Below are 113,531 nucleotides of genomic sequence, written 5' to 3'. Positions count from 1 at the left end.
ACGCGGCACCGTATCTACCGGGACATCGTGTCGGAGATGGCGGGTGTTCTGGCGGAGGATGCGCGGGCGGGGGAGGAGGGTGCGAAGGCGAAGGATGTCACGGATCTGATCGACACGTATCTGATGGATCTGGCGACGATCGCGCTGACGAATGACCGTCGTAAGGATGCGGCGTGGGAGCCGCGGTACACGGCGAGGGTCTACAACGCGTACAAGGCGCAGTTCGCGGCGCGGTTGGCGCAGGACAGTCCGGTGCGGGGTCTGCTGCCGGCGGACAAGAGCTGGTACAACGTGACGGGCAACTTCCTGGGCCTGGGCAGCAGCGTCGCCTTCAACAACCAGGGCGCCAGCATCCAGACCGCTGCTCCGGTGCAGACCGGAACCTCGGCACAGACCGCGGCTGACACCGGCGAAGCCCGTCCCCGGCTTCCGCAGGGCAGCGCCGACTCCTCGCCTCGGACGCAACTCCCCGGCACATCGCGACCGACGGGGCCGCGTGACAGTCGGCCGCGGTTCGTGGTGCGGTCGGGCTTCGACGCGCGACGGTTCACCTACGACGGCGATCCCGTCACCGACCTCACGGTCCGCGTCGCGATACGGGGCACGGACGGGCAAGCCTCGCGCGTGTTCGACCGGCTCTCGTCAGGTGTCAGCGAATTCCTGAACGTTCCTGGTCATCGGCTGCCGAACGGGGATGTGCTGCATGTGTCCGTCGAACTGGTCGCGCCTTCGAACTCCCCGCACCTGACCGTCGACCTGGCCGACAGGGATCAGACCATGGATCAGCACACCTGGTGGGCGGATGCCGACCCGGTGCAGCTGGTCCACGAGCTGACCCACCAACTGGGGTTGCGGGACGAGTACCGCGACGCCGATGCGCCGCACCGTCCGCACATCCCGGGCAGCCTTCTCGGCGACCTGAACGCGGACCCCGACGACTCCTCGCTCGCCGTCGCCGGGCTGCGGGGCCGGCACCTGGCCCTGCTCGGTGCGCTGGTCGGGGACCTGACCCCGCAGCCGGAACCGAACACGCGGGAGGGCAGCGAGCAGAGCTGGGAGGCCGTACGCACCGGCACCGACCCGGTCCTTCGCGAAGCGATCTGGGTGGACCCGGTCTCCCTGCCCCGCCCGTCCGACGGCACCCAGGACACCGACGGCACCGCCCCCACCGAAGTCCCGGCGCGTGTGCGGCAGGACCCGAACGCGACCTCGACCACGGCCGACGCATCCGCCCTCACCCCCTTCAAGTCGGGGAACTTCGAGTTCACCAACCTCAAGCACACGAACGAGGTGTACCGCGACAAGGCGGTCCGCATCATCGAGCTGCTGCGGAAGCACGACACGATCCGTGACTACATAGGCGGCCGTCCGGTCCGGATCACCCTGCATGTGCGGACTGGGGAGACGCCGGCGGATGTGACGGACCGCGGTGACGCGGGTGTGGACATCAATCTGGCGAGTTACTACTTCGAGAAGTACGACGTCGGTTACGTCATGGGGATGTTGTCCCATGAGATCGGCCTGCACCCTCTCGCGTCCCGCAACTCGAAGATTCCCGAGGAGGAGGATCTCTACCGGGGCATGCCGCTGATGGTTCCGGGGCTGGAGGGTCTGAAGACGCCGCGTTTCATGAACACCGAGGGTTCCGGTCAGGAAGACCACGTCATGGCGGCCTTCCCCCACACCATCCGGCACGGCATCTACCGCGACATCGTCCTGGGAATGGCCAGGCTCCTGGCGGAGGACGCGCAGGCCGGCGAGGAGGGCGCCAAGCCGCAGGACGTCACCGACCTGATCGACTGCTACCTGATGGACCTGGCCTCCATCGCCCTCACCAACGACCACCGTACGAACGCGGCGATGGAGCCCAGCTACACGGCGCGCGTCTACAACGCCTACAAGGACCTGTTCCAGGCTCAGCTGACCGCAGCCACAACGCCTCAGGACCCTCAGGACTCCCAGGACCCCGAGAGCCTGGAGGATCAGCGGCGCCGCCAAGTCCTCCAGGCCGTCCAGTCCCTCCTGCCTTCCAACAAGAGCATGTTCGGCGTGATCAACGACTTCCGGCGCATCGCCACCCACGTCGCCCTGGGCAACAACGGCGACAGCATCCAGCAGGCCGGGACGGCCTGAGGCGCACCTCGGGAGAGGGTTCGTACCTCCTCTTCTCCTCCGTCGTGCGCCGAGCAACACGGGACGGCACGGCGGGCACGAGCGGTGGGCACGCTCGGGCTCGTGGCCGTCGCCCCGGTGGTCGCCGTGTTCGTTCCCGCGACCACCGACGTACTCGCCGCCGTCAGCGCCGCATGGCTCGTCGTCGGCCGGACCGCACTGGTCCGGCCGGAGGAACGCGGCATACAGCGGGCCGCGCGGGTCCAGGAGTTGTACGACACCACGTTGTTCCACCTGACCTGGAACCGCTCCCTCGCCGGCCGGCCACCCCTCGCCCGACGACATCGTGGCGGCCGCGTGGCGCGTCCGTGACGACTCGCGCCACCGCGACTGATACAGCATCGACCTCGGTGGGACGCCCTGGCCCGGTGACGTACTGCTGTGCCGGCGCCAGAGCATGGTCCGGCGCCGCCGGGACCACCACGCGTACGGCACCGCCGTCCTCGCCACCGGGATCGCGTGGTGCCTGGTCGGGCTGGTGCTGGCCGTCGTCCGCGACCTGTCCCTCGCCGACTACCTGGTGAAGGTCTTGTCGACGTTCCCGTTCTGAACCGGATCCGACCCGCTCAGATCAGGCCGGCCCGTATCGCGTACGAGACGGCGTGGGCACGGTTGCGGGTTCGGGTGCGCTTCATCGCGCCGTACAGGATGTAGCGCACCGTGCGTTCGGAGTACGAGAGGGCCGTCGCGATCTCGTCCAGCTGCTTGCCCTCCGCGATCAGGCGCAACACGTCCACCTCGCGGGAGTTCAGCTGGGGCACGGTCCGGGGCCGGCCGGTGACGGTGGTGTGCCGGCCCGTGCCGCTCTCACCGTGCCCCACCTGACGGAGGGCGGGAACGCGCGGGGCAGCGGGTTCGCCGCCGTCCCGGCCGGCCACCGCGCGCACGGAGCGGGTGAAGACGTCAGGACTGCAGAAGTCCCACCACACGACGGCGCGGACGCCCCGCCTGCGCGCCGCCGTCACGTCGGCCCGCCACTGCTTGCCGACCACCACGAGGAAGCGCGCGTCGGGTTCGTCGCACAGGCGGGGGAGTACGTCCAGGGCCGGGGTGTCCGCCACCTCCATGGCGACCACGATGGCGTCGGCCTCCCGCATCCTGTCGTGCGGGAGTTCGTGCAGGCGCGGGTCCAGCGCGACGAAGCCGGCCAGTCCGGCGCGGACCAGGGCGTCGGGCGCGTGGAGCGCCACGCCCACGGTCTCGGTGAGTACGTGCTGAGGCATGCGCCCTCCCAACTCGCAACGGTGATCGCCCTCCAGGACGCGGTCGTCCACGAGGAACACCGCCCCGCGCGAGGAGCCGTGAACAGGGCGTGGCGCGGGATGCGGAATGTAGTCGTCCATGAGGAATGTGGGCGTCCGTGTGGTTCAGGGGCCGATGGTGCCATCCACGCAGACCGAACATGCTTGTCACGGGCCTGCCGTGCTTCAACCGAGGGAAACCTGGCGCGAGCGGCCGACGGGCTTCCCGCGCCCGCGGCCTGGGCGTTTACCCGGCCCGCCCTCGCCCCGTCCGCACGGAAGCGGTACGCGAGAACCTTTTGTACGGACCGGCAAGGTTTGCGGTTACGGCTTCACCGGAGACGGAGGCCGCACAACGATGGTGCGGAAGCGTGTTCTGACGCACTCCGGATGCCGGAGCCTGCGTCGGGCCGAACCGCTGGTGGGGCCGTCCCGGCGGGTGGCGGCGCAGGGTGCCCGGACCTGGCTGAGCCGACATGGCGCAGGAGCGGAGCGCGTGCGCCCGGCCTTCGCGCGTACCACCGGCGATCCGGCACGACCGGGGAACAGCGCGGACCGGTCCGCGGGATGCCGTGCACCCCTCGGCCATTTCTGGCAACTTGGCAACTTCTAGTAACAAAGGTAGTCGCATGATCGCGTACCTTGTCCTGTTCGTGGTGATCGGCCTGGTGCTGATCGGGGCCGCTGCCGTACTGACGCGGCGCAGGCGCACCTCCTTCTCCCTCTCCGGACAGGCCCCCGCGGTCGTCGGGCCGGGCGCCGACCGGAAGGCGCTCGAGACGGTCGCCCTGGGTCTGCAGGCCGTGGCCGAGGGACGCGCGCTCGGTGGGCGCCCGCTGCCCGACGTGCACGCCGTCATCCACTCGGGAAAGCGGCTGACCCTGCAGCTCGCGCAGGCCGACCTGGCCGCGCCCTCGCCCTGGACGTCGGACGTCTCCGGGAAGGAATGGCTGCTCGACCCGGCGGACCTGCGCCGGACCGGGAGCGCGGGGGACAGGTCCATGCACCCGTACTCCCTGACCGTCACCCTCGGCCTGCACCGAGGCGACAGAATCCTGGTCGACCTCGCGCAGTTGTCGGGGACGATCGCCCTGACGGGCGACGACAGCGAGGTGCTGCGCCTGGCGCAGGCCCTCATCACCGAGATCGTCTCGGGTCCGGTCGGGCAACTCGCCACGGTCGTCCTGGTGGGTTCGGCGACCACTCCCTCGGTGACCGACGGACTGGGCGTGCGGTCGGCCCGCCTGCACACAGCGGCCAACCGCAAGGAGGCGCTGGCCTACGAGGGCGGGCGGCCGTCCTCGCCGGACGTCCACACTTCGCAGCCCATGTCGCAGTCCATGTCGAAGCCGACCTCGCAGCCGGTTTCGCAGTGGAACAAGGACAGAAGCGTGGCGGCCGCCGGTACGTACGCCCGCCGGCTCTTCGTGGTCACCGCCGCCCAGTTCCGCGACGAGAGATGGGTGGACGCCCCGCTGCGCCCGACCGACGCGCTCCTCGTGCTCGGCTACATCACCGACGCGGTCTGGCACCTCGCCGTGAACGTCGACGGCTCCCTGGACACCGCCCGGCTCGGTGTGCCCATCGACACGCACCTCGCCCGCTTCTCCGGACCCGCCGGTCCCTGACCCGCGGGCCCCTGATCCGCCGGTGCCTCATGCGGGGTTCGGCGGGGCCACCACCGTTGGTCCGTCACACCGGTCCGTCACACCGGTCCGTCACGTCGGGCCGGTGTCGCCCGGCCGGGCGGGGAAGAGCACTTCCGACCGGGCCGGGCACCCCGTCCGGTACCAGGCCGCGGTCGGCGAGGCTCCCGTCCAGCCAGGCCGCGGCCAGCTCCGCCCGGGAACGGCATCCGACGCGCTGGAACAGCTGCGTGAGCCGCCGCTCCACGGTCTTCTCGCTCGACGCCAGCCGCGCCGCGATCTGCCGGTTGGTCGCCCCCTCGCTGACCAGCACGGCCAGCCTGACGTCCGCCTCGCTCAGCCGGTCCCTGGCCGGCCGCAGCCGTGGCAGCGCGAGGCTGCGCCGCCGCGCCATGTGGCCGAGCGTCGTACGGGTGGCCCGCCCGATCCCCAACTCCTGTGCCGTACGCGAGGCTTCGGCCAGCCGCCGGTCGGAGTCCACGTCGATCTCCACCAGGCACAGGCGGCAGAGCAGGCCCATGTAGACGTCGCCGCGCCGGTGCGCCGACCGGAGGGCGGCCAGCGCGCTGTCCCCGTCGCCGTGCACCAGACCCCGGCCGAAGAGCACCGCCTCGCGCGTCATGGGGGAGGCCACCTCCCCGTGCAGCGCCTCCAGTTCGTCCATGGCCTCCCGCATGGCCTGGGGCATGTCCTCCAGCAGGGCGTAGGTCAGGTACCGCAGCAGCACCTTCTCGACGCCCGACAGCAGACCGCTCCCGCGAGCCCGTCGTACGTCCGTACGCGCGCCCTCCAACGCCTCCTCCGCCTGGCCCGACCAGTACCGCAGACCCAGTTTCGCCCAGGCGACCAGTGGGTGGGTCACGGTGCCGGGGATCAGGTCCAGCCATGCCCGGGCGTGCCCCGACTCCCCCCGTGCGCAGTGGATCTCGGCGGCCAGCGCGCGGGCCGGCTGCGCGGTGGCGGCCGCCGTGCCAGGGGTCCGGCTCCGTGCCTCGATCCGGCGGGCGGTCGACAGGGCCCCGTCCCAGTCGCCCTGGAGATAGGAGCGCACCATGGCGTGATAGTGCCCTGCGGTGCTGTTCCCCGAGCCCGCGTAACGGTCGCCGAGCACGGCGGCCAAGGCGTCGGCCAGGTCCGCGTGTGCGGCCGCGTTCCGCAGCCGGTCCAGGGAGTCCGCGCTGGTCGTGTCGGGCGGCAGCGCCCGGCGAGCGGCCAGCAGGCCGTCGCGGCTGCCCGCGGCGGCGGCCAGCAGGCGGAGTTCCGCGGGCGAGGGCAGGGGCCCCGACCCGGACCGGCGGCCGGCGCCCGGCACAGAAGGGGCTTCGTGCGCCGGACGAGGGGCCGACAGGCCGCGTACGGACGCGGGACGCCCGTGCGGAGTTCCGTGCTCGGGCACCGAGTACTCAGGCACCGAGTGCTCCAGCCCTGAGGGCAGCTCGTACGGAAGTCCGTAAGGGCCGGCCAGATCCGTGAAGGCGGCCACGCCGGGCAGCTCCTCCAGGACGCCGCTGCTCCGAAGGCCGCCGCGCTGAGGACCGCCGTCCTGAGGGCCGCTGCTCTGAGGGCCGCCGTCCTCGGGACCACCGCCCCGCCCGTACGGCAGCCGGTGCTCGTGCAGTGCCGCCAGCGCCCACACCTCGGTGACGTACGCCAGACGGTCCCGGTCCACCTCGGCGGGCGAAGCGCCCAGACAGGCGAGCAGCGGCTCGCCCAGGGCCAGCGCACCGGCGTGGTCGGTGTGACGCAGACTCAACTCCGCGGACTCGTACAGCACGTGCGGAGTCCTGCGGTCGTCCGGAGCGAGGCGCCGAAGCGCCGAGGCGTAGGCGCGGACCGATCGCGGCCAGTCGGACCTGGCGTCCGTACGGGCCGCCGCCAGCAGCACCTCCACGGCCGGCGCGTCGTCCAGCACGGCCCCGGCGGCGGTCACATGGTCGGCCAGCCGGGGATGGCCGCCCCCGGCGGTCTCCGCGCCCAGCCGGTCGCTCAGCGACCTGGTGATCAGGGCGTGCAGCGACGACACGTCGTGGTGGGTGGGCAGCGCGCGCAGAGCCGCCGCGAGGGCCGGGACGGCGAAGGACGCCCGGCCGTCCTCGTCCACGACGAGGATGCCGTCCGCGACCAGCGGGGTCAGGGCACGGTCGAGGAGGCCGGCCCGCCGGGGACCTCCCGGCTTCAGCCGGTGCAGGTCGTCGAGCCGTATCTCGGCGTGTTCGAGGGTGCGGGCCACCGCGGCCGCCGCGGCCAGGGCGGTCGCGTCCGGCGGGCCACCCGGCCAGCAGAGCCGTTTCAGCCGGGCCAGGTCCGTGGTGAGCCGCAGTGCCTGCTCCGGCTGGGTCAGGCACACATGACCGCCGAGTTCCAGGAACTCGCCGCGCTCGTCCATCGAGTCGAGCACCGACAGCACGGCCTCGGGAGTGCCGGCCATCGGGCCGAGCGCACGCAGTACCGCCGTCACCAGCGCCGGCTCGACCGGGCGGCCGAACCGGCGTACGACCAGGGCCTCGACGTCGGCGGGCCGCAACGGCGGCAGCGCGAGCAACCGGTCGGCCGCGGCCGTCAGCTGCGGGGCGCCGCCGTCCCTCGGGCGGACCGGCCGGCCGGCCATCACCACCGGTACGCCGGCCGGGCGGAAGACGCGCAGCAGCAGCCCCAGGGCCTCGGCCGTCGGCGCGGGCAACCGCTCGATCTCGTCGATCACCAGCGCGAAGGGGGTGGCGCGGGCCGCCTCCGTCAACGCCTCGCCCAGGGCGGACAACAGCGTCAACTCGCCCTGCCGGCCGCCGGACTGCCGTGGTGTCCGGCGGACCGCGCCGGTACGGACGGTGCCGCGACGGCTGTGGATCCTGGTGAGTGCGCTGTGCACGCCGTCGGCCAGGGAGGCCGCACCGGACGCGCCGTCACCGTCGTGGCAGCGCAACCGCAGGACCTTGGCGCCCTCCTCGACCACCGCGCGCCGGGCCTGTTCCAGTACGGCGGTCTTGCCCGTTCCGGCCGCGCCGACGACCAGCAGGGTGCGCGCCGGGGCACCGGCGGACAGCAGCGTCCGGGTCACCTCACGGATCTCACTGTCCCTGCCGATGACAGGTCCGCCGTCACGCACGCCCGCTCCTCTGCCCCGACCGGAACCGACCGGAATGACTTTGGGGGAACCACTACCGGCACATGACCATAATGACTGTCGCCGGTCGAATACCTGGACACCGGGCAGGCCGGCGACACTTTCGGCACCCGGGTTCGTCATCGTCCGTCCGGCGTTTGTCGTCGAAGAGAACACGGTGGACCATGACCGCTCCGTCCGAGACCCCCTGGCCGTTCCACGGGGGCACGGCCGGGAGCCTGGACCGTACGGCCGGACAACCCGTCGGCCGCGACCGGGAGTTGTCCGAGGTGCACCGCCTCCTGGGCGACCCGGGCGGGGCACGCCTGGTGCTCGTGCGGGGCGAACGCGGCGCCGGGCGCACCGCGTTCGTGCACGCGGCCGGCGAACGACTGCGCGCGGACGGGGCGTCCGTGCTGACACTCGACTGCGTCCCGGGCGACGAGACCCGGCCGCTCCTGCTGGCACTGCGGCTGGTCCGGGCGTTGGAGGAACACCGGCCCGCCGCACCACGGCAGCGGTCGGCGATGCCCGCCACCGAGGCGCTGCGGGGGGCCGAGCAGGGCGACGGAACGGCGATGACCGGACTGCTGCGCGCGGCTCTGACGCGTTCCGTGACCGCGCCGGTGTTGGTGGTGCTGGACGACATCCAGCACGCCGACGCCGGCTCGCTGGCCGTGCTGGGCCGTATCGACTTCGCTCAACTGCCGCCCGCAGCACGGCTGTTGGCCTCGGTGGCGGGGCGCGGCGGATCGGGCGCGGGCGCCCGTGCCGAACGACCGGTGTGGCAGCACGTGACACGGTGGGCGGGCGCGCAAGGGGTCCACACGCTCGTCCTGTCCCCGCTCGGGCCGGAGGGGACCACCGCCGTGATGGCGAGGAGGCTGCGGGCGACGCCGGACACGGGTCTCGCCCGGCGTGCGCACGAGCTCACGCGCGGGGTCCCGGGGGCGATCGACGCCCTGCTCTCCGGATGGACGCGGGACGGGGCGATCAGGGTGGCCGACGGCCACGCCTTCGTCGGAGTGCTGACTCCGACGCCGGTCCCGGCGGACACCGACCGGTTCGTGGCGGCGCTGGACGCGCTGAGCGAGCCGTGCCGCACGGTGGCCGGGGCGCTGAGCATCCTGTGGCCGCTCGGCGCGCGGGCCGCGGAACTGATCGCGGCCTCGACCGGACTGTCCGCCGCCGCGGTGGACGAGGCGCTCCGCGACCTCGCCGACGCGGAGATCATCGAGCACCTGCCCGCGCTCGACGGAGCGGCCGCCCCCGACGGCGTGGCCGACCTCGATGGAGCGGCCGATCCTGACGTAGTGGCCGCCCTAGGCGGAGGGGCCGGTCCCGGCGGGGTGGCCGGTCCCGACGGAGGGGCTGACCCCGCCGAAGTGCCCGCCCCCGACATCGCGGCCGATCCTGGCGGAGGGGCCGACCCCGACGGCGTGGCCGGTCCCGGCAGAGCGACCGGTCCCGGCGGAGTGGCCGTCCCCGGCACAGCGACCGACCCCGCCGAAGTGCCCGCCCCCGACACAGTGGCCGCCCCTGACGGAGTGGCCGCCCCCGATGGAGCGACAACCCCTGCCGGCGCGGCCGAACCCGGCGATGCGACCGACCCTGACGGCGCCACCCCCGACGGTGCCGCCGGGCCGCTTGCGCCCGGCATACGGGGCTGGCGGCTCCGTCTTCCGCTCACGGAACACGCCCTCCGGGCGCGGCTGGGCCCGCTGGAGCGCGGTCGGCTGTCCGCCACCGCCGTGGAGGCCCTGTGGGCGGCCCAGGACGCGGCGGACCCCGCGCACGCGGAGCCCGAGTACGTGGACCTCATCCACGCGGACCCCATACGCGTGGGCCCCATCCCCGCGGCCCCCCGCAACGCGGACCCCACGTACGCGGGCAAACCCCCCTCGGTCGCGCTGCTCGACGACGCGGACGCGGTGGCCTACCTGGCGGACCGGGTCGCGGAAGCCGGATCCCTCGTCGACCTCGACCGCGCGGTCACCGTGCTGACCGCCGCCGCGCAGCAGCTGCACCCCGACCCGGAGGGCAGGGGAGTGCTCCGGTGGTGCCGGGCGGTCTGCCACCTCATCGAGAGACCCGCCGACCGCGTGGCCGCCCTGCACCGGTACGCCAAGGCCGCCTACAACGCGGGGGACGACCGGACCGCGCGGACCATCGCGGAGTCGATCCTGCGCAATCCGGCGGACGTCCTCGACCCGTCGGCGCTGCAGGACATCGCCACCCTCTTCACGGCGGCCACGGCCAACGACCTGGACTGGCGGGCGCTGTCCCGGCTCAGCACGGCGCAGTGGTGGGACGAGCTGCGGCTGCCCGCCCTGGTCACCGTGACCGGCCGGGCGCTGGCCCTGAGCCAGTTGGAGCGGTGGCACGAGGCACTGGACCTGCTGGCACACACGGAGCCCGTCTGGAACACCGGTCCCCGCTCCCGCGCCCTGCCCGCCTACTTCCGTGCCGTCGCGGAACTCGCGCTGGGCCGCCCGGACCGCTTCCGGGAGGCGCTCGCCCTCACGGAGGCCCCGTACGTCGACCCCGGACACGTCTACGCGCTCGCCACCAGCATGTTCGACGAGCTGCTCAGCGGCCGGGACCTGCGGGCGGCGGAAGCCCTGCTGGCCGCCCAGGGCCTCACCCCCGAGGTGCTGCCCCCGCGCAGCCTGTTCCTCTGGCGCCACCTCCAGGGCAGGTGGGACGAGGCACTGGAGCCGGCCCGCTGGATGCTGGCGAACAACCGGACCAGCACGCCCGCGGCCGACAGCCATCTTGTTCCCGCGCGGATCGCGGCCGTCCTCCTGGGGCGCGGCCGGCTCACGAGCGCCCGCCGTCTCGTCGACAGTGCGCGCGGCCCGGCCGGGGGTCCCCTCGAGTACTCACTCGACGCCGCCGAGTCCGACATACTGCGGACCCTCGGCGACCTGACGGGCGCCGAGAAGACGCTGCGTCGCGGTCTGGAGGCGGCGGACGCCCAGGGGCACGTCGCCGGCACCGGCGAACTGTGGGCGTCACTGGCCGAGGTGCACGCGGAGGAAGGGCGCGCGGGCGAGGCGGTGGCCTGCCTGGAGCGCCTGGGACGGATCGCCGAGCGCACGGGCAGCGGACGGACCCGGCTGAGGTATCTGCTCGCGTCCGCCCGGGTCCAGCGCCGGACCGGCCCCGGCAACGGCGTCGGCGTCGGCAAGGGCAATGGCTCGGGCAACGGCCCCGGCACTGCCACCGAGAACCTGCGCGAGGCGGTGGAACTGGCCCGCTCGCGCGACCAGCCCTTCGAGACGGCGGTGACCCTGGTCGCCGCGGTCGACGCGGGCGCGGGTCCGCCGGCACTGCTGCACGAGGCGTACGACCTGTTCGGGACGGCCGGCGCCGCCCTGGCACGCTTCCGCACCAGGGCCGCCATGCGCACGGCCGGGATCACCGTCCCCGGGCGCAAGCAGGCCACCGCCGAGAACGAGCGGCTGCTCGCGACGCTGATCGCCGAAGGGCTCACCAACCGGCAGATCGCCACGGTGCTGCGGCTCAGCGAGGACGCGGTCGCCAACCGCCTGACCCGGCTGTTCGCCCGCACCGGGCTGCGCTCCCGCACCGACGTCGTCACCGCCGTGCTCACCAAGCACCACGCGCACCGGCTCACCTGACCACGGCAGGATCCCGGGACGGCGGCGGTTGTTAGCCTGTGATGTGATCGCCTACCCCATACCCGCCCGGACTCCGCGATGAGCGCCGTCGGTTCCTTCCCGCTCGGTGCCGCGACGACCCTCGCCGAACTCACCCGGGACCCCCACGCGCGACTGGCGCTGCTCCGCGAGCACGAGCCGGTGTCCTGGCTGCCCGAACTGGACGGCTGGCTCGTGACCCGCCGCGACCTCGCGCTGGGCGTGATGCGGGACGCCGCGACCTTCACGGTCGACGACCCCCGCTTCTCCACCGCACAGGTCGTGGGACCGAGCATGCTGTCCCTGGACGGCGAACCCCACGCCCGCCACCGTGAGCCCTTCACCGCTCCCTTCCGCCCCAGGGAGGTACGGGTAGGCTTCGCGTCCTTCATCGAGAAGGAGACCCGCCGGCTCGTCACCGGACTGGCACCGGCCGGCGCCGCCGACCTGCGCCGGGCCTTCGCCGGTCCGCTCGCGGTCGCCGTCGTGACCGAAGCCCTCGGTCTCGTCGGCACGAGCACGGCCACGGTGCTCTCCTGGTACGAGACCATCGTGGCGTCGGTCTCGGACATCACCGCGGGACACGCGGCGGGTCCCGCCGGCACCGCCGCGTACGCCCGGCTCCGGGAAGCGGTGGAAGCCACCGTCGCCGACCGGGACGCGTCGTCGCTCCTCGTCTCCGCCGCCGGGCGGCTGACCGTGCCCGAGGTGGCGTCCAACGCCGCGGTCCTGATGTTCGGCGGCATCGAGACCACCGAGGGCATGATCACCAACGCGCTGCTGCATCTGCTGGGCCATCCCGACCAGCTCGCCCTCGTCCTGGCCGATCCGGACCTGCTGGACGGCGCGATCGAGGAGTCGCTGCGCCTCGAACCCGGCGCGGCGGTCGTGGACCGCTACGCCACCCGGGACACCGGCCTCGGCCCGGCCACGATCCGCCGGGGCGACCTGGTCACCGTCTCCCTGGCGGGCGCCAACCGCGACCCCGCCGTCTTCACGGACCCCGACCGGTTCGACGTCCGCCGTGCGAACGCGCGTCTTCAGCTGGCCTTCGCCCACGGCCCCCACTACTGCCTCGCCGCGCACCTCGCCCGCCTGGAGGCCCGTATCGCCCTCCAGTACCTGCTGGAACGCCTCCCCGCCCTGCGCCTCGATCCGGCCCGCCCCTGCGCCGCACACGGTCTGGTCTTCCGCAAACCCGGCGCTCTGCACGTCCTGTGGGACCACCCCGCCTGACCGGCCGAGCCGGCGCCGCCGCCGTTGCGTCCAGGCCCGCCTGTTCGTGGCCCTGGACGCCTGGCGGCAGCCATGTCCTCGTGGTCTCCGCGCGACCGCGCACCCGCTGTCCCTACCGGCCGGGAGCTCCGGCGCGCAGACCGTCCATGACGAAGTCCAGCAGGCGGTCGACGCGCGGTTGCCAGTCGCCCTGCGTGTCGATCATCCAGAGGCCGGCGATGGCCAGGACGAAGTCGTCCCCGGTCATCCCCGGACGGATGGTCCCGGCTTCCTCGGCGGCGCGGAGCAGTAGCTCGGCCGCGGAGGTCACCGGGGTGTGCCCCGGCTTGGCCGGGCCGCCCGGCGCGCTGGTGGCCTGCCGGATCGCCTCCGCCAGTCCCGCCTTGGTCATGGCGAACCGGGCCAGGTGGTCCATCCACACGCGCAGGGCCCGGTCGGGCTCGTGGGTCGCGAGCAGTTCGGCCGCGGCATCGGCGACCTGCTGCATCTCATGGCGGTAGATCTCCAGGACCAGCGCCTCACGGTTGGGGAAGTTGCGGTAGAACGTGCCCTGTCCGACGCCCGCCTTCCTGGCGATCACGCTGAGGGGGGCGTCCGCGCAGCGCGTCAGCTCGGCCACGGCCACTTCCAGGATGCGCTCGCGGTTCCGCTGCGCGTCCGAGCGCAGAGGAGCGTGCTTCTTGTGCTGCACTCGTCCTCCTCGTGGGGTGTGGCCGAATAACGTCCTTGATAAAGCGGACAGGTGTCCACTACGTTTTCCAGTGAGCGGACAACTGTCCGGTTAGGTGCACCTTACCGGCCCGTGTCCGCGCGCGGACAGCCGGTGGTGGTCGCCCCCGGTCCTCCCTCCATGCATCCTGCACGCTCCCGGCCCGCCGCCGCTACACCCGGCGGTGCCCTCCCGTCCTCCTGCCTCTGTTCTCTCTGCCTGCCGGGCCGTCCTCGCGACGGACACCGGAACGCGAAAGAAGGCTGATCATGGCCACAGCGCCCCCGTCGACGTACAGCGCCGTCACCCTGAACATCAACGGTGAGAAGCACACGCTGACCGTCGACCACCGCACCACCCTGCTCGACGCCCTGCGTGAGCGGCTCGAACTCACCGGCACCAAGAAAGGCTGTGACCAGGGCCAGTGCGGGGCCTGTACGGTCCTGCTCGACAAACGCCGGGCCGTCGCCTGCCTGCAACTGGCGGTGGCGGCCGAAGGCCGGGAGATCACCACCATCGAAGGGGTCGCCGAGGGCGAGCAACTGCACCCCGTGCAGCAGGCGTTCCTCGACCTCGACGGCTACCAGTGCGGGTACTGCACGCCCGGCCAGATCTGCTCGGCGGTCGCGGTCATCGAGGAGCACGCCGCCGGCTGGCCGAGCGCCGTCACCGACGACGTACGTCCCGAAGCGGGACCACCGCCCCTGACCGCCGAGGAGATACGGGAGCGCATGAGCGGCAACCTGTGCCGCTGCGGCGCCTACGTCTCGATCGTGCAGGCGGTCGCCCGCGCGGCCGAGACCGACGCACGCACCGCCCGGGCCGGACAGCACCCCAAGCGCGAGGAGACGGCGGCATGAAGGAGTTCGCATACCAGCGCGCCGTCGACGTCTCCGGCGCCCTCGCCCTGCTCGACGCCGACCCCGACGCCCGGTTCCTCGGCGGCGGCACCAACCTCGTCGACCTGATGAAGACCGGCGTCGAACGCCCCGCCCGCCTCGTCGACGTACGCGACCTCCCGCTGGACCGCATCGAGCCGGCCGAGGACGGCGGGCTGCGCATCGGCGCGACCGTCACCAACAGCGACCTCGCCGCCCACCCCGACGTGCGCCGCCGCTACCCGGCCCTGACCCAGGCGGTCTTGGCGGGCGCGTCGGGCCAGCTGCGCAACATGGCCACCGTCGGCGGGAACCTGCTGCAGCGCACCCGCTGCGGCTACTTCACCGACGTGACCAAGCCCTGCAACAAGCGCGTCCCCGGCAGCGGTTGCCCCGCCATCGAGGGCGAGCACCACAACCACGCGATTCTCGGCGCCTCCGACCACTGCGTGGCCACCCACCCCTCCGACCTCGGAGTGGCCCTCACGGCCTTCGACGCCGTCGTCTCCTACGAGACGCCCGACGGACCGGGCGAACTGCCCCTCACCGAGTTCTATCTGCCGGTGGGCGACACCCCGCACCTGGAGACCGCCCTGCCGCCGGGAGCGCTGATCACCGGCGTCACCCTGCCGCCCGCCCCGGTGGCGGCCACCTCCCGCTACCGCAAGGTGCGCGAGCGGGCCTCGTACGCCTTCGCCATCGGCTCGATCGCCGCGGCGATCGACGTCCGGGACGGCACCGTGCACGAGGTGCGCCTCGCCTTCGGGGCGGTCGCCTCCCGTCCCTGGCGGGCCCGCACGGCCGAACAGGCACTGACCGGCGGTCCGGTCGACGCCGCGGCCTTCGCGGCCGCCGCCGACGCCGAACTGGCGGCCGCCCGGCCGCTGCCGCACAACGGATACAAGGTGCCACTGATGCGCAACCTCGTCGTGGCCGTGCTGAGCGAACTCGCCGAGGAGGCCACCCGATGACCACCACCACGACCGGCACCACGGCGACGAAGAACGCCGTCGGCACCGCGCACATCCGCGTCGAGGGCCGCGACAAGGTCACCGGAGCCGCCCGCTACGCGGCGGAGATCCCCTTCACCGAACTGGCGCACGGCTGGCTGGTGGTGTCGACGGCCACCCGTGGCCGCATCCGCTCGGTGGAGGACGCCGCGGTCCTGGAGATGCCGGGTGTCCTCGCCGTCCTGCACCACGGCAACGCCCCGCGGGTCGACATCGACTACGTCGGCATGCTCGGCATGCCTCCGGACCCGACCGCCGCGGTCTTCCAGCACGACCGGGTGCCGCACGCCGGCTGGCCGGTGGCGCTGGTCGTCGCCGAGACCTCCGAGCAGGCCAGGGAGGCCGCCGAAGCGCTGGTGGTGCACTACGAGGAGGAGCCGCACGACGTCACCTTCGCGGGCGGACGCGAACACCCGGACGCCTACTCGATCCCCGGCCCCGGCGGCCCGGGAGTGACGGAGAAGGGCGACCTGGAGGCCGAACTGGCCGCGTCCGCCGTCGTCCTGGACGCCGAGTACGCCACGCCGCAGGAGCACCACAACCCGATGGAGCCCCACGCGGCGACCGCCCTGTGGGACGGCGGCCGGCTCGAGGTGGTGGACTCGAACCAGGGCACGGGGTGGGTCGCGGACGAACTCGTGAAGATGTTCTCCCTCGACCCCGCCTCGGTGCGGGTGCGGTCCGAACACGTCGGCGGCGGTTTCGGCAGCAAGGGCATCCGCGCCCACCAGGTGGCCGCGGTCATGGCGGCGACCGTCCTGTCCCGCCCGGTACGCGTCGTAATGACGCGCCGTCAGATGTTCTCGCTCGCCGGCTACCGCAGCCCCACGACCCAGCGGGTGCGGCTGGGCGCCGACGCCGAGGGACGGCTGCGCGCGCTGGAGCACAGCTCACTGAGCCTCACCTCGACCGTGCACGACTTCATCGAGTCGAGCGCGGGCCCGGCGCGGGTGATGTACGACGCCCCCGCCCACCACACCGCGAACCGGGTCGTACGGCTCGACGTGCCCACGCCGACGTTCATGCGCGCCCCGGGTGAGGCGCCCGGCTCGTTCGCACTGGAGTCGGCGCTCGACGAACTCGCCGAGAAGTGCGGCATCGACCCGATCGAACTGCGCCTGCGCAACGAACCCGAGGCGGGCCCGGTCTCCGGGCTGCCCTTCAGCTCCCGCAACCTGCCCGCCTGCTTCAGGGAGGGCGCCCGCAGGTTCGGCTGGGCGGAGCGGGACCCCCGTCCCGGCCTGCGCCGGGACGGACGCTGGCTCGTCGGCACCGGGACGGCTGCGGCCTCCTTCTTCGCCGGAGCCATGCCGTCCACGGCGGCGGCCACCGCGGAGGCCGACGGCACCTTCACCGTACGGATCAGCGCCGCGGACATCGGGACGGGCGCCCGGACGGCGCTCACCCTGGTGGCTGCCGACGCCCTCCAGGTGTCGCCCGACCGGGTACGCGTGCGGATAGGCGACAGCGACTTCGGCCCCGCGATGATCGCCGGCGGCTCGATGGGCACCCGCTCGTGGGCCTGGGCCGTCACGGCGGCGGCCGGAGAACTGCGGGAGCGGCTCGCCCTGGGCGACGGCATCCCGCCCGAGGGCATCACGGTCCGGTCGAACACCACCGAGGCCGTCGGGGCCCTCGCCCAGAAGGAACGGCACTCCTTCGGGGCGCAGTTCGCCGAGGTCGCGGTGGACGTGCTGACCGGTGAGGTACGGGTGCGCCGCATGCTGGGCATCTTCGCCGCCGGGAAGATCGTCAACCCGCTCACGGCCCGCGGCCAGTTCACCGGCGGGATGATCTGGGGCATCTCCATGGCCCTGCACGAGGAAGGGGTCAGGGACCGGGTCACCGGCGCCCAGTACGGCGCCGACCTCGCGGGCTACCACGTCGCCACGCACGCCGACGTACCTCTGGTCGAGGCGGACTGGGTGGACGACCCGGACCCGGACGACCCGGTCGGCATCAAGGGCATCGGCGAGATCGGCATCGTCGGGGCCGCGGCGGCGATCGCCAACGCCGTCTGGCACGCGACCGGCGTACGCCACCGCAGCCTGCCCATCCGGCCCGACCGCGTCATCGGGGCGGGCGCCCATGCTTGACATCGCCGACGAACTGGCGCGCTGGGCCGAGGAGGGCCGCGCGTTCGCCGTCGCCACCGTCGTGGCCGTCGGCGGCAGCGCGCCGCGCGGGCCGGGCGCCGCCCTCGCCGTCGACAGCGCGGGCAGGGTGATCGGCTCGGTCTCCGGCGGCTGCGTGGAGGGGGCGGTGTACGACCTGTGCGTGCAGGCCCTCCAGGACGGCGGGAGCGTCGTCCAACGGTTCGGTTACAGCGACGAGGACGCCTTCGCCGTCGGACTCACCTGCGGCGGGGTCCTCGACATCATGGTCACCCCGGTCGGGGCGGACGCACCCGACCGTGAGGTGTTCCGCTCGGCCCTGTCGGCCGCCGCCTCGGGTGAACCGAGGGCGCTGGCCCGGGTCGTCCGGGGCCCGGCCGAACTCCTCGGCAGAGCCCTGCTGGTGCACCCCGACGGCTCGTACGAGGGGTCGTTCGGCCCGCCCGGCGACGGCGGGTCCACGGAACTGGACGGGACGGCGGCGGCCGAGGCGCGGGCGCTGCTGGACGTCGGCCGCACCGGCACGGTCGAGATCGCCGAGGACGGATCGCACTGCCTCGGCGGGCTCACCCTGCTCGTCGAGTCGAAGGTGCCGCCGCCCCGGATGATCGTGTTCGGCGCGATCGACTTCGCGGCGGCGCTCGTGCGGGCCGGCAAGTTCCTCGGCTACCACGTGACGGTGTGCGACGCCCGGCCGGTCTTCGCCACCCGGGCCCGCTTCCCGGAGGCCGACGACCTCGTCGTCGACTGGCCGCACCGCTATCTGCGGGGCACGGAGACCGACGCGCGTACGGTCCTGTGCGTGTTGACCCACGACGTCAAGTTCGACATCCCCCTGCTGGAACAGGCCCTGCGGATGCCGGTCGCGTTCGTCGGGGCGATGGGTTCGCGCCGGACCCACGCGGACCGCGCCCGGCGCCTGCGCGAAGCCGGCCTGACGGAGACGGAGCTGTCCCGCCTCAGGTCACCGATCGGCCTCGACCTGGGCGCCCGCACCCCCGAGGAGACCGCCCTGTCCATCGCGGCAGAAATCGTCGCGACCCGCCGCGGCGGAACAGGCACCCCCCTCACGACCTCGGACACCCCGATCCACCGAAGGGAGCCAACCCCAGCAAAAGCCGCCTGACCCCGAACACGACAAGGCCACCGCCGAGCGGCGCGGGGAACGGCGCGCCCGGCCCCCACGGCCCGCAGCCACCCGACAACGCACAGGAGCGGCGCCGGGCACCCGCAACAGCCGAGGGTGCCGGCCATGGCGAGGCCCGCTTTTCGGGGGCGCGGGGAACTGCGCGCCCAGCCCCCACGACCCGCAGCCACCCGACAACCCACAAGAGCGCAAGAGCGGTGGCGGGGCCCACCCCGCCACCGCCCGGTTCAGGTCGCCGCCCGGAAGGACCGCAGCCGCAACGAGTTCCCCACCACGAAGACGGACGAGAAGGCCATGGCCGCGCCGGCGATCATCGGATTGAGCAGCCCGGCCGCGGCCAGCGGCAGCGCCGCGAGGTTGTAGGCGAAGGCCCAGAACAGGTTCGACCGGATGACGGCGAGCGTGCGACGCGCCAGCCGGATCGCGTCGGCCACCGCCCGCAGATCACCCCGTACGAGCGTCAGGTCACCCGCCTCGATGGCGGCATCCGTCCCGGTGCCCAGGGCCAGCCCCAGGTCGGCCCGCGCGAGCGCCGCCGCGTCGTTGACGCCGTCCCCGACCATCGCCACCGAACGCCCCTCACCCTGCAGCCGCTCGACCACCTCGACCTTCTCGTGCGGCAGCACCTCGGCGATGACGTCCTCGGGCGCGATCCCGACCTCGCGGGCGACCGACCCGGCCACGGCCCGGTTGTCACCGGTCAGCAGCATCGGGGTCAGCCCCAGCGCCCGCAGCCGGGTGACCGCCTCGGCGCTGCTCTCCTTCACCGCGTCGGCGATCTCCAGGACCGCCCGTGCCGCACCGTCCCAGGCGACCGTGACGGCCGTACGCCCGGCCGCCTCGGCACCGGTCCTGGCCGCCGCCAGACCCGGCGGGAGCGCGATGGCCCACTCGTCGAGGAGCCGCTCCCGGCCGACGAGGACGGCATGCCCCTCGACGACGCCCTGGACACCGAGCCCCGGCACGTTCGCGAAGTCCTCGGGCGCCGGCAGTGAGCCCAGTTCCTCGAGGGCGCGGTCGGCGACGGCACGGGCGATCGGATGCTCGGAGGAGTGCTCCAACGCACCCGCCAGGCGCAGGACGTCGGACTCCTCGGTGCCGGCGGACGTGTGCACCGCCAGCAGGGTCATGCGCCCGGTGGTCACGGTGCCGGTCTTGTCCAGGAGGACGGTGTCGACCTCGCGGGTGGACTCCAGGACCTCGGCCCCCTTGATCAGGATGCCGAGCTGCGCGCCACGGCCGGTGCCGACCATGAGCGCGGTCGGTGTGGCGAGCCCGAGGGCGCACGGGCAGGCGATGATCAGTACGGCGACGGCCGCGGTGAAGGCGGCCGTCAGCCCGGACCCGTTGCCCAGCCAGAAGCCGAGCGTGCCCAGGGACAGGGCGATGACGACCGGCACGAACACGGCGGAGATCCGGTCGGCGAGGCGCTGGGCCGCGGCCTTGCCGTTCTGCGCGTCCTCCACCAGTTTCGCCATCCCGGCCAGCCGGGTGTCGGCGCCGACCCGGGTGGCCTCGACGACCAGACGGCCGCCCGCGTTGAGGGTGGCGCCGGTGACCTGGTCACCCACGGACACCTCCACCGGCACGGACTCGCCGGTGAGCATCGAGGCGTCGACCGCCGAGGACCCCTCGACGACCGTCCCGTCGGTGGCGATCTTCTCGCCGGGACGTACGAGGAAGCGGTCGCCGACCCTCAGGTCCTCGGTGGGTATCCGTTCCTCCCGGCCACCCGAGCCGGCCCCCTCACTCCGTCCTGCGCCCTCGTCCCGTCCGGCCCCCTCACCCCGGCCGTCCCGGAGGACGGTGACCTCCTTGGCGCCCAGCTCCAGCAGCGCCCTCAGCGCGGCACCCGCCGTGCGCTTGGAGCGGGTCTCGAAGTACCGCCCGGCCAGGATGAACGCGGTCACCCCGGCGGCGGCCTCCAGGTAGATGTTCCCGGCCCCGTCACCGCGGGCGATGGTCAGTTCGAAGGGGTGCGTCATCCCGGGGGTGCCCGCGGTGCCGAGGAACAGCGCCCACACCGACCACGCGAACGCCGCCGAGACCCCGACCGAGATCAGCGTGTCCATGGTGGCCGCTCCGTGCCGCGCATTGGTGAGGGCCGCTCGGTGGAACGGCCAGGCGGCATACGTCACCACCGGCGCCGCCAGCGTCAGGGACAGCCACTGCCAGTACGCGAACTGCAGGGCCGGGACCATCGCCATCGCGACGACCGGGAGCGCCAGCACCACGGCGGTGACCAACCGCTGGCGCAGCGGCCGCAGTTCGTCGTCGGCCCGCTTCGCCGCGTCGTCGTGCTCGCTCCTGGCCCGCGCGGGGACGCGCTCGTGCGCGGTGTACCCGGTCTTCTCGACGGTGGCGACGAGGTCGCGCACCGAGACATCGCCGGCGTGGACGACCTTGGCCTTCTCGGTGGCGTAGTTGACGGTGGCCGTGACCCCGTCCATGCGGTTGAGCTTCTTCTCGACGCGGGCCGCGCACGAGGCGCAGGTCATGCCGCCGATGTCGAGTTCCACCTCGGCGCCGGTCGTCGTGTTCGTCATGGCTGCTCCGGTTGGATCCGTATACGGGCCAGGGGTATGTTCGTCATCGCCTCCTGTATACCCCCTCGGGGTATTGCGAGCAAGTGGCACGAAGTCCTTGACTTGATACCCCGTGGGGGTATGTTGAGGTGCATCAGCGATCCAGATCCCCAGGAGTCGACCATGCAGACCGGAGCGAAGATCACCGCATTCGCCGCCGCCCTCGCCGCGACCTTCGGCGCTGCCTACGGCGTGGGCCAGGGCGTCGATCCCGTCGTCGCGGACGGCAGGCCCGCGAGCCACGACACCCACGCCGAGGCGTCATCCGGAGCGTCCGGGGCGCCGTCCCGGGCGGATGAGGGCGGAGGTCACGCCGAGCACGAGCCGGCCCGGGAGGGGCAGGCGGCGCAGGCCGGCGGGCTGCAGATCACCGAAGGGGGCTACACCCTCGACCTGCGGACCCGGCGCATCGAGGCCGGCCGGCCCGCCGACCTGCGCTTCACCATCCGGGACGGCAAGGGCCGCGCCGTCACCTCGTACCAGCGCGAACACGACAAGGAACTGCATCTCATCGTCGCCTCCCGCGACCTGGTCACCTACCGCCACCTGCACCCCGCCCGCGCCGCCGACGGAACCTGGAGCATCCCCGTCGAACTGCCCCGGGCCGGCGGCTACCGCGTCTTCGCCGACTTCACCCCGGCGAAGAAGGGTGCCGAGAACCTCACCCTCGGTGCCGACCTCGCGGCCTCGGGCCCGTACGAGCCGAAGGACCTGCCGGTCCCCGCCCGCACGGCCGAGGTCGACGGTTATCAGGTCGAGCTGGCCGGGGAACTGCGCCCGGGCGCGTCCGGCGAACTGGAACTCACCGTGCTGCGCGACGGCAGGCCCGTCACGGACCTTGAGCCCTACCTCGGCGCCTACGGCCACCTGGTGGCCCTGCGCTCGGGTGACCTCGCCTATCTCCACGTCCACCCGCACGGTGAGCCGGGTGACGGCAGGACCGAGCCCGGCCCGGGCATCTCGTTCACGGCCACCGCGCCCAGCGCCGGCTCGTACCGCCTCTTCCTCGACTTCAAGCACGAGGGAGTGGTCCGTACCGCCGCGTTCACCGTCCGGGCCGGGGACGGCGAGCATGGCGGGAGCGGCGGCGACGGCGGCTCCGGGACGCACGGGCACTGAGGGGTGGTGTGGGCGCGGTCCATCGCCACCACCTCTTGCCCGGCCGCCGGAAAGGCGGCACACTGACACCGAACGAATGGTCGGTAGGGAAGCTGGTATCGATGACCACGACACACTCCGCCGAGACGGCCCACCCGGAGCAGTCGGTGCAGGAGCACTTCGACGCGACGATCGCGCGGGACCAGCGGATCGAGCCCCGCGACTGGATGCCCGACGGCTATCGGAAGACACTCGTCCGGCAGATCGCGCAGCACGCCCATTCGGAGATCATCGGCATGCAGCCCGAGGGCGAGTGGATCACCCGTGCCCCGTCGCTGCGCCGCAAGGCCATCCTGTTCGCGAAGGTCCAGGACGAGGCAGGACACGGGCTGTACCTGTACTCGGCCGCCGAGACGCTGGGCGCCGACCGCGCCGACCTGACCGAGCGGCTGATCGAGGGGCGGCAGAAGTACTCGTCGATCTTCAACTACCCGACGCCGACGTTCGCCGACGTCGGAGTGATCGGCTGGTTCGTCGACGGCGCCGCGATCTGCAACCAGGTCCCGCTGTGCAGGAGCTCGTACGGGCCCTACGCGCGCGCGATGGTGCGGATCTGCAAGGAGGAGTCGTTCCATCAGCGGCAGGGGTACGAGCTGCTGATGACCATGATGCGCGGCACCGAGGCCCAGCGGACCATGGTCCAGGAGGCCGTGGACCGCTGGTGGTGGCCGTCGCTCATGATGTTCGGCCCGCCCGACGGCGACTCGCCCAACTCGGCGGCCTCGATGGCCTGGAAGATCAAGCGGCACAGCAACGACGAACTGCGCCGGCGGTTCGTCGACATGACCGTTCCGCAGGCCGAGAAGCTCGGTGTGACCCTCCCGGATCCGGACCTGCGCTGGAACGCGGAGCGCGGCAGCCACGACTTCGGCACCCCCGACTGGTCCGAGCTCAAGCGGGTCATCGGCGGCGACGGACCGTGCAACGCCGAGCGGACGGAGCGCCGCAGGTCCGCCCACGAGGAGGGCGCCTGGGTGCGGGAGGCGGCCACGGCCCACGCGGCCAAGCAGGCGCGCCGCGCGCGTGACCGTGCGGCGGACCGCGAAGGAGCGAGAGCATGAGCGAGACCCCCCGGGACATCGGCAAGGACACCGCCGAGCACCCCGCGCAGGACACCCCGTCGGGCGGCTGGCCGCTGTACGAGGTCTTCGTGCGCGGCAAGCGCGGACTGAACCACGTCCATGTGGGCTCCCTGCACGCCGCCGACGACACGATGGCCCTCACCCACGCGCGCGACCTCTACACCCGCCGCAACGAGGGCGTCTCGATCTGGGTCGTGCGCTCGGAGCACATCGCCGCGTCCACGCGCGACGAGAAGGACCCGTTCTTCGCGCCCAGCGCCGACAAGGTCTACCGCCACCCCACCTTCTACGACATCCCCGACGACGTCCCGCACATCTGAGGAGCAGGGCATGAGCGACGACCATGTCTACCTGTCCCTCGCCGAGGGGCACGAGGACGACACCCGCTGGGCGTACGGCACCGGCTTCGAGGACCCCCTGCACGGTGTGGACACCACCGTGCCCGCCGGGATCGACGCCGCCCGGCTGGCCGCGGACTGCGTGGCCCTCGCCGACGACGCCCTGGTGAGCGCCCAGCGGCTGGCGGAGTGGACCACCCGCGCCCCCGAACTGGAGGAGGAGGTGGCGCTCGCCAACATCGGCCTCGACCTCCTCGGCCAGGCCCGCCTGCTGTACGCGCGCGCGGGCCAGAGCGACGGCACCGGGCGCGGCGAGGACGCGTACGCCTACTTCCGCGACGCGGAGGACTTCAGGAACGTACGGCTCGCCGAACTCCCGGGAGGCGACTTCGCGTTCACGGTCGTGCGGCTGCTGGTGCTCTCCAGCTGGCGGCTCGCGCACTTCCAGGAACTGTCGTCGCATCCCGACCCGGTCCTCGCGGCCGTCGCGGCGAAGGGCGTCAAGGAGCTGACGTACCACCGGCAGTACGCGGCCGAGTGGGTCGTGCGCCTGGGCGACGGTACCGACGAGTCGCACCGCCGCACCCGCAGGGCGGTGGAACAGGTCGCGCCATACTTCGGCGAGCTGTTCACGGCGTACGACGTACGCGACGAGGTGGCCGCCGTCCTGCGGCAGGTCACCGAGGCGGCCGGGCTGCCCATGCCGGTGTACCGGCCGCTGCCCGGCTCCGGCCGCGCCGGGGAGCACACCGAGCATCTCGCGCCGCTGCTCGCCGAGTTGCAGAGCGTGGCCCGCGCGCACCCGGGGGCGACATGGTGACGTCCGGAGCGGCCGAGGCGGCCACGACGGTACCGGCGGCACCGGCGGACGTGCGGCGCGCCCGGCACCTCGCCGAACAGGTGCCGGACCCCGAACTGCCCATGCTCACCCTGGCCGACCTCGGCGTCCTGCGTGCGGTCGAGGTGACCGGGGACGGCACCGTGGTCGCGAGCCTGACGCCGACCTACTCGGGCTGTCCGGCGATGGCCGAGATGCGCGCGGACGTGGCGGCACGGCTGCGCGGCGCGGGGTACACGCGTGTGGAGATCCGTACGGTCCTGGACCCGCCCTGGACGAGCGACTGGATCACCCCGCAGGGCCGCCGCAAACTGACCGAGCACGGGATCGCGCCGCCCGGAGCCGCACCCCGGCACGCCGCGGGCCCGGTCCCCCTCGTGCTGACCCCCACCCGCCGCACGGTGGCCTGTCCGCGCTGCGGTGCGGCGGACACCGAGGAGACCTCGCGCTTCGCCGCCACGTCCTGCAAGGCGCTGTACCGCTGCCGCGCCTGCCGCGAGCCGTTCGAGTACGTCAAGGAGATCTGATGGAAGGCACGAGGGAAGAGCCGGCGGCACGCCTGACGGACCGTGCCGCCGGGACACCGGCCGCCGCCCCCGTGCGGCCGGTGGCCGCGCGCGTGCGCCGCCGCCCGGCCTTCCACCCCCTGCGCGTCGCCGCCGTGCGGCCGCTGTGCGAGGACGCGGCGGCCGTGAGCTTCGAGATCCCCGCGGAACTGACGGCGGAGTTCGCCTTCGCGCCGGGTCAGTCGCTGACGCTGCGGCGCGTGGTCGACGGACGGGACGAGCGGCGCTCGTACTCGATCTGCTCCCCGGCCGGTTCGGCGCCGCGCATCGGCGTGCGGGTGGTGCCGGGCGGGCTCTTCTCGGCCTGGCTGGTGCGCGAGGTGCGTCCGGGCGACACGGTCGAGGTGATGGCACCCACCGGCACGTTCACGCCCGACCTCGCCGTGCCCGGCCATCACGTGCTGGTCGCGGCCGGTTCCGGGGTCACACCGATGCTCTCCATCGCCGAGTCCGTCCTGGCCGCGGACCCGCGTTCGACGGTCACCCTCTTCTACGGCAACCGCCGCACGGACACCGTGATGTTCGCCGACGAGCTGGCCGACCTGAAGGACCTGTATCCGGCCCGGTTCCAGCTCGCCCATGTGCTGTCCCGCGAACCCAGGGAGGCCGAGGTGCTGTCCGGCCGTATCGACGCGGAACGGCTCTCGGTGCTCGTCGGCTCGCTGGTCGACGTGCGGGCGGCGGACCACTGGTGGCTGTGCGGACCGCAGGGCATGGTCGCGGACGCCCAGCGGGTCCTGAGGGACCTGGGGGTGCCCGGCGACCGCGTGCACCGGGAACTGTTCTTCGCCGACGACGAGCCCGTACGAGAGGTACGTCACGAGGAGACGGCCGTGCGGGGGCCCGTCAGCCGGGTCACCGTCACGCTCGACGGCCGTTCCACGACATCGGACCTGGTCAGGGACAGAAGCATCCTCGAAGGCGCCCAGCGGACCCGTCCCGACCTGCCCTTCGCCTGCAAGGGCGGGGTCTGCGGCACCTGCCGTGCCCTGGTGACCGACGGCAAGGCCGACATGCGCCGCAACTTCGCCCTGGAGAACGCGGAGGTCGACGCGGGATACGTCCTGACCTGCCAGTCGTTCCCGGTGTCCGAGACCCTGACCGTGGACTACGACAGCTGAGGAGGCACCTGGAACGCACACCTCGTGACGGTGTGAGAAGGACCTCATAAGTCGGCGTTATGAGGTCATAGATCCAGCCCGGCTACAAGCTTAGGTGACCCTTAGTTTAGGCTCCCCGGTGAGTACTCCCGATCACCGCTCGAAGGGAACCTGATCATGCCTCGCCCCCTGCGGGTAGCCATAGTCGGAGCCGGCCCCGCCGGGATCTACGCCGCCGACGCGCTGTTGAAGTCCGCAGTGGCCGTCGAGCCCGGTGTCTCCATCGACCTCTTCGAGCGGATGCCGGCCCCCTTCGGGCTGATCCGCTACGGCGTCGCCCCCGATCACCCGCGCATCAAGGGCATCATCTCGGCCCTGCACCAGGTTCTCGACAAGCCGCAGATCCGCCTCTTCGGCAACGTCGACTATCCGGGCGACATCAACCTGGACGACCTGCGCGCCTTCTACGACGCGGTGATCTTCTCCACCGGGGCGACGGCCGACCGGGCGCTCGACATACCCGGCATCGGGCTCGACGGCTCGTACGGCGCGGCGGACTTCGTCTCCTGGTACGACGGGCACCCGGACGTGCCGCGTACCTGGCCGCTGGAGGCCGAGAAGGTCGCGGTCCTCGGCGTCGGCAACGTGGCGCTCGACGTGGCGCGGATCCTCGCCAAGACCGCCGAGGAACTGCTGCCGACCGAGATCCCGCCGAACGTCCACGAGGGCCTCAAGGCCAACAAGGCCCTGGAGGTGCACGTCTTCGGCCGGCGCGGACCGGCGCAGGCGAAGTTCAGCCCGCTGGAGCTGCGGGAGCTGGACCACTCGCCGAACATCGAGGTCATCGTCGACCCCGAGGACATCGACTACGACGAGGGCTCGATCGCGACCCGGCGCGGCAACAAGCAGGCCGACATGGTCGCCAAGACCCTGGAGAACTGGGCGATCCGCGACACCGGCGACCGGCCGCACAAGCTGTTCCTGCACTTCTTCGAGTCGCCGGTCGAGATCCTCGGCGAGGACGGCAGGGTCGTCGGGCTGCGCACCGAGCGCACCGCCCTCGACGGCACCGGCAACGTCAAGGGCACCGGCGAGTTCAAGGACTGGGACCTCGGCGCGGTCTACCGTGCCGTCGGCTACCTCTCCGACAAGCTGCCCAAGCTGCCCTGGGACGTCGAGTCGGGCACCGTCCCGGACAAGGCCGGCCGGGTGATCGAGGAGACCGGCGAGCACCTCGGCTCGACGTACGTCACGGGCTGGATCCGGCGCGGCCCGGTGGGCCTCATCGGCCACACCAAGGGCGACGCCAACGAGACGGTCGCCAGCCTCCTGGACGACCACGCGAACGGCCGGCTGGTGACCCCCGTCTCGCCGGACCCGGAAGCCGTGGACGCGTTCCTCGCCGAGCGGAACGTCCGCTTCACCACGTGGGAGGGCTGGTACCGCCTGGACGCCGCCGAGAAGGCGCTGGGGGAGCCGCAGGGCCGCGAGCGGGTGAAGCTCGTGGAGCGGGAGGACATGCTGAGGGCGAGCGGCGCGTAGCCGCGGGCCCGCAGTCTTCGATCCCAGGGGAGTGGCCCCGCCGACACGGCGGGGCCACTCCCTTTTCCGTGCCGCTTGCTTTGTGAAACCGATCGGTTTACTGTTCTGGCAACAGGAAACCGATCGGTTTCCGCCGACTGGATCGGAGAAGGTCATGACCGCAATCGAGGGTTCCGTCGTCCTGGTGACCGGTGGCGGCAGGGGAATCGGCAAGGCGTTGGTGGACGGGCTCTTCGAGCGCGGGGCCGCGAAGGTGTACGCCACCGCCCGTGACCCGCGGACGGTGACCGACCCGCGGGCCGTACCGCTGGCCCTGGAGGTCACCGACCCCGCGTCCGTCGCGGCGGCCGCCGAGCGGGCCGGGGACATCACCGTCCTGATCAACAACGCGGGTGTCTCCCTGCAGACGTCGTTCCTGGAATCGCCGGTCGACGACGTGCGCAAGGACTTCGAGACGAACTTCTACGGGCCGCTGTTCACCGCCCGGGCGTTCGTCCCCGTCATCGAGCGCAACGGCGGCGGCCACATCCTGAACGTCCACTCCGTGCTCTCGTGGATCGGCCTGGCCGGCTCGTACAGCGCGTCCAAGGCCGCGCTCTGGTCCCAGACCAACTCCCTGCGCCTGGACCTCGCCCCGCGGGGGATCAGTGTGACGGGACTCCACGTCGGATACGTCGACACCGACATGACCGCGGCCATCGACGCCCCCAAGTCCCAGCCGGCGGACGTGGCGGCGCAGGCGCTCGACGGCATCGAGAGCGGGGCGTTCGAGGTGCTCGCCGACGACCTGACCCGGCAGGTGAAGGCCGGCCTCTCGGCCGACCTGTCGGTCCTGTACCCGCAGCTCGCCGCCTGACCTACGCGGCGGTATACCGATCGGTTTCAGATCGCGGTCCGACGGAGGTAATCTCGCCGACATGGCCACCACCACGGACAGGACATCCACCAGGGACCGGCTGCTCGACGCCGCCATGGAGCTCTTCTACCGCGACGGCGTCTCCATCGGCGTCGAGGCGCTGTGCCGGGCCGCCGGGGTGTCCAAGCGCTCGATGTACCAGCTCTTCGCGAGCAAGGACGAGGTGCTGGCGGCGAGCCTGGAGCGGCGGGCGCCGGAGTACGGGCGCATGCTCGGCCTCGGCGCCGAGGACTCCCGGCCGCCCCGGGAGCGCATCCTGTACGTCTTCGAACAGCTGGAGCGGGCGTCGACGCGGGACGACTACCGCGGCTGTCCGTTCCTCTCGGCCATGGTCGAGCTCAAGGACCCCCGGCACCCGGCGAGCGTCGTCGCCCTGCGGGCCAAGAACACGCTGATCGAGGCGTTCCGGGCGGAGGCCGAGCGCGGCGGCGCCCGCGACCCCGAGTTCCTGGCCCGCCAGCTGACCCTGGTCTTCGACGGCGCCAGCGCCCGCGCGGGCGCCCGGGCGGAGACCCTCCAGGGCCTGACCACCGCAACGGCCCAGACCCTGCTGGACGCCTCCGGCATGAACTGACCGCACACGACGGCGCGGGGCGCGGCGCACCGGCACCACGGCGGGGGCACTTGAGGATCAGCCCCGGGCCACCCGCCCCACCGCCTCCACCAGCGGCAGCACCCGCGCGGGCACCCGCTCCCGCAACACCACCTCGGTCCGCGTACGCACCACCCCCGGCAGACTGATCAGCACCTGGATCACGTCTTCGAGATGCGCGTTGTCCCGCGCCACGACCCGCGTCAGCAGATCCCCGCCACCGGTGATCGAGAACGCCTCGATGATCTCCGGCACGCCCGCCAACGCGTCGCCCACCTCGTCCAGATGCCCCTGGGTCACCTCCACGTGCACGAACGCGAGCACCGGATGCCCCAGCGCGGCGGGCGACAGCGAAGGCCCCGAGCCGGTGATCACCCCGTCCCGCTCCAGCCGGTCGAGCCGCGCCTGCAAGGTCCCGCGGGCCACCCCCAGGATCCGCGCGTACTCCCGCACGCTGGTGCGCGGCTGCTCCAGCAGCAGCCGGAGAATCCGGGTGTCGAGCTCGTCCACGGCCATGGTCCGTTGGCCTCCCCACGGTCGTCAGTGATCGTTTCCGACTGTACCAATGGCTCAGTGGAGCGGCGCCCTGTTGAGCCATGATCCGCCTTCTGGCTAACGTGTGGGCACTGATGGCGCCGTGCAGCGCCGGACGGCGACGACGCCGTACCGGCCCCGCGGCGCCATTCCCATGCGACCGACGAATCGGGACGGAGGCGGGCGGCCGACGGTGAAGAGGATGTTCATGGCTCCGGATCCGGGCCTGCTGCGGCTGCGGATCTCGCTGCGGGCGGTGCTCGGCATCGGCCTCGCGGTGACCGCGTCGGAACTCGCCGGCCTCTCGCTGACGGCCTCGATCACGGGCGGCCTCACGGCGCTCCTCGCGCTGTTCACGGTCGGCGACGCGACCGTACGCGGCCAGGCGGTCACCACCGCCCTGCTGCCCGCCGTCGGCTTCCCCGTCCTCGCCCTCGCGGCCGTCCTGCACGCGGTGCCGACCCTGCGCGACGCGTTCTGGCTCGCCGTGGTCTTCTGCGGTGTGTACGCCCGCCGCTGGGGACCCCGCGGCCACGCGCTCGGCATCTTCGCGTTCATGACGTTCTTCGTCACCCAGTTCCTGCACGCGGTCCCCGCCCAGCTCCCGGAGCTGTACGCCGCGACCGCGCTGTCCCTGGCCGCGTCCTCGGCGGTGCGCTTCGGCGCCTGGTGCATCGAACGGCGCACGCCGCCCCCGGTGACGCCCGCCGCGCCGGCCGGCCGCGGTCTCGCCCGGCCGACCACCCGCCAGGCATTCCAGGCGACGGCCGCCTGCGCGTTCGCGATCGCCGCGGGCCAGTTCCTCTCGCACGAGCGCTGGTACTGGGCGGTGGGCACCGCCTGGTGGATCTTCGTCAACACGTCCTCGCGCGGCGAGACCCTCGTACGCGGCTTCCGGCGGGTCGTCGGCACGGTCACCGGGATCGCGGCCGGGCTGCTCGTCGCCGTGCCCCTGGACGGCGCCCCCGCGCCCACGGCGGCGATCGTGGCCGTCTGCGTCTGGGGCATCTTCTACACGGCGCCGCTCTCGTACAGCTGGATGATGTTCTTCGTCACCGTGATGGCGGGCCTGCTGTACGGGTTGCTCGGTGTGCTGACCCCGGCCCTGCTGGGCCTGCGCGTCACGGAGACCGCCGTCGGCGCGCTCGGCGCCGCACTCGCCGTCGCGCTGGTCCTGCCGGTCACCACGCACGCCGTCACCGACCGCTGGGTGGGCCAGGCCGTACGGGCCGTGCACGGGTGCACCGCCGCGGCGGCCCGCCGCCTCGCCGGTGATCCCGCCGCGGACCCCGCGCCGCAGGCCGTGGAACTGGAGGCGGTGCTCGGCCGGGTCCGGTTCGCGCTCGCGCCGCTCGTGCACCCCCTCAACCCGGTGCGGGCGCGCAAGGAACGCGCCCGCCAGGTGCTCGCCCTCCTGGACGACTGCGCCCGCGAGGTACGGGGCCTCGCGGCCGTCGCCGCCGACCCGGACGCCTCGCACGACGCCCGCCTCACCGCCGCCTGCGGCCGCGTCGAGACGGCCGTGGAGGTCCTGGTCGGCGCGGTGCCGGAACGCGCCGTGCCATCGACCGCGGGCGTGCCCGGCCACCATCCCGGGGCCGAGCAGGCCCTCGCCCACCTCCACGGCCTGGAGCGGGCGCTCGCCGCGCTGGCCGCACCACTGCGCGGCTCGCCCACGGGCGCCTGACACCCACCGTGCACGCCCGGACGCGCGACGCGGCGCAGCGGGGTTCCCGTTTGGTCTAGGCCATTCGCTGCTACCGTCGCCCCAAGGACGTGCAGTCGGGCACCGAGAGGGGACGCAGTGACGGACGGCGGACGGCAGCGGCGGGCGTACATCGGATCCTTCACCGCGGCGGGGGGCCTCGGCGTACTCACCGCCGCCGTGGACGGGGAGACGGGCGCGCTGACACTGCTGAGCGCGGTGAACGGCGTCGCCGACCCCTCGTACCTGGCCCTGTCACCGGGCGGGGACATGCTCTACGCGGTGAGCGAGACGACGGAGGGCGCGCTCGCCGCCTACCGCGTGAAGGGCGACGAACCGTCCCTGGCCGGCCCGTTGGTACCGGTCGGCGGCAGCGGACCCACGCATCTGAGCCTCTTCGACGGACACGTCCTCACCGCCAACTACGGCTCCGGCAGCGTCAGCGCCGTGCCCGTCCGCCACGACGGAAGCCTCGGCGCCGTCGCCGGTGTGCTGCGGCACGAGGGCGCGGGCCCGCACAGCCAGCGCCAGCAGGGCCCGCACGCCCACCACGTCCAGCCCGACCCGAGCCGCCGGTGGGCCGTCAGCGTCGACCTCGGCACCGACTCGGTACGGGTGTGCGCGCTGCGCGAGGGCACCCTCGCCCTCCACCGGGAGATCGCGCTGCGCCCCGGCTCGGGACCCCGCCACCTGGCGTTCCACCCCGACGGCGAACGCGCCTACGTCCTCAACGAACTTTCGCCGACCGTCACCGCCTGCCGCTGGGACGCCGTCAGGGGCGCGCTCAAGCCGGTCGGGGAGACGTCCGTACTGCCCGGCCTCCCCGCCGGCGACGCCTACCCCTCCGGCATCGTCGTGTCGCCCGACGGCCGCTACGTGTGGACCGCCACGCGCGGCGAGGACGTCGTCTCCGTGCTCGTCCCCGGAGCGCCCGACGAGGGGCTGAAGCTGGTCGCCACCGTGTCGTGCGGCGGCAACTGGCCCCGGGCACTCGCCCTCGACCCCACGGGCCGCTTCCTGTACGTCGCCAACGAGCGCTCGGGCACCGTCACGTGGTTCGTGGTGGACCCCGACACGGGCCTGCCGCGGCGCGGCGGCTCGGTCAGGGCCCCGGCGGCGTCCTGCGTGGTGCTCGACTAGGGCAGGGCCCCCGCCCGGCCGTCGCAACCCCGAAGGGCCCGGCTCCGGGAACGGAGCGGGCCCTTCGGGATTGGTGCGGGTGCGCGGCGGGCCGCCCGGTCAGCGGACCGGCGCGCCCTGCGGCTGCTGCGGCGCGATACCGAGCGCCGTCGTGTACTTGGCCAGCGCCAGCTTGCCGATCGCCGGGTACGGGCCCAGCGCCTCGGCGGCGGAACAGCCCGCCTCCTTCGCGGCCTCGTCGAGCAGCCCCGGGTCGAGCTCGGGGCCGATCAGGTACGGGGCGAGCGCGAGCTGCTGGGAGCCCGAGCTGCGCAGCTGCTCGGCGGTGGCCGCGATCGAGCCGTCCTCGTCCAGCGCCGCCGCCATCACGGGCACGGCGAGCCGCGCGGCGAGCAGCATGCCGGTGATCCCGGCCGCCTGCACGGCCTCGTCGCCGCCCACGGCCGCCAGGATGATGCCGTCCGCGGCCGTCGCCACGGTGAACAGCCTGGCCCGGTCGGCGCGTGCCAGACCCGCCTCGGAGAGGCGCACGTGCAGCGCCTCGGCGAGCAGCGGGTGCGGGCCGAGCACATCGGTCAGGTCGGCCGCCACGCGGCTGTCCATGACGGCCTGGCGGACGCGGCGCAGCAGAGCGCTGTCCGGACCGGCCAGCAGCGGTACCACCACGGCCACGGGCCCGTCGGGCTCCACCGCGTCCACACCGGCGGCGCGGGCCTGCTCGAAGCGTGCGGCGCGCTCCTCGGCGGCGCGCGCGAGCACCGACTGAAGGGTGGGGAACTCGGCGTCGTCCCCGTCCAGGTACCCGATCCGGCCGTCGAGCCCGGGCAGCTCGGAGCGCGCGATGCTCACGACCTCCTCGGCGAGGCTGCGGGTGGCGGCGCTGGGCGTGCCCGGCACCGCGAGGACGAGCGCGGGCGCGCCCTCGGGAGCCGCCAACGGCTCCGGCCGGCGGTGCCGGCCGGGCTGGCGGGGTCGCGGCATTCGTACTGGCAGGCCGGACGCGGGCCCAGTGGGGGAGCTCATGGCGCCGAATGTTACTGGTTTCCTGGGCTCCCCTGTTCGGGGAGGGTGCAGGTGAGCGGTATCCGTCCGGTTTTGTCTGATGAGTTACGTACGGATCGATCTCCCTGGTGCCCCATGGATCACGGCGAGCGATCAGTCGAACGGGCGTGCGGGGCGTCCGTGCCGTCCCGCACGATGTGCAGCATGCTGTCGTCGCGCGGCAGGGTCAGCCGGCCGTCGGCCAGCTCGACGGCGATGCCGACGGCCCCGTCGAGCGGATCACCCGCGGCCGGAACCTGCCGCGCGTGCGGCAGCCGCTCCGTCAGGGCGGCCCGCAGCGGTACGAGGAGGGGGTCGCCCATCCTGAACAGCCCGCCCGTGAGCGCGAGCCGGACCTCACCCGTGCCGTCCTCCCCGGCCCCACCGGCGTCCTGCGCGGGACACACGGCGGCGGCCGTGTCGGCGATGTGCCGGGCCGCGGCGGCCAGGATGCCGGCCGCAACCGGGTCGCCGCCGTCGGCGCAGGCGGCCACCTCGGGAGCGAAGGACGCCAGCACGGCCGGCCGGTCGGGGCGCGGATAGAGCTGTCCCGGCACCGCGGGGGCGGATCCGAACACCGCGTCGACGCGCGCCAGGAGCGGGGCGGAGCCGCCGGGCCGCCCGTCGTAGGCGCGCAGCGCCGCGTCGAGGCCCGCCTGCCCGATCCACGCCCCGCTGCCGGTGTCGCCCAGCAGGTGCCCCCAGCCGTCCGCCCGGTACCAGGCGCGCAGGTCGGTGCCGATCGCGATCATCCCGGTGCCGGCCGCGACCACCGAGCCCACCCGGGGCCCCAGCGCGCCCGTGTACGCCGCGACGGCGTCGGCGACCAGGGCCAGCCGCCGTACGCCGAGTTCACGGGCGAGCGCCGTGGGCAGCTCGGCGCGCAGCGAGTCGCCCAGCGTGGTGAGCCCGGCGGCGCCCACGGCGGCGGCCCGGAGCGTGCCCACCCCGGTGTCGGCCATCAACCGCCGGGCCATCGGCAGGAGCTGCTCCAGCAGATGCCCGGCGTCGATGCCGCGCGGACCGGTGCGTACCGGTTCCCCGGAGGTCAGGGGCGCGGTGACCCGGCCCCCGTCGACAGCCAGGACGACCCGCAGCCCCGACCCGCCGGAGTCCACCCCGAGGACGCCCGACCCGCCGCCGGGTCCGGTCACGGCAGCCGCCAGTCCACCGGGTCGCCGCCCTGCCGGGCCAGCAGGTCGTTGGCCCGGCTGAAGGGCCGCGAGCCGAAGAAGCCGCGGTCCGCCGACATCGGCGACGGGTGCGCCGACTCCACCGAGGGCAGGTCGCCCAGCAGGGGCCGGGCGTTACGGGCGTCGCGCCCCCACAGGATCGACACCAGCGGCTTCCCCCGCGCCGCCAGTGCCCTGATCGCCTGCTCGGTGACCTCTTCCCAGCCCTTGCCGCGGTGTGCGGCCGGACGGCGCGGGGCCGTGGTGAGCGCCCTGTTGAGCAACAGCACGCCCTGCTGGGTCCACGGGGTCAGATCACCGGTCGACGGCGGGGGCAGGCCGAGGTCGGTGCCCAGCTCCCGGTAGATGTTGATGAGGCTGCCGGGCAGCGGCCGCACCTCGGGCGCGACTGAGAACGACAGCCCCACCGCGTGTCCCGGTGTCGGATAGGGGTCCTGGCCGACGATCAGGACCCGGACGTCGTCGAAGGGCTGCTGGAAGGCGCGGAGGACGTTCGGCCCCGCCGGGAGGTAGGTGCGTCCGGCGGCGAGCTCGGCGCGCAGGAAGTCCCCCATCCCGGCGATCCGTTCGGCCACCGGTTCGAGGGCCTTGGCCCAGCCGGGTTCGACGATCTCATGCAACGGTCGTGGTGCCACGGCGTCACCCTACTGCCGTACACGGGCCGTCGATCAACTCGAGCCCGCCGAGGGGCCCGCGGTGGTATGTGCCGTACCACCGGCGGGCGTTGACGCGCGGACCGGAGCGCCGGCCGCCCGGGTTCAATCGATCACCGCGGCCCGTACGCACAGGACGTCCGGCAGATGGGACGTCAGCTGCTGCCAGCTGTCGCCGTCGTCGGCCGACGCGAACACCTCGCCGTTGCGGTTGCCGAAGTAGATGCCCGCCGGGTCCGCGTCGTCCGTGCACAGGGCGTCACGCAGCACCGTGCCGTAGTGGTCCTCCTGCGGCAGCCCCGCCGAGAGCGGCTCCCAGCTCTTGCCCGCGTCCGCCGTGCGGAAGACACGGCACCGGCGGTCCGCGGGGACGCGGTCCGAGTCGGCGTTGATGGGGAACACGTAGGCGGTGTCGCCGCGGTGCGGGTGGGCGGCCGCGGCGAAGCCGAACGTGGACGGCAGGCCCTCACCGATGTCCGTCCAGTGGGTCCCGGCGTCGTCACTGCGATAGACCCCCCAGTGGTTCTGGAGATACAGCCGGTCCGGTGTCGCCGCGTCCCGCGCGACCTTGTGGACGCACTGGCCGAACTCCGGGTCCGGGTCGGGCAGGAACACCGCCGAGACCCCGGAGTTGGACGGCTCCCAGCTCTCTCCGCCGTCCTTGGTGCGGAAGACGCCGGCCGTGGAGACGGCGACCGTCAGCGCCCGCGGATCGCGGGCGTCGCTCAGGACGGTGTGCAGGCCCTCGCCACCGCCGCCCGGCACCCACCGCGAGCGCGTGGGGTGCTCCCACAGGGGGCGGACCAGCTCGAAGGACTCGCCGCGGTCCGTCGAGCGGTACAGCGCCGCCGGTTCCGTACCCGCGTACACCACGTCCGGTTCGGCCGCCGACGGGTGCAGCTGCCAGACCCGCTCCAGCGAGGCACCCGTGTCCTTGGGAAACTTGACGGCGGCCCTGGCCGGTTCGGTCCAGGTGCGGCCGAGGTCGTCGGAGTGGAACACGGACGGGCCCCAGTGGGCGCTGTCGCCTCCGGCGAGCAGCCGCGGCGCATCACCACGGGTGTCGATCCCGATCGAGTAGACCGCCTGTGCGTTGAAACAGGGGTTGTCGTCGAACTCCCAGGCGCCACCCCTGCGCCGCCCGATGAACAGTCCTTTGCGCGTGCCTACCGCGAGCAGTACTTCGGTCATGCCGGCCACCTCCGGACGTCGTTGTCTCAGATGTCGGCCAGTCTGCACCCCGGCACTGACAGTCACCCTCATATAGCATGTCGGTGCAGGTCAGGGCGTTTCCCGACCGAGCGCGTCGAGTGGCGCCCGCCGGGAAGGACCGGCCGGGGCACGCCGGCTGTCACAGACCGGGGCGCTGTCCGGTCCATCTGGTGAGCACGTCAGGATGTCGTTGCGAGAAACCGGAAAGGTCGCGCCATGAAGATCGTAGTGATCGGCGGTACGGGGCTCATCGGGTCCAAGCTGGTGGACAGGCTCAGGGAGGAGGGCCACGAGGCACTCCCGGCCTCCCCGAACACCGGCGTCGACAGCATCACCGGAGAGGGGCTCGACGACGCGCTGCGAGGCGCTTCGGTCGTCGTCGACGTGTCCAACTCGCCGTCCTTCGAGGACGGCGCGGTGCTGGAGTTCTTCCGCACGTCCACGGGCAACCTCCTCGCGGCCGAGGCGGCGGCGGGCGTGGGCCATCACGTGGCCCTGTCGGTCGTGGGCAGCGAACGGCTGCCCGACTCGGGCTACCTGCGCGCCAAGGCCGCCCAGGAGGAGCTGATCAAGGACTCCGAGATCCCGTACTCCATCGTCCGCGCCACGCAGTTCTTCGAGTTCGTCAAGGGCATCGCGGCCGGGTCCACCCAGGGCGACACGGTCCGGCTGCCCTCCTCGCTCCTCCAGCCCCTCGCGTCCGACGACGTGGTCGCGGCGGTCGCCCGGGTCACCCTGGGGGATCCGCTGAACGGCACCACCGAGGTGGCGGGCCCCGAGGAACTCCGCCTCGACGAGTTCGTCCGCACCGGTCTCGCGGCCGAGAAGGACCCGCGCGAGGTCGTCACAGACGAGTCCGTCGGCTACTTCGGCGCCCACGTCCGGGGGCGCGAGCTCCTGCCGGGTCCCGACGCGCACCTCGCCGGAACCCGCTTCACCCAGTGGCTCGACCGCCAGAAGTAGGCCCGGCCGAGATGGACCCGCCGGAGCCGGACCCGCCGAGGCGGCCCGGCTCCGGCAGGTCCGAGTCCGGGGCCGAGTCCGGCGGGTCGTCCCGTCAGACCGAGCGGTGGTACTGGTCCGGTACGTGCACCTCGGCGCCGAGTTCGCGGGCCGCGTGCTGCGCCCACGAGGGGTTGCGCAGCAGTTCCCGGCCGAGCAGCACCGCGTCCGCCTCGCCGTTGGCGAGGATCTTCTCGGCCTGTCCGACGTCGGTGATGAGACCGACGGCGGCGACCGGCATGGACGTCTCGTTCCTGACACGCGCCGCGAAGGGGACCTGGTAGCCGGGGCCGACGGGGATGCGTACGCCGGCCGCGTTGCCGCCCGTGGACACGTCGACCAGGTCGACGCCGTGGGCGGTCAGCTCGGCGGCGAGACGCACCGTGTCGTCCACGGTCCAGCCGTTCTCCTCCAGCCAGTCGGTGGCCGAGACGCGGAAGAACAGCGGCTTGTCGTCCGGCCACACCTCGCGCACGGCGTCGACGACCTCGAGGGCGAAGCGCACCCGGTTCTCGTACGAGCCGCCGTACGCGTCCGTGCGCCGGTTGGAGTGCGGCGAGAGGAACTCGCCGATCAGGTAGCCGTGCGCGCCGTGGATCTCGGCGATCTCGAAACCGGCGTCCAGGGCCCGCCGGGCGGCGTCGGCGAACTGGCCGACGACCTCGCGGATCCCGTCCACCGTCAGCTCGGTCGGCACCGGGTGCTTCTCGTCGAAGGCCAGCGCGCTCGGGCCGAGCGGCTGCCAGCCGTGGTCCTCGGGGCCGACCGGCGCGCCGCCCTTCCAGGTGCGGTCCGTGGACGCCTTGCGGCCGGCGTGCGCGAGTTGGATCGCCGGCACCGTGCCCTGGGACACCAGGAAGCGCGTGATCCGCCGGAACGCCTCGACCTGGGTGTCGTTCCAGATGCCCAGGTCGTACGGCGAGATCCGGCCCTCGGGGCTGACCGCGGTGGCCTCGACGATGATCAGGCCCGTACCGCCCGCGGCGCGCGCGCCGTAGTGAGCGAGGTGCCAGTCGCCGGGAGCGCCCACCGCAGGACCCTCCGGCGCGGCCGAGTACTGGCACATCGGCGGCATCCAGACCCGGTTCGGGACGGTCAGCTCGCGCAGGGTGTAGGGCTCGAAGAGCGCGCTCACGGCGGACTCCAATCGTGGGGCGGGGCCGGTTGACGACTCGTACGATAAGCATCGTAGTACGGAGGATGTCAAACTACGAGAGGTCTCGTACAATGAGGCTCTCCGGGGAGACCCCCGGGACCCGACCGGACTGGAGCCGCCGTGACGATCGCCGCCCCGACCGGCAGCAGCCGCGATCTGCCGCATCCCGAGCGCGGGGAGATCCGGCTGGAAGCCGTGCTGCACGCGCTCTCCGACCCGCTGCGGCTGCAGGTCGTGCGGGAACTCGCCGCCGACGGTGGCGAGCTGTCCTGCTCGCACTTCGACCTGCCGGTCACCAAGTCCACGACCACGCATCACTTCCGGGTGCTGCGTGAGTCCGGGGTGATCCGGCAGATCTACCGGGGGACGGCCAAGATGAACGGGCTGCGGCGGGACGATCTCGACGGGCTGTTCCCCGGCCTGCTGGACAGCGTGCTCGCGGCGGCTGTGCGGCAGGCTGCGCGGCTCGGTAGCCGCTAGCCGCGGGTCGCCTTCGGCGGGAGGGGGCGGGGGTGTGGGGTGACGTGCGGGTTCGTCGTGGTCGGTCGCGCAGTTCCCCGCGCCCCCTGAAGGGTGCCCCGTGCCTCTAAGGGGTGCCCCGTTCCCTGGCCGCTCGCAGGAGTGACTGCCAGTCGGGGAGTTTTACCACTCCTCTGCCGAGGGAGGCGCCCAGTTCCGCCTCCGCTCGTTCGATCGACTGCCAGCCCGCCCAGTCCACCGGACGCAGGCCCTCGGAGCGCAGGGCGGCCAGCGGGTCCGGCGGGACCTCGCGCCGTACGAGCGCCGGGGCGTCCGCCAGGAGTGACGTCACCGTTTCCTTCGCGCAGGGACGGTTGGTGCCGATGACGCCCGTCGGGCCGCGCTTGATCCACCCGGCCACGTACTCACCGGGCGCGACCGAGCCGTCCCGCAGGACGCGGCCCGCCAGGTGCGGGACGGTGCCACGGTCCGCGTCGAACGGCAGACCCTCCAGGGGCACTCCCCGGTAGCCGACCGAGCGCAGGACCAACTGCGCCTCGATGTCTTCGTGGACCCCCGTGCCCGTCACGCCGCCCGAGCTGTCCGGGAGCGTGCGTTCGAAGCGGACCGCACCCACGCGACCGCCCCTGTCGGGGAGCAGTTCGACCGGCCGCAGGAAGAAGCGGAGCCTGATCCGCCGGGAACCGGCGGCCGGCGGATGCCCGGCCCACCCGCGCATCACCTCGACATTGCGCCGCTGTGCGGCGGGCAGCCCGGACGGATCCAGGTATGCCGGATCGAGCGCCAGCTCCGCCGGGTCCACGACGATCCCGGTGTCGGGGAGGCCGCCCAGCTCCCGCAGCTCCTTGGTGGTGAAACGGGCCTGCGAGGGACCGCGCCGCCCCACCATCTGGATCTCCCGCACCTGGCTGCCGGACAGGGCGTCCAGTGCCGCCTGGGGCATGTCGGTCGCACTCAGCTCCGCGGCGCCGCGGGCCAGCATCCGGGTGACGTCCACCGCCACGTTCCCGACGCCGATGACGACCGCGGCCCGCGCGCCGGCCACGAAACCGTCCGGCACGACGTCCGGATGGGCGCTGTACCAGGACACGAAATCGGTCGCCGACCAACTGCCCGGCAGTTCCTCCCCGGGAATGCCCAGATGCCGGTCGGTGGCGGCGCCCACGCAGTACACGACCGCGTGGTACAGCTCCTTCAGCCGGGCGGCCGGCAGCCCGTCCGGGCCGACCCGGACACCGCCGAGGAACCGCACCCGCTCGTGCTCCAGGACCGTACGCAGGGTGCTCTGCAGTGACTTGATCTTCTCGTGGTCGGGCGCCACGCCGTAGCGCACCAGGCCGTACGGGCACGGCAGCCGGTCCAGGACGTCCACCCTGACTCCGGGAACCCGCTCCTGCTGGACAAGACCCTGGGCGGCGTACACCCCACTGGGCCCCGATCCGACGACGGCGACCTGCAGCACGGCACAACCCCTTCCCCGCGGAGAACGAGGAGCTCGCTGGTGCTTCCAGCATCGCACCGCACCGCGCGGCGGGGGAGGGGCCAGGACGCGGCACTCCGCCGACGGTGTGCCGCGTGCGCGCCTCGTGCGTGCCTTTTCTATACGAATGTGATCATGCGGTTACGTTGCATCTGTGCTGGAAGCATCCTTTCTGAACCTTTCTGATCGTGATGAGTCGGATGGTGCGGTGTCCGTGCGGCGCGCCTGGGAAGTGCGGGAGGGCGACACCCTGACCACGTGGTGCGACGTCCGGCTGGGCTTCGACGACGGTGCCGGTGTCGACCTGCTCGTGGCGGTGTGCGAGGGATGCGTCTTCATCGAGGACGTACGCGCCCGGCCCGCGCTCTCGCTCGACGACCTCGCGGTGCTCCCGGACTGGATCGAGGGCCCGCTCCTGGAGGCGTGCGCGGGGTCGGCCGGGAGCCGTCCGGGCGGCCCGGACGGCTGGGGCAGCCCCGGCAAGCGGCACGCGCGCCCCGCCCTGCCGCGCGGCGTCGCGAGCCGTCGCCTCGTCGCCGCGGAGTATGTGGCGGCTCAGCAGGTGGGGCGGGATCCGGTGCTCGCGGTGATGTCCGTGACGGGGCACGGGCGGCGTCGCGCGCTCAGGCTGATTGCGGGGGCGCGGGATGCGGGGTTGTTGACGCCTCGGCACGTGCGCCGCTGACAGGTGCCCAGCGGGCGGCTGTGCGGGGTTTCCTGGTTGGCCTGCTGTCTGCTATCAGTGCGGGTGCGTCTGGGCTGAGCGCGCAGTTCCCCGCGCCCCTGACGGGGCTTGGGGGTTTTCACATTTCTCGCATGCGGGTGATCTCTGTTGTCTGCTGGGCGATCACGTCGTCGGCCATTTCGCCGATCTGGATGTTGTTGCCCTGTGCGAGGACGTCCGTGGCCATGGTGATCGCCCCGTTGTGATGGGTGATCATCAGTTTCAGGAACAGCTCGTCGAACGCCTTGCCCTTCGACGCGCGCAGCGTCTTCAGCTGGGCCTCGGTCGCCATGCCCGGCATCACGTCGTGATGGTGACCTTTGCTCTTCCCGGCCCCGCCGTTCTTCTTGAGCCATGCCTCCATCGTCTCGATCTCCGGCCCCTGCGAGGCCGAGATCCGCTCGGCGAGCCGTTTGATCCGCGGCGACGAAGCCCGCTTCGGCACGAGCCCGGTCATCTCGATGGCCTGGGTGTGGTGCTCGATCATCATCCGCGCGTAGTCGAGGTCCGCCGAGTTGGGGGTGTCGTCGTCGGAGCGCTGCTCCGCGGCCTCCGCGGCCGAGAGCGTCTCCGCGGCCTCGCCCGGTTTGCCCGGCGCGATCACCGAAGGGCCGGTGGCCGGCGCGGACTTGGTGTCGTCGTCCGAGCCCGTGCAGCCGCCGAGCGCGAGGACGGCGGCCGTCACGGAGGCCGTGATCAGACGGCGGGGCGTACGGCGAGCGAGCACAGTGACCTCCTGTGGCACCTGAATCGGCAGACACCTGATGAGTGCGGACACCTTGTGGGTGTTGATGACCGTCCTAGCACGCTTCGGCGTGCCGTTGATCAAAAACATTCATTACGAATGCGTTGCCGCCTGTTGATCTGTGCATGCTGAAGACGATACTGCGGAGGTACCTGAACCGTTCGACTGCGAACGGCGACAAGGGAGGACGCAGTGACCCTGTTGAACAATCTCCGAACGCGGCGCAGACGTCTGGGCGTTGCCGCCACCGCGGCGGGCCTGCTGGCCGCACTGCTCACGGCGGGTCCCGCGGTCGCGACCCCCGACCCCGGGGACGCCCCGGCGACTTCGGAAAAGGTCTCCAAGAGCGAGGCGGCCGAGGCCAGGGCGGCGATCGCCAAGGGCGAGATACCCGGCCAGGACGAGGTCGTCCACTCGGCCAACATCCAGCACCTCGCGAACATCCCCAAGGACGCGCTGCCCGGCACCAACTCGGACCTCGCCTTCCAGGGCAGGTACGCGTTCGCCGGCAACTACGACGGCTTCCGCATCTTCGACATCAGCAACCCGAAGGCCCCGAAGACGGTCTCCCAGGTGCTGTGCCCCGGTTCGCAGAACGACATCACCGTCTCCGGTGACCTGCTCTTCCTGTCCACGGACTCCTCGCGCAGCGACAACTCCTGCAGCAGCACCACGCAGCCCGCGACGGAGAAGTCCTCCTGGGAGGGCATGAAGATCTTCGACATCAGCGACAAGCGGAACCCGAAGTACGTCGCCGCCGTGGAGACCGCCTGCGGCTCCCACACCCACACGCTGGTGCCGGAGCGCAAGAACGTCTACGTGTACGTCTCGTCGTACTCGCCGAGCGCCACGTTCCCCGACTGCCAGCCGCCGCACGACGGCATCAGCATCATCAAGGTGCCGCGCAAGGCCCCGCAGAAGGCGGCGATCGTCAACTTCCCCGTCCTGTTCCCCGGTGAGGGCGCGGACGGCGGCGGCAACCCGGGCGGGCCCACCAACCCGGGTGTCTCCAAGACCACCGGCTGCCACGACATCACCGTGCTGCCCTCCGAGGACCTCGCTGCGGGCGCCTGCATGGGCGACGGCATCCTGTTCTCCATCAAGGACCCGGAGAACCCGAAGATCATCGACCAGGTCCAGGACAACGTGAACTTCGCGTTCTGGCACTCGGCGAGCTTCAACCAGAAGGCGAACAAGGTCGTCTTCACCGACGAGCTGGGCGGCGGCGGCGCGGCCACCTGCAACGAGACCGTGGGTCCGAACCGCGGCGCCGACGGCATCTACGACATCGTCGGCAAGGGCGACAAGCGCAAGCTCGTCTTCCGGAGCTACTTCAAGATCCCGCGCCACCAGGCCGACACCGAGAACTGCGTCGCCCACAACGGCTCGCTGATCCCGGTCAAGGGCAAGGACATCATGGTCCAGGCGTGGTACCAGGGCGGCGTCTCCGTCTGGGACTTCACGAACTCCTCGAAGCCGAAGGAGATCGCGTACTTCGAGCGCGGCCCGCTGAGCACCACCACGCTGGCCACCGGCGGTTCGTGGTCCGCGTACTACTACAACGGCTACATCTACTCGAACGACATCGCCAAGGGCTTCGACGTCCTGAAGATCGACGACCGTCGTACGGACCCGGCGAAGTGGAACCGGCAGAGCGAGCTCAACGTCCAGACGCAGCCGGACTACTTCGACTGACCGGCCGCGTCCGTCTCCTGGTTCCGCTCACCCCCGTGGCCGTGACGCTGCTCCGGCTCGCGGCCGCCGGGAGTGAAGAACCGTGAGAGGTCCTCGGGGTACGCCCCGCCGGACGCTTCGGCGTCCGGCGGGGCACCCCGCTCCCACTCGAGTCCGTACCGCCGGAACAGCTCGGCCCGCAGCACCGGTACCGGCATCGGCACCCCGGGCACCAGGGCCGCGTACACGGAGCCCATCAACAGCGCCCGCAGCATGGGGTAGTCGACGGCCGCGTCGGGCGAGCCGTAGCGGGCCACGGTGTCGCTGAGCAGCTCGGCCAGCCGCCGCTGCTCCGGACACTGCTTGAATCCCTCGCCCTGCAGGATGCCCGCCATGTGCTGGCGCATCAGCACCGGGTGGTCCCGGGCGAGACCCAGGACCGCGTCGATGGCCCGCGCCATCCGCTCCCGGCCGTCCTCGGTACGCGGTTCGCGCTCCAGCGCCTCCTCCAGCGTGCGGTGCATCAGCCGGTGCACCGCGGACTGGACGAGCAGACGCTTGCCCGGGAAGTAGTACGAGACGAGGCCCCGGGCCGAGCCCGCGCGGTCCGCGATGTCGCCCAGCGTCGTGGCGTCGTACCCCCGCTCGCTGACGAGCTCAATCGCCGCCTGCAGAAGCCTCTCGCGGGACCGCCGCCGCAACTCTTCATTGACCGATGCGCTGCGAGGGGACATCCTATGTACTCCTGCGTTGACTGGCTGCCAGCCAACTATACTCAGCGCGTCCGGACCGGTCCCTGCGGGGATCCCTGCCGGGCTGCCGTCCGTCCGGGGCGACGCGGGGGATCGTCCCGGGCGGACGGGAAGGACACCGTGCGGCGCGACCCCGCCCGGCCCCAGGGCTATCGGGGGGGTGCCGGAGAAGTCGGACAGCACGGCGGTCATACGGGTGTCCGTCACCTGCCGAACAGGCCGGAGACGGCGTCCACCAGCCCGTCGACGAGACCGGTTTGCGACGCGCTCGGGGAGGGTGCGGGCGCGGTCTCCGCGGGCGCGGGACCGGCTGAACCCGGTGTCGTCGACGGCTCCTGGGCCGGCTCGGGGGACGTCGCCCCGCTCGGCTGCCCCGCGGCCGCCTCCGTGCCACCGGCGGGTGCCGACGCGGTCTCGCCCGCGCGGGAGGACGGGGCCGCCGAGGACGGCTCGCCGGACGGGGCGGCCGTGCCGTTCCCGTGGGGCCGGGCGCCGTTCATCGCCTCCGTGCCCGTCGTGGTCCCGGCCCGTGGACCCGTGGCGGTGGCCGAGGGGCCGTCCGCGTCCGGTGCACCGGACGCCTTCGGCTCCGGCCGCGGGGCCACCTCGGTGCTCCGGGCCTGGTCGTCGCTCCCCAGCACACCGGGGATGTTCAGCCAGGGGGCGGTCGAGTTGCCGTCGGCGACCACGACGCCCAGGGTCGCGGCCGAGCAGACGCACGCCGCCGCCACCAGCCAGCCCACCCGGCGCATCCGGTGGGCCCGCCGGCCGCTGGGATCGACGAATATCGGCGCACCGCCCGCCGCCTCGTCCGTCGCCGACGGTTCCCCGTCCCCGCTCGTCCCGCTGACGTCCGTGTCCCGCTCCGGGCGTATGTGCCCTTCCTCGCCCGCCTTGCCTGTCATGCGACTGCCTCTCACCGAGATCGTGCGTTCCCTGCGCGTCGTCATCCTGCGCAAGGGATCCGTTGCCACGGTGGCACACGGATTGGTCGCGAGAAGAAAAGTTCGCGAACAACCCGGTGCCGGTACCGCCGTTCACGGTCGCCGATGCGCCCGTGTCCGTGCAACTTCGCTGTCAGCGCGCTGTCGTCGAGGAGAGGAGCATCGGCAGCGGGACGAAGTCGGCGAGTGCCCGCTGACCGGCGAGGTTGGCGTGGATCCCGTCGCCGGTGTCGTAGGCGGGGTTGATGCTGTTGGGCTTCAACGGGTCCTTGAGCACCTGATCGAAGTCCGTCACGCCGTCGCAGGTCCCGTCGCAGGAGTTCCGCTTCTTGACATGGGTGCCGACGGCGTGGCGGTCGAGGTTGTTCCGGTCGGTGTAGCCGGGGCGTGAGGTGATGGGCGTGACATAGACCTTGACGCCGGCCGCGCGCAGGCGCTGGAACACCTCCCGGTAACTGTCCAGTATCTGTGCGGCGTCGCAGCCGTTGGCGAGGTCGTTCGTGCCGTAGTAGTACAGAACTCCGGTCACTCCGTGCAGGCCGAGCACATCGCGGTCCAGCCGGGTCGCCGCGTCGAGGCCCCGGACACCGGCGGGGGTGCGCGGGCAGGCGGCGGAGCTCGTCGTGCCGGCGATCCCCGCGTTGGCGACCGCGAGTTGGCGGGTGCGGGGGAGTTCGGCCGCGATACGCCGGGCGACCCCGTCCGTCCACCGATGGTCGGTTCCGTCCGGTGTGCAACCGGCTCCGCAGTCCGTGCTGCCGGTCCCGTCGACCACCGAGCTCCCGAACGCGACGATCGTGCCCTTGACGGCCGGGTTGCGCACGTCGACGGCGCTGACCAGGTACGTGGAGTCGACCGTCTGCGTGTAGGCGGAGCCGCTCGTGTCGGCCGTGTGGTCGCCCGAGCCGGGCGGTGTGAGGTAGTTGGTGCGGAAGGCGTTGCTGTGCCGGCCCGGCGTGACCGTGCCGGACACGGAGAGGGACACGGCGACGTCGTCCTGGGCCCGGGTCCGCAGCGCCGCGGCGTCGCTCCACACCTCGCCGCCCGGCGGGACGACGACCTCGCGCCGGCCGTCGAAGGTGACGGTACGGACGGCGCCGCTGACCGCGGGTCCGGCGCCGCTGCCCGCGTCGTCCCGGCCGCTCCGGCCGACGGTGGCGGCGTCGACGGTGAGCGGGGTCTGCCCGAAGGTGTTCTGGATCCGGATCCGCAGTGCCCCGCCGCCCTGACTGAGACGGGTGATCATGCGAACGGACTGGTCACGCAGGGGAGTCGGGGCGAGGTCCTGCTGGGACTGGGCCCAGGACGTGAACCAGGCGTGCTCGGCCGTACCCGCCGCGGAGCGGCCGCCCGAGGTGGACGCCGTGGTGGCGGAGACCGCCGACCCGGACGCCACGAGTGTCAGGGCCAGGGCTACCGCGGCGCGCCGCAGCGAGGGTGTGCGGAAAGGGTGCATGGGGGTCCCTTCGGCGTGGTGCGGTCCCGGCGCGCAGGAAGAGCAGCCGGGACCGCGGGGCTCGATCCCGTATGACCTGCCCCTGGGACCCCTGAGTCAGACGTGACAGCCCATGCCGATGAGGAAGAGCGGCCCCGGCGCCCCGGGGACCGCGCTCACGAAGTGCGGGCCACTCCCACATAGATGCCGCTGCCCTCGGCCGTGCGCACCTCGCCCGACGTGTCCCACTCCGTCGCCGTCACCAGACCCGGCGGAACGAGTTCGAGGCCGTCGAAGAAACGCGACACCTCCGCGCGGGTGCGGAAGCCGAGCTGGATGCCGCCCTTGGCGTACTCCGCGGTGACCTGCTCGGCGAGTTCCGGGTACAGGTCGGACGCGGCGTGCGACAGCACCAGGAAACTGCCCGGCGGCAGTGTGGCGACCAGCGCGCGGACGATCGCGTGGGCGTCCTGCTCGTCGGGGATGAAATGCATCAGCGCGATCAGTGACAGCGCGATCGGGCGGGTGAAGTCCAGGGTGCGCCGGGCGTGTTCGACGATCGTCTCGGGCTGCCGTACGTCGGCCTCGATGTAGTCGGTGACGCCCTCGGCACGGCTGATCAGCAGCGCCTCGGCGTGCCGGAGCACGATCGGGTCGTTGTCGGTGTAGACGACCTTCGCCGTCGGCACGATGCCCTGGACGATCTGGTGGAGGTTGGGCTCGGTGGGGATCCCCGTCCCGATGTCCAGGAACTGGTCGACGCCCTGCGTGGCGAGCCAGGCGGCCGCCCGGTGCATGAACTGGCGGTTCTGCCGGGCCGCGTCCCTCGCCTCGGGCGGCAGTTGCTCTCCCACCGCCTCGTCGACCGGGTAGTTGTCCTTGCCGCCCAGCAGCCAGTCATAGACTCGCGCGGGATGCGCCCGGTCGGTGGTGATCTGTGAGGACCGCTGTGGGTCGGTCGGCATGGCAACTCCATCGCGCCGATGAATCAGGGGGCAGGTCGACTGTTCGATCACCCTAGTGGAGTACGGCGGGTGCCCGGTGCGCAACCGCGGTACCCCGCGGTGGCATCGTCTCGCCGAGGGCGGGCCCGTGGCGTCAGCGCAGCTCGCCCGCGCCCCTGAACCGGCTGTACGAGGCGATCGCGAGGGCCACCGCCAACGCGCCCAGGAGCCACCCGCCGAGCACGTCCGACGACCAGTGCACGCCCAGCCAGACGCGGGTGAGACCCACGCCGACGACGGACACCACCGACACGGCCAGCGCGGTACGCCACAGGACGCGCCCGGCGCCGTACAGGTGGAGGAGCCACAGCAGCAGGCCGCACACCACCGTGGCCGTCATGGCGTGCCCGGAGGGGAAGGCCGCGAAGTGGGCGGAGTCCACGGGGTCGGACCAGACGGGGCGTTCGCGGCCGATCGCCGCCTTGAGCCCCTGCTGGAGGAGCGTGCCGAGGAGGCAGGTGGTCGCCAGCCAGAGGGCGAGCCACCACGCGCCGTGGTGCAGCACCAGCCAGAGCACGGCGACCGTGACGAGGGCGCGCATCGTCCAGGGGTCCCACACCCAGTCGGTGAGGATGCGGAACGCCTGGGTCAGGTCCGGGTCGTCCACCGCCCAGCGGTGGGTGGTGCGGGCGATGTCGCCGTCGAGGGCCATGAGCGGGTCCCAGGAGAGCGCGACCAGGACGATCAGCAGCGCGGTGGGCAGGACGAGGGCGGCGGCAACGCGCAGGGCGATCCCGGGGCCTGTCGCGTGGGGCGGCGAGTCGACGGGAGAGTGCATGGACCGATCCTCGCCGACCGGGGGGCCCGGAGGCGAACCCGGGGTTCGCCTCGTGGGTGGTTTCCGTTCACCCCAGTGCCCGCAGGCCGGGCCCGAAGGCCACCAGGACGGGAATCACGGGTACCAGCGCCGCGGCCGCGGTGAGCCTCAGCCGACGGGCGGGCGGGAGGCGGTCCGGGGGAGTGAGAAGGCGCTGGACCCGTTGCGGGACATGGGACCGAGGGGTCGGGCAGGGGCCGAACACCCCGCTGTCCTCGTTGAGTTCCACCAGGGCCAGGGCGGTCGTCAGCCGGCCGAACCGGCGCGAGGCCATGTCGTCGGCGGCGAGTTCGACCAGTCGGTGCATCTCGTCGCGGAACGCCGCGAACACCGGGACCTGGGGGAAACCGGTGGCCAGCGCCGCCGAGGAGTACAGCAGCCAGTGGTGCCGGGCGCGCGCGTGCCCCTGTTCATGGGCGAGTACGGCGTCCAGTTGCTGCCCCTTGAGGCGGCGCAACGCGGCGGTGGTGACGACGAGCCGGGGTACGGCCCCCGGCAGCCACCAGGCGTCGGGACGCTCGCCCTCCAGGACGACCAGCCGCTCGCTGTTCGGCTCCTCGCCGGGCAACAGCGGGGCGCGCAGCGCGAGTTCGCTCCGCTGCCGGCGCCGTCCGGTCCTGGCCCGGACGATCTCGCGGGCCAGCATGGTCGCGCTCCACACCCCGCCGAGTGCGAGGGCCACCGCCGTCGCCGCGGCCCAGGGGCCTCCGGTCAGCGCGTAGGCGTCCACCACGCCGGTCGGGGCGGGGGCGAAGACGTGGCCGCGCACCGCCTGCCAGGCGGCGGCCGCGCTGAGAGTCATCGACAGCGCGCAGCAGAGCAGTACGGCCACCACCACGCACTGCCACGCCCACAGGGCGACGACCGGTTCACGGTCCTGCCAGTCGGTCCGGGCGAGCAGCCGCGGAGCGAGGACGGCGGCCAGGGCGCCGAGCAGCAACAGTGCTGCGGGGACCATCATGGAGGCAGCCTATGAGGGGGCGGCGCCGCGGACCACGTCCCGCCGGAGCAAGTGACGCAGACCACGAACCTGTCGCCCGTGCCCGCGCCCCTGGCGGGGCGCCGGTGGGCCGGCTCAGACGGTGAGGAGCATCGCCAGCATGGCTATGCCCATCGAGAGTCTGCAGGCGTGTGCCAGTTCCAGGCGGTCGCCCCAGCCGGGCGCCCGTATCCCGCCGGCGGGTCCGGCGGCCGCGACCGGAACGAGGCGGGTTCCGGTCCACAGCACGTACGCCGTGAAGTACAGGAGCAGCACACCGGTGAGCACCGGCACCCCGGAGTGGGCTCCGCCGGCCATCACCGCGGCCATGTAGACCATGGCGAAAGCGCCCATCAGATGGTGCAGATGGCCGGCGCTGCCGCGCGCCGCCCACAGGGCACGCACCGCGGCCGCCCCGAACACGGCCGCATAGGCGGCCCAGGCCCAGCGGGGCGGTGCGAGCACCGCCGCGGGGACCGCCATCGCGGCCATGCCGAACCCCATCAGCGCCTCGCCGCCCGCGGTGCGGCGCTGCTCCTCGACCCCGCTGCGCATCCGCAGCAGGCAGTAGGCCCCGGTCGCCGCGCACAGCGCGACGAGCAGCCAGCCGGGCGACCCCGGTCCGTGCACCGCGCACCTCCCCGATCGACGGTGTCGGACTGTCCGGTCGGAAGATGCCCCGGCCGGACGGAGCGCAAGCGAGCGCAAGGGTGTACGCGGGGGAGCGTGCGGCAGCGTGCCGCGAGCCGTCGCTTCGCGGACGCATATATTTTACGAGTAAAACACCTGTTAATCTTGAGCTCATGAGGAGTGCCCGACCCCGCCACGCCCGCGCCCCCCGACTGCCCCTCGCGGGCGTCCTGCGGCTGCATCGCCCCTCCGACATCTGGTTCAAGCCCGCACTGAGTGTCGTGGTGGCGGTCGGCGTGCCGAACCTGACGCTGCTGGCGCTCGGCCGGCTGGACCTCGCCCTCTCCACCATGGCCGGGTCGCTCTGCGCCCTCTACGCCCACAACCTGCCGTACGCGGCACGCGGCCGCGCGCTCGGCGGGGTCGTCCTCGGCATGCTGGCCTCGGTCGCGATCGCGCTGCTCACCGCGGCGCTCACGTCCTCCGCCGTGGTCCTGGTCGCCGTCGGCGCGCTGCTCGCCGCCGCGCAGAAGGCGGCGACCGACGTGACACGCATCGGCCCGCCCGGACCGGTGATCTTCACCTTCATCAGCTCCGCCTCCCTCTTCGCCCCGCAGACACTCGGCCAGGTCCCGGGCCATCTCGCCCTCACCGCCGCGGCGGGCGCCTGGGCCTGGACCGTGGGCATGGCGCCGGGACTGCTGCGCCCGCACGGCCCCGAGCGCCGGGCCACGTCCCGTGCGCTGAACGCGGCCGCCGCGTACGTCGAGGCGTCCGCCGCCGGCGCGGGCACCGGCACCGGCGGGGGTGCGGTGGGCGGCACGGGCGGCGGCGAACGGGCCAGGGCCGCCGCGGCCGCCGCCGTGCACGCCGCCTGGCAGTCCCTCCTGGCCGCCGGCGCACGGCAGGAGCCCCGCCGCGCCCTCGAACGGCTCCTCGTGCGGGCCGAGGTCGCACTCGCCGCCCCCGCCGACACGGACGCCGCCCGGCTGCGCTCCTGGGCGTACGAGCTGCGCGGCACGCATCCCGTACCCCGGGTGGAGGCCGGCCGGGACGCCGAGGAACTGTTCGGGGTGGAGGTCGAGCAGGCCACCACCGTGCGGGCTCGGTGGGCCGACCGGCTGCGCCCTCTCCTCCCGCTCGCCCTGCGCACCGCGCTCGGCTGTGCCCTCGCCGGTTACGTGTCACTGGCGCTCGGTGTCGGCCGGCCCTACTGGGCCCTGGTCACCGCGACCTCGCTCTACCAGGCGAACCTCTCGCTGACCTGGAGCCGGGGCGTCCAGCGCGTCGTGGGCAACCTCGTCGGCGTCCTCCTGTTCGCGGCCGTCGCCCCGCTCGCGCACCTCGGCCCCGCCGCCCTGGTCCTGTGCTGTCTGGTCTTCAACTTCGGCGCGGAAGCCCTGATCACCCGCAACTACTGGCTCGGCAGCGTCTGCGTGACCCCGATGGCACTCCTGATCACCGAGTTCACCGGGTTCCAGGAGCCCGGCGGGCTGATCGCGGACCGGGTCGTGGACACGCTGGTCGGCGCCGTCGTCGGCTTCGCGGCCGCGGCCGCGGTCACCAACCGCCGGGCCGCGGACCGCATCGAGAGCGCTCTCGAGGCCGTGGAGCACGCACGTGCGGAGGCGGCGGGGATGATCGCCGCCGAGCGCCCCGGCCCCGGCGCCCTGGAGCGCGCCCGCCGTCGCCTGGCCGCCGCGCTCGTCGACCTGCGTGCCACGACCGACGCGGCGGCCGGCGAATGGTGGCAGCGCGCCCTGCCGCAGGAACGGGTGATGCTGGCCGAGCAGAGCGGACACCGTACGCTCGCCGCGACGGTACGACGGCAGGGACCGCACCTTCTGGAGGACGCACAGGCATGACGGCAGCGAACGGGCGCAAAGCCGGCGCCCCGGGCGACGGGGCGCGCGAGGGCGGTGCCCCCGGTGGCGTGACGGACGAGGCCGGACCGCGCGGCGACGGCGGTGCCCTCGGCGGCGTGGCGGACGAGGGCGGGGTGCGCGGCAACAGGGTGCCTGAGGGCGGCGCCCCCGGCGGCGAGGCCGACGAGGGCGGCACGCGCGGCGACGGCACGAGCCGGGACGGGGCGCGGGAGGGCGACACCTCCGGCGGCGAAGCGGGCGAGGACGGGGCGCGCGGTGACGGGGTGCGCGAGGGCGGTGCCCCCGGAGGCGAGGCGGACGAGGACGGGGTGCGCGGCAACGGCGGTGCTCCCGGGGGCGTGGCGGGCCTGGGCGGCACGCGCGTCGACGGCACGAGCTGGGACGGGGTGCGCGACGGCGACACCGCCCGTGGTGAGGTGGGTGAGGACGGGGCGGTCGGTAGGCCGGGTGTGGGGGACACGGTCGCCGGGGTGGTCCGGCAGTGGCGGGCGGTCCATCCCGACCTCGACACCGGACCCATGGAGGTCATCGGGCGCATCAACCGGTGTGCCGCGCTCCTCCAGCAGGCCGAGGACGCACCGCTGCGGCACGCCGGACTCACCCGCCCCGAGTTCGACCTCCTCGGCGCCCTGCGCCGCACCGGCCTCGAACTGACGCCCGGGGAGCTGGCCCGCGAGACCTTCTCCTCCGGCGCGGCCGTCACCAAACGGCTCAAGCAGCTCACCGAGCGCGGTCTCGTCGAGCGCCGCGGCGACACCCGCGACCGCCGCGTCGCCCACGTCCGCCTCACGGACACCGGACGCGGCCTCGTCGACGGCATCCTCCCCGAGCAGCTCTCGTACGAGACGGCGGTCCTGTCCGGACTCGACGGCAGCGGGCAGCGAGAGCTGGCGACCCTGCTCGGCGACCTGCTGGTCCAGCTCGAGGGCCGGTTGCGCGTCTCACCCGTCTGAGGACCGGGCCGTCAGCCGGGGCGCTGCCCCGAGGACGCGGTGGTGGGCACCCGCCCCGACTCGGCCTCGCGCAGCGGGCGGAGCAGCATCGGCGCCGTCGCCCCGGCTTCGGCCGCCGCCTCCTCGGCGTGCAGACCGTACGCGTCCCACCAGTCGGAGCTGCCGTCCTCGATGCAGCGCAGCAGCACTCCCTCACGCAGCGCCCAGGGGCAGACCGCCACCTCGTCGATGCCCATCAGCTTCATCGTGGTGTGCGCGACGATCGCCCCGGCCAGCGACTGGGGTGCACGCGCGAGGGAGATCCCCGGAAGCAGCGCGCGTTCCGCCGCCGGCAGCGCCGCCAGCTGCTGCACCGCCCTCCCGAGGTCGGCGCGGGTCATGCTCCGGGGGGTGAAGGGCCCGGACCGGCCGGGGGCAGCCCCGCACAGCCGGCCCAGTTGCTGGAACACCCGTGAGGTGACGACGGCCGTCCGGGGCGCCTCCCAGCGGATGCGGGCGGCGACATCGCGCAGTTGGTGGCGTACATGTCGGCGCAGCAGCCTGGTCCGGTGCGGCGACGGCGGGTCCTGGGAGCGGAAGAACTCCCGCGTCAGCCGGTTGGCCCCCAACGGCAGCGAGATGGCGAAGTCGGGCAGCCGGCTCCGGCCGAAGGCGACCTCAAGCGAGCCGCCGCCGATGTCCAGCAGGGCCAGCGGCCCCGCGCGCCAGCCCATCCAGCGCCGGGCGGCCAGGAAGGTCAGTTCCGCCTCCACCTCGCCGGGCAGCACGTGCAGCGGTACCCCGGCCTCCGCGGCGATCCGCCCGAGGACCTCGGAGCGGTTCGGGGCGTCCCGCACGATCGCGGTGGCGAACGCGAACGGCTGCGCCACCCCCCAGCGCTTCCCCTCGTCCCGGGCCTCCTTGACCGCCTCGACCAGGAGGTCCACCTGCTCGGCCGGCAGATGACCGCCGCGTTCCACATGGGCGGACAACCTCAGCCGACGCTTGGCGGTGTGCACCGGGAGGGGAACGGCTCCGTCCGTCTCCGCGATGACCAGCCGCACCGTGTTCGAGCCGACGTCAAGCACACCCATTCGCATCCTTTCCCCGTACCCCCCGCCGCCCTCGGCACACCACCGGGGCGGATCCGCTGTGCGGCGCGGCCGGAATCCCGACGCGTCCTGTTTGGGCCGTTATGAGCGGGTACTCACCTTCTATGGAGAACTTCGGCAGGGACGCAGTGGTCCCGCACGACGTCGTGGCCGGTTCGGAGCCCTTCGTCGTGGGACCCCTCGTGGTGGGACTTCTGGTCACGGCCATGCTGGTCACCGCGGTGTGGTGGGGCATGAGGGTGCGCAGCCGTGAGCCCGGCCCGCCGCGGCCCGAGGACCAGCCCCGCCTGCCCGCGACCGGCGCGGTCCACGAGGTCTCGGAGATGCGCGAGCCCGACGAGATGCCGCACGACGGCACCGTCCTGACCCCGCACGAGCTCCGGGCGCCGGGCAACATGTCCACGCGCCGCGCCAGGAACCAGAAGCGCCGCCAGTGGAACAGCAACAGCAGCGGCGGCTTCGGCAGCGGCGGCCTCGGCCACCACTGAGGACCTCCCGTCGCAACGGGCCCGCGGTGTCAGAGGCGTGCCGTCTCCGCCGTGCGGATCTCCGCCGACATGTTCCGCTCCATCATCCGCAGCGCCGCGTCCGCGAGGTCGGCGTGGATGTGGGCGACCGCGTCGGACGGAACGGTCACGCGCAGGTGCCGGATGTGCGCGTCGAGCGCGGAGTACAGCACGCACTGCTCCGTGAGCTGGCCGCACAGCACGACGTGGCCGACGCCCAACTGGTCCAGCAAGTAGTGCAACGGCGTCTCGAAGAAGATCGAGTGGCGCGCCTTCACGACGAACAGGGACTTGTCGTCGGGGCGTATCGGTTCGACGAGGTCGGCGTGCGGCCCCGCGAGCGCGGTCTCCAGCATCTCCCCGTGGTGCGAGCGCCACTCGCCGAAGTTGTCGTTGACGTAGATCACCGGGACGTCCTTCTCCCGGGCCCGCTCCAGAAGGCGGACGACCCCGGGCAGCGCCTTCCGGGCCGCCGGGAGCAGTTGTTCGGCGTCCTCGTGGTCGTACGTGCTGATCATGTCGATGACGATGAGCGCGGTGTTCTCGTTCCTTGGCTCGTCCATGGTGTTCGTGGTTCCGCTCTGGTGGGGGGATGCCGTGGTGACGAAAGGAGGTGACTGGATCGCCCGGGGGCGGGCACTCGGGTGCCGCGCACGGGGAGGACGTTTCGAGTACCCCCGACCGGCTACTAGGAACATATGGTGCAAATCGGATACACGATGATGACTGAGCAGGCCGGACCCCGTGAGCTCGTGCAGCACGTGGTGGCCGCCGAGAAGGCCGGCTTCGACTTCTCGGTCACCTCCGACCACTACTTCCCCTGGCTGACGGAGCAGGGACACGCGCCGTACGCGTGGAGCGTCCTCGGCGCCGCCGCGCAGGCCACCTCCACCATTCCCCTCATGACGTACGTGACCTGTCCGACGACCCGTTACCACCCGGCGGTCGTCGCCCAGAAGGCCGCCACCGTGCAACTGCTGGCCGAGGGCCGTTTCCGGCTCGGGCTCGGATCGGGGGAGAACCTCAACGAGCACGTGGTGGGCGGCGGCTGGCCGGCCGCGCACGTACGCCTCGAGATGCTGGAAGAGGCCATCGAGATCATCCGCGCGCTGTTCGAGGGCAAGAACGTGAACCACCACGGCCCGCACTTCGACGTGGAGAACGCCCGGCTCTTCGACCTGCCGGACGAGCCGCCCGCCATCGGCGTCGCCGTCTCCGGCGAACGGTCCTGCGCGCTCGCCGGCCGGCTGGCCGACCTGGTGATCGCCACCGAGCCGAAGGCCGAACTGATCGACTCCTTCGACCGGCACGGCGGCAGCGGCAAGCCCCGGGTGGGCCAGCTGCCCATCTGCTTCGACACCGACAAGGACGCCGCGGTGGCGCGGGCGCACGAGCAGTTCCGCTGGTCGCTCGGCGGCTGGCCGGTCAACTCCGAACTGCCCGGCCCGGCGAGCTTCGACACGGCCACGCAGTACGTCCGCCCCGAGGACGTCGCGCAGGGCATCCCGTGCGGTGACGACGTCGACGCCGTCGTCGAGGCCGTCCGTCCCTACGTCGACGCCGGCTTCACCGAGGTCGCCCTGGTCCAGATCGGCGGTGACCAGCAGTTCCCCTTCCTGGACTGGGCCGAGAAGAAGCTGCTGCCCGCGCTGAGGAACCTGTAGGTCGACGACCGGCGAGCTCCTGGGGCAGCACCCAGGGGCTCGGAGCGAAGGGATCAGCATGGCCATCGCCACATACTGCCTCGTAGCGCTCGACTGCCCGGACCCGCCCGCCCTGGCGGAGTTCTACGCGGCCATCCTGGGCGGCGAGGTGAAGCGGGACAGTGACGACTGGTACGACCTGCACGCGCCCGGCGGGCACCGCATCTCCTTCCAGCGGGCTCCGGGCCACCGGCCGCCGGACTGGCCGAGCGCCGACGGCTCCCAGCAGCTCCACCTGGACTTCACCGTGCCGGACATCGAAGCGGCCGAGAGCCAGGTGCTCGCCCTGGGCGCCACCCCGCTCGACCTGGACGACAAGGACGGCAGCCGGGGCTTCCGGGTCTACGCGGATCCGGCCGGCCACCCGTTCTGCCTCGTCACCGGCTGAGGGACCGGGACCGGAGCCCGCGAGCCCGGAGCTTGCCGGCCCGGAGCCCGCGAGTGCGGAGACCGCCGGCGCCGTGCCCGTGAGCCCGGGCCTCGTCGTCCGGGGTGTTCGGGAGCGGTGCCGCGGGCCGCTCAGGGGCGGTACCGCAGGGGGTGGTCCGACGGCACCTCCACCACCGCGATCTGCGTCCCGTCCGGATCCGCGAGCCACATCTCGACGAGTCCCCACGGCTCCTCGACCGGTGGCCGCAGCACCTCGACACCGGCGGTCACGAGTTCCTCGTACGCCGCCGTCACGTCGGCCACCTGGAGCCACAGCCTGACGGCGGGGGAGGGCGGCTCCCCGGAACGGCCCGAGACCTCCAGGAAGCCGCCGCCGAGGAAGTAGACCGTGCCGCGCTCGGGCCCGGTGCCGAACTCGCGGTAGACGGGCAGCCCCAGCTTCTCGCCGTAGAAGACGCGGGAACGCTCGGGGTCGGTGGGGCGGAGCAAGGTCCGGCTGCTCAATACGTGCACCATGCGCCCCGAGCCTAACGGGAGGGTTACGCTCATCGGTGCCCGAGCCGCGCCGAGATCGGAGAACCGCTCCATGCACACCGTCCCCGACGGACTGACCTTCCGTGACGCCGTCGACGCCGACGTGGACGCCCTCGTCACCCTGATCGAGTCGGCCTACCGCGGGGAGTCGAGCCGAGCCGGCTGGACCACCGAGGCGGACCTCCTGCACGGGCAGCGGACGGACCCGGAGGGTGTCCTCGCGGTCATCGAGTCGCCCGACAGCCGCCTGCTGACCGTCGAGCGCGACGGCACGGTCATCGCGTGCTGCCAGCTCGAACACCGCGGTACGTACGCCCACTTCGGGATGTTCGCGGTCAGCCCCGGACTCCAGGGGGCCGGTCTCGGCAAGGTGATCATCGCCGAGGCGGAGCGGCTGGCCCGTGCCACCTGGGGCAGCACGGAGATGCGCATGACCGTGATCTCCGCGCGCGAGGAGCTCATCGCCTGGTACGAGCGGCGCGGCTACCGCCGTACGGGAGAGATGACTCCCTTCCCGTACGGCGACGAGCGGTTCGGCCTTCCGCAGCGCGACGGCCTTCAGTTCGAGCTCCTGGTCAAGCCACTCGCATAATCGTTACGCCGCCGGTCGCGGGGCCGGCTACGCCGTGAAGCGGCCGGTGCGCTTGATCTCCGGGTAGTCGGTGGTCGCGCCGTCCAGTTCCAGTGCGCGCACCAGACGCAGATGGTCCTGGGTGTTCACGACCCAGCCGATGATCCGCAGGTCCGCCTTGCGGGCCCGCTCGACGACCTCCAGGGTCAGCCGCCGGATGTTCAGGACGAGGCTCGTGGCGCCCACCGCGGTCGCCCGCTCGACGACGTCGGTGCCGTAGCGGCTGGCGACCAGCGCCGTGCGGACACCCGGCACGAGCCGGGCGACCTCGGCGATCGCCTCGTCGTGGAAGGACAGGACCTCGACCCGGCCGACCAGGTCGCGCCGGTTCATGACCTCGGCCAGCGCCCGGGCCGCGGCCACGTCCTTGATCTCGGCCTGGAGCGGAGCCGTGACGGCGTCCAGGACCTCCTCGAACACCGGGACGCGCTCGCCGCGTCCCGCGTCCAGCGTCCGCAGCTCCGCGAGGGTCTTCTCGGCGATCGGCCCGGAGCCGTCGGTCGTACGGTCCACGTCGGCGTCGTGCATGACGACGAGCGCGCCGTCCTTGCTGAGGTGCAGATCCAGCTCGATCAGGTCGAGGCCCGCCTGCTGGGCGGCGGTGAAGGAACGGAGGGTGTTCTCGGGTTCGACACCCATGATCCCGCGATGACCGATGGTGAGGAAGTTCAAGGGGTGACTCCGCTTCCGTCGACGGCGGCTCTGCTGCCGCGCACGGCGGTCCCGTGCCCACGCGGCAAGGCCGCAGCCTAATGGTCCCGCCGGAGCCCGGACCCGCTGCGGTGGCGGGGAATCGCCCCTTCCCGCCGGGGGCAGAGGCCCTGCCGCACCCTTTCCGCCTCACTCCCGCGTGGGCGAGTCCCCGGCGGGTTGACAGGCGCGCCGCACAGGCCCGCCCGAACACCGGCACGTACCCGGCGGACGGCGGAAGTATTCGCCCTCAGAGTGTCCCGCAGGAAAAACAGCGGTGAAGGTGCGGCAGGGCAGGATAATCTATCGATACTCGACTTGTGGGGAGGAGTCTCGGACACATACGGTGTCCATACGCGAGGTTCTCCCGTGGAGGATGGGTCATGACGGAAATTCTTGTGCAGGTGGGTGCGGAGGAGCGGATTCCTCCCCGGAGCAGGGTGGTGAGCCACCCGGCCTGGCCCGTGCTCAAGGATGCCGTGGAGCGGATCCGGCCATGGCAGTCCAAGGACGGGTCGATCGACTTCGACGCCGAGAGCGCCCCCGACCCGGCCGACGTCGACCTGGCCGTGCGCCATGTCATGGACGCCGTCCAGGAACTGTCGCCGCTCGTCCCGCACGACGCCGAGTACCACACGGCACTCGTCAAGGACCTGCACCGCTGGGCCGACGGCGGCTTCCGGGTGCCCGACTTCCTCGACTCGCTGCTGGCCTTCCAGCCCGCGGCGCACCGCGAGGACGGCCTGGAGCACCTGGTCCTCTTCCCCATGTACACGCAGAACGGCAACCCGGACCGCAACTTCGAGGCGGTCGTCCTGCGCATGGTCTGGCCCGACTGGCTGGCCGAGCTGGAGCGCACCCGCTACGACAACCCGCTGTTCTGCGGGATCACCTTCGAGGACTTCACGGCGGGTTACGACACCAACTCGGCCGTCCTCTTCCCGGAGACCATCGCCGTGCGCGAGGCCCCGGAGCGGTTCAGCTGGGGCGGCATCTTCTGCGACCGCGAGGCCGCCCGCTTCCGCAGGGTCACCGCGGCCGCCGTCGACACGCTCGGCCTCGAACTGCCCGACGACATCCGCGAGATGGTCGGCGACCAGGCGCGCTGCGAGCAGGCGTTCGTCCTGTGGGACATGGTCCACGACCGCACCCACAGCCACGGCGACCTGCCCTTCGACCCCTTCATGATCAAGCAGCGTCAGCCGTTCTGGATGTACGGCCTGGAGGAGCTGCGCTGCGACCTCACCGCCTTCAAGGAGGCCGTGCGACTGGAGGCCGACGGCTTCCCGCAGGGCCGGGACGTACAGTACGCGGTGCTGTTCGACCGGATGTTCCGCTTCCCCGTGACCGGTGACCGCGTCCGCAACTACGACGGACTCGGCGGGCAGCTGCTCTTCGCCTACCTGCACAAGCACGACGTGGTCCGCTGGACCGACAACAAGCTGTTCATCGACTGGCAGCGGGCCCCGCAGGTCACCAACCAGCTGTGCGCCGAGATCGAGAAGCTGTACCGCGACGGCATCGACCGTCCGAAACTGGTCCACTGGTTCGCCGCGTACGACCTGGTGTCCCAGTACCTCGCCCCGCACCCCGGTTCCCGCTGGGCCAAGGGTCCCGACGCCCTCGATCTGACGCTGCCGCCGCGGAAACTGGTGGACGACGTGCTTCCGGACGAGTTTCCCCTGAGCATGTTCTATGAGGCGCTCTCCAAGAAGCTGAAGAACGTGATCGCCTCCACCAGGGGGATCACCGCTGCGAGTGCCGAGCGGGTGGCCGCGTGAGCGACCGCGTCCAGAACACTGCTCAGGAGGCGAGGACCATGGTGAACGGCAACGGCGGAACACTGGGCGGCGCGGTCATCGCGGTGGCCGGCGCGGGCGGACCCCTGGGCCGGGCGACCCTGCTGCGGCTCGCCGAGGCGGGCGCCGTGGTCGTCGGCAGCGACAACGACCCGGAGCGGCTGGCCGAGGCCGTGGACGCGGCCCGCTACGCCCACGGCGGCGCCACCGTCGTCGGCGACACGGTCGATCTGTTCGACCGCGACTCGGCCAGGGACTGGGCCGGCCGCGTCGAGAAGGACTTCGGGCGCGTCGACGGCCTGGTCCATCTCGTCGGCGGCTGGCGCGGCAGCGAGACCTTCACCAAGACGAGTCTCGACGACTGGGACCTCCTGGAGATGCTGCTCGTCCGCACCGTGCAGCACACCTCCCTCGCCTTCCACGAGGCGCTGCAGCGCAGCGACCGCGGCCGGTACGTCCTGATCAGTGCCGCGGGCGCCGGCAAGCCCACCGCGGGCAACGCGGCGTACGCGGCCGCCAAGGCCGCCGCCGAGGCGTGGACGCTCGCCATGGCCGACTACTTCCGCAAGGCGGGGAAGTCCGAGGGGGCCGACGGGCCGACGTCCGCCGCCACCATTCTGGTCGTGAAGGCGCTGGTGCACGACGCGATGCGCGCCGAGCGCCCGAACGCCAAGTTCGCGGGCTTCACCGACGTCAAGGACCTGGCCGAGGCCATCGCCGGAGTCTGGGAGCAGCCCGCCGCCGAAGTGAACGGAAAGCGTCTGTGGCAGACCGAGAAGCCGTGAACCCACCGAAGACCGACGCCCGGCGGCGGCACGACCCGCAGGTGCGCGGCTTCGCCAGCGACAACTACGCGGGCGCCCACCCCGAGGTGCTCGCCGCCCTGGCCCTCGCCAACGGCGGCCACCAGATCGCGTACGGCGAGGACGACTACACCGGCCACCTCCAGCAGGTGATGCGAGGGCACTTCGGCGCGAGCGCCGAGGCGTTCCCCGTCTTCAACGGCACGGGTGCCAACGTCGTGGCCCTGCAGGCGCTCACCGACCGCTGGGGCGCGGTGATCTGCGCGGAGAGCGCGCACATCCACGTCGACGAGGGCGGCGCCCCCGAGCGGATGGGCGGGCTCAAACTGCTCACGGTGCCCACGCCCGACGGCAAGCTCACGCCCGAGCTGATCGACCGGCAGGCGTACGGCTGGGACGACGAGCACCGGGCCATGCCGCAGGTCGTGTCGATCACCCAGAACACCGAACTGGGCACCGTCTACACGCCGGACGAGGTCCGCGCGATCTGCGACCACGCCCACCGGCACGGTATGAAGGTGCACCTCGACGGGGCCCGGATAGCCAATGCGGCCGCCTCGCTGGACGTGCCGATGCGCGCGTTCACCAACGCGGCGGGCGTGGACGTCCTGTCCTTCGGCGGAACGAAGAACGGCGCGCTGTTCGGTGAGGCCGTCGTCGTCCTGAACAGGGACGCCGTCAGCCACATGAAGCACCTGCGCAAGCTGTCGATGCAGCTCGCCTCCAAGATGCGCTTCGTGTCCGTGCAGTTGGAGGCACTGCTCGCCAAGGACCTGTGGCTGCGCAACGCCCGCCACGCCAACGAGATGGCCCAGCGCCTCGCCGAGGGGGCGCGCGCGGTGCACGGCGTCGAGATCCTGCACGCCGTGCAGGCCAACGCGGTCTTCGCCCGACTGCCCCACGACGTGAGCGAGCGCCTGCAGGAGCGCTACCGCTTCTACTTCTGGGACGAGGCGGCGGGAGACGTCCGCTGGATGTGCTCCTTCGACACCACCGAGGACGACGTCGACGGCTTCGTGGCGGCGCTCAAGGAGGAGATGGCGCGCTAGCGTCCCGATGTCCACTGCATAGATATACGGCTACACGAAAAGTCATTGACTGACGGGTGGTCGTATTTCTATGCTCTGCGGGCATGGAGCTGATCCAGAACACCCCCGACCTGTCCGCCTATCTGGCCGCCGACGAGGTCATCGACCATCATCATCCGGTGGTGCGTGACACGGCCGCGCAGCTGGCGAGCCAGTCCGCCGACTCGTATGCCTATGCGCAGGCCGCGTTCGAATTCGTGCGGGACACCATCGCGCACTCCCAGGACTCCGGCGACCTCCGCGTCACCTGGCGCGCCTCCGACGTGCTGGAGCAGGGCACCGGCATCTGTCACGCCAAAGCCCATGCCCTGGCCGCCCTGCTGCGGGCCGAGGACATCCCCACCGCGTTCTGCTACCAGCAGTTCGACGTGGTGCACGGGCTGGTCGCCGTCCGGTTCGACGGCGCCTGGCACCGGCAGGACCCCCGGGGCAACAAGCCGGGCGTGGACGCCCGGTTCTCGCTCGACGGCGAACGGCTGGCCTCCACGCCCGACCCGCGCTCCGGTGAGCTCGACTGCCCGGTGCTGTACGCGAAACCGCATCCGGCCGTACTGGACGCCCTCAGGACCGCCACCGACCGGCCGCACCTGTGGGAGCTTCTCCCCACCGCGCTCTGAGCCGCTCCCGGGTGGCGCCCCGGTCGGCGGGTCAGCGGGCCTCCGCGGCCTTCACCTCTTCGGGAGTGGGGGCCGTGCCGCCGAGGTGCGCCGGCATCCACCACGTGTCGTCCGGACCCTTGGGGCGTACGGGGTAGGCGCGCTGGGCGGCCTCCAGGAGCTCCTGGACGCGCTCGCGCACCTGCCGGGTGATCGCACCCGCGTACTTGTCGGGGGACGGCTCGATCGCCTCGCCGACGCGGATGGTGACCGGGGTGTGGCTGCGCTTGAAGTTGCGCGGGTGGTCCTTCGTCCACAGCCGCTGCGTACCCCACAGGGCCATCGGGATCAGCGGGACGCCCGCCTCCTGGGCCAAGCGGGCGGCGCCCGACTTGAAGCTCTTCAGCGTGAAGGACTGGGAGATCGTGGCCTCGGGGAAGACGCCGACGATCTCGCCCGAGCGCAGCGAGTCCAGCGCGTGCGCGTAGGCCGTCTCGCCCTGCTTGCGGTCCACCGGGATGTGCTTCATGTTGCGCATCAGCGGGCCGGAGACCTTGTGCCGGAACACCGACTCCTTCGCCATGAAGCGGACGAGGCGCTTCTGCGGCAGAGCGGCGAGGCCGTCGAAGATGAAGTCGAGATAGCTGATGTGATTGCTCACCAGCACGGCACCGCCCGTGCGGGGGATGTTCTCCGATCCCTTGAGGTCGATCTTCAGGTCCCAAACCTTGAACAGCGTCTGGGCGAGACCGATGACGGGACGGTAAACAAGCTCAGCCATGAACGGCGTGGACCCTTCTCTGCCGTGCCTGGGAAGGGGGCTCCCGGCGGGAACTTACGCTGCCGTAGGTTTACGGCATTGCGCAGATCGTGCCCGAAGAACGGACGAGTGACCAGTCCTGGTGCCGCAGATTTGCGAGATCCTCGTCACGTGACCCCTTGATCCACCTCGGCGTTTTACGTTCCCATTACTCCGCGCGAACCGTCACTCGCCGTACGAGCAGGTACATCTCGCAGCCGAGGCAGTACCCGAACGCGGCGTTGAGGAACGCCGCCGCGAGTGCCGCCGCGGTGGCCGCCGTCCCCAGCCACCCGGGACCCATCGCGTAGCCGACGAGACCCACCACCGCGAACGCGAGGCCGACCGCCTGCGCGAACCGCGGCGGCTCGGGTGCCTCGAACTCCTTCGGCGGCCCGATCCGCGGCCGGACCACCCGGCGGAACACCCAGCCGTACGGGGAGCGCCCCACTCCCCCCGCCGCGCCCAGCGCGAACGCCAGCGTCTGCCAGGCCAGCAGCCAGACGTTGCCGGTGATGAGTACGGCCGCCAGCACCACGGCCGTCACGGCCGCGCCGAGACGCGGCCCCCTTGCGTCGATGTCCATGAAGCAAGCATTCCGCATGGAGAACCTTCCGGGCGCCGGGAATCTTTGCAGTCCCGTGAACGCTGAAGCCACCGATGACCGGACTGGTGGTGTGCGTGGTGGTGCTCGCGGCGGCCAGCGCCTTCGGAGTGCTGAACCGACGTCGGAGCGGGAGAGTCAGAGTGCGCGGACGGGACGGCGGAAAGCGGCTCGGCGCCGCCGAACTGGGCGAGGACCTCGGCGAGCGGGCCACCCTCGTCCAGTTCTCCAGTGCCTTCTGCGCACCCTGCAGGGCGACCCGCAGGGTGCTCGGCGAGGTGGCCGCCCTGGTCCCGGGCGTGCGGCATGTCGAGATCGACGCCGAGGACCGGCTCGCCCTCGTCCGTGAACTGGACATCCTCAAGACGCCGACCGTGCTCGTGCTCGACGCCGAGGGCGCCATCGTGCGCCGTGCCGCCGGACAGCCGCGCAAGGCGGACGTGATCGCCGCGCTGGGCGAGGCGGTCGGACCCCACTGACCGATCACCGACCGATCAGGCCGGAGGCCACCGGTGACGCTGCTCCCAGATACCGGCACGTACTTGACTGCGTCAGCCACCTATCGTCAGCCTGACCGTATGCCCATGGAACCCCCTCCTTCTGAGCTCTTTGAGCCCTCCCGGCTCTGCGAGCGTGAACGCACGCGCGCCACGGCGGACGCCGGCGGTGCGAACGGGCGCTGTCCGGGCCGCTGAGCAGCCCAGGCCCCCGTCCCCGTGTTCCGCGCAGAAGGACCCCTCCATGACGGCCACGCCCGATCTCCGTACCGCCCGACCCGCCTCCCCGGACCTGCTCCGCTCCGTCTTCCGGCAGCACGCGGCCGGTGTCGCCGTGATCACGGCACGGGGTGACGACGGTCCGGTCGGCTTCACCGCCACCTCGCTCGCCTCCGTCTCCGCCGAGCCGCCGATGATCTCCTTCGGCGTGGGCACCGGCGCTTCCTGCTGGCCGGTGATCTCCCGGACGGAGCACGTGGGCGTCCATGTGCTCGCCGAGCGGCAGCACGAGCTGGCCGCCACCTTCGCGCGCAGCGGCGCCGACCGTTTCGCCGAACCCACCCGCTGGCGGGAGGGGCCCGAAGGGATTCCCGTACTCGACGGCGTCCTCGCCTGGCTCGTGTGCCGGATCGTCACCCGGGTCCCGGCGGGGGATCACCGCGTCGTGCTGGCCGAGGTGGTGCTGGGGGATCCCGCCGGCGGCGGGGGGCCTCCACTCCTGTACCACCAGGGGCAGTTCACCGGCCTGAGGGAATGACGGGTCGGGTTCCGGTTACGCTGCGTTGCGAAGGTCACAGTTCAAAGCGCTTGCTTAGCGGGAACCACTGCGGGAGCGTGTAAGTGCGTACTGGCGAGTAATATTCGCTCGGAGCGCGGGTGGCCCCCACCGGGAACGGCCGCTTCGGGCGCCTATGCTGCCCGTAGGCAGGCAGCCCAGAAAAGACGATGCAGTAGGAGAGCCGGCGTGAGCTTGAGGATCGTTGTCACTGTGAAGTACGTGCCCGACGCCACCGGCGACCGGCACTTCGCCGAGGACCTGACCGTCGACCGTGACGACGTGGACGGCCTGCTGTCGGAGCTCGACGAGTACGCGGTCGAGCAGGCGCTGCAGATCGCCGACGAAGCGGACGACGCGGAGATCACCGTCCTGACCGTCGGTCCGGAGGACGCCAAGGACGCCCTGCGCAAGGCGCTGTCCATGGGTGCCGACAAGGCCATCCACGTCGAGGACGACGACCTGCACGGCACCGACGCCATCGGCACGTCGCTGGTGCTGGCCAAGGCCGTCGAGAAGGCGGGCTACGACCTCGTCATCTCCGGCATGGCCTCCACCGACGGCACCATGGGCATCGTGCCCGCGCTGCTGGCCGAGCGCCTGGGCGTCCCCCAGGTCACGCTGCTCTCCGAGGTCTCCGTGGCCGACGGCGTCGTGAAGGGCCGCCGTGACGGCGACAGCGCCTCCGAGCAGCTCGAGGCCGCGCTGCCGGCCGTCGTGTCGGTCACCGACCAGTCGGGTGAGGCGCGCTACCCGTCCTTCAAGGGCATCATGGCCGCCAAGAAGAAGCCGGTCGAGTCCTGGGACCTGTCCGACCTGGACCTGGAGGCGGACGAGGTCGGCCTCGAGGGTTCCTGGACCAAGGTCGACTCCGCTGCCGAGCGTCCGGCGCGCACCGCGGGCACGATCGTCAAGGACGAGGGCGAGGGCGGCAAGCAGCTCGCGGAGTTCCTCGCGGGCCAGAAGTTCATCTAGGACGCGAGCCCTCCGCAGGCTCCCTGATCGCCCCTCATCTTTCGCAAGCAGGAGAGAAGAAGTCCCATGGCTGAAGTTCTCGTCTACGTCGACCACGTGGACGGCGCCGTCCGCAAGCCCACCCTGGAGCTCCTGACGCTGGCCCGCCGCATCGGCGAGCCCGTCGCCGTCGCGCTGGGCAACGGCGCCGCGGACACCGCCGCCACGCTCGCCGAGCACGGCGCGGTCAAGGTCCTCACGCACGAGGCCGCCGAGTACGCCGACTACCTCGTCGTACCGAAGGTGGACGCGCTGCAGGCCGCCGTCGAGGCCGTCTCCCCGGCCGCCGTGCTCGTCCCCTCGTCCGCCGAGGCCAAGGAGATCGCCGCGCGTCTCGCGCTGCGCATCGGCTCCGGCATCATCACGGACGCCGTCGACCTGGAGGCCGGCGACGAGGGCCCGGTGGCCACCCAGTCGGTGTTCGCCGCCTCCTACACCACCAGGACCCGGGTCTCCAAGGGCACCCCGGTCATCACGGTCAAGCCGAACTCGGCCGCCGTGGAGGCCGCCCCGGCCGCGGGCAGCGTCGAGGCGCTGTCCGTCACCTTCTCGGACAAGGCGACCGGCACCAAGGTCACCGCCCGTACCGAGCGCGAGTCGACGGGCCGCCCGGAGCTGACCGAGGCCGCGATCGTGGTCTCCGGCGGCCGTGGCGTCAACGGCGCCGAGAACTTCTCGATCATCGAGGCCCTCGCCGACTCCCTCGGCGCGGCCGTCGGCGCCTCGCGTGCCGCGGTGGACGCCGGCTGGTACCCGCACACCAACCAGGTCGGTCAGACCGGCAAGAGCGTGTCCCCGCAGCTGTACGTCGCCTCCGGCATCTCCGGCGCGATCCAGCACCGCGCCGGCATGCAGACCTCGAAGACGATCGTGGCCGTCAACAAGGACGCCGAGGCCCCGATCTTCGACCTGGTCGACTACGGCGTGGTCGGCGACCTCTTCGAGGTCGTCCCGCAGCTCACCGAGGAGATCAAGACCCGCAAGGGCTGAGCGTCCTCCCGCGCGCCGCACGTCCGGGGCCCCGGTGACCGTCACGGTCACCGGGGCCCCGCGCGTCTCGCCCTTAACGCCTTCAGGCCGTCGGCCCGCCGTCGAGAGCCATGCCCTCACGCGAGGGTCAGGGACGCCTGGACGGGCAGGTGGTCGCTCGGGAACTGGCCGTCCACGGAGAAGGTGTTGATCGCCGCCCGGTGCGTGCGCACGCCGGGCGAGGTCAGGATCCAGTCGATGCGGTCGCCGTCCGGGACCAGGGGCCGGTAGCCGTGGAACGTGGCGTACAGGCTGCTCCGTTCGGCCGCCGTCTCCCAGGTGTCGACGAGTCCGGCACCCAGCATCGTGTCGTAGACCGGGTTCCTGTGGGCGGCCACGTTGAAGTCGCCGGTCACCACCAGGGGCAGCGAGCGGTCGAGCCGGGTGATCCGCTCGGCGATGAGGGCCGCGGCACGCGCGCGTGCGTTCTGGCTGGCGTTGTCCAGGTGGGTGTTCAGGACGTAGAACTCCCGCTGCCCGTCGCGCAGATCACGGAAGCGGACCCAGGTCACCATCCGGATGGACCCGCCTCCCCAGGTGTTCGAGCCGATCACGTCCGGGGTGTCCGAGAGCCAGAAGTGGTCGTACTCCACCGGGGCGAGTCTGCGGGTGTCGTAGAAGACCGCCATGAACTCGTCCCGGCTGCCGCCCGCACGGCCGGTGCCGATCCAGTCGTGGTGTCCGCCGAGGTCCGTCGCGATGTCCCGCACCTGCTGGTAGAGGCCCTCCTGGGTGCCGATGACGTGGAGCCGCTCGCGGCGCAGCAGCTCACGGGTGACGGGACGGCGGACGGCCCAGCTGTGGGGTTCGGCGGTGCTCGCGTACCGCAGGTTGAACGACATGACCTCCAGGTGGCCACGGCGGTCCGCCGCCGAGGCGGATGAGCTGGAGAGCGCTGTGCCGGACAGGGGCAGGGCGACCGCGGCGCTGAGCGCGGTCTTGAGACCCAGGCGGCGCGTGACTCGGCTGTGCTGGGGCACGGGATGCTCCTTCGGTGGCGGACGCGGTTCCGCGGCGGATGCCGGTCGAGTCGTGCGCCTCGCAGTCTCGAAGTTGGGCGTGAACATGTCGAGATGCCGGGATGGACCCGGGGGGAAGTCCGCGCGTGGTCCGGGAAGTCCGCCGCGCGGCGAGGACGAGGGTGTTGACCACCGGAAGGGTCGCGGATAACTTCGTTCAACAGATTGTTGATTCCGTCGGGCGGAAGGCAAGCGGGTCCAACGGGTACAGCGGGCGCAGCGGTGCAACGCGTGCATGCAGGTACAACAGGAAGGCGTGGCATGGGTCAGGGTCAGGGTCGGCAGGAGAAGGTGACGACGAGCCTCGCGGACACCGTCGGCGAGGAGATCAGTGCCTCCCTCGCCCCGGTCGACGCCGAGTTGGAGCGCCGCTACCCCGGAGACCCCGGAACCCGCCAGCCCGTCCACACGGTGTACGTCCCCGCCGACGCCTTCGCCGCCGGCACCATCCGCTCCTGGGGCGACCAGGCCCTCGCCGCCCTCGACCGGCACGCGCCCGACGCCGCCTCCTTCGCCGCCGTCCTCGATCTCGCCGACGACCTCGCGGAGCCCGTGTACGACCGCGTACGCGCCAAACTGGAGCGCGAGCCGGTCGAAGACCTGCGCGTCGACTTCGAGGACGGCTACGGACCCCGACCCGACGCCGAGGAGGACCAGGCGGCCGCCCGGGCGGCCCGGCTGATCGCGCAGGCGTACCGGGACGGCACGGCGGCCCCGTACATGGGCATCCGGATGAAGTGCATGGAGGCCGCGGTCCGCGAGCGGGGCATCCGCACGCTCGACATCTTCCTCACCGGGCTGATGGAGGCCGGCGGGCTGCCCGGCGGGCTGGTGCTGACCCTGCCGAAGGTGACGTACGCGCAGCAGGTCACCGCGATGGTTCGTCTCCTGGAGGAGTTCGAGAGGACCCACGGCCTGGCGGACGGCCGGATCGGGTTCGAGATCCAGATCGAGACCAGCCAGGCCGTCCTCGCCTCCGACGGCACGGCGACCGTGGCCCGCATGATCCAGGCCGCCGGGGGCCGCGCCACCGGACTGCACTACGGGACCTTCGACTACAGCGCCTGCCTCGGTGTCTCCGCCGCCCACCAGTCGAGCGACCACCCGGCCGCCGACCACGCCAAGGCGATCATGCAGGTGGCCGCCGCCGGTACCGGGGTGCGGGTGTCGGACGGCTCCACCAACGTGCTGCCGGTCGGCCCGACGCCCAAGGTCCACGACGCGTGGCGGCTGCACCACGGGCTCACCCGCCGAGCCCTCGCCCGGGCCTACTACCAGGGCTGGGACATGCACCCCGGGCACCTCCCGACCCGGTACGCGGCCGTCTTCGGCTTCTACCGCGAGGGGTTCGAGCAGACCGCGGCACGGCTCGTCGCGTACGCCAACCGCACCGGCGGCGACGTGATGGACGAACCGGCCACCGCCAAGGCACTCAGCGGCCATCTGCTGCGCGGCCTGGACTGCGGGGCCCTCGACATCGCGGAGGTGGCCAGGGCGACCGGGCTCACGCGCGCCGACCTGGAGGGCTTCGCGGTGCCCAGGCGCGGTGACCTGACCGTCTCCGCCAAGTAGCGGCCTCGTCACAGCTGTTGCCCGCGGCCCCTGCCGTCACCCGCGCCCCGTAGTCTTGGCGGACTTCATCGGCGTGTCACAGGAACGGGGCAGCGGTGTCTGCGGGGGAGAACGAGCGGCCGGGAGAGCGCGACCGGCCCGGCAGGACGGAACAGCCGGACGGTGTCGGGCGGCTCCTCGCCGGACGCTACCGCGTCGTGGCCCCACTGGGGCGGGGCGGGATGGGTGTCGTCTGGCGCGCCCGCGACGAGGTGCTCGGCCGCGAGGTGGCCGTCAAGGAACTGCGTACCTTCACGGACGCGAACGCGCCCGAACTGGCCGGCCTGGGGCTGCGCATGCAGCGCGAGGCACGCGCGGCGGCCAGGGTGCGCCACCCCGGCGTCGTCGCCGTGCACGACGTGGCCGAGATCGACGGCCGCCCGCTGATCGTGATGGAACTCGTCGACGGACCGTCCCTGGATGACGTCCTGCGCGAACGCGGCACCCTCGACGCCCGCGAGGCCGCCGGGATCGGCGCGAAGGTGATGGACGCGCTCGCCGCGGCCCACCGGGCGGGCGTCCTGCACCGTGACGTGAAGCCGGGCAACATCCTGCTCGACCGCTCCGGCCGGGTCGTCCTCACGGACTTCGGCATCGCCACGATGGAGGACCCGGGCGACGGCTCCACCACGCACCTCACGCGCAGCGGCGAACTGGTGGGCTCACTCGACTACTTGGCACCCGAGCGCGCCCAGGGGCACCAGCCGGGTCCCGCGTCCGACATCTGGGCCCTGGGCGCCACGCTGTACGCGGCCGTCGAGGGGTCCTCGCCCTTTCGCCGCACGTCCACATGGTCCACGCTCACGGCGATCGTCGCCGAAGAGCTGCCCGAACCGCGGCGCGCCGGGCCGCTCGGTCCCGTGCTGCGGCAACTGATGCACAAACGGCCCGAGTCCCGGCCGGAGGCCGGCCGGGCGCGGCTGCTGCTGGAGGCGGTCGCCGAGGGGGCCGACCTGGCCGACCAGGACTCCGCGACCCGTGGTCTGAGGGCGCCCGCGCGCCCGGCACGGGACACGACCGAACGCGCCGTGCCGGTGGTCCCGCCGGGCTTCGGCCCGCCGCCGCAGCAGGGCGCCGGCGGTGCGGCCGGGAGCGGGGCGTGGCCCGGCAGTCACGAGGCGTCCCGTCCCGGGCCGGGCCACCCGGGATCCGGTACGCCGCACGGGAGCGCGTCCGCCACCGCGGCAGCCGGGACCCCGGCACCCTCGACGACACCGGGCGCCCCGGCCGGTTCGTTCGACCCCTCCGGCGCGGGCGGACCGTCCGGGCCCGGCAGCCCGCCCGGCTCGATGGGCTTCGGCCCCGCGCAGCCCGTGCCGGGAGCGCCCGCGTCGGGTACGCCGGGCGAGCCGGCTCCGGGTGCGTCCGCCACGTCCCGGCGGCGCAGGACCCGCGTCCTGCTCGCCGCGGCGGCCCTCACCGTCGTGCTGGTGACGACCGGCGTCACCCTCGCCGTCCTGGAGAACTCCGACGACTCCGCACGCGCCGCCGGCCCCGGATCCTCCCGGGGCGCGGACACGGCGGCCTCTCCCGGTGCCACCCGCGGCTCGGTCGACCTGACGGACGACACCCGGCCCAGGGAACAGGGCGACAAGGGGAAATCCCCCTCCCCGACCGGTAAACCGGACGCCACGGGGGACGCCGAACAGACGGACGAGGCTCCTGCCCCCTCGCCCGAAGCCACCGGGGGTGGTACGCCGGAGGGGGGTTCGGACGGCGGCACGACGGGCGGAGGGGACGCGTCCAGCCCCGCACCGGTCTGCCATGCCATCGGCGGCGGCAAGTACAACTGCCAGGTCTGGAGGACCGCGTCGTCCTACACCGCCGCGGGAGCCCGGGCGGGCACCCTCAACTCCGGCACCAACTATTTCTACTGCCAGCAGGACCTGGGGCGCCGGGAGAGCCACGGCCGGTGGACGAACACCTGGTGGGCGAAGACGGACGACGACAGCGGCAACAGCGGCGTCTACGTCAGCGACGTCTACATCCAGGGCGGCGACAACGACTCGCCGGTGCCGGGGCTGCCCGTCTGCTGACCGCCGAAGGACGCGGCCGGCCCGGCCCCGTGTACGTACTTCTCGAGGCCGGAAGCCGTCGCGCGCCCCTCCACGGCGAAGAGCCGGGTCCCCTCGGCGCAGAGCCCGGGATCGCCCCGGGCCCGGGAGCAGAACTCCTCCGGCGTGGACCCGAACACCTCCCGCAGCCGCGGTGACTCGGCGAGCAGCCGGGAGAGCAGTTCCCGCTGCCCGCACTGCGCGCGCGGGGTCCCGGTGCCGTCGTGCAGGACACCGTGGCGGTTCACGTAGAGGTGGACGCCGTCGAGCGGCTCGCCCCACTCCGGCTCGACGCGGAACCCGTCGGCCGGCAACGTCACACGGTCGTACGCACCCGACGGCCGCGTGACTCCCTCGCTCGCGTCGACCGCGGCCAGCTGTGCCGGGTCCAGCCAGGTGAGGAACAGCTCCCGGGTGTGCCCGGGGGCACGGAACGGCGACGCGGACACGTACCCCATGGCACTGACGTGCGCCGACACACCGATCCGCAGTCCCGTGACGCGTGCCTTCACCAGCGGGATCGGGGACGACAGCTCGTACTGCCGCATCTTGTGCCGCAGTTGCGCGGGCGAGGCGTTGGAACCGACCGCGAGGACGGGGACCCGGCCCGGGAACGTCCGGCGGGTCAGGGGCAGCAGCCGGTCACCGTCGAGGAGTCCCGACTCCTCGGGCCAGGCACCGGGATAGACCAGGGGACGGTCGCGCGGCGCCACGTCCAGACCGAGGCCCTCAAGGGTGGGGTGGACGGCGGCGGGGTGGTGGGGAGTGTCGTCCGCGGGCGCCATGTATCAGGCGGCGGGCGGCAGTTCGCCCGAGCCGCGGGTGATCAGACGGGTAGGGAGTTCGATGCGTTCGGGCAGGACGAGGGAGCCGTCGAGCTGGCGGAAGAGGCGGTCGGCGGCGGTGCGGCCGAGCTGGGCGGCGTCCTGGGCGACGACGGTCACGCCGGGCTGGAGGAGGTCGGCGAGTTCGATGTCGTCGAAGCCGACCAGGGCGACCGGCCGGGCGCGCTCGGTGATGACACGGACGACCGTGACCGTCACGCGGTTGTTGCCCGCGAAGACGGCGGTCACCGGGGAGGGGCCGGAGAGCATGCTCTCGGCCGCCCGGCGGACCCGCTGCGGATCGGTGACGCCGAGGGACATCCAGGCGTCCTCCACCGCGATGCCGGCCTCCTGCATGGCGGTGCGGTAGCCGCGCAGCCGCTCGGCCGCGGTGTGGATGCGGGGCATGTCCCCGATGAACCCGATCCGGCGGTGGCCGTGCGCGATGAGGTGGGCGACACCGTCGCGCGCACCGCCGAAGCTGTCGGAGAGCACGACGTCCGCGTCGATCTGACCGGCGGGACGGTCCACGAACACCGTGGCGACGCCCGCCTTTATCTCGGGCTCCAGATAACGGTGGTCGTCACCGGCGGGGATGACGACCAGTCCGTCGACGCGGCGTGCGCACAGCGCCAGCACCAGCTCCTGTTCACGCTCCGGGTCCTCGGCGCTCGAACCGTTGATCAACAGGGCGCCGTGGGCGCGGGCCACCTCTTCCACCGCCCGGCTCAGCGGACCGTAGAACGGGTCCGCCAGGTCCTCCAGGACGAGACCGATGCTCGCGGTGCGGCCCTTGCGGAGCACGCGGGCGCTGTCGTTGCGCCGGAAGCCCAGCGCGTCGATCGCCTCCTGCACCCGGCGCTCGGTGTCCGGGGTGACTCCGGCCTCCCCGTTGACTACACGCGATACCGTCTTCAGGCCGACCCCGGCACGTGCGGCGACGTCCTTCATGGTCGGACGGTTGCCGTAGCGGCTCTCGGTTCGGCGGGCGGTCTCGGCCACGATGCGCTGTCCTGTCCTTGTAGTCCATGGGGCTGCGTCGGTCCTGATGGACCGGATGGGCACCCGGATCGGGATGTGGCGTCGAGCATAGAGCCTGGACAACGTTGTCAGATGCGGGAGAGACTGTCCATCGCATTCTCCGGCCCGCCCACCCCCACCGTGCGACCGGCCCTGCCCTTTCCTCATGGTCCCACCGGGATCCGATCGGGAGAACTGACACTGATGCACACCGACCTCGTGGCCGCGCTCGACATCGGCGGCACCAAGATCGCCGGAGCGCTGGTGGACGGCCACGGCCGGATCCTGCTGCGCGCCCAGCGGCCGACGCCGGCGCAGGAGCACGGCGACATCGTCATGCGGGCCGTCGAGGCCGTGCTCGGCGAGCTGACCGCCTCCCCGCTGTGGAGCAGGGCCGCGGCGGTCGGCATCGGCAGCGCCGGCCCCGTGGACGCCTCGGCGGGCACCGTGAGTCCGGTGAACGTCGCCGGCTGGCGCGCGTACCCCCTCGTGGAGCGGGTCCGCGCGGTGACGGACGGCCTGCCCGTCGAGCTGATCGGCGACGGTGTGGCGATCACGGCGGCCGAGCACTGGCAGGGTGCGGCCCGCGGCCACGACAACGCGCTCTGCATGGTCGTCTCGACGGGTGTCGGCGGCGGTCTGGTCCTCGGCGGGAAGCTGCACCCCGGGCCGACCGGCAACTCGGGTCACATCGGCCACATCAGCGTCGACCTCGACGGTGACCTGTGCCCGTGCGGGTCGCGCGGCTGCGTGGAGCGCATCGCCAGCGGCCCGAACATCGCGCGCCGCGCGATCGAGGGCGGCTGGCAGCCGGGTCCCGAGGGTGACACCTCGGCCGCGGCCGTGGCGGCCGCCGCCCGTGCGGGCGACCCGGTCGCGACGGCCTCCTTCGAGCGGGCCGCGCAGGCCCTGGCGGCGGGCATCGCGGCGACCGCGACCCTGGTGGAGATCGACATCGCGGTGATCGGCGGGGGAGTGGGCAAGGCGGGCGAGGTCCTGTTCGCCCCGCTGCGGGCGGCCCTGCGCACCTACGCCACGCTGTCGTTCGTCCAGCGCCTCACGGTGACCCCCGCCCAGATGGGCACGGACGCCGGCCTGGTGGGCGCCGCAGCCGCCGCCCTCCCCCGCAGCCAGCACCCGCACGCGGCCGGCGTCCCCGGCTGACACCCCGCGCCCCCAGGGCCGCGAGGACCGGCGCGCTCGGCCACATCGGACCCGCACATGGTGGAGGCCGTGCGCACCGCGGCCCTCGGGGGCGCGGGGAACGGCGCGCTCGGCGACAACGGACCCGCACGTGCCAGAGGTCGCGCGCACCGCGCCTCTCGGGGGCGCGGGGAACGGCGCGCTCGGCCACAACGGACCCGCACGTGGCGGAGGCTGTGCGCACCGCGGCCTTCAGGGGCGCGGGGATCGGCGCGCTCAGCCGCAGCGAACCCGCACCCGACAACACGCCGGCCACCCGGGCAGGGGCGCGGGGAACAGCGCGCTCGGCCACAACGGACCCGCACGTGGCGGAGGCTGTGCGCACCGCGGTCTTCGGGGGCGCGGGGATCGGCGCGCTTGGCCGCAGCGAACCCGCACGGGACACACGCCGCCGCCCCCCCCGGCGGGGGCGAGGGCGCGAGGAGCGGCGCGCCGGGCCGCGACGAACCGCACCCACCCACACACCCCACGCTTCCCCCGCGCAACGACCGTGACCCAAAACCGCGTAGACAGTTGAACCGAGCATGAAGAAGCGCAGCATGCTCGCCATCGCGTCCCTCGCCACCGGCTTCGTGGTGGCGGCCGTCACCCCGTCCCACTCCCTGGACGCCGAGGCCCTCCACAACCTCGACCTCCAGGACACCCTCACCACCGTCGAGCACACGGTCAGCGAAGGCAGTCTGGCCATGGGCGAGGACGACCCCTCGGAGCAGGAGAGCTGACCGGCCCGCCCCTTCCGCTCCGCCCCCGAGCCCGGCCCCGCAAGAGGCCGGGCTCTCCCGCGTGTTCGGCCGGTCGAACGCGACCTCATCAGGATCTGGTTTCCGTGGCAGGGTGGAGCGGGCAAGCCTCAGGGGGCCAACAGCAGAGGGGGAACCGTGATCGTCTGGATCAACGGTGCGTTCGGTGCGGGGAAGACGACGACCGCGCGGGAACTGATCGACCTGATCCCGAACAGCACACTCTTCGACCCCGAGCTCATCGGCGCCGGGCTGGCGCACCTGCTGCCCGCCAAGCACCTCGCCGAGGTCGGCGACTTCCAGGACCTGCCGATATGGCGGCGGCTCGTGGTCGACACGGCCGCCGCGATGCTCTCGGAACTCGGCGGCGTGCTCGTGGTTCCCATGACCCTGCTCCGCCAGGACTACCGCGACGAGATCTTCGGCGGCCTAGCCTCCCGCAGGATCGCGGTACGCCATGTGCTCCTCGCCCCGGCGGAAACGATCCTGCGCCAGCGCATAGGCGACCGGGAGCTCCCACCCGACCTCCCCGACGCGGAGATACGGGTGCGCCAGTGGTCGTACGACCACATCGAGCCCTACCGCGCCGCCCTCGCCGACTGGCTCACCGCGGACGCCCACCCCGTCGACAACGGCACGCTCTCCCCGTACGAGACCGCCGTACGCGTCGCCGAGGCCGTGCACAGCGGATCCGTTCCGGTCTGCGACATCGTGCAGACCCCCGAGCCCACCTCGGAGACCGTCGCGGCGGGTGTACTCCTCTTCGACGAGCAGGACCGGGTGCTGCTCGTCGACCCGACGTACAAGGCCGGCTGGGAGTTTCCCGGCGGCGTCGTCGAGTCCGGCGAGGCACCCGCGCGCGCGGGCATCCGCGAGGTGGCCGAGGAGACCGGCATCCGGCTGACCGACGTACCCCACCTGCTGGTCGTCGACTGGGAACCTCCGGTACCCCCCGGCTACGGCGGCCTGCGCCTCCTCTACGACGGTGGCAGGCTCGACAGCGGAGCGGCCGAGGGGATGCTGCTGCCGGGCCCCGAACTGCGCGACTGGCGCTTCGTCACCGAGGAGGAGGCCGCCGCCCTCCTCCCGCCCGTCCGCTACGAACGTCTGCGCTGGGCGCTGCGCGCCCGGGAGCGGGGCGCGGCGCTCTACCTGGAGGCAGGGGTGCCGAAGGGCTAGGAGGTCTCTTCCGGTCAGCCGGCCGCGTAGTTCGTCAGGAACAGCGCCTCCGCCACGGCGAGCCGCTCCAACTCCTGCGGCGAGACACTCTCGTTCACGGCGTGGATCTGCGCCTCCGGCTCACTCAGCCCGATCAGCAGGATCTCCGCCCGCGGGTACAGCGACGCGAGGGTGTTGCACAGCGGAATGGACCCGCCCTGGCCCGCGTACTGCATTTCGGCACCGTCGTACGCGACACTCATCGCCGCCGCCATCGCCGCGTACGCGGGACTCGTGGTGTCGGCACGGAACGCCTGTCCCTGACCGGTCTGCTCGGTGCTCACCCGCGCCCCCCACGGGGTGTGCGCCTCAAGGTGCGCCTGCAGCAGCTTGGTCGCCTCGACGGCGTCCACCCCCGGCGGCACCCGCAGGCTGACCAGCGCGCGGGCGCCCGCCTGCACGGACGGCGTGGCGCCCACCACCGGCGGGCAGTCGATGCCGAGCACGGTCACGGCGGGCCGCGCCCAGATGCGGTCCGCGACCGTGCCCGAGCCGATCAGCCGCACCCCGTCGAGCACCTTGGCGTCCGTGCGGAACTGCGCCTCGTCGTACTGCAGGCCGTCCCACTGCGACTCGCCCGTCAGCCCGTCGACCGTCGTCGATCCGTCCTCGGCGCGCAGGGAGTCGAGTACGCGGATCAGGGCGCCCAGCGCGTCGGGCGCGGCGCCGCCGAACTGCCCGGAGTGCAGATTGCCTTCGAGGGTGTCCACCCGGACGCGGACGAGCGTCATACCGCGCAGCGCGGTGGTGACCGTGGGCACACCGACGCGGAAGTTGCCGGCGTCGCCGATGACGATCGTGTCGGCTTCGAGCAGCTCGGGGTGTTGCTCGGCGTACCGTTCGAGACCGCCGGTGCCCTGCTCCTCCGAACCCTCCGCGATCACCTTGACGGCGACCGGGACACCGCCGTTCGCCTTGAGGGCGCGCAGCGCCAGCAGGTGCATGACCAGGCCGCCCTTGCAGTCCGCGGCCCCGCGGCCGTACCAGCGGCCGTCCCGCTCGGTCAGCTCGAACGGCGGCGTCGCCCAGCCGGCCTCGTCGAGCGGGGGCTGCACGTCGTAGTGCGCGTACAGGAGCACGGTCTTCGCGCCCTCGGGTCCGGGCAGGTGGCCGTACACCGACTGGGTGCCGTCCGGGGTGTCGAGCAGGGCCACGTCCTGGAAACCCTCGGCGCGCAGCGCGTCGGCGACCCAGTTCGCGGCGCCCTCGCTCTCGCTCCGGGGGAACTGCTCGAAGTCCGCCACCGACTTGAAGGCCACCAGCTCGGTGAGCTCCGCCTTCGCCCTGGGCATGAGAGAGGCGACGGTCTCGGCAACCGGATGCGACGACATGGGCACGCTCCTCGTGGGTGCGACGTTGTACATGGGTGTACGTACGGGTGCGGATGCGCGGGTATACGGGTGTGCGCGCTGCATACGCTGCCGATCCTCCCACAGCGGTCTTCGCCGGACGCCGCCGTAGGATGCGTGGAGTAGGTGCGGCAGGCGGCTGGATCGGAGCAGCAGACCATCGTGAGCAGCGAGAACTCTTCGGACGACGGACAGGACGACGGGCAGCGGGTGTGGGACGTCGTCGTGGTCGGAGCGGGGCCCGCGGGCGCCTCGGCCGCCTATGCGGCAGCGGTCGCGGGGCGTCGTGTCCTGTTGCTGGAGAAAGCGGAGCTGCCCCGCTACAAGACGTGCGGCGGCGGCATCATCGGACCGACCCGTGACGCACTGCCGCCCGGATTCGAGCTGCCGTTCCGGGACCGGGTCCACGCGGTCACGTTCTCGCTCGACGGCAGGTTCGTGCGGACCCGGCGCTCCAAGCAGATGCTCTTCGGGCTCATCAACCGGCCCGAGTTCGACCAGCAGCTCGTCGAGCACGCGCAGAAGGCCGGCGCCGAACTGCGTACGGGTGTCACGGTCACGCGGGTCGAACAGCACGGCTCGGCGGTCCCCGACCGGCGCTCGGTCGCCGTCGTCCTCCAGGACGGCGAGACGCTGCTGGCGCGGGCGGTGGTCGGCGCGGACGGCAGTGCCAGCCGCATAGGAGCGCACGTCGGCGTGAAGCTCGACCAGGTCGACCTCGGCCTGGAGGTGGAGATCCCGGTGCCGGAGACGGTCGCGGAGGACTGGAAGGGGCGGGTCCTCATCGACTGGGGTCCGCTCCCCGGCAGTTACGGGTGGGTGTTCCCCAAGGGCGACACGCTCACCGTCGGGGTGATCTCGGCGCGCGGCGAAGGCGCAGCCACCAAGCGGTACCTGGAGGACTTCGTCGCCCGGCTCGGCCTCGCCGGCTTCGAGCCCGGCATCTCGTCCGGCCATCTGACCCGCTGCCGCGCCGACGACTCGCCGCTGTCGCGGGGCCGGGTGCTGGTGTGCGGGGACGCGGCGGGGCTCCTGGAGCCGTGGACCCGTGAGGGCATCTCCTTCGCGCTGCGTTCCGGGCGGCTGGCGGGGGAGTGGGCGGTCCGGATCGCGGAGGCCCACGACGCCGTCGACACACGGCGCCAAGCACTGAACTACGCCTTCGCGATCAAGGCGGGGCTGGGTGTGGAGATGAGCGTGGGCAAGCGCATGCTCGCGATCTTCGAGCGCCGGCCCGGGGTGTTCCATGCGGCGCTCACCGGCTTCCGGCCGGCGTGGAAGGCGTTCGCGGGCATCACCCGCGGCTCCACCTCGCTCGCCGAGATGGTGCGGTCGCACCCGATGGCACAGCGCGCCCTGGCCAGGCTCGACCGCTGAACGGCATGGGGTGCCACACCCGGAGAGGGCCGGGGGAGCCCTGAGCGCCGGGCGGGCGGCGACTGAGCGACCCCGACGACTGCGCGAGCCGGACGACTGCGCGAGCCGGACAGCCGTGCACGCCGGACGGGTGAGTCGGCGAGCTCGAGGCAGGCACGCAGCAGCGGGACCATGTCGTCGTCGGACACCTCGACCGCGCCGAACGCGTCGACTTCCGGGAATCGGCACCAGCGCCGACACCGGCGCGGCGTCGGCAGGCCACGCTCCTGACCGCCTGTCCGGCGCGCGGGCCGTACTACGCGGGGAGTACGCGTGATCACCTCGCCCGGCTGACGCTCCCGGCGGTGCGTGGCGTCTAGCGTGGCGGGCATGGAAGAGCAGCGCCCGCGCCGGTGCGGTGGACCGCCCTGGACCGGTGGACCGCCCTGGACCAGAGGCGGCCCACCGCGGAGCCGGTGGCACGGACCCCCGTGGTGGAAGCCCCGCGACGGGGAGGAAGAGGGCGCCGGCGGCCCCCGGACACCGTGGCGTTCGACGCTCTTCCTCACCGTGTTCGTCCTCGTCGGCAGCACCTTCGCCGCCCAGGAGCAGCCCGAGCGGGAGCAGCTCGACACCCTCGGGCGGGCCCTGCTCGTCGGGGGCACCCTCCTGCTCCTGTGGCGGCAGCGGTATCCGGTACTCGTGGTGGGCGGCAGCGCGGCCTCGGTACTTGTCTACTTCGGCGCGGGATACCCGTACGGGCCGGTCTTCCTGACCGTCGCACTGGCCTGCTTCAGCGCGGTCGTCGCCGGGCACCGCCGGGCGGCCTGGATCGCGCTGGGCACGTTGTGGACGGTCCATCTCCTGGTGGGGCACTGGCTCCACCGGTGGCTTCCGCCGGCGGGCGACACGGTCGCCCCGTGGGGGGAGGAGCTCGCCGTCGCCGCCTGGATGGCGGCGGTCCTCGCGGTCTCCGAGCTCGCCCGCGTCCGCCGTGAGCAGTGGGACAGAGACCAGGCGGAACGCCGGCGGGCGGCCGGGCGGCGCGCCGACGAGGAACGACTGCGCATCGCCCGTGAACTGCACGACGTGCTCGCACACAGCATCTCGGTCATCAACGTCCAGGCGGGCGTCGGCCTCGCGCTGCTCGACTCCGACCCGGAGCAGGCCCGCACCGCGCTCACCACCATCAAGGCCGCGAGCAAGGAGGCGCTGGGGGAGGTGCGCCAGGTGCTCGGCACACTCCGCGCGCCCGGTGACGCGCCCCGGGCGCCGGCGCCCGGCCTCGACCGGCTCCCCGAACTCGTGGAACAGGCCGCGAGCGCCGGGCTGACCGTCGACGTCGAGGACCGGGACGGCAGCGTGCACCTGTCGCCGGGCGCCGACCTCGCCGCGTTCCGTATCGTCCAGGAGGCGCTGACCAACGTCGTACGGCATTCCGGTTCACGGCACGCGCGCGTACGGGTGGAGCGCACGGACGACGCGTTGCGGCTCCGTGTCGACGACGACGGCCCGGCGACCGGCGGGGACGCGGGCGGCAGCGGCAACGGACTGGCCGGAATGCGTGAGCGGGCCGCGGCCCTCGGTGGCACCATCGAGGCCGGGCCACGGGACGACGGCGGTTTCCGGGTACTGGCCGTGCTCCCGCTGGAGAACGCACTCGGGGTGCCGGGGGTCTCCGCGTCCCGGACCCCCAAGGAGGAACGGTGATCCGCGTACTGCTCGCCGACGACCAGTCACTGGTCCGCGCAGGCTTCAAGGCGCTCCTCGACGCCCAGCCGGACATCGAGGTGGCCGGAGAGGCCGCTGACGGGTCGCAGGCGCTCCGGGGAGTGCGGCGACTGCGCCCCGACGTGGTCCTGATGGACATCCGCATGCCGGTGCTCGACGGTCTCGCGGCGACCCGACGCATCACCGGCGACCCGGACCTCAAAGACGTCAAGGTCGTCATGCTGACCACCTTCGAGCTCGACGAGTACGTCTTCGAGGCGATCCGTTCCGGGGCGTCGGGCTTTCTCGTCAAGGACACCGAACCGGACGAACTCCTGCGCGCCGTCCGGGCGGTGGTCGAGGGGGACGCGCTCCTCTCGCCGGGGGTGACCCGTCGACTGATCGCCGAGTTCGCGGCCCGCTCGAAGGAGCCGGCCGCCGCGGACGCCCTGGCCGGGCTCACCGAGCGGGAGCGGGAGGTGATGGCGCTGGCCGGCATCGGGCTGTCGAACGACGAGATCGCGCGGCGCCTGGTGGTCAGCCCGCTGACGGCCAAGACCCACGTCAGCCGCACCATGGTGAAGCTGGGCGCCCGCGACCGGGCCCAACTGGTGGTGCTGGCCTACGAGTCGGGGCTGGTACGACCGGGCTGGCTGGGCTGAGGCCCCCACCGGAAACGCACCAGCACCGAGACGACGGAGTGTCACAGCTGTGCGCCCGGCGGGGCAAGGTGAGCTCGCCGGGCGCACGGCGCCGAGGAGATGGGGGTCAGTCGCGCACCGGCACACGCCCGTCGGCTTCCCCCGCCTGCCGCACCTCCGGCGCGGGGTCGGACTTGGCGACCAGGATCGTCGTCTGCGGGATACGCCGCCGCCCGCGCAGTCCGGTCGCGGTGATCAGCAGGCCGGCCAGGGCGACCGCGGTGACGACGAGCAGGCCGGGCCGGTAGCTGTCGAGGACCGCCTGGGGCGAGGAGTCGCCGGAGGAGTTCGCCGTCACGACGGCCGTCACGATCGCCAGGAAGATCGCGCCGCCCACCTGCACCGAGGTGTTGAGCAGCCCCGAGACCATGCCCTGCTCGTGGTCGTCGACGCCGTCGGTGGCCTGGATGTTGAGCGACGGGAAGACCAGCGCGCAGGCCGCTCCGATCAGCAGCATCGACGGCAGGATCACCGCCGCGTACACGGGGTCGAGGTCGACGCGCAGGAACAACGCGTAGCCGACCACCATGAGGGCGAACCCGAGCACGATGAGCCGGGGCGTCCCGAACCGGTCGACGATCGCGCCCATCTTCGTCGCCGAGAGCGCCACGAGCGCGCCCGCGGGCAGGAAGGCGAGCGCGGTGTGCAGGGCCGACCAGCCGAGCAGCGACTGCATGTACAGCGTGACGAGGAACTGGAAGCCGACGTACGAGCCGAAGAACATCATGGCGCCCAGCTGGGCCCTGACCTGGTTGCCGGAGCGCAGGACACCCAGCCGGATCAGCGGGCTCGCGCTGCGCAGTTCGACGCGCACGAAGACGGTGAGCAGGGCCGCCACCGCGAGGAACGACAGCAGCGTACGGGCGGAGGCCCAGCCCGCCTCGGGTGCCTGCACCACGGTGAAGACGAGCAGCAGCATCGAGGAGGTGCCGAGGACGGCGCCCGGGATGTCGTAGCCGCGGTGGGTGCGGTCGCGCTCGCTGCGCGGGATGAGTTTCAGGCCGAGGACCAGGGCGATGACCGCGATCGGCGCGGGCAGCAGCATGGTCAGCCGCCAACTGGCCTCGGTGAGCAGCCCGGACAGGACGAGACCCATGGAGAAGCCGGTGGCGGCGCAGGTGGTGTAGATGGAGAGGGCGCGGTTGCGCAGCGGACCCTGCGGGAACGTCGTGGTGATGATCGACAGGCCGGCGGGGGCGGTGAACGCCGCGCTCAGGCCCTTGATGAACCGGCTCGCGATCAGCAGCGGTCCGGAGTCGACGAGTCCGCCGAGCAGTGAGGCGAGGGCGAAGACGCCGAGGGCCACCAGGAAGACCTGACGGCGGCCCAACAGGTCGGCGGCGCGTCCGCCGAGGAGCAGCAGACCGCCGTAGCCGAGTATGTAGCCGCTGACGATCCACTGCAGGGTCGAGGTGGAGAGGCCGAGTTCGGAGCCGATGGACGGCAGCGCGACGCCGACCATCGACACGTCCAGCGCGTCCAGGAACATCGCGGCGCAGAGCACCAGGAGGGTGCCCCACAGACGAGGTGTCCAGCGTCCCTGGGACGCCGGGGTGGAGAGCGGAGAGGTCATGCGCCACACAGTACATGCGCGTGCATTCAATGCAACTGCATTTAATTCCCGCGCAACGAAGTGGCGTCCTTGCTAGGGTGCGGCCATGGCTGCCGCGGACGAGAAGGCCGAGCAGGAGCTCGTGGAGCAATGGCGCGACATCCTCGCGGTGCACGCGCGCACCCTGTGCGAACTCGACCGTGCGCTGCATCGACACGGCCTGAACGCCAGCGACTTCGAGGTCCTCGACGTCCTGGCCGCGGGTGCGTCCGAGGACGGTGGGCTCGTGTACCGCGTCCAGGAGATCGCCGAGCGGGTGCATCTGAGCCAGAGCGCACTGTCCCGGCTGATCGCCCGCCTCGACAAGGACGGCCTCGTGGAGCGTTGCATGTGCCCGGAGGACCGCCGGGGCGTACGGGTGTCCCTCACCGAGAAGGGGCGCGCCCTGCACGGTGAGGTGCTGCCGGTGCAACGGGCGGTGCTGGGGCAGATGTTGACCGGCGGACCCGAAGGCTGAACGGTATGGGTGGCCGGGGCCGGTGACCGGGGTCGCCGGTCCGCTCAGCTCCAGGTGACCCCCGACCTCTCTCGCCACAGCGCCGCGAGCGCGGCGTCGCCCGTCACGCCCGGGACGGGCCGGCGGTTCCACAGCGCCAGATAGAGCTGTACGGCCGTCCCCGTCAACTCGCAGTCGGCCTGCGCCACTTCGCCCTGTCCGGCCGCTGGCGCCGCATGCCGCTCGGTCGCCGGCGGTCCCGAGGACAGGCGTACGGTCCACACGGCGTCCGTGTCCGTGGCCCGCACCCTCAGGACGCGGGGCTCGGCGGTCCGCACCCGGCTCCTGCCCCGCGCGTGGAAGCCGAACAGCAGTTCCTCGATGCCGTCCACCGCGAAGTCGACGGCGATCGCGCCCGGCCGGCCGCCGGGCGCGGGCACATCATCACCGAGGGCCCCTTCGCCACCCGGTGCCGTGCCGTCACCCAGTGCGGACTCGGCGTCGACCCGGTGCACGGTCGTCTCGTGGGCCTGCCGCCGTGCCCAGAACGCGAGCGGCGACGGGGCGGGCAGGAAGCTCCAGCAGTCCACGTCGGGCGGCGCGGCGCCGAGGGTGCCGACGAGCCGCCGGTGTCCACGCCGGAACCAGTCGAGGAGCTCGGCGCCGTCGAGGTCCGGCAGACCGCCGTCCGGGTGGTACGACGTGTGTCCCTCGGCGACGAACGCCGTGGCCCAGCGATGCACCATGCCGGTGTGCCGCACCAGGTCCCGCACCCGCCAGCCCGGGCAGGTCCGCACCTCCGCGCCGGGCCCGGCCCGCTCCGCGGCCTCGGCCAGCGCCTGCCCTTCCCGGTCCAGGACGCGAATGAACTCGGCGGTCTCCATGGGGGGAGTGTGCCAAATCGCCGCTCAGCCGCCGCTGTTCTCGCCGGAGTTCGCGTCCGCGTTCTCGTCGAAGCTCGCGAAGTAGGCGGCGGCCATGTCCTCGTCGGCGTGGCCCTGCGCGGCGGCCCGGGCGAAGCGATCGGCGCTCGCGGCCGCGACGTCGAGGCGGATCCCGTGCTGCTCGCCGGCCTCGACGATCAGCCGGGCGTCCTTGGCGGCGGTGGACACGGCGAAGGACGCCGGCGACAACCGGTCCTCCAGGATGAGAGCGCTCTTGGCGTGCAGATACCCCATGTCGAGCGGGCCGCCGGCGATGGCGTCGAAGAAGCTCTGCGGATCCACCCCCAGCGCCCCGGCCAGGGCGAGGGTCTCACCGGTTGCGCTGGTGGCGGCGATGACCCAGCTGTTGGCCACGAGCTTGAGACGGGTGGCATGGGCGGCCGCCCCGTCCTCACCCGTCCACACCGTGCGGGCGCCGACCGCGTCGAAGACCGGGGTCACGGCTTCGCGGCCGTCGGCCGGCCCGGCCGCGAGGACGAGCAACTGCCCCGCCTCGGCGGGCTGCCGGGTGCCGAGCACGGGCGCGTCGTAGAAGACCAGGCCCTTCTCACGGGCGAACCCGGCCAGTTCACCGACGGACTCGATGCCCGCCGTCGTCGACTGCACCCACGCGGTGCCGGCCCGCAGGGCGGGCGCGGCCTGCCGCATCACGTCCAGCGCGGCGGCACCGTCGTACAGCATGGTCAGGACGACGTCGGCGCCCTCGACGGCCTCGGCGGGCGTACCGGCGATGTGCACGCCGTCGGCGGCCAGCGGGTCGGCCTTGGCGCGGCTGCGGTTCCAGGCCCGGACGGTGTGTCCGGCACCGGCGAGGTTACGGGCCATGGCGGCGCCCATGATCCCGGTGCCCAGGACACTGACAGTGAGTTTGCCGGTCATGACATCAACTTCCTGACTCATTCGGTGCGTTGCGAGTGGGTACCACTGTGCCGTGCGCGGTCGGCGAAGGTGATGACCGGGCCGCGCTCGCCGGAACGCACGACGAGACGCGGGTCGGGGCCATGCTCGCCGGTACGCGCGACGTGACGCCGCCCGACACGCCGCCGGATGCGGCCGCCCGCTCACCCGTCGGACCGCGTCGCCCGTCGCGTCCCGTATCCGATGGCGGCCGCCACCGCAGCCAGCACGGCCACGCTGGTGAGGGCGGCGGACAGGGAGAACCAGTCCGCCATGAACCCGATGGCGGGCGGTCCGAGCAGCATGCCCCCGTAGCCGAGCGTCGAGGCGATGGCGACGCCTCGGGGACCTGCCAGCGCTCCGGCGCGTTCCACGGCGACCGGGAAGATGTTCGCGAGTCCGAGCCCGGTGACGGCGAAGCCGAACAGGGCCACCCACACGGAGGGGGAGAGCGCGCCGAGCAGCATCCCGGCGGCGGCCAGAGCGCCGCCCGCGACCACGGTCCGGCTCAGCCCCAGCCGTTCCAGGAGCCTGGTCCCGGTGAGCCGGCCGATCGTCATGGCGAGCGCGAAACAGGTGTAGCCCGCCGCGGCGAGGCCCGGACGTGCGCCGAGGTCCTGCTCCAGGTGCAGCGCGCCCCAGTCGGCCAGGGCGCCTTCGCCGTACGCCGTGCAAAGGGCGATCAGCCCGAAGACGACCACGAGCCGGCGGGTCCGGACGTCCAGTCTCCGCGGAACCCGCTCCTCGCGCGACGGGTCCGCCGCGGACTGTTCGCGGCTCGACGCTGCCGCTGCCCCCGCTGCCCCCGCTGACGGCGCCGGAGTCGCTGCCGCCGTCGACGGCGCTGGAGGCGGAGCCGAATCCCGAGCCGAATCCCGAGCCGGAGCCGGGGTCTCGTGCCGGAGCAGGACCCGTCCCGCGACGGCGGTCACCAGCAGGCCGATCACCGTCAGGCCCAGCAGGTGCCGCGTGGGGGACAAGGACCCCGCGACCAGTCCGCCGAGCCCCGCGCCGACCATGCCGCCCAGACTGAAGGCGGCGTGGAAGCTCGGCATGATCGGCCGCCGCAGCGCGGCCACGAGGTCCACGGCGGCGCTGTTGAAGGCGACGTTGATCCCGCCGTACGCGGCGCCGAAGACGAGGAGTACGGCGCCGAGGGCGAGGGCGGAGTGGGTGAGCGGCGGCAGCGCGACGCTCAGGGACAGCAGGACGCCGCAGACGACGGTGACCCGGTGACTGCCGTAGCGGCTGCACAGCCGTCCCGTGAGCATCATGGTGACGACGGCTCCGGCGGACACCCCGAGCAGCGCCAGGCCCAGCGCACTGGCGGAGGCGCCGGTCTGTTCCTTGATGGCGGGGATGCGGACGACCCAGCCCGCGAAGACGAAGCCGTCGAGGGCGAAGAAGACGGTGAGAACGATACGCAGCCGGGAGAGTTCGCTGCTGTGGTCACCCGGCACGACGCTGTGCTTGCGGGTTTTGTTTATTAGCGGCACAAAATGAGGCTAGGCCGGTGCGGGGCGCCCGGCAAGGGAGTTGACGGCCCGCGGGAAAGCCTTGGCCAAGGGCTCTTCCTAGAGTCACCAAGAATGGTTCAACACTCGCTCATGATTCAGCAACCGGCCCTGTGGCATGGCGAGTCGGACGTACGTTCCCCGACGTGATCTCTGACCCAGCACCCCACATAGCCGGCCGCGCACAGCGGACGGCACCCGTCACCAAGGCGTCCGGCGCGACGCCTCCGGCCCGGCGCTCCCTGCTGCGCGCCGCACTCACCGGGACCGCGGTCCTCGGCGCGGGCCTGGCCGTCGGCGCCGCACCCGCGGCCGCCGCACCGACCGACGCCACCGCGCGCAAGCGGCCCACCGACGCGGACGAGGCCCTGCGCGAGCTGGCCGCGGGCAACCGCCGCTGGCGCACCCTCCACGAACAGCATCCCCACGAGTCCGCCGCCGTCCGGCAGACACTGGCCACCGGGCAGCACCCCTTCGCCCTCGTGCTCGGCTGCATCGACTCCCGCGTGCCTCCGGAACTGGTCTTCGACCAGGGCCTGGGCGACCTGATGACCGTCCGCAGCGCAGGACAGGTCCTCGACGAGGCCGTGCTCGGCAGCCTCGCGTACGGCGTGCTCGAACTCGGTATCCCGCTGCTCATGGTGCTCGGCCACCAGTCGTGCGGGGCCGTCAGGGCCACCGTCGAGGCCGACGAGTCGGGCGCGCACCTGCCCGACCACATCCAGTACCTGGCCGACCAGATCAGCCCCGCCATCGACCGCGGCGTGGAGGGCGAGGCGCGCATCGACGCGACGATCGACGCCAACGTCCGGCTCGTCCGCGCACGGCTCGCGGCGGAGCCCGACCTCGCGGCCAAGGTGGACTCGGGGGCGCTGGCCATCGTCGGCGCCCGCTACGAGCTGACGACCCAGCGGGTCCATCGCATCGGCTGACCCTCGCCCCTCGGACACACGGGAGGCGGGCTGCGGCGGAACTGTCCGCCGCGGCCCGCTCCCCGCTGTTCAGGACTTCGTGTTCTCGGGCTCCGCCCGTTCGGCCGGTGCCCCGCCCCGGCGCACCAGCTTCGCCAGCAGCGGCCAGAGCAGCAGCAGTGCCGTCACCGCGTACACCGTGACCGCGAACGGCGTGTCGACCAGGCCCGTGACGCTGCCGTCGCTGATCTGCAGGGCCCGGCGCAGTTGTTGCTCGGCGTTGGGACCGAGGATGACGCCGATGACGGCCGGCAGCACCGGCAACCCGTAGCGCCGCATACCGAAGCCGATCAGGCCGATGATCAGCAGGATCACCAGGTCGATGGTCTCCCCGCCGACCGCGTACGCGCCGACCGCCGCGAAGAACAGGATGCCCGCGTACAGGTACGGGCGGGGGATGCGCAGCAGCTTCGCCCAGACCGGGGCCAGCGGGAGGTTGAGCGCCAGCAGCAGCACCATGCCGACGAAGAGGGAGGCGATCAGGCCCCACACCAGGTCGGGCTCGCGTTCGAAGAGGAGCGGGCCGGGCTGGATGCCGTACTGCTGGAAGGCCGCCAGCATGACCGCCGCCACCGCCGTCGTCGGCAGGCCCAGGGTCAGCATGGACACCAGCGTGCCCGCCGCGGAGGCCGACGCCGCCGACTCCGGTCCCGCCACGCCCTCGATCGCGCCCTTGCCCCAGTCGTCCGGGTGCTTCGACAGGCGCTTCTCGGTGGCGTACGACAGGAAGGTGGGGATCTCGGCGCCACCCGCCGGGATGGCGCCGAACGGGAAGCCGATGAGCGGGCCGCGCAGCCACGACTTCCAGGTCCGCTTGACATCGGCGCGGCCCAGCCAGGGGCGGCCGACCGGGATCGGTTCGCCCGGCCGGCGCCGCAGGTGCGCCGCCACCCACAGGGCCTCGCCGATCGCGAACAGACCGACCGCCACGATCACCACGTCGATGCCGTCGGCCAGTTGCAGCGAGCCGAAGGTGAGCCGCTGCTGGCCGGTCATCTGGTCCAGGCCGACCAGACCGATGGTGAGACCGATGAGAAGGGACGCGAGCCCTCGGATCCGTGACGAGCCCAGCACCGACGTCACGGCGATGAACGCCAGCACCATGATCGCGAAGTAGTCCGGCGCGCCGATGTCCACGGCGAGGTCGGCGACCGTCGGGGCGAGCGCGACCAGCAGGACCGTACCGATCAGGCCGCCCGCGAAGTGGCCGATGGCGGCGGCCGCGAGCGCCTGCGCGCCCCGCCCCGACTTGGCCATCGGGTTGCCCTCCATGGCCGCGACCACGGCGGCGCTCTCGCCGGGCGTGTTCAGCAGGATCGAGGTGGTCGAACCGCCGAACATCGCGCCGTAGTAGATCCCCGCGAACATGATGAACGCGCCCACCGGCTCCAGTCCGTACGTCACCGGCAGCAGGAGCGCCACCGCCATCGCGGGGCCGATGCCGGGCAGCACCCCGATCGCGGTGCCGAGCAGCACGCCGAGGGCGGCCCACAGCAGGTTGACGGGTGTGAGGGCCGTACCGAAGCCGTCCATCAGGGAGTTGAGGGCGTCCATGTCAGAGCACTCCCATCAGCGGACCGCCCGGCAGCGGTACCCCGAGCAGGTTGTTGAAGAGGGCGTAGGTGGTGAGGGAGAGGACGGCCGCGATGAGGGGGTCCCGGTCGGTCCGGCGGCTGCCGAGCGCGAACGCGGCGCCCCAGAAGAGGAGTGCGCCCGCGACGGGGAAGCCGAGCGGTTCGATGAGGACGGCCGAGCCGAGGAACACCCCGGTGAGCAGCGACACCGTACGCCAGTCGGCCGGTTCGGACAGGTCGATGTCCTCGCCGCCCTCCGCCTCGCCGCGACCGCCGCGCAGGACGTCCACGGCGAGCAGCGCGGCGATCACCAGGAGCCCGATGCCCACCACGACCGGCACGGTCTTCGGTCCGACGGGTCCGCGCTGGGTGATGTCGACGTCCATGGTGAGCGCGTCGGTCAGGACCAGCACGCCGAGCACCGACAGCATCACGCAGACGCCGAGCTCGGAGTGCTCCCGCAGCCACGAGCGCCGCGCGTCGGCGGGCTTCGGGGGGACGTCGGTGGTCTGCGTCGTCACAGTCCCAGCTCCTTCAGCACCGAGATCACGCGCTTGTCCTGGGCCTCCAGGAAGTCGCCGAACTTCTCGCCGGTCAGGAAGGCGTCGTCCCAGCCGTTGGTCTCCAGGGACTTCTGCCACTCGGGGGAGTCGTGCAGTTCCTCGACGAGGCGTACGAGCTTGTCGCGTTCGGCCTCGGACAGGCCCGGCGGGGCGACGATGCCCCGCCAGTTGGTGAAGTCCACGTCGTAGCCGGACTCCTTCAGCGTGGGCGCGTCCAGTTCGTCGACCCGCTCGGGACCCGTGACGGCCAGCACCCGCAGCTCGCCCGCCTTGATCTGGTCGAGGTACTCGCCCACGCCGGACACCCCGAAGGCGACCTTGTTGCCGAGGATCGAGGCGAGCAGTTCGCCGCCGCCGTCGAACGGGACGTAGTTGACGTCCTTCGGGGCGATGCCCGCGGCCTTCGCCATCAGCATGGGCGCGAGGTGGTCGGGACCGCCGGGCGAGGAACCGCCGCCCACCGGCAGCTTGCCCGGGTTCGCGCGCCAGGCGTCCACGAGCTGGTCGACCGACTTGTACGGGGAGTCCTTGGCGACCACCACGACGTCCTGCTCCTCGGTGAGCCGGGCGATCGGGGTGGTGTCGGAGAGCGTCTTGGGCGCGTCGTTGGAGTGCACCGCGCCCACCACGCCGAGACCCATCGACATGGCGAGCTTCCCGTTGCCGTGCTCGCTCACCAGCCGGCTCAGCCCGACGGTGCCGCCGGCGCCCGGCAGGTTGAACACCTCGACGTTGTGGGTGAGGCCCGCGTCCTCGGCGTTCTTCGCGGCGGTACGGGCGGTGATGTCGTAGCCGCCGCCGGGCGTGTTGGGGACCATGAAGCGCAGGCCGGGGATCTGTGTGCCGGTCTCGGCGCCACTGCCGGTCGTGAGCAGGGGAGGGCCCACGAGCACGAGCACGGCGGCCCCGAGCAGGACGAGGGGGGTGCGCTGGCGCACGAGTTCCACCACCTGATGTCGGTACGTCGATGAGTACGGGGGAGGGGGGTCCCCGTACCCGACGGGGGGAGGGCGTCCCCGTACGAATCGGGGGAAGTACGGGGACGCCCTGGGGGAGGTGACGTGCGGCACATGGTGCCCCGGGTGTCGGGAGCCTGTCTCGCTTCCGGAACCAACGGAGGTTGTGGTCTTTGTGTCACCCACGGATCCGGCACCCGCGTCCCCGGGACCGGCTCGCGTTCTGGCTCTCGTCACCGGGCCCTGGCGCGGGCCATTATGGTGCGACCGGCAGCTGAGCCGTTCGGTGCCGTGTCAGCACGAGAGATTGAGTCCGTCGTGGCCGCCTTCCGTCGCCAGACCCTCGCGGGCGAGATGCTCGTGCTGCAGCTCGCCATCGTGGTGGTGGTATTGCTGGCCGTCGCCGCGGTCTCCCTCGCGCAGTCGGAGGCGACGTTCAACCGGGTCGAGGGCCGACGGGTCATCGCGCTCGCCGAGCAGCTCGCCGCCAACCCCCTCACCCGCAGCCAGCTGGTACGGCCCGCGCCCCAGAGAGCCCTCGCCCCGCTGGTGAACTCCACACAGACGCAGTCCGGGGTCACCTCGGTGACGGTGGCCGACGCCGACGGCCGGATCGTCAGCTCCACCGACCCCACGGCGATCGGAGCCCTGCTGCCCCTGGGCGAGGGCGTCGCCGAGGCACGCGGCTGGTCCGGCTCGCTGACGCTGGACGGCAGCCGCGAACTCGTGGCCCAGGTGCCCGTACTGGGTGCGACGCAGGAGAACCTCGGGCAGCACCTCGGCACGGTCATGATCGGTGAGGCGGACCCGACGGTGTGGCAGCGGCTGAGCGGGGCGTCCTCGTACCTGCTCGCCTACCTGGGGATCGCCAGCGGGCTCGGCCTGGCCGGCTCCTGGCTGCTGGCCCGGCGCGTCAAACGGCAGACCCTCGGCCTGGAACCCCGGGAGATCGCCGGCCTCGCCGAGCACCGCGAGGCGATGCTGTACGGGATCGCCGAGGGCGTGATCGCCCTGGACCCGCAGCTCCGGCTCACCCTCGTCAACGACATGGGCCGGCGTCTCCTCGACCTCCCCGCGGACTGCGTGGGCCGAAGCCTCGCCGAACTCGGTGTGGAGGGCCGCCTGCGGGACGTCCTGGCGGGAGAACGGGACGGGGCGGCGGACGGGCGGGAGGGCGCGAGGAACGACGAGAGCTTCGAGCCCGGTGAACCCGGTGAACCCGGTGGACACGGTGAACGTGACGAGGTCGTCGTCCGGCACGGGCGGGTGCTCGTGATGAACCGGATGACCGTCGTCAAGGACGGCCGCCCCCTCGGCTCGGTGACCACCCTGCGCGACCGCACCGAACTGGCGCGGCTGGAACGGGAGATCGGCTCCTTCCGCAGTTCCTCCGAGCTGCTGCGCGCCCAGGCCCACGAGTTCGCCAACCAGTTGCACACCATCTCCGGGCTCATCCAGATCGGCGAGCAGGACGAAGTCGTGCACTACATCCGCGCGTTGAACCAGCGCCGCCAGTCGCTGGACGTCACCCTCAGCCGCCGCGTCCGGGACACCGCCGTGGCCGCACTGCTCATGGCGAAGTCCTCCCTGGCGGCCGAGCGGAAGGTCAGCCTGCGCATCTCGGACGGGACCGCCCTCGACCGGCTCACCCCGGAGGACGCCGCCGACGTGGCGACGGTGGTCGGGAACCTCGTCGACAACGCCGTGGACGCCGCGTCCGTCGCGGCCGCCGGCCGCGCGCCCGACAGCCACGGCGCCGAGGGCCACGCTCCCGACGGCCCACAGGCGTGGGTGGAGGTCGAACTGCGGCAGGACGCCTCCAGCGTGGAGATCGTGGTCCGCGACTCGGGGCCCGGGGTGGCACCCGAGGTCGCCAGGGAGGTGTTCTCGCACGGCTTCACCACCAAGGCCGCGCAGGAGGGCGAGCGCGGGATCGGCCTGGCGCTCACCCGTCTGGTCTGCGAACGTCACGGTGGTGAGATCTCGGTGACCAACACCCCCGACGGGGCGATGTTCACCGCACGCATGACCGTCAGCCACCTCGCCGACGCGGTGGCGGAAGGAGCGACACGATGAACGGGGCGACCGGTGGGACCGACGGGACCGGCGGGGCCGGAGGGACCGGCACGATCGACGTGCTCGTGGTCGACGACGACTTCATGGTGGCCCGCGTCCACCGCGCCTTCGTCGAGCGCGTCGAGCCGTTCCGCGTCGTGGGTGTCGCCAGCACCGGCGAACAGGCCGCCCGCGCCGTCGACGAACTCCACCCGGACCTCGTCCTGCTCGACCTGTATCTGCCGGACCTCTTCGGCCTGGACGTGATCCCCCGGCTGCGTACCGCCGGGCACGACTGCGACGTCATGGTCATCAGCGCGGCACGGGAGGCCGACACGGTCCGTGGCGCCGTGCGCCACGGGGTCGTCGACTACCTCCTCAAACCGTTCGAGTTCGAGGACCTGCGCGCCCGCCTCGATCGTTACGCCGTCCAGCGCGGGCGCCTGCTCGCCACAGTCGTGCACGGCCAGGCCGACGTCGACCGGGTGCTGGCCGGCGCGGCCGTGCCGGGCCCGGCCGCCGGCACTCTGCCCAAGGGGATGAGCGTGGAGACGGCCGCGCTGATCGAACGCACGCTCCGGACCGCGGAGGACACCCTGTCCGCCGCCGAGTGCGCGACCCTGGCCGGTATCTCCCGCGTCAGCGCCCGCCGTTACCTGGAGCACTTCCACAGCATCGGCAGGGCGGACGTGAGCCTGCGCTACGGAGCGGCGGGGAGGCCCGAGCGCCGCTACCGTTTCCGCGGACACGCGGGGGCAGGCCGGCGGCCGGGTGGCGAAGCCCGCGCCGGGCTATGAACCGGGCCGGAGCTCGGACTCGCCCCACCGGCCGACGAGCACGTCGTCACCGACCGACAGCTTGCCCGTCCGCAGGACGGCGAACTTCGCGCCGAACGCGACTCCGCCCTCGGCCGCCCGGCGGTAACCGGCCAGGGTACGGAGCGGCTCCGGGCCCGCCGCGGTTCCCGTCCCCTGGTCCACCATGGTCACGGCACAGCGGATGGCGAGCTTCGTGTATCCCAGCTCCGTCCCGCCGATGGTGAGGAGGTGGGCGCGGTCCTCGGTGTGCGGCTCGTCCCAGCCGTCGACCACGATGTTCGGCCGGAAGCGGTCCATGGGCAGCGGCGGCACACCACGGTCGGCCAGTCTGCGGTGCAGCAGGTCCAGGGTCGAGCGCGACATGACGTGCAGGGCGGAGCTGTCGGCGTAGCCGGACGTGCCCGGAATCCTGCCGTCGGTCACCCGTCGGTGCTCCGGCGGCACGCGGACGAGCCGGCTGGGGGCGCCGAGCACCCGCGTCAGCCAGCCGGCCACCGGCTCGCCCTGGTCGATGCCCTGGTACGCCGCTCCGAACAGGTCGACCGGTCGCCGGGCCCCGGAGGTGTCCACGTCCACCTCCACGGACCCGTGTCCGGGTGCGCGGAGCGTGAGCCGGTCGCCGTCGGCGGTGATGTCGGGCCGGATCACGGCCAGCCGTGGATCACGCCGTTGCGTACGGTAGACGCCCGCTTCACTGACGACCATGAAACTGCGGTCGTGGGCCACACCGGCGGGCGTCACCGACGCCTCGCCCATCGATGTCCCCGCGCACCCCTTGACGGGGTAACAGATCAACTCGACGACGTCGGCCATGCGTCCCCTCCCCGCCCACTCCGCCCACGTGTCATACGGTCTGCTCCTCCAACGCGACGGCCCTCACGAGTGCGGCGCTCACCGCGCGGTCGATCCTGCCATCCCGGACCGTCGGCAGTGCCTCACGCAGGGGGACGTGACGCACCCTCAAGTCGATCTCGAACGGTTCCGGAGCGGGCGTACCCGGCATGAGTGGTCGGCGCCCGTACCGACCCCGCCGAGGCCCGCTCGTTCGTCGCCGACGCGGGCGTGGACGCGCCGGCCGACCTGCCGGTCGGGGACGACGTGGCTGCCGGCTATGACCTGACGGCCTTCAGGACGACGAACTTCGCGTCGCTCGCGACCAGTTCGCTGTTGCCGAAGAGGCGCCGCAGCTTCACGTGGTAGCCGAGGTGCCGATTGCCCACCACCCACAGCTCGCCACCCGGCCGCAGCGCCCGGCGCGCCCCGCTGAACATCCGCCACGCCGTGGCGTCGGTCGTCGCCTGGTGCGAGTGGAAGGGCGGGTTGTTCAGGACCAGATCGACGCTCGCCTCCGGGATGCCCTCCAGGCCGTCGTCGACGCGGAACTCCGCCTTGCCGTGCTGCGCGGTGTCGTCGATGTTCGCCAGGTACGTCGCCTCCGCCGAGGCCACCGCCTGGTACGACTCGTCCACGAACAGCACCTCGCTCTCCGGGCGGGCCAGTGCAACCGCGGTACCGACCACGCCGTTCCCGCAGCCCAGGTCCACGACCCGCCCGGCACCGCGCGCGTACGGCAGGTGCTGGAGAAAGAACCGGGTGCCGATGTCCAGGCGCTCGGCGCAGAAGACGCCTGCCTCGTTGACGACGGTACGGCCGGAGACGGGGCCGATCCCGTCGGGCAGCGTGTACCGGAGCGGCCACGGGTTCGCCGGCCGTGCGAGCCCTGGATTCGGCGTGCAGAAGATGAGCCGGGCCTTCTTCTCGGCCAGTGATGTCCGGGTCGGTCCGAGGATCCGTTCGAACAGCTTGAGCGTGGAGGTGTGGATCTCCTTGACCATGCCGGTGCCGACGACGACCGTCCCCTCGTGCACGGAGGGCGCCAGGCGCAGCAACTGGTCCTCCAGGAGCGCCAGGCTCTTCGGCACGCGCACCAGCAGCACGTCGACCCGCTCGGGCACCGCGTCCTGGGTGGTGAGGAGACGCACGGAGTCCTGGTCGGCGCCGTTGCGCGCGAGATTGGCGCGGGTCGCCTCCCGGGTGAGGAACGAGTCGCTGATCTGCACCGGCCCGTGGGCCGCCAGGGCCGTGGTGAGGGCGCCCCAGCGGTCACCGACCACGACGACCGTACCGTCGAGCGCCCGGCCGCTCTCGGCGAGATGCCGGAGCAGGTACTCGTCGGAGGCGTCCCACGCACGGAGCTGGTCACGGGAGTCCTCGGGGAAGCGCGCCAGCATCAGCTCGGCCGAGGGGGTCGTCATACGGTCGGTCATCGGGTCCAGGCTAGCTGAGGCGCAGCTCAGCGGGGATCGGCGGGGATCGGCGGCCCGGGGAGCGCCGCGCCCGACGCGCGCCGGGCCGTGCGCGAGGATGGGAGCCATGGACGCCGAACTGTTTCCCAGGGGCCGTACGGAGGTCGCGCCGGGGGCCGTACACGTGCCGGACTGGCTGCCGCCCGGGCGCCAGAAGGAGCTGCTGGAGGCTTGCCGCGACTGGGCCCGCCCGCCCGCCGGGCTGCGCACGGTCCGTACCCCCGGCGGCGGCACGATGACCTCCCGGCAGGTCTGCCTCGGCCTGCACTGGTATCCGTACGGCTACGCGTCCACGGTCGTCGACGGGGACGGGGCGCCCGTGAAACCGTTCCCCGCCTGGCTGGGCGAGTTGGGGCGCCGGGCGGCGCGGGACGCCTATGGGGACGGGGCCGGGACAGCAGGGGACCCGTCACCCGCGTACGCCTACGACATCGCGCTGATCAATTTCTACGACGCCGACGCCCGTATGGGGATGCACCGCGACAGCGACGAGAGGTCCGACGCCCCGGTGGTGTCACTGAGCCTCGGTGACACCTGCGTCTTCCGCTTCGGCAACGTGACGTCGCGGGGCCGCCCTTACACGGACGTGGAGCTGCGCAGCGGTGACCTGTTCGTGTTCGGCGGCCCGTCCCGGCTCGCCCACCACGGCGTGCCGCGCGTCCACGCGGGCACGGCCCCGCCCGAGTTGGGCCTGACCGGCCGCCTCAACCTCACCCTGCGCGTGAGCGGCCTCCCCGCCGACTGACCGGACACCGGCCGGTCACCGGCGGTCACCGGGCGTCCGGATCATGGGAGACTCGCCCTCATGAGCGGCGATGCGGCCCCCGCAGCGGTGGGAGAAGGAAGCACCAGGACACGGCTGGACCGAGGGCGGGGTGCGCTCGGACCCGCGCTGGAACTCGTGCACACCGGACGGGCGCCGACCCGCGCCGTGCTCACCGCGGAGCTGGGCGTCACCCGCGCGACGGCCGGCGCGGTCGCCGCGGAACTGGAGGCGCTCGGTCTGATCCGCGTCGACGCCCGCCCCGGCGCGGCCGCCGGTTCGCAGGGCCGTCCCTCGCACCGCCTGGAAGTCGCCGAGGACGGGCCCGTCGCCCTCGCCGCCCAGGTGCACGCCGACGGCTTCCGGGCCGCCCTGGTCGGCCTCGGCGGCCGGATCGTGGCCACCGCCCCCGGCTGCGAGACGGTGGACGCCGACCCGGCGAAGGTGCTCGGCTCGGTCGTGGAGGCGGGCGCCGCACTGCTGCGGGAGACCGGACGCCGTTGTGTGGGTGCCGGGGTGGCCGTCCCGTCCGCCGTCGCCGAACCCGAGGGCACCGCCCTCAACCCGCTCCACCTCGCCTGGCCGGCCGGGGCGCCCGTGCGGGAGATCTTCGCGGAGTGCGTCCGCGCGGCCGGCATCACCGGTCCGGCGTTCGCCGCCAACGACGTCAACCTCGCCGCGCTCGCCGAACACCGGCACGGCGCGGGCCGCGGTGCCCGCGACCTGCTGTGCGTGGCGACCGGACACCGGGGGGTCGGCGGTGCGCTGGTGCTCGACGGGCGTCTGCACACGGGCAGTTCGGGCCTGGCGCTGGAGGTCGGCCACCTCACGGTGAGCCCGGAGGGCCGTCCCTGCCACTGCGGCAGCAGGGGCTGCCTGGACGTCGAGGCGGACCCGTTGGCGTTCCTGACGGCGGCAGGCCGCGACCCCGGCCCCGAGGTGTCACTGCTCCAGCAGGCCAACGAGCTGATCCGCGACCACTACGGCGATCCGACCGTACGCACCGCCGTCGAGGCTCTGATCGACCGGCTGGGCCTCGGTCTGGCCGGTCTGGTCAACATCCTCAACCCGGACCGCATCATCCTCGGCGGCCTGCACCGCACGCTCCTCGACACCGATCCGGAGCGGCTGCGGGCCGTCGTGGCGGACCGCAGCCTCTGGGGACAGAGCGGAGGCGTCCCCATCCTGGCCTGCACGCTGGACCACAACAGCCTGGTGGGCGCGGCCGAACTGGCGTGGCAGCCGGTGCTCGACGACCCGATCACGGCGCTCACCCACGCCTGAACCCCGCGCGCCCGCCCCCTTCCGGCGCCGGGCCGAACGAACCGAACAAGCCAAGCGGGCCGAGCGCGCCGAACAGGTCACAGGCCCCGGACTCACCAGTGCCGACCCCGCCGCAGCCGGTCACGCCCCGGCGCCGACAGATGCAGCACGCGGAACGTCTCGCCGGTCGTCCTGGGCGTGGAATGGACCCAGAGGGAGAAGTGCACGACCTCCCAGAGGCGCGGATCGACGGCGGCCGCGGCACCCACGACCCCGTCCAGCGCGGCCAGCCGACGCGTCACGCCGACGGCCTCCTGAACCACCTCGGCGGGCGGCACGTCCTCGGGAACGCGCACGCGCCGGCGTACCGCGACCTCGGGTACGGCACCCGCGGCGCCCCCGTCCTCGTACGCGAGGCCCGTCCAGTGCTGCACCACCGGGCGGCCGAAGTCGTTCACGAGCCCCTGGAAACCGGGCCCCCACAGGAAGGAGTTCATGCCTTCGGCGGTGTCCCACAGATAGAACGGCGCGTACTGGTTGACCGGCGAGCCGTCCACGCCGCGCTCCCGCAGCAGGTACGCCTTGAGACCGAGCCCGTCCCAGTCGTCGAGCAGATGTCCGACGCGGGCCACCCGGTCCCGGACGATGCCCGTGTCGTAGTCCGCGGGCAGGGTGATCTCGTACTGCATCGCGTGCATCGGTGCGCCTCCCGGCGGGTCTAGACGTCCGTGCGCGCGGGCGGACGGGGCGAGGCGGGGGAGTCGGGCGAGGCGACCGCGAGGAGGGACAGCAGGCCGCGCACCCCCGTGTCGAAGGCGGCGGTCGAGCCGGACGCGCGAGCCAGCACATAGCCGCCCTGGACCGTGGCGACGATCGTCGCTGCGATCTCCTCACCGTCCAGCGAGGACGCGAACTCGCCCCGCTCCTGACCCTCTTCGACGATTCCGGCGAGCCGCTCGCGCAGCCAGTCCAGTGTCTCGTCGAGGGGGCCACGCAACTCGTCGCTTCCGATGACGTCCGGGTCCATCGTCAGCCGTCCGACCGGGCAGCCGCGCAGGACGTCACGCTCGCGCCGCAGATAGGCGTCCACCCGCTCGTACGCGGATCCGGGCCCGCCGAGGATCCCTTCGGCGGCGGTACGCAGCTCCTGCGCCATACGCCGGATCGCCGCGAGAGCCAGATCGGGCTTGCCCGTGAAGTGGTGGTACATGCTGCCCTGGCCCGCGCCCGCCCGCTGCAGGATCGCCTTGGGGCTCGTGCCCACGTACCCGCGCTCCCACAGCAGCTCGCGGGTGGCCTCGATCAGTCGCTCCGGAGTGCTCACGCCCACACTGTACATACCAGTAGGTACAGAGTCGAGATATCGGACGGCCGGCGGCACTGTGCACACCTCTGTGGGAGCAGGGGCGAGGTGTTCGGCTGCTCAGACCCCTGGCGCACCGGGGCGGCGGGCACGGCCCGCGACGGGCCCGCCCGGCCGGCGACTCGCCGATCGCGCTGCGCGGGCGGTGCCTCGCCTCGGGCGCGATCGACGAGGACGAGTGCCGGCGCCGCCTCTCCGTCCTGGACGAGCGGTTCGGGACGGAGAGCGCGGACGAGCGGTTCGGACACCCGGGCGGGAGCGGCGCGGCATGAGCACGGCGTCCGCGGAGGCCGCCACGAGGACCACTGTCACCGCCCGGTCAGCCTGCAACGGCCGACCGGGCGGGAGCGTGACTCTTCTGGAGCGCGTCGGCGACCTGCTCCACCTCGGCGAAACCGCGGACGGGTGCCTCGACGACCGCCGCGTACGGCGGGCAGAGGGGCAGGGCCGCCGCCGCGGGGGAGGGAGCCGCGAGGGTGAACCACACGACCTTCCCCGACTCGCCGTTCGGCCGCACACCCCAGCTCTCGCTCACCGCGGCGACCATCGAGAGGCCGCGTCCGCAGGTCGCGGAGGAGGTGGCGTCCCGCACCTCGGGGAGGCGGGGGTCACGGTCGTGCACCGAGACCGTGAGTTGGTCGAGCAGCAGCTCGATCTCGACGGTGCACAGCTTGTCGGGCCGGGCGTGCAGATGGACGTTGGTCAGCAGCTCGGTCACACCGAGTGCGGCCCGGTCTATCAACGGATCCAGATGCCAGTAGCGCAACTGCGCAGATACGATTCTGCGGACCTGGCCGATCCGCGAGGGCAGAGCATGGAGCTCCACCGTGCAATGCCTGCTTGGCTGGCTGATCACGCTGCGGCTCCCCGAATTGAGGTCCGGAAGAAGACGAGTGCGGATCCAGCGGGCTGCCTGCGCGCGCCGGCCGCTTTGCTGTCGATGGCCGGCGGGCTGGTTCGCAGCGTTATCGCCGGTAAACCCAGAGTGACGTGACAACAGAGTGACCCAAGAGGTGCGGGCCCGCAACTCACGGTGTTCTCAAGGGCCGGGCGCGTGACGGCCTGCGGCGCTCTCAGCGCCCGCGCCCCGCATCGCGCCCTGACGCATCGCGCACGGCCGCGTCGCGCACCGCCTCGATGAACCGGCGGGCCGCCGGTGGGCCGGGTTCCCCGGGGGCCGGGTCGTGGTCGCCCAGCGTGAGCAGATAGCGGGTGCCGTTGACGTCCGCCAGCGCCCGGTCCTCGTGGGCGAACCACGGCTTGGACGCCCTGACCGCCCGCAGTGGCGCGCTGTCGATCTCACTGCCGTAACTGGTGAGCAGCTCCAGTCTGCCGTCGCTGATGCGGACCTGCCCGGCCCGGGTGAGCGAACGCAGCCTCCTGCCGATCCGCACGCCTGTGGCTGTGAACTCCGGCTCCGCCATGTGCTCCGCCCCTTGTGCGCTCCGGTCGTGCTTCGTGGTGCCCCGTGGTACCCCGTCGCGTCCCTGTCGTCTCTCGTCGTGTCCTCGTGCGTCGGGCGCGGATCCCGTTCTCTGTGCTTCCCGCCGGGATCGGCGTCCTGTGCGTGCAGTCTGCCTGCGTCGGGCGTCGAGCACCAGTGCGCATCACGGCGTGGCACATGCCCTCCGGCGCACTCACGCGAATGCGCCCCCCGGCCCTGCGTGACCGACGGCACCAGCGGTTCCTTTGAGGTGCCCAAAGGAGTGTTTATGCAGGTGAGGAGGCATGCCGAAGGTGCCTATGATCGAGGCGTCCGACCATGTGACCCGGCGTCGGCGCACCCTGGAAGGAGCCCCGCCGTGACCACCCCGCAGCAGGCCCGCCCGTACGAGCCGACCGCCACACTCGATGTCGATCACAGCGACGCGGCATACCGGCACTGGCTCAAAGAAGCCGTACGGAAGGTCCAGGCCGACGCGAACAGATCGGCCGACACCCATCTGCTGCGCTTTCCGCTGCCCGAGGACTGGGGCATCGACCTGTATCTCAAGGACGAGTCCACCCACCCCACCGGCAGCCTCAAGCACCGTCTGGCCCGCTCGCTCTTCCTCTACGGCCTGTGCAACGGCTGGATCCGCCGCGGCCGGCCCGTCATCGAGGCGTCCAGCGGCTCCACGGCCGTCTCCGAGGCGTACTTCGCCGGGCTGATCGGGGTGCCGTTCATCGCGGTCATGCCCCGTACCACGAGCGCCGAGAAGTGCCGGCTGATCGAGTTCCACGGCGGACAGTGCCACTTCGTCGACGACCCGCGGACGATGTACGCGGAGTCCGCAGCCCTCGCGGCCGAGACCGGCGGTCACTACATGGACCAGTTCACCTATGCGGAACGGGCGACGGACTGGCGCGGCAACAACAACATCGCGGAGTCCGTCTACCGTCAGCTGGAGCTGGAACGCCATCCCGAGCCCGCGTGGATCGTCGCCACCGCGGGGACCGGCGGCACCTCGGCGACCATCGCGCGCTATGTGCACTACATGCAGTTCGACACCCGTATCTGCGTGGCGGATCCGGAGAACTCCTGTTTCTTCGAGGGCTGGACCACCGGCGACACGGAGGTCACCACCGACTGCGGCTCGCGCATCGAGGGCATCGGACGGCCGCGCATGGAGCCGAGCTTCGTGCCGGGAGCCGTCGACCGGATGATGAAGGTGCCGGACGCGGCGAGCGTGGCGGCCGTCCGGGCCCTGGAACAGGCCATCGGACGCAAGGCGGGCGGCTCGACCGGCACGGGCCTGTGGAGCGCGCTCAGGATCGTGGCCGAGATGGCGGCGGCGGGGCGCACGGGGAGCGTCGTGACGCTTCTGTGCGACCCCGGTGACCGCTATCTCGACAAGTACTACTCGGACGACTGGCTGGCCGCTCAGGGGCTGGACATCGCGCCCTACGCGGCCACCATCGACGCGTTCCTGGCCACCGGGGTCTGGCCGGACTGACGGCTGCGCGCGCCGCCGCGCACGGGTGCGCCGACCGGCTGTCCCGTGCGTCGCGTCCGGGCGTGCCGACCCGGCGTCCCGTCAGCCGGTGAGTCAGACGCCACCCCCGGCTCGACGCGGCACCGGCAACCGCAACGGACGACTCGTCAGTTGTCCGCGGGGAAACCGGACTCGGCGTCGGAGTCGGAGTCGGGTTCGCCCGCCACCACCAGGCGGCGCAGATGCTCGGAGATCTCCGAGCGCGCCTCGGCGGGCAGCCCGTCGTCCGTCACCAGCGTGTCGATCTGGTCCAGCGCGGCGAACGAACTCAGGCCCACCGTCCCCCACTTGGTGTGGTCCGCCACCACGACGACACGGCGCGCGGACTGCACGAGGCGCCGGTTCGTCTCCGCCTCCGCCAGGTTCGGCGTGGACAGGCCCGCCTCCACCGATATGCCGTGCACCCCGAGGAAGAGCACGTCGAAGTGGAGCGCCTCGATCGCCTGGTCCGCGACGGGACCCACCAGCGAGTCCGACGGTGTGCGCACCCCGCCGGTCAGCACGACCGTCGCCGCGCCCTGCCGCTGCCCCGAGGTGCGCTGCGCGGAGTGGAAGACGTCGGCCACCCGCACCGAGTTGGTCACCACGGTCAGGTCCGGCACGTCGAGCAGCTGATGGGCGAGCGCGTACGTCGTGGTGCCGCCCGACAGCGCGATCGCCGTACCCGGCGCCACCAGCGCCGCGGCCGCCCGCGCGATGTCCTCCTTGGCCGTCAGCTCCAGACCCGACTTGGCCTCGAAACCCGGCTCGTGGGTGCTGGCCTCGACCACCGGGACGGCGCCGCCGTGCACCTTCTCCACCACACCCTGGCGGGCGAGCGCGTCCAGGTCGCGGCGGACCGTCATGTCGGACACACCGAGTCTTCTGGTCAGTTCGTTGACACGGACGCCGCCGCGCCGGCGGACCTCGTCCAGGATCAGAGCGCGCCGCTGCTCCGCGAGGAGGTTCTGATTCTCACTCACGTCCGCTCCGGTTCCCTTCGCCTCGACCCGCCCGACCTGCTCCCGAACCCCATCCGACAAGGACATCCCCCTCACCTCCGGACCGCGGGACGCCCCATCCTCGCACGGGTCACCGCAGGTCGCGCACTGCCTGTGGCGACGCGCACACGTCACGCTGCCACCTCGTGTCCGGCGCTGTCACACGGATCGGGGAGATTCCGTGACCGCCGGTGCGCGCAGGCCCGGCGGAGAGGATGCTTGTAACTGGACATGACACATGTCGTACGGGGAGCACGGGGGAAAGACAACAGTGGAGCGTCTGCAGGGGCACGCCCCGACCGAGGGGACGAACGGTTCCGAGCGTCGGCCGGCGGCCGACACCGCACTCGAACTCCTGGTGCACGGCGTCGGCGGCACGACGCCCCAGGACATGCTGAACGATCCGCGCACGGTCCGGATCGCCGGCGACGACACGGCCGCGGTCTTCCGCCGGGCCGATGACGCCGAGGCCGAGGAGGACGCCGCGCGGCGTCCGGAGGAGCACCGGGGCGGACCGGTCCCCGAGGCGTACGTCTGGTGCAATCTCACCTCGGGCAACGGCTCCCGGGCCCTGTGGCTGCTGCTCCTGCCCTTCATGGTGGTCAACCTCGCCCACTGGATGCGGCCCACGGTGAGCGACAACCGCAAGCGGGCGGTACGCCTCTACGGCCTGCTCGTACGCCTCGCCGGACTGACCCTCACGGTGCTCCTGGTCGCCGCGGCCTGCGAGGTCGCCCTCGACCTGACCGCCTGGCAGTGCGCGGGCACCCGCTCGTGCGCCGAGGCGCACTCCTGGCTCGGCTTCCTGTCCCCGGCGGTCTCGGACGACAGCTGGTGGAGCGAGCCGGGCCGCCGGCTCGCCCTCGCCTCGTCGGTGCCCGCGGCGCTCACCGCCCTCCTCTGGTACCTCTCGCACCGCACCTGGAGCGCGTACGAGTCCCAGCAGCCGATGGAACGCGAGACCGAGCCGGACGAGGAGACCAGCAGAGCGGGGCTCGGCCGCCCCGGCTTCTGGTACGGACGCCGACTGGTCGCCCGCCTGCGCGTGGCACACACCTCTGCCGCCCTGCTGACGATCGCCGCGGCGGTCGTCACCGCCGCCGCACGTCACGACCGCGAGGCCGGCGGGCCGGCCGCCCTTGACGTGCTCGGCTGGCTCCTGCAGGCAACGCTCGTGCTGGGCGCGGCCGTTGTGCTGTGGGTGGTCTGCAGCCGGGGCCGCAGCGAGCACTTCGTCGACCGGCAGCTCGACGCGGCCCTCGTGCGCGTGCTCCCCCTCGCCTCGCTCGCCGTGTTCGCCCTGACCCTCGTCCACGCCGGCTGGTCGCGCCCGGACTGGCGGTCGGAGCACCGGCTGCCCGGGGACGCCACCTTCGGCACCCTCGCACTGGTCGAGTGCCTGCTGGTGATCGCTCTCGGCGTCGTGGCCCATGTCCTGTACCGCGCACACCCGGACCCGCGTACCGCGATGCGGGGCCTGGCCGGGCCCGCCGTCGCGATGCTGGCCTGTGCCCTGGGCGGTGTGATGTCCGGCGGCGTCTCCCAGCGCGTCGCCGACTGGCTGGACGGCACCGGCGGAACCATCCCCGGCCCGCCCGTGCTGCTGACCTGGCAGGCGTCCGTCATCCCGCCGCTGCTGCTGGTCCTGCTCGCCCTCGTCGGCTGGCTGGCCCGGCGCACCCTGGTCCTGCGCCGCACCGAGACGGCCGCGGTGGACCGCGCCTACGCGAACGAGGCCAAGGACGCCACCACCACCCGCCGTATCGCGAGCATCCGCGCGATGGCCGCCCTCACCGACCGGGCACCCCGGATCGTCGGTGTCACCTCCGTCGTGACACTGGTCCTGGGCGGCCTGGCACTGGCCGGCGCCCTGGCCACCGGAGAGACCCCGGCACGGGCGGCCGACGGCACGTACCCCGTCGTGCGCGGCGCCGCCGAGACCGCGCAGGCGCTCGGCTCCTGGCTGATCGGCGTCGGCTTCATACTGTTCGTCACCTGGGGCCGCCGCGCCTACAAGGACCGGACCGCCCGCCGCACCATCGGCATCCTGTGGGACGTCGGTACGTTCTGGCCGCGCGCCGCCCACCCCTTCGCGCCCCCCTGCTACGCCGAGCGCGCCGTGCCCGACCTGACCTGGCGCATCGTCGGCTGGACCAAGGCCACCGGCGGCCGCCTCGTCCTGTCCGGCCACTCCCAGGGCAGCGTCCTCGCGGCCGCCGCGGCCTGGCAGCTCAAGCCGTCGGTCCGCAGGCGGGTCGCGCTGCTCACCTACGGCTCACCGCTGGAGCGGCTGTACGGGCGGTGGTTCCCGGCGCACTTCGGGCCCGCCGCGCTCAGCAGCCTGCACCGGGACGTCGACTGCTGGCGCAACCTGTACCGGGCCACCGACCCCATCGGCGGTCCCGTGCGGCTGGCCGGCGACTGCGGCCCCGAGGTCGACCGCGAGGCACTGGAGGACCCGCTCGCGTACGGCCGGACCGAGCAGCATCCGCTGCCCGCACCGATCCTCGGACACTCGGACTACCAGGCGGACCCCGCGTTCGCCCAGGAACGGGAGAGGCTGCTCGCCCGGCTCACACCGGGCGTCCCGGCACCCCGCCCGTGCTGCGACCCCCGTTCCGGGCCCGACGAACCGCAGGGCCCCCGGACGCAGCCCTCGCCGGCGTGACGCCTCAGGGAAGCTCCGGCAGGTCCTCCGCGTACAGCAGGGTGAGGTCGTCCGTGCTCGGCTCGGGGAGTTGGGCGACCCGCCCCGCGTGCCGCTCCACCATCGCCTCGAAGGTCTGGCGCGCGGTACGGCCGTTGCCGAACGCCGGCCCCTTCGGGATCGCCGTGAAGTACTTGACCAGTGCCTCCGCCGCCCCCGGCGCCAACCGGTACTCGTGCTCGTCGGCCTGCTGCTCCACGATCCGCAGCAGCTCCTCCGAACCGTAGTCATGGAAGGTGATGGTCCGTGAGAAACGGGACGCCACACCGGGGTTGACCGTGAGGAAGCGCTCCATCTCGGCCGTGTAGCCCGCGACGATCACGACCACCGCCTCCCGGTGGTCCTCCATCAGCTTCACCAGCGTGTCGATCGCCTCGCGGCCGAAGTCGCGCCCGGAGTCCTCCGGCGACAGCGCGTACGCCTCGTCGATGAACAGGACACCGCCGCGCGCCTTGTCGAACGCCTCCTGCGTACGGATCGCCGTGGACCCGATGTGCTCGCCGACCAGGTCGACCCGCGACACCTCGACGAGGTGCCCCTTCTCCAGGACGCCGAGGGCGGCCAGGATCTCGCCGTAGAGGCGGGCGACCGTCGTCTTGCCGGTGCCGGGGGAGCCGGTGAAGACGAGGTGACGGCGGGCGGAGGCCGCCTTGAGCCCCGCCTGCTGACGGCGCCGGCCCACCTCGATCATGTCGGTGAGGGCCCGCACCTCGCGCTTGACGCTGTCGAGGCCCACCAGCAGGTCCAGCTCACCGAGCACCGCCTCCGAGGTGCGCGCGGGCCGCGCCGGCTCGGACGCGGCGACCAGCGGCTCCTGCTCGGTGACGCGCTGCCCCGGGATCGTCCCCAGCAGACCGGAGGACGAGCCGGCGGTCTGTACGGCGGTCTCCGGCGCCGGGGGCCGCACATGGGCGCTCTCGTCGCTCGTGCAGTCCTCGACCAGGGGTCCCGTGCCGGACGCCTGGTCACCGCCGGCGTCGGCGAACTCGTAACCACCGCGCGCGCACCGCTCCGTACGGCACTTCTTCAGCGTCGCCCGGCAGCCGTCGATCACATGGAAGCCGTAGCCGCCGCTGCCGGTCACCCGGCAGCCGTGGAAGCTGCCGCGGCCACCGGCCGACACATAGAAACCGGCCTCCGCGGGCGAGGTGACGGTGCACCGCTCGATGGTGGGGTCGGCGCCCTTGGTGACGATCACACCCGTCTGCGTGCCGTCCACCGTGCAGCCGGAGAGCGTCCCGCCGCTGCCGTGGTCGCGGAACCAGGCGCCCGTCGCCGCGTCCCTGATCCGGCAGTCGTCGAGCTGCGCGGTGGCGCCGTCGCTCACCGACACGGCCGTGTTGCGGACCTGCGAGATGTCACTGTCGACGACGTCGGCGCGCGAGCCGCGGTCCAGCACGAACAGGGCGTCCGGCACGTCGTGCACCCGGCAGGAGTCGAGGACGACCGTCGCGCCGTCGCTGACCCACACCGCCGGATAGTCACCCGTGCTGTCGTGGATCTCGCACTGGTTGGCGTCCACGCGGGTCCCGGGGTCCCAGACGGAGAGCCCGTTGCGCCCGAACTGGCGCACCGTGGTGCGGGTCATGGTGAGGATCGAGCGGGACCGCAGGTCGACCGCGTTCTCCGGGATGTCGTGGATACGGCAGTCGGCGAGCGTCAGCACGGCGTCCGTGTCGAGCGTGACGCCGTCGGACGTCGTCCGGTGCACGTCGCAGTCCGTGAGATGCGCCGTGGCCCGCGCGGAGATCTGTACGCCGCTGCCCCTGACCTCGTACACCTCGCAGCCCACCGCCTCCAGGGCGGACTGCTCGCCGGTCACCGACAGGCCCGCGCCCGCGGTGTGGTGCACCCGGCAGCGCTCGAGCCGCGGGTGCGCGCCGCCGCGCACCGAGATGCCCGACTGGCCGGCCGCCACGACCTCGCACTCCTCGAACACCCCGCCCCCGCCGTCGAGTACCGAGATGCCGACGCCCGCCGGATTGTCCACCGTGCACCGCCGCACCGTCGGCCGGGCACCGCCGCGCACCTCGATGCCCGCGGCGGACCGGGTGACGATCCGGATGTCCATGAGTTCCGGCGTGCCCTCCTCGACGAGCAGCGCGGGCGCGGCCGAGTCCTGGCCCTCCACGAGCAGGTCCTGGACCACGGCGGACGCGCACACGGTCAGCGGCACTCCGTCGACGGGCGCGATACGCACGGAACCGGCCGAGCCCTCGGGACCGCGCAGCGTCACCGCCCGCTGGACCACGAGGTTCTCCCGGTAGGTCCCGGGCGCGACGGTGAGCACGTCACCGTCGGCCGCGGCCTCCAGGGCGGCGGCGAGCGATGCGTACTCACCTGTGCGGCGCCGCCACCGCGACGTGCCGGTGTGCGTCACCTGGACCGTGCCCTGTGCCATGGCGCTGCTGTGCCCCCACCTCGTCGTACGCGGGTCCTGACAAGCCGTGTTCCCGGTGACCGGCCGTTTCAACTCGGCTCGCGCGGAACGGGAAACAGCCTCTCACGACGGTGCCGAACACCTCGGCCGGTCCACCGTAGCGTGCGCGGAGCCGCGCGGTTGACCGGAGCGGAGAAGGCTGTCAGCTGCCCGTGCCCGTCCTGCCCCAGTCCGGGCCCACCCGGGACCAGGCCCGGTCCCAGCCTTCGTACCTGCGCCGCACCATGCGCCAGAGCACCAGGCGCCGGGCGCCCTCGACGACACCCGCGCAGGCGGCGGCCGTACCGACACCGGCCAGCACGGCGTGCGTCGACGCGGTCGCGGCGTCCAGCGGCCGGCCCACCATGCGGCCGCTCCGGTCCGTCCACACCGCGAAGCGGTCTCCGCGCCGCGGGGCGTCGAGGGCCGCCATGGCCGTGCCGCGCCGGGCGGTGCCGTCCGGCGCCGTCCAGCGGGCGAGCACCCGGCTGTGGGAGTCCCGGCCGGTGGCCGTCTCCGGATCGGGGTCGAGCGGAGTGCGGTCCGCTCTCCTGACGACGGTCGCGACCACGGAGTGGTGGTTCTCGCGCTGCTCCCGCACGGACCGCTGCAGGGCGTCCTCGGCGAGCCGTCCGACCAGCAGACCGGTCAGGGGCGCGGCGACGAGGATCAGCACCAGCGCCCCCAGCGCCAGCCACGCCTCGACGAGGTCCGTCGTACGCCGGAGCGGGTTGTGCCGCCAGCGCCGGATCCCCCTGATGGCCCGCACCGCTCCGCACCCCCTCCGCGTCCGTGACGACTCCCCACCCGGAGCCGTTCACGCGCGGTGCCGGGCAGGAGAGCGCGACCTCACCTCTCCCGCCGGTCATCCATGAACTTCTCCCACAGCCCCAACGCCCGTGCCGGGCCCCCGTGTTCCCGCCCGCCGCGTCGCGGGCGTCCAGGGCGTCGGGGGAGGCGGGCTGCGGTCGTGCGCGAAGCCGGCGGTCCCGCCCGGCCGTGCGAACCGGGGGCCGACGGACCCGCGCGTGGCAGGTCGTCGAGAGGCACCGGGCGCACGGCGCCGGTCAGCGGCTCACGGCCGGGTGCGGACAGCGGTGGCGCGCCGCCCGCCAGGGGCCGGGCGGCGATCGACGCCGCGCGTGACCGCGTGCGTCAAGTGACGGCCCCGTACTCGTCGTTCTCCTCGCCGGGCATCCAGCGGCGGTCGCCCGCCGGACCCCACAGCTCCACGACGGCCTCCCGCGGGGCGCAGGGCACGGACGACCTCCGCCGAATCGCCCTCAGTAACCCCGGTACTGCTGGTTGTTGTACGGGTCCTGGTACGGCGCCGGGGCGGGACGCGGCGCCGCGGGACGCATGGCCTCGTACCCCGTGCCGCCGGTCATCGGGCGCTGCGGCTGAGGAGCCTGCTGGCCCGGGTAGCCGCGCGGCGCGCCGCCCTGCTGCGGGATGTACGGCGCGGCCTGCTGCAGCGGAGCGGGCTGCTGGGCCTGCGGGTAGGCGTACGAAGGAGCCTGCTGGGAAGGTGCGGCGGGCAGGGCCGGCAGCGCGGACGGGAGCGCCGGGAGGTTGCTGCCCGAGGTGTCGTAGGCCGCGGGGACCCGGATCGGGGCGATCTGCGGGGTGCCCCGCTCGGCCACGAGAGAGTCGTAGATCGGGGTGTCCGGGAAGGAGGCGGAGTAGTAACCGCCGCCATAGGTGGAGCGGGGGGAGGTCATGGAACATAAGTTAAGCCCACGATGTGCTGGTTGGGGAGACCGATAAGAGGGTTGTTTTCCGTGTCGGCAGTGACGCGAGGCCCCCAATCCGAGTGAAACTGGCGAAAAGGGGCAGCAGATCGTGCTCGGATCGTGTAAAAGGCGAGTTCCGGGTGGGTTACCCGCGGGTCGGCGGACGATCGCACCGGCCCGGTCATGGGCGTTCGCCGCTCGGGGGATTAAGTTGGCGCAGAACCACCGAACGTGACGAGACGCGGTCTTCGCGGACACCCGATGGGGGCGGACATGTCAATGCCTAAAGGTTCGAATGTTCCAGTGCCGACGACCGGGCTCCGCGTCGAACTGGGCTGGCGGGCCGGTCCCGGCGTCCCCGACGCGGACGCCTCGGCGCTGCTGCTCGCCTCCGGGAAGGTCCGCTCCGACGCCGACTTCGTGTTCTACAACCAGCCGGCGCACTCCTCCGGCGCGGTCCGTTACGAGGGCAAGAACAACGCGGGCGGGCAGGTGAACGACACCCTGCTCGTCGACCTCACGCGCGTCGAGCCCGCGATCGAGACGATCGTGCTCGCCGCCTCTTCGGACGGCGGCACGTTCGGGCAGATCCCCGGGCTCTACATCCGGGTCCTCGACGCCCAGCAGGGTACGGAGGTCGCGCGCTTCGACAGCGAGGGCGCGAGCGTCGAGACCGCGTTCGTGCTCGGCGAGTTCTACCGCAGACAGGGCGCCTGGAAGTTCCGTGCCGTCGGACAGGGCTACGGCAGCGGACTCGAAGGACTGGCCACGGACTTCGGGATCACGGTCGACGAACCCCAGCAGGCGGCACCGCCCGCCCCCATGGCCCCGCCCCCGGCCCCCGCGGCCCCGCCGGTCACGGCCGCCCGGCCGGCGACGCCGCCGCCCGCCCCTCCGGCGGCGCCCACCCCGCCCGCCGCCCCCGTACGCCTGACCAAGGTCACGCTCACGAAGGACGCCCCGTCCGTCTCGCTGACCAAGCAGGGCGGCACCTCCGGCGTGATGCGCGTGAACCTCAACTGGACGGTGCGCAAACAGTTCTCGGGATGGCAGGCCAAGCTGGGCCGGGCCATCGCCATGCACGCGGACCTCGACCTCGACCTGTGCGCCCTCTACGAACTCTCCGACGGCAGCAAGGGCGTGGTCCAGGCCCTGGGCAACGCCTTCGGGTCGCTGCACCAGCCGCCGTTCATGCACCTCGACGGCGACGACCGCACCGGCGCGGTGTCGAGCGGCGAGAACCTCAGCGTCAACCTCGACCACACCCAGCACTTCCGCCGCATCCTCATCTTCGTGACCATCTACGAAGGGGCGCGTTCCTTCGCCGACCTCGACGCCACGGTGACCCTCCAGCCACTGCACGGCGCGCCCGTCGACTTCTCGCTCGGCGAGTGCACCGTGCCCTCGACGGTCTGTGCCCTCGCCCTGATCACGAACACCGGCAACGACCTCGTCGTCCAGCGAGAGGCACGCTTCCTCGTCCCCGACCGCGGGGTGAGCCCGCAGCGCACCGTCGACTACGCCTACGGGTGGGGCATGAACTGGACCCCGGGCAGG

The 113,531-nt window shown here is 72.7% G+C and carries 101 protein-coding genes and 1 pseudogene (1 of these 102 cut by a window edge); 56 read left to right on the top strand and 46 right to left on the bottom strand.

The window, feature by feature from the left end; all coding sequences use genetic code 11:
* The 3 genes and pseudogenes from ACFYXC_RS32375 to ACFYXC_RS32365 all read left to right on the top strand — a co-directional run.
* Positions 1-2,133, top strand: a 2,133-nt coding sequence (locus ACFYXC_RS32375) for a hypothetical protein (protein ID WP_389555643.1), incomplete at its 5' end; no start/stop codon positions are given.
* An 81-nt stretch (positions 2,134-2,214) separates the two neighbouring features.
* A pseudogene (locus ACFYXC_RS32370) lies at positions 2,215-2,484 on the top strand (S-4TM family putative pore-forming effector); the annotation flags it as partial.
* A gap of 28 nt (positions 2,485-2,512) precedes the next feature.
* Positions 2,513-2,722, top strand: a complete 210-nt coding sequence (locus tag ACFYXC_RS32365; protein WP_389555654.1) for an S-4TM family putative pore-forming effector — start codon at positions 2,513-2,515, stop codon at positions 2,720-2,722.
* Between the two features lie 16 nt (positions 2,723-2,738).
* On the opposite strand, the gene ACFYXC_RS32360 is transcribed toward ACFYXC_RS32365, so the two are convergent.
* Entirely contained in the window at positions 2,739-3,395 is a 657-nt protein-coding gene (locus tag ACFYXC_RS32360) for a response regulator transcription factor (protein WP_389555641.1), read from the bottom strand.
* A gap of 647 nt (positions 3,396-4,042) precedes the next feature.
* On the opposite strand from ACFYXC_RS32360, the gene ACFYXC_RS32355 reads away from it, so the two are divergent.
* Positions 4,043-5,041 (top strand): hypothetical protein, encoded by a 999-nt coding sequence (locus ACFYXC_RS32355; RefSeq protein ID WP_389555639.1) that lies wholly within the window; start codon positions 4,043-4,045, stop codon positions 5,039-5,041.
* A gap of 64 nt (positions 5,042-5,105) precedes the next feature.
* On the opposite strand, the gene ACFYXC_RS32350 is transcribed toward ACFYXC_RS32355, so the two are convergent.
* The gene (locus ACFYXC_RS32350; RefSeq protein ID WP_389555637.1) at positions 5,106-8,162 is read right to left on the bottom strand and encodes an AAA family ATPase; all 3,057 of its coding nucleotides are present in this window, start codon (positions 8,160-8,162) and stop codon (positions 5,106-5,108) included.
* A gap of 182 nt (positions 8,163-8,344) precedes the next feature.
* Here ACFYXC_RS32350 and ACFYXC_RS32345 point away from each other — a divergent pair, with 182 nt between their 5' ends.
* Together ACFYXC_RS32345 and ACFYXC_RS32340 are read left to right on the top strand one after the other, a co-directional pair.
* Positions 8,345-11,803 carry an AAA family ATPase gene (locus ACFYXC_RS32345; RefSeq protein ID WP_389555635.1) on the top strand — a complete coding sequence of 1,153 codons (3,459 nt, stop codon included), beginning with the start codon at positions 8,345-8,347 and terminating at the stop codon, positions 11,801-11,803.
* A 78-nt stretch (positions 11,804-11,881) separates the two neighbouring features.
* Positions 11,882-13,057 carry a cytochrome P450 gene (locus ACFYXC_RS32340; protein ID WP_389555633.1) on the top strand — a complete coding sequence of 392 codons (1,176 nt, stop codon included), beginning with the start codon at positions 11,882-11,884 and terminating at the stop codon, positions 13,055-13,057.
* Between the two features lie 112 nt (positions 13,058-13,169).
* On the opposite strand, the gene ACFYXC_RS32335 is transcribed toward ACFYXC_RS32340, so the two are convergent.
* Positions 13,170-13,748, bottom strand: a complete 579-nt coding sequence (locus ACFYXC_RS32335) for a TetR/AcrR family transcriptional regulator (protein WP_388909989.1) — start codon at positions 13,746-13,748, stop codon at positions 13,170-13,172.
* Positions 13,749-14,035: 287 nt separating this feature from the next.
* On the opposite strand from ACFYXC_RS32335, the gene ACFYXC_RS32330 reads away from it, so the two are divergent.
* From ACFYXC_RS32330 to ACFYXC_RS32315, 4 genes are read left to right on the top strand one after another with little or no spacing between them, the layout of a single operon-like run.
* Positions 14,036-14,626, top strand: a complete 591-nt coding sequence (locus tag ACFYXC_RS32330) for a (2Fe-2S)-binding protein (protein ID WP_389555630.1) — start codon at positions 14,036-14,038, stop codon at positions 14,624-14,626.
* Positions 14,623-15,615 (top strand): FAD binding domain-containing protein, encoded by a 993-nt coding sequence (locus tag ACFYXC_RS32325; protein ID WP_389555628.1) that lies wholly within the window; start codon positions 14,623-14,625, stop codon positions 15,613-15,615. The genes ACFYXC_RS32330 and ACFYXC_RS32325 overlap by 4 nt, the downstream gene beginning before the upstream one ends.
* Complete coding sequence (locus ACFYXC_RS32320; RefSeq protein ID WP_388909998.1) at positions 15,612-17,750, top strand: xanthine dehydrogenase family protein molybdopterin-binding subunit; 2,139 nt, start codon at positions 15,612-15,614, stop codon at positions 17,748-17,750. The genes ACFYXC_RS32325 and ACFYXC_RS32320 overlap by 4 nt, the downstream gene beginning before the upstream one ends.
* Positions 17,743-18,894 carry an XdhC family protein gene (locus ACFYXC_RS32315; protein ID WP_389555626.1) on the top strand — a complete coding sequence of 384 codons (1,152 nt, stop codon included), beginning with the start codon at positions 17,743-17,745 and terminating at the stop codon, positions 18,892-18,894. The genes ACFYXC_RS32320 and ACFYXC_RS32315 overlap by 8 nt, the downstream gene beginning before the upstream one ends.
* 248 nt (positions 18,895-19,142) lie before the next feature.
* On the opposite strand, the gene ACFYXC_RS32310 is transcribed toward ACFYXC_RS32315, so the two are convergent.
* Positions 19,143-21,461, bottom strand: coding sequence for a heavy metal translocating P-type ATPase (locus ACFYXC_RS32310; protein WP_389555624.1), 2,319 nt, complete (start codon positions 21,459-21,461; stop codon positions 19,143-19,145).
* Positions 21,462-21,623: 162 nt separating this feature from the next.
* On the opposite strand from ACFYXC_RS32310, the gene ACFYXC_RS32305 reads away from it, so the two are divergent.
* From ACFYXC_RS32305 to ACFYXC_RS32265, 9 genes are all read left to right on the top strand, one after another.
* Complete coding sequence (locus ACFYXC_RS32305; protein ID WP_389555623.1) at positions 21,624-22,619, top strand: hypothetical protein; 996 nt, start codon at positions 21,624-21,626, stop codon at positions 22,617-22,619.
* 101 nt (positions 22,620-22,720) lie between these two features.
* Complete coding sequence (gene paaA / locus ACFYXC_RS32300; protein WP_388910010.1) at positions 22,721-23,719, top strand: 1,2-phenylacetyl-CoA epoxidase subunit PaaA; 999 nt, start codon at positions 22,721-22,723, stop codon at positions 23,717-23,719.
* Positions 23,716-24,060 carry a 1,2-phenylacetyl-CoA epoxidase subunit PaaB gene (gene paaB, locus ACFYXC_RS32295; RefSeq protein WP_389555621.1) on the top strand — a complete coding sequence of 115 codons (345 nt, stop codon included), beginning with the start codon at positions 23,716-23,718 and terminating at the stop codon, positions 24,058-24,060. Before paaA ends, paaB begins: the two co-directional genes overlap by 4 nt.
* 10 nt (positions 24,061-24,070) lie before the next feature.
* Positions 24,071-24,898 (top strand): 1,2-phenylacetyl-CoA epoxidase subunit PaaC, encoded by an 828-nt coding sequence (gene paaC, locus ACFYXC_RS32290; protein WP_388910016.1) that lies wholly within the window; start codon positions 24,071-24,073, stop codon positions 24,896-24,898.
* Complete coding sequence (paaD, locus tag ACFYXC_RS32285) at positions 24,892-25,443, top strand: 1,2-phenylacetyl-CoA epoxidase subunit PaaD (protein ID WP_389555619.1); 552 nt, start codon at positions 24,892-24,894, stop codon at positions 25,441-25,443. Before paaC ends, paaD begins: the two co-directional genes overlap by 7 nt.
* Positions 25,443-26,603, top strand: coding sequence for a 1,2-phenylacetyl-CoA epoxidase subunit PaaE (gene paaE, locus ACFYXC_RS32280; protein ID WP_389555618.1), 1,161 nt, complete (start codon positions 25,443-25,445; stop codon positions 26,601-26,603). Before paaD ends, paaE begins: the two co-directional genes overlap by 1 nt.
* Before the next feature lie 156 nt (positions 26,604-26,759).
* Positions 26,760-28,124, top strand: coding sequence for an FAD-dependent oxidoreductase (locus tag ACFYXC_RS32275; RefSeq protein WP_389555617.1), 1,365 nt, complete (start codon positions 26,760-26,762; stop codon positions 28,122-28,124).
* 154 nt (positions 28,125-28,278) lie between these two features.
* Positions 28,279-28,980, top strand: coding sequence for an SDR family oxidoreductase (locus ACFYXC_RS32270; RefSeq protein WP_388910028.1), 702 nt, complete (start codon positions 28,279-28,281; stop codon positions 28,978-28,980).
* Positions 28,981-29,041: 61 nt separating this feature from the next.
* Positions 29,042-29,614 carry a TetR/AcrR family transcriptional regulator gene (locus ACFYXC_RS32265; RefSeq protein ID WP_389555615.1) on the top strand — a complete coding sequence of 191 codons (573 nt, stop codon included), beginning with the start codon at positions 29,042-29,044 and terminating at the stop codon, positions 29,612-29,614.
* A 57-nt stretch (positions 29,615-29,671) separates the two neighbouring features.
* Here the strand turns inward: ACFYXC_RS32265 and ACFYXC_RS32260 are convergent, their stop codons facing one another.
* Positions 29,672-30,148: an Lrp/AsnC family transcriptional regulator gene (locus tag ACFYXC_RS32260; protein ID WP_389555614.1), complete on the bottom strand. Its 477-nt coding sequence runs from the start codon at positions 30,146-30,148 to the stop codon at positions 29,672-29,674.
* 220 nt (positions 30,149-30,368) lie between these two features.
* Here ACFYXC_RS32260 and ACFYXC_RS32255 point away from each other — a divergent pair, with 220 nt between their 5' ends.
* Positions 30,369-31,853 carry an FUSC family protein gene (locus tag ACFYXC_RS32255; RefSeq protein ID WP_389555612.1) on the top strand — a complete coding sequence of 495 codons (1,485 nt, stop codon included), beginning with the start codon at positions 30,369-30,371 and terminating at the stop codon, positions 31,851-31,853.
* Between the two features lie 117 nt (positions 31,854-31,970).
* Positions 31,971-33,011: a lactonase family protein gene (locus ACFYXC_RS32250; protein WP_388910040.1), complete on the top strand. Its 1,041-nt coding sequence runs from the start codon at positions 31,971-31,973 to the stop codon at positions 33,009-33,011.
* A gap of 99 nt (positions 33,012-33,110) precedes the next feature.
* On the opposite strand, the gene ACFYXC_RS32245 is transcribed toward ACFYXC_RS32250, so the two are convergent.
* The 4 genes from ACFYXC_RS32245 to ACFYXC_RS32230 form a co-directional block, all read right to left on the bottom strand.
* On the bottom strand, positions 33,111-34,034 hold the full coding sequence (locus ACFYXC_RS32245; protein WP_388910043.1) for a sirohydrochlorin chelatase: 924 nt from the start codon (positions 34,032-34,034) through the stop codon (positions 33,111-33,113).
* Between the two features lie 119 nt (positions 34,035-34,153).
* Positions 34,154-35,206, bottom strand: coding sequence for an N-acetylglucosamine kinase (locus ACFYXC_RS32240; protein WP_389555610.1), 1,053 nt, complete (start codon positions 35,204-35,206; stop codon positions 34,154-34,156).
* Positions 35,203-35,880 carry a uracil-DNA glycosylase gene (locus ACFYXC_RS32235; RefSeq protein ID WP_389555608.1) on the bottom strand — a complete coding sequence of 226 codons (678 nt, stop codon included), beginning with the start codon at positions 35,878-35,880 and terminating at the stop codon, positions 35,203-35,205. The genes ACFYXC_RS32240 and ACFYXC_RS32235 overlap by 4 nt, the downstream gene beginning before the upstream one ends.
* A 123-nt stretch (positions 35,881-36,003) precedes the next feature.
* On the bottom strand, positions 36,004-37,089 hold the full coding sequence (locus ACFYXC_RS32230; RefSeq protein WP_389555607.1) for a WD40/YVTN/BNR-like repeat-containing protein: 1,086 nt from the start codon (positions 37,087-37,089) through the stop codon (positions 36,004-36,006).
* A gap of 237 nt (positions 37,090-37,326) precedes the next feature.
* Here ACFYXC_RS32230 and ACFYXC_RS32225 point away from each other — a divergent pair, with 237 nt between their 5' ends.
* Positions 37,327-38,073, top strand: a complete 747-nt coding sequence (locus ACFYXC_RS32225; RefSeq protein ID WP_389555605.1) for an SDR family oxidoreductase — start codon at positions 37,327-37,329, stop codon at positions 38,071-38,073.
* A 94-nt stretch (positions 38,074-38,167) separates the two neighbouring features.
* Here ACFYXC_RS32225 and ACFYXC_RS32220 read toward each other — a convergent pair whose 3' ends face one another.
* A complete protein-coding gene (locus ACFYXC_RS32220; RefSeq protein ID WP_388910059.1) occupies positions 38,168-39,247 on the bottom strand; it encodes an NADH:flavin oxidoreductase/NADH oxidase in 1,080 nt (359 codons plus the stop codon).
* Positions 39,248-39,388: 141 nt separating this feature from the next.
* Between ACFYXC_RS32220 and ACFYXC_RS32215 the strand changes: the two genes are divergently transcribed.
* Positions 39,389-39,748, top strand: a complete 360-nt coding sequence (locus ACFYXC_RS32215) for an ArsR/SmtB family transcription factor (RefSeq protein ID WP_389555603.1) — start codon at positions 39,389-39,391, stop codon at positions 39,746-39,748.
* A gap of 106 nt (positions 39,749-39,854) precedes the next feature.
* Here ACFYXC_RS32215 and ACFYXC_RS32210 read toward each other — a convergent pair whose 3' ends face one another.
* Entirely contained in the window at positions 39,855-41,210 is a 1,356-nt protein-coding gene (locus tag ACFYXC_RS32210; protein ID WP_389555602.1) for an FAD-dependent oxidoreductase, read from the bottom strand.
* 226 nt (positions 41,211-41,436) lie between these two features.
* Between ACFYXC_RS32210 and ACFYXC_RS32205 the strand changes: the two genes are divergently transcribed.
* Positions 41,437-41,913: a DUF6214 family protein gene (locus ACFYXC_RS32205; protein WP_388910068.1), complete on the top strand. Its 477-nt coding sequence runs from the start codon at positions 41,437-41,439 to the stop codon at positions 41,911-41,913.
* A gap of 118 nt (positions 41,914-42,031) precedes the next feature.
* On the opposite strand, the gene ACFYXC_RS32200 is transcribed toward ACFYXC_RS32205, so the two are convergent.
* A complete protein-coding gene (locus tag ACFYXC_RS32200; protein WP_388910071.1) occupies positions 42,032-42,679 on the bottom strand; it encodes a DUF305 domain-containing protein in 648 nt (215 codons plus the stop codon).
* A 210-nt stretch (positions 42,680-42,889) separates the two neighbouring features.
* Here ACFYXC_RS32200 and ACFYXC_RS32195 point away from each other — a divergent pair, with 210 nt between their 5' ends.
* Complete coding sequence (locus tag ACFYXC_RS32195; RefSeq protein WP_388910074.1) at positions 42,890-44,392, top strand: LVIVD repeat-containing protein; 1,503 nt, start codon at positions 42,890-42,892, stop codon at positions 44,390-44,392.
* Here ACFYXC_RS32195 and ACFYXC_RS32190 read toward each other — a convergent pair.
* The 7 genes from ACFYXC_RS32190 to ACFYXC_RS32160 form a co-directional block, all read right to left on the bottom strand.
* A complete protein-coding gene (locus ACFYXC_RS32190; protein WP_389555600.1) occupies positions 44,380-45,105 on the bottom strand; it encodes a TetR/AcrR family transcriptional regulator in 726 nt (241 codons plus the stop codon). The genes ACFYXC_RS32195 and ACFYXC_RS32190 overlap by 13 nt on opposite strands.
* Positions 45,106-45,326: 221 nt before the next feature.
* Positions 45,327-46,028 (bottom strand): hypothetical protein, encoded by a 702-nt coding sequence (locus tag ACFYXC_RS32185; RefSeq protein ID WP_389555598.1) that lies wholly within the window; start codon positions 46,026-46,028, stop codon positions 45,327-45,329.
* Between the two features lie 172 nt (positions 46,029-46,200).
* Complete coding sequence (locus tag ACFYXC_RS32180; RefSeq protein WP_389555596.1) at positions 46,201-47,523, bottom strand: GDSL-type esterase/lipase family protein; 1,323 nt, start codon at positions 47,521-47,523, stop codon at positions 46,201-46,203.
* 155 nt (positions 47,524-47,678) lie between these two features.
* Positions 47,679-48,467, bottom strand: a complete 789-nt coding sequence (locus tag ACFYXC_RS32175) for an SAM-dependent methyltransferase (protein ID WP_388910086.1) — start codon at positions 48,465-48,467, stop codon at positions 47,679-47,681.
* Between the two features lie 133 nt (positions 48,468-48,600).
* Complete coding sequence (locus tag ACFYXC_RS32170; protein ID WP_389555594.1) at positions 48,601-49,284, bottom strand: phosphatase PAP2 family protein; 684 nt, start codon at positions 49,282-49,284, stop codon at positions 48,601-48,603.
* A gap of 67 nt (positions 49,285-49,351) precedes the next feature.
* A complete protein-coding gene (locus ACFYXC_RS32165) occupies positions 49,352-50,284 on the bottom strand; it encodes a M56 family metallopeptidase (RefSeq protein WP_389555592.1) in 933 nt (310 codons plus the stop codon).
* A gap of 114 nt (positions 50,285-50,398) precedes the next feature.
* The gene (locus ACFYXC_RS32160; RefSeq protein ID WP_389555590.1) at positions 50,399-50,932 is read right to left on the bottom strand and encodes a DUF5134 domain-containing protein; all 534 of its coding nucleotides are present in this window, start codon (positions 50,930-50,932) and stop codon (positions 50,399-50,401) included.
* 173 nt (positions 50,933-51,105) lie between these two features.
* On the opposite strand from ACFYXC_RS32160, the gene ACFYXC_RS32155 reads away from it, so the two are divergent.
* Both ACFYXC_RS32155 and ACFYXC_RS32150 read left to right on the top strand, forming a co-directional pair.
* Positions 51,106-52,797, top strand: coding sequence for an FUSC family protein (locus ACFYXC_RS32155; protein ID WP_389555589.1), 1,692 nt, complete (start codon positions 51,106-51,108; stop codon positions 52,795-52,797).
* A gap of 437 nt (positions 52,798-53,234) precedes the next feature.
* Positions 53,235-53,771, top strand: coding sequence for a MarR family winged helix-turn-helix transcriptional regulator (locus ACFYXC_RS32150; protein ID WP_389555652.1), 537 nt, complete (start codon positions 53,235-53,237; stop codon positions 53,769-53,771).
* An 11-nt stretch (positions 53,772-53,782) separates the two neighbouring features.
* On the opposite strand, the gene ACFYXC_RS32145 is transcribed toward ACFYXC_RS32150, so the two are convergent.
* Positions 53,783-54,850, bottom strand: coding sequence for a Ppx/GppA family phosphatase (locus ACFYXC_RS32145; RefSeq protein ID WP_389555587.1), 1,068 nt, complete (start codon positions 54,848-54,850; stop codon positions 53,783-53,785).
* 116 nt (positions 54,851-54,966) lie between these two features.
* Here ACFYXC_RS32145 and ACFYXC_RS32140 point away from each other — a divergent pair, with 116 nt between their 5' ends.
* Positions 54,967-55,350, top strand: coding sequence for a DUF6479 family protein (locus tag ACFYXC_RS32140; protein WP_388910104.1), 384 nt, complete (start codon positions 54,967-54,969; stop codon positions 55,348-55,350).
* 29 nt (positions 55,351-55,379) lie between these two features.
* On the opposite strand, the gene ACFYXC_RS32135 is transcribed toward ACFYXC_RS32140, so the two are convergent.
* Complete coding sequence (locus ACFYXC_RS32135; RefSeq protein ID WP_389555585.1) at positions 55,380-55,931, bottom strand: isochorismatase family cysteine hydrolase; 552 nt, start codon at positions 55,929-55,931, stop codon at positions 55,380-55,382.
* Positions 55,932-56,066: 135 nt separating this feature from the next.
* Between ACFYXC_RS32135 and ACFYXC_RS32130 the strand changes: the two genes are divergently transcribed.
* Positions 56,067-57,032 carry an LLM class F420-dependent oxidoreductase gene (locus ACFYXC_RS32130; protein WP_388910111.1) on the top strand — a complete coding sequence of 322 codons (966 nt, stop codon included), beginning with the start codon at positions 56,067-56,069 and terminating at the stop codon, positions 57,030-57,032.
* Positions 57,033-57,090: 58 nt separating this feature from the next.
* Positions 57,091-57,459, top strand: coding sequence for a VOC family protein (locus ACFYXC_RS32125; RefSeq protein ID WP_389555583.1), 369 nt, complete (start codon positions 57,091-57,093; stop codon positions 57,457-57,459).
* Between the two features lie 131 nt (positions 57,460-57,590).
* Here the strand turns inward: ACFYXC_RS32125 and ACFYXC_RS32120 are convergent, their stop codons facing one another.
* Positions 57,591-57,977, bottom strand: coding sequence for a VOC family protein (locus tag ACFYXC_RS32120; RefSeq protein WP_389555581.1), 387 nt, complete (start codon positions 57,975-57,977; stop codon positions 57,591-57,593).
* 70 nt (positions 57,978-58,047) lie between these two features.
* Between ACFYXC_RS32120 and ACFYXC_RS32115 the strand changes: the two genes are divergently transcribed.
* On the top strand, positions 58,048-58,587 hold the full coding sequence (locus ACFYXC_RS32115) for a GNAT family N-acetyltransferase (RefSeq protein WP_389555579.1): 540 nt from the start codon (positions 58,048-58,050) through the stop codon (positions 58,585-58,587).
* 27 nt (positions 58,588-58,614) lie between these two features.
* On the opposite strand, the gene ACFYXC_RS32110 is transcribed toward ACFYXC_RS32115, so the two are convergent.
* Positions 58,615-59,298 (bottom strand): glycerophosphodiester phosphodiesterase, encoded by a 684-nt coding sequence (locus ACFYXC_RS32110; protein WP_388910123.1) that lies wholly within the window; start codon positions 59,296-59,298, stop codon positions 58,615-58,617.
* Positions 59,299-59,699: 401 nt separating this feature from the next.
* On the opposite strand from ACFYXC_RS32110, the gene ACFYXC_RS32105 reads away from it, so the two are divergent.
* The 4 genes from ACFYXC_RS32105 (at position 59,700) to ACFYXC_RS32090 (ending at position 63,623) form a co-directional block, all read left to right on the top strand.
* A complete protein-coding gene (locus ACFYXC_RS32105; RefSeq protein WP_389555578.1) occupies positions 59,700-61,097 on the top strand; it encodes a DUF6421 family protein in 1,398 nt (465 codons plus the stop codon).
* Positions 61,098-61,135: 38 nt separating this feature from the next.
* On the top strand, positions 61,136-61,900 hold the full coding sequence (locus tag ACFYXC_RS32100; RefSeq protein ID WP_388910789.1) for an SDR family NAD(P)-dependent oxidoreductase: 765 nt from the start codon (positions 61,136-61,138) through the stop codon (positions 61,898-61,900).
* On the top strand, positions 61,897-62,967 hold the full coding sequence (locus ACFYXC_RS32095) for a threonine aldolase family protein (RefSeq protein ID WP_388910128.1): 1,071 nt from the start codon (positions 61,897-61,899) through the stop codon (positions 62,965-62,967). Before ACFYXC_RS32100 ends, ACFYXC_RS32095 begins: the two co-directional genes overlap by 4 nt.
* An 83-nt stretch (positions 62,968-63,050) precedes the next feature.
* A complete protein-coding gene (locus ACFYXC_RS32090) occupies positions 63,051-63,623 on the top strand; it encodes a transglutaminase domain-containing protein (protein ID WP_389555576.1) in 573 nt (190 codons plus the stop codon).
* Positions 63,624-63,654: 31 nt separating this feature from the next.
* On the opposite strand, the gene ACFYXC_RS32085 is transcribed toward ACFYXC_RS32090, so the two are convergent.
* A complete protein-coding gene (locus ACFYXC_RS32085; RefSeq protein ID WP_388910133.1) occupies positions 63,655-64,383 on the bottom strand; it encodes a lysophospholipid acyltransferase family protein in 729 nt (242 codons plus the stop codon).
* A gap of 187 nt (positions 64,384-64,570) precedes the next feature.
* Positions 64,571-64,987, bottom strand: coding sequence for a DUF4395 domain-containing protein (locus ACFYXC_RS32080; RefSeq protein ID WP_389555574.1), 417 nt, complete (start codon positions 64,985-64,987; stop codon positions 64,571-64,573).
* A 74-nt stretch (positions 64,988-65,061) separates the two neighbouring features.
* On the opposite strand from ACFYXC_RS32080, the gene ACFYXC_RS32075 reads away from it, so the two are divergent.
* The 4 genes from ACFYXC_RS32075 (at position 65,062) to ACFYXC_RS32060 (ending at position 68,281) form a co-directional block, all read left to right on the top strand.
* Complete coding sequence (locus ACFYXC_RS32075) at positions 65,062-65,484, top strand: TlpA family protein disulfide reductase (RefSeq protein ID WP_389555572.1); 423 nt, start codon at positions 65,062-65,064, stop codon at positions 65,482-65,484.
* Positions 65,485-65,746: 262 nt separating this feature from the next.
* Positions 65,747-66,259, top strand: a complete 513-nt coding sequence (locus ACFYXC_RS32070) for a flavin reductase family protein (protein ID WP_389555570.1) — start codon at positions 65,747-65,749, stop codon at positions 66,257-66,259.
* Between the two features lie 207 nt (positions 66,260-66,466).
* Entirely contained in the window at positions 66,467-67,252 is a 786-nt protein-coding gene (locus ACFYXC_RS32065; protein ID WP_388910142.1) for an electron transfer flavoprotein subunit beta/FixA family protein, read from the top strand.
* Between the two features lie 66 nt (positions 67,253-67,318).
* Positions 67,319-68,281, top strand: coding sequence for an electron transfer flavoprotein subunit alpha/FixB family protein (locus tag ACFYXC_RS32060; protein ID WP_389555568.1), 963 nt, complete (start codon positions 67,319-67,321; stop codon positions 68,279-68,281).
* A gap of 116 nt (positions 68,282-68,397) precedes the next feature.
* Here ACFYXC_RS32060 and ACFYXC_RS32055 read toward each other — a convergent pair whose 3' ends face one another.
* Complete coding sequence (locus ACFYXC_RS32055; protein ID WP_389555567.1) at positions 68,398-69,300, bottom strand: endonuclease/exonuclease/phosphatase family protein; 903 nt, start codon at positions 69,298-69,300, stop codon at positions 68,398-68,400.
* Between the two features lie 300 nt (positions 69,301-69,600).
* Between ACFYXC_RS32055 and ACFYXC_RS32050 the strand changes: the two genes are divergently transcribed.
* Both ACFYXC_RS32050 and ACFYXC_RS32045 read left to right on the top strand, forming a co-directional pair.
* Positions 69,601-70,911, top strand: coding sequence for a DUF6986 family protein (locus ACFYXC_RS32050; protein WP_389555565.1), 1,311 nt, complete (start codon positions 69,601-69,603; stop codon positions 70,909-70,911).
* Between the two features lie 95 nt (positions 70,912-71,006).
* A complete protein-coding gene (locus tag ACFYXC_RS32045; RefSeq protein WP_389555563.1) occupies positions 71,007-72,986 on the top strand; it encodes a serine/threonine-protein kinase in 1,980 nt (659 codons plus the stop codon).
* On the opposite strand, the gene ACFYXC_RS32040 is transcribed toward ACFYXC_RS32045, so the two are convergent.
* Positions 72,932-73,789 (bottom strand): hypothetical protein, encoded by an 858-nt coding sequence (locus ACFYXC_RS32040; protein ID WP_389555561.1) that lies wholly within the window; start codon positions 73,787-73,789, stop codon positions 72,932-72,934. The genes ACFYXC_RS32045 and ACFYXC_RS32040 overlap by 55 nt on opposite strands.
* A gap of 3 nt (positions 73,790-73,792) precedes the next feature.
* On the bottom strand, positions 73,793-74,830 hold the full coding sequence (locus ACFYXC_RS32035) for a LacI family DNA-binding transcriptional regulator (protein WP_388910160.1): 1,038 nt from the start codon (positions 74,828-74,830) through the stop codon (positions 73,793-73,795).
* A gap of 222 nt (positions 74,831-75,052) precedes the next feature.
* On the opposite strand from ACFYXC_RS32035, the gene ACFYXC_RS32030 reads away from it, so the two are divergent.
* From ACFYXC_RS32030 to ACFYXC_RS32020, 3 genes are all read left to right on the top strand, one after another.
* Positions 75,053-76,012, top strand: coding sequence for an ROK family protein (locus ACFYXC_RS32030; RefSeq protein ID WP_389555559.1), 960 nt, complete (start codon positions 75,053-75,055; stop codon positions 76,010-76,012).
* Between the two features lie 563 nt (positions 76,013-76,575).
* Positions 76,576-76,773 carry a hypothetical protein gene (locus ACFYXC_RS32025; protein WP_388910166.1) on the top strand — a complete coding sequence of 66 codons (198 nt, stop codon included), beginning with the start codon at positions 76,576-76,578 and terminating at the stop codon, positions 76,771-76,773.
* Between the two features lie 156 nt (positions 76,774-76,929).
* A complete protein-coding gene (locus ACFYXC_RS32020; protein WP_388910169.1) occupies positions 76,930-77,970 on the top strand; it encodes an NUDIX domain-containing protein in 1,041 nt (346 codons plus the stop codon).
* A gap of 14 nt (positions 77,971-77,984) precedes the next feature.
* On the opposite strand, the gene ACFYXC_RS32015 is transcribed toward ACFYXC_RS32020, so the two are convergent.
* Entirely contained in the window at positions 77,985-79,340 is a 1,356-nt protein-coding gene (locus ACFYXC_RS32015; RefSeq protein WP_389555556.1) for a dipeptidase, read from the bottom strand.
* Between the two features lie 180 nt (positions 79,341-79,520).
* Here ACFYXC_RS32015 and ACFYXC_RS32010 point away from each other — a divergent pair, with 180 nt between their 5' ends.
* From ACFYXC_RS32010 to ACFYXC_RS32000, 3 genes are all read left to right on the top strand, one after another.
* Positions 79,521-80,735 (top strand): geranylgeranyl reductase family protein, encoded by a 1,215-nt coding sequence (locus tag ACFYXC_RS32010; RefSeq protein ID WP_389555554.1) that lies wholly within the window; start codon positions 79,521-79,523, stop codon positions 80,733-80,735.
* 360 nt (positions 80,736-81,095) lie between these two features.
* Complete coding sequence (locus tag ACFYXC_RS32005) at positions 81,096-82,424, top strand: sensor histidine kinase (RefSeq protein ID WP_389555552.1); 1,329 nt, start codon at positions 81,096-81,098, stop codon at positions 82,422-82,424.
* Positions 82,421-83,086, top strand: coding sequence for a response regulator (locus ACFYXC_RS32000; protein WP_389555550.1), 666 nt, complete (start codon positions 82,421-82,423; stop codon positions 83,084-83,086). Before ACFYXC_RS32005 ends, ACFYXC_RS32000 begins: the two co-directional genes overlap by 4 nt.
* A 106-nt stretch (positions 83,087-83,192) precedes the next feature.
* Here the strand turns inward: ACFYXC_RS32000 and ACFYXC_RS31995 are convergent, their stop codons facing one another.
* The gene (locus ACFYXC_RS31995) at positions 83,193-84,698 is read right to left on the bottom strand and encodes an MFS transporter (RefSeq protein ID WP_388910188.1); all 1,506 of its coding nucleotides are present in this window, start codon (positions 84,696-84,698) and stop codon (positions 83,193-83,195) included.
* A gap of 85 nt (positions 84,699-84,783) precedes the next feature.
* On the opposite strand from ACFYXC_RS31995, the gene ACFYXC_RS31990 reads away from it, so the two are divergent.
* A complete protein-coding gene (locus ACFYXC_RS31990) occupies positions 84,784-85,194 on the top strand; it encodes a MarR family winged helix-turn-helix transcriptional regulator (RefSeq protein WP_388910191.1) in 411 nt (136 codons plus the stop codon).
* A 44-nt stretch (positions 85,195-85,238) separates the two neighbouring features.
* Here ACFYXC_RS31990 and ACFYXC_RS31985 read toward each other — a convergent pair whose 3' ends face one another.
* The 3 genes from ACFYXC_RS31985 to ACFYXC_RS31975 all read right to left on the bottom strand — a co-directional run bounded on the left by ACFYXC_RS31985 (position 85,239) and on the right by ACFYXC_RS31975 (position 88,474).
* Complete coding sequence (locus tag ACFYXC_RS31985; protein ID WP_389555548.1) at positions 85,239-86,057, bottom strand: maleylpyruvate isomerase family mycothiol-dependent enzyme; 819 nt, start codon at positions 86,055-86,057, stop codon at positions 85,239-85,241.
* 24 nt (positions 86,058-86,081) lie between these two features.
* Positions 86,082-86,996 carry an NAD(P)-dependent oxidoreductase gene (locus ACFYXC_RS31980; RefSeq protein WP_389555547.1) on the bottom strand — a complete coding sequence of 305 codons (915 nt, stop codon included), beginning with the start codon at positions 86,994-86,996 and terminating at the stop codon, positions 86,082-86,084.
* A 182-nt stretch (positions 86,997-87,178) separates the two neighbouring features.
* The gene (locus ACFYXC_RS31975; protein WP_389555545.1) at positions 87,179-88,474 is read right to left on the bottom strand and encodes an MFS transporter; all 1,296 of its coding nucleotides are present in this window, start codon (positions 88,472-88,474) and stop codon (positions 87,179-87,181) included.
* 200 nt (positions 88,475-88,674) lie between these two features.
* Between ACFYXC_RS31975 and ACFYXC_RS31970 the strand changes: the two genes are divergently transcribed.
* Positions 88,675-89,460, top strand: a complete 786-nt coding sequence (locus ACFYXC_RS31970; protein WP_389555543.1) for a carbonic anhydrase — start codon at positions 88,675-88,677, stop codon at positions 89,458-89,460.
* A 69-nt stretch (positions 89,461-89,529) separates the two neighbouring features.
* Here the strand turns inward: ACFYXC_RS31970 and ACFYXC_RS31965 are convergent, their stop codons facing one another.
* Genes ACFYXC_RS31965 through ACFYXC_RS31955 form a run of 3 tightly spaced genes read right to left on the bottom strand, consistent with a single transcriptional unit; the run spans position 89,530 to position 92,574 of the window.
* Positions 89,530-91,053 (bottom strand): tripartite tricarboxylate transporter permease, encoded by a 1,524-nt coding sequence (locus tag ACFYXC_RS31965; protein WP_389555541.1) that lies wholly within the window; start codon positions 91,051-91,053, stop codon positions 89,530-89,532.
* 1 nt (position 91,054) lies between these two features.
* Positions 91,055-91,594, bottom strand: coding sequence for a tripartite tricarboxylate transporter TctB family protein (locus ACFYXC_RS31960; protein WP_389555540.1), 540 nt, complete (start codon positions 91,592-91,594; stop codon positions 91,055-91,057).
* The gene (locus ACFYXC_RS31955; protein WP_388910793.1) at positions 91,591-92,574 is read right to left on the bottom strand and encodes a Bug family tripartite tricarboxylate transporter substrate binding protein; all 984 of its coding nucleotides are present in this window, start codon (positions 92,572-92,574) and stop codon (positions 91,591-91,593) included. The genes ACFYXC_RS31960 and ACFYXC_RS31955 overlap by 4 nt, the downstream gene beginning before the upstream one ends.
* A 372-nt stretch (positions 92,575-92,946) precedes the next feature.
* Between ACFYXC_RS31955 and ACFYXC_RS31950 the strand changes: the two genes are divergently transcribed.
* Together ACFYXC_RS31950 and ACFYXC_RS31945 are read left to right on the top strand one after the other, a co-directional pair.
* Positions 92,947-94,668 carry an ATP-binding protein gene (locus tag ACFYXC_RS31950; protein ID WP_389555649.1) on the top strand — a complete coding sequence of 574 codons (1,722 nt, stop codon included), beginning with the start codon at positions 92,947-92,949 and terminating at the stop codon, positions 94,666-94,668.
* Positions 94,665-95,444 (top strand): response regulator, encoded by a 780-nt coding sequence (locus tag ACFYXC_RS31945; RefSeq protein WP_389555539.1) that lies wholly within the window; start codon positions 94,665-94,667, stop codon positions 95,442-95,444. Before ACFYXC_RS31950 ends, ACFYXC_RS31945 begins: the two co-directional genes overlap by 4 nt.
* Here ACFYXC_RS31945 and ACFYXC_RS31940 read toward each other — a convergent pair.
* A complete protein-coding gene (locus ACFYXC_RS31940) occupies positions 95,439-96,278 on the bottom strand; it encodes an MOSC domain-containing protein (protein WP_389555537.1) in 840 nt (279 codons plus the stop codon). The two genes, ACFYXC_RS31945 and ACFYXC_RS31940, sit on opposite strands and share 6 nt — an antisense overlap.
* Positions 96,279-96,574: 296 nt before the next feature.
* On the bottom strand, positions 96,575-97,732 hold the full coding sequence (locus tag ACFYXC_RS31935; protein ID WP_389555535.1) for a methyltransferase: 1,158 nt from the start codon (positions 97,730-97,732) through the stop codon (positions 96,575-96,577).
* Between the two features lie 106 nt (positions 97,733-97,838).
* Here ACFYXC_RS31935 and ACFYXC_RS31930 point away from each other — a divergent pair, with 106 nt between their 5' ends.
* Complete coding sequence (locus ACFYXC_RS31930) at positions 97,839-98,516, top strand: alpha-ketoglutarate-dependent dioxygenase AlkB family protein (protein WP_389555533.1); 678 nt, start codon at positions 97,839-97,841, stop codon at positions 98,514-98,516.
* 60 nt (positions 98,517-98,576) lie between these two features.
* Positions 98,577-99,818, top strand: coding sequence for an ROK family protein (locus ACFYXC_RS31925; RefSeq protein WP_388910222.1), 1,242 nt, complete (start codon positions 98,577-98,579; stop codon positions 99,816-99,818).
* A 92-nt stretch (positions 99,819-99,910) separates the two neighbouring features.
* Here the strand turns inward: ACFYXC_RS31925 and ACFYXC_RS31920 are convergent, their stop codons facing one another.
* From ACFYXC_RS31920 to ACFYXC_RS31905, 4 genes are all read right to left on the bottom strand, one after another.
* Positions 99,911-100,495 carry a DUF4865 family protein gene (locus ACFYXC_RS31920; protein WP_389555531.1) on the bottom strand — a complete coding sequence of 195 codons (585 nt, stop codon included), beginning with the start codon at positions 100,493-100,495 and terminating at the stop codon, positions 99,911-99,913.
* A 20-nt stretch (positions 100,496-100,515) separates the two neighbouring features.
* On the bottom strand, positions 100,516-101,136 hold the full coding sequence (locus tag ACFYXC_RS31915; protein ID WP_389555529.1) for a TetR/AcrR family transcriptional regulator: 621 nt from the start codon (positions 101,134-101,136) through the stop codon (positions 100,516-100,518).
* A 343-nt stretch (positions 101,137-101,479) separates the two neighbouring features.
* Positions 101,480-102,016, bottom strand: coding sequence for an ATP-binding protein (locus ACFYXC_RS31910; RefSeq protein WP_389555527.1), 537 nt, complete (start codon positions 102,014-102,016; stop codon positions 101,480-101,482).
* A 217-nt stretch (positions 102,017-102,233) separates the two neighbouring features.
* The gene (locus ACFYXC_RS31905; RefSeq protein WP_388910237.1) at positions 102,234-102,584 is read right to left on the bottom strand and encodes a hypothetical protein; all 351 of its coding nucleotides are present in this window, start codon (positions 102,582-102,584) and stop codon (positions 102,234-102,236) included.
* 378 nt (positions 102,585-102,962) lie between these two features.
* Here ACFYXC_RS31905 and ACFYXC_RS31900 point away from each other — a divergent pair, with 378 nt between their 5' ends.
* Positions 102,963-104,096 carry a PLP-dependent cysteine synthase family protein gene (locus ACFYXC_RS31900; RefSeq protein ID WP_388910240.1) on the top strand — a complete coding sequence of 378 codons (1,134 nt, stop codon included), beginning with the start codon at positions 102,963-102,965 and terminating at the stop codon, positions 104,094-104,096.
* A gap of 146 nt (positions 104,097-104,242) precedes the next feature.
* On the opposite strand, the gene ACFYXC_RS31895 is transcribed toward ACFYXC_RS31900, so the two are convergent.
* Positions 104,243-105,097, bottom strand: a complete 855-nt coding sequence (locus tag ACFYXC_RS31895; protein WP_388910243.1) for a DeoR/GlpR family DNA-binding transcription regulator — start codon at positions 105,095-105,097, stop codon at positions 104,243-104,245.
* Positions 105,098-105,353: 256 nt separating this feature from the next.
* Here ACFYXC_RS31895 and ACFYXC_RS31890 point away from each other — a divergent pair, with 256 nt between their 5' ends.
* A complete protein-coding gene (locus ACFYXC_RS31890) occupies positions 105,354-107,783 on the top strand; it encodes a hypothetical protein (RefSeq protein WP_389555524.1) in 2,430 nt (809 codons plus the stop codon).
* Positions 107,784-107,787: 4 nt separating this feature from the next.
* Here the strand turns inward: ACFYXC_RS31890 and ACFYXC_RS31885 are convergent, their stop codons facing one another.
* The 3 genes from ACFYXC_RS31885 to ACFYXC_RS31875 all read right to left on the bottom strand — a co-directional run bounded on the left by ACFYXC_RS31885 (position 107,788) and on the right by ACFYXC_RS31875 (position 111,962).
* On the bottom strand, positions 107,788-110,223 hold the full coding sequence (locus ACFYXC_RS31885; RefSeq protein WP_389555523.1) for a right-handed parallel beta-helix repeat-containing protein: 2,436 nt from the start codon (positions 110,221-110,223) through the stop codon (positions 107,788-107,790).
* A 181-nt stretch (positions 110,224-110,404) separates the two neighbouring features.
* Positions 110,405-111,010, bottom strand: a complete 606-nt coding sequence (locus ACFYXC_RS31880) for a hypothetical protein (protein WP_389555521.1) — start codon at positions 111,008-111,010, stop codon at positions 110,405-110,407.
* Positions 111,011-111,524: 514 nt separating this feature from the next.
* Positions 111,525-111,962 (bottom strand): DUF6643 family protein, encoded by a 438-nt coding sequence (locus ACFYXC_RS31875; RefSeq protein WP_388910255.1) that lies wholly within the window; start codon positions 111,960-111,962, stop codon positions 111,525-111,527.
* Between the two features lie 291 nt (positions 111,963-112,253).
* On the opposite strand from ACFYXC_RS31875, the gene ACFYXC_RS31870 reads away from it, so the two are divergent.
* Positions 112,254-113,531 carry the 5' portion of a TerD family protein gene (locus tag ACFYXC_RS31870; protein WP_389555519.1) on the top strand. 6 nt of this gene lie beyond the right edge of the window, so only the first 1,278 of its 1,284 coding nucleotides appear in the window; it begins with the start codon at positions 112,254-112,256; its stop codon lies beyond the right edge, outside the window.

The sequence above is a fragment of the Streptomyces sp. NPDC002701 genome, from assembly GCF_042889045.1.
Taxonomy (GTDB): Bacteria; Actinomycetota; Actinomycetes; order Streptomycetales; family Streptomycetaceae; genus Streptomyces.
This window is presented reverse-complemented; position numbering and strand designations above follow the sequence as displayed.

Bases quoted from the DNA above. Each gene is read 5' to 3' on its own strand.
- ACFYXC_RS32360 (WP_389555641.1), bottom strand. From the start codon at position 3,395: ATGCCTCAGCACGTACTCACCGAGACCGTGGGCGTGGCGCTCCACGCG.
- ACFYXC_RS32355 (WP_389555639.1), top strand. From the start codon at position 4,043: ATGATCGCGTACCTTGTCCTGTTCGTGGTGATCGGCCTGGTGCTGATC.
- ACFYXC_RS32345 (WP_389555635.1), top strand. From the start codon at position 8,345: ATGACCGCTCCGTCCGAGACCCCCTGGCCGTTCCACGGGGGCACGGCC.
- ACFYXC_RS32340 (WP_389555633.1), top strand. From the start codon at position 11,882: ATGAGCGCCGTCGGTTCCTTCCCGCTCGGTGCCGCGACGACCCTCGCC.
- ACFYXC_RS32330 (WP_389555630.1), top strand. From the start codon at position 14,036: ATGGCCACAGCGCCCCCGTCGACGTACAGCGCCGTCACCCTGAACATC.
- ACFYXC_RS32325 (WP_389555628.1), top strand. From the start codon at position 14,623: ATGAAGGAGTTCGCATACCAGCGCGCCGTCGACGTCTCCGGCGCCCTC.
- ACFYXC_RS32320 (WP_388909998.1), top strand. From the start codon at position 15,612: ATGACCACCACCACGACCGGCACCACGGCGACGAAGAACGCCGTCGGC.
- ACFYXC_RS32315 (WP_389555626.1), top strand. From the start codon at position 17,743: ATGCTTGACATCGCCGACGAACTGGCGCGCTGGGCCGAGGAGGGCCGC.
- ACFYXC_RS32310 (WP_389555624.1), bottom strand. From the start codon at position 21,461: ATGACGAACACGACGACCGGCGCCGAGGTGGAACTCGACATCGGCGGC.
- ACFYXC_RS32305 (WP_389555623.1), top strand. From the start codon at position 21,624: ATGCAGACCGGAGCGAAGATCACCGCATTCGCCGCCGCCCTCGCCGCG.
- paaA (WP_388910010.1), top strand. From the start codon at position 22,721: ATGACCACGACACACTCCGCCGAGACGGCCCACCCGGAGCAGTCGGTG.
- paaB (WP_389555621.1), top strand. From the start codon at position 23,716: ATGAGCGAGACCCCCCGGGACATCGGCAAGGACACCGCCGAGCACCCC.
- paaC (WP_388910016.1), top strand. From the start codon at position 24,071: ATGAGCGACGACCATGTCTACCTGTCCCTCGCCGAGGGGCACGAGGAC.
- paaD (WP_389555619.1), top strand. From the start codon at position 24,892: ATGGTGACGTCCGGAGCGGCCGAGGCGGCCACGACGGTACCGGCGGCA.
- paaE (WP_389555618.1), top strand. From the start codon at position 25,443: ATGGAAGGCACGAGGGAAGAGCCGGCGGCACGCCTGACGGACCGTGCC.
- ACFYXC_RS32275 (WP_389555617.1), top strand. From the start codon at position 26,760: ATGCCTCGCCCCCTGCGGGTAGCCATAGTCGGAGCCGGCCCCGCCGGG.
- ACFYXC_RS32270 (WP_388910028.1), top strand. From the start codon at position 28,279: ATGACCGCAATCGAGGGTTCCGTCGTCCTGGTGACCGGTGGCGGCAGG.
- ACFYXC_RS32265 (WP_389555615.1), top strand. From the start codon at position 29,042: ATGGCCACCACCACGGACAGGACATCCACCAGGGACCGGCTGCTCGAC.
- ACFYXC_RS32260 (WP_389555614.1), bottom strand. From the start codon at position 30,148: ATGGCCGTGGACGAGCTCGACACCCGGATTCTCCGGCTGCTGCTGGAG.
- ACFYXC_RS32255 (WP_389555612.1), top strand. From the start codon at position 30,369: ATGTTCATGGCTCCGGATCCGGGCCTGCTGCGGCTGCGGATCTCGCTG.
- ACFYXC_RS32245 (WP_388910043.1), bottom strand. From the start codon at position 34,034: ATGAGCTCCCCCACTGGGCCCGCGTCCGGCCTGCCAGTACGAATGCCG.
- ACFYXC_RS32230 (WP_389555607.1), bottom strand. From the start codon at position 37,089: ATGACCGAAGTACTGCTCGCGGTAGGCACGCGCAAAGGACTGTTCATC.
- ACFYXC_RS32225 (WP_389555605.1), top strand. From the start codon at position 37,327: ATGAAGATCGTAGTGATCGGCGGTACGGGGCTCATCGGGTCCAAGCTG.
- ACFYXC_RS32190 (WP_389555600.1), bottom strand. From the start codon at position 45,105: ATGTCCCCTCGCAGCGCATCGGTCAATGAAGAGTTGCGGCGGCGGTCC.
- ACFYXC_RS32185 (WP_389555598.1), bottom strand. From the start codon at position 46,028: ATGACAGGCAAGGCGGGCGAGGAAGGGCACATACGCCCGGAGCGGGAC.
- ACFYXC_RS32180 (WP_389555596.1), bottom strand. From the start codon at position 47,523: ATGCACCCTTTCCGCACACCCTCGCTGCGGCGCGCCGCGGTAGCCCTG.
- ACFYXC_RS32175 (WP_388910086.1), bottom strand. From the start codon at position 48,467: ATGCCGACCGACCCACAGCGGTCCTCACAGATCACCACCGACCGGGCG.
- ACFYXC_RS32170 (WP_389555594.1), bottom strand. From the start codon at position 49,284: ATGCACTCTCCCGTCGACTCGCCGCCCCACGCGACAGGCCCCGGGATC.
- ACFYXC_RS32165 (WP_389555592.1), bottom strand. From the start codon at position 50,284: ATGATGGTCCCCGCAGCACTGTTGCTGCTCGGCGCCCTGGCCGCCGTC.
- ACFYXC_RS32155 (WP_389555589.1), top strand. From the start codon at position 51,106: ATGAGGAGTGCCCGACCCCGCCACGCCCGCGCCCCCCGACTGCCCCTC.
- ACFYXC_RS32145 (WP_389555587.1), bottom strand. From the start codon at position 54,850: ATGCGAATGGGTGTGCTTGACGTCGGCTCGAACACGGTGCGGCTGGTC.
- ACFYXC_RS32140 (WP_388910104.1), top strand. From the start codon at position 54,967: ATGGAGAACTTCGGCAGGGACGCAGTGGTCCCGCACGACGTCGTGGCC.
- ACFYXC_RS32135 (WP_389555585.1), bottom strand. From the start codon at position 55,931: ATGGACGAGCCAAGGAACGAGAACACCGCGCTCATCGTCATCGACATG.
- ACFYXC_RS32130 (WP_388910111.1), top strand. From the start codon at position 56,067: ATGGTGCAAATCGGATACACGATGATGACTGAGCAGGCCGGACCCCGT.
- ACFYXC_RS32125 (WP_389555583.1), top strand. From the start codon at position 57,091: ATGGCCATCGCCACATACTGCCTCGTAGCGCTCGACTGCCCGGACCCG.
- ACFYXC_RS32120 (WP_389555581.1), bottom strand. From the start codon at position 57,977: ATGGTGCACGTATTGAGCAGCCGGACCTTGCTCCGCCCCACCGACCCC.
- ACFYXC_RS32115 (WP_389555579.1), top strand. From the start codon at position 58,048: ATGCACACCGTCCCCGACGGACTGACCTTCCGTGACGCCGTCGACGCC.
- ACFYXC_RS32105 (WP_389555578.1), top strand. From the start codon at position 59,700: ATGACGGAAATTCTTGTGCAGGTGGGTGCGGAGGAGCGGATTCCTCCC.
- ACFYXC_RS32100 (WP_388910789.1), top strand. From the start codon at position 61,136: ATGGTGAACGGCAACGGCGGAACACTGGGCGGCGCGGTCATCGCGGTG.
- ACFYXC_RS32090 (WP_389555576.1), top strand. From the start codon at position 63,051: ATGGAGCTGATCCAGAACACCCCCGACCTGTCCGCCTATCTGGCCGCC.
- ACFYXC_RS32085 (WP_388910133.1), bottom strand. From the start codon at position 64,383: ATGGCTGAGCTTGTTTACCGTCCCGTCATCGGTCTCGCCCAGACGCTG.
- ACFYXC_RS32080 (WP_389555574.1), bottom strand. From the start codon at position 64,987: ATGGACATCGACGCAAGGGGGCCGCGTCTCGGCGCGGCCGTGACGGCC.
- ACFYXC_RS32075 (WP_389555572.1), top strand. From the start codon at position 65,062: ATGACCGGACTGGTGGTGTGCGTGGTGGTGCTCGCGGCGGCCAGCGCC.
- ACFYXC_RS32070 (WP_389555570.1), top strand. From the start codon at position 65,747: ATGACGGCCACGCCCGATCTCCGTACCGCCCGACCCGCCTCCCCGGAC.
- ACFYXC_RS32060 (WP_389555568.1), top strand. From the start codon at position 67,319: ATGGCTGAAGTTCTCGTCTACGTCGACCACGTGGACGGCGCCGTCCGC.
- ACFYXC_RS32050 (WP_389555565.1), top strand. From the start codon at position 69,601: ATGGGTCAGGGTCAGGGTCGGCAGGAGAAGGTGACGACGAGCCTCGCG.
- ACFYXC_RS32040 (WP_389555561.1), bottom strand. From the start codon at position 73,789: ATGGCGCCCGCGGACGACACTCCCCACCACCCCGCCGCCGTCCACCCC.
- ACFYXC_RS32030 (WP_389555559.1), top strand. From the start codon at position 75,053: ATGCACACCGACCTCGTGGCCGCGCTCGACATCGGCGGCACCAAGATC.
- ACFYXC_RS32025 (WP_388910166.1), top strand. From the start codon at position 76,576: ATGAAGAAGCGCAGCATGCTCGCCATCGCGTCCCTCGCCACCGGCTTC.
- ACFYXC_RS32015 (WP_389555556.1), bottom strand. From the start codon at position 79,340: ATGTCGTCGCATCCGGTTGCCGAGACCGTCGCCTCTCTCATGCCCAGG.
- ACFYXC_RS31995 (WP_388910188.1), bottom strand. From the start codon at position 84,698: ATGACCTCTCCGCTCTCCACCCCGGCGTCCCAGGGACGCTGGACACCT.
- ACFYXC_RS31990 (WP_388910191.1), top strand. From the start codon at position 84,784: ATGGCTGCCGCGGACGAGAAGGCCGAGCAGGAGCTCGTGGAGCAATGG.
- ACFYXC_RS31985 (WP_389555548.1), bottom strand. From the start codon at position 86,057: ATGGAGACCGCCGAGTTCATTCGCGTCCTGGACCGGGAAGGGCAGGCG.
- ACFYXC_RS31980 (WP_389555547.1), bottom strand. From the start codon at position 86,996: ATGACCGGCAAACTCACTGTCAGTGTCCTGGGCACCGGGATCATGGGC.
- ACFYXC_RS31965 (WP_389555541.1), bottom strand. From the start codon at position 91,053: ATGGACGCCCTCAACTCCCTGATGGACGGCTTCGGTACGGCCCTCACA.
- ACFYXC_RS31950 (WP_389555649.1), top strand. From the start codon at position 92,947: ATGCTCGTGCTGCAGCTCGCCATCGTGGTGGTGGTATTGCTGGCCGTC.
- ACFYXC_RS31945 (WP_389555539.1), top strand. From the start codon at position 94,665: ATGAACGGGGCGACCGGTGGGACCGACGGGACCGGCGGGGCCGGAGGG.
- ACFYXC_RS31940 (WP_389555537.1), bottom strand. From the start codon at position 96,278: ATGGCCGACGTCGTCGAGTTGATCTGTTACCCCGTCAAGGGGTGCGCG.
- ACFYXC_RS31935 (WP_389555535.1), bottom strand. From the start codon at position 97,732: ATGACCGACCGTATGACGACCCCCTCGGCCGAGCTGATGCTGGCGCGC.
- ACFYXC_RS31930 (WP_389555533.1), top strand. From the start codon at position 97,839: ATGGACGCCGAACTGTTTCCCAGGGGCCGTACGGAGGTCGCGCCGGGG.
- ACFYXC_RS31925 (WP_388910222.1), top strand. From the start codon at position 98,577: ATGAGCGGCGATGCGGCCCCCGCAGCGGTGGGAGAAGGAAGCACCAGG.
- ACFYXC_RS31920 (WP_389555531.1), bottom strand. From the start codon at position 100,495: ATGCACGCGATGCAGTACGAGATCACCCTGCCCGCGGACTACGACACG.
- ACFYXC_RS31915 (WP_389555529.1), bottom strand. From the start codon at position 101,136: ATGTACAGTGTGGGCGTGAGCACTCCGGAGCGACTGATCGAGGCCACC.
- ACFYXC_RS31905 (WP_388910237.1), bottom strand. From the start codon at position 102,584: ATGGCGGAGCCGGAGTTCACAGCCACAGGCGTGCGGATCGGCAGGAGG.
- ACFYXC_RS31890 (WP_389555524.1), top strand. From the start codon at position 105,354: ATGTCGTACGGGGAGCACGGGGGAAAGACAACAGTGGAGCGTCTGCAG.
- ACFYXC_RS31885 (WP_389555523.1), bottom strand. From the start codon at position 110,223: ATGGCACAGGGCACGGTCCAGGTGACGCACACCGGCACGTCGCGGTGG.
- ACFYXC_RS31875 (WP_388910255.1), bottom strand. From the start codon at position 111,962: ATGACCTCCCCCCGCTCCACCTATGGCGGCGGTTACTACTCCGCCTCC.